We start from the raw sequence: 106,223 nt of genomic DNA on the forward strand, positions 1-106,223 counted from the left end.
GGCGAAGTTTCTCACCCCGCCGCGGCATGAGATCAACATCTCGCCGCGCCTGGCCCTAGCCTTCGACCGGAAGAGCATGCTGATGATTCAGAAAGATCCGGGGGATGAGGTCTTTGCGCCTTCAATCAATTGAGCGTGCTCAGCGGTGATAACGGTAAAGCGCCCGATGGCTTTCATGTCCAGCTGGCCAATATCGTACTTCCCCCAGTACTGAAAGGCTGCTCGGAATATTTCGTAGGCGTACTTATGGTATTTCTCATAAAAATCTGAAAGGTCAACCTCACCTGAGGTCCGATCAGTAATGGCATGGGCAGCGCTGTTTCGAACTTTCCTAAATTTAGCGCCGAAATCAGGTGGAATTTCGATGTCATAATACGCGACATCATTTTCCCATCCGTAACCCCGCCCCGAATTTAGCCGCTCGACAATGGAGCGAAACACTCGTCTGGCCTCTGACTGGAAAAGCGCGTCCTTCTTAACCGACCCTGCATGACCTGAGAAACCTTTGTCAGTGCCTTGATCGCGCATGAAACATGCGACGCAAAATTCATATAGGTGATGCAGGAAGGAGCTGTAGCTACTGAATAGCTGCACCTGCTCGGTTGGGGTCAGCACCGCTAGGATTTGCTTTTCGCCCAATCGGATAAATTCATCATGGCTCGCCTTCATAAGGAAGCTTTCGTGATGAATTGCCGCAATAAGCGCCCCGTCTAACTCGCGATCTGAGTAGTCCTGCATCATCGCTCCTTGACCCGGCCCCATGCCGGTCCCCCGTAATACCCCATCACAAACCAAATTGCCACCATGCCGCATCCGGCCACGGAGGGCGGCGCATGCATGGAGAGAGCCATGAACGACGAACAACGCCACCAAGAATGGATCGCTCAGCGAAAAGCCGAAAAGGCCGGGCGCCGCGAGCGAGCCGCCGAGTGCTTGAAAGACCACGAATACACCGTCCTGGCTGACACCGACCAGCTGAAGGCATGGCGCTGCAAGGCCCCGCGCACCACCAGCTACGCATTCGACATCCTGATCACCCGATTCGGTATCGCCACGATCGGTGATATCGACGGCCTGACCTTCAACGTCGGCCTGTCCTACGGCATTGAGTTCCTGGCGGGCGACGACATCGGCTACTACATCCACTCAAAGCTTGAAGAGCACTGCCGCGAGCGTGAGTTTGACGAGCAAGCCTTCCGCGCGGCACTGGTTATTGGCGTATGCAGCCAGGTCTGCGATAACACCGACGAAGACCAGTTCGACGCCCTGCCCGAGTGGATGCGCAACGACGGCGGACGCCACGAGGCCGGCCGATGGGACGAGCTCCGGAAGCTGGTTAAAGAGCATCTTGCAGCCATTCCCTATGGCGAGGATGGCCGCGACTTCTGGGACTCGCTGAACGATCTCCTGAGCGAGGCCGATGACATCAGCTACGTCGAGCAAGCCAGCATGTTCATGGGCGAGCACCACGAAGAGCTTGGCCTGGGCTGCGACTACTGGGAGATCACCATCGACAAGCCGCGCGAAAGCCTGATCAACCGCCTGTACCTGATCAACCACGCAGCTAAGGCAATCGTCGCCCAGCAGGGCGAGGTCAAAGCCGCCTGACCCTCCGGCGCTACCCTCCAACCCTCAATTTCAGTGTATTTCTTCACTTTCCAATAGAAAGCTCCGCCACTGGCGCATTTCATTGCTTCTCCCATAAACACTTTCTTCCATGAGTGCTAGATGAGACACCTCCATAAGCATCATTGGATCCAAATTATTAAAAATAGCGAACTCCTCTGCGTATTTCTGAAACCCATACCCTCTCAAACTCAAGCAGTTATAGAACAGAATAACTAGCTCGAAGTCAGACAAAAACGACCTGGCAATAACTCCAAATTTTAACTTATCAGAATGATCGCACTCAGACACATACCGAAACACTGAATAGAGACTTCGAAAATACAGACTCAAATCTCCGCGATATCTAACCCAAACATCTTCATAGGCCTCCTCGACCCCCCCATCATGATTACGCAACCTTTCTAAATAGCATTTCCGGAGGTAGTTGTACCACGTCTTGAAACAATCCCTCCCAGCCATAGTTACAGCGCCATCCTTTTTTAGATCAAACTCAGCAACAACACTATGCTGCAACGATAGCATGCTATAGAACTGCGACTCTATCTGCTGACGGGTGATTTGCCTACGAGTTTCGGTTAAATCTTTACGTTGAAAAAGTAAGCTAATAAGCACGCCAGAAAATGCGAACCCCGAAAACAACGTGTTGAGTGTACCAAAACTGTCACCAAACGTTCCTTCTCGAAGCTGACCAGGAATCTCTGTAAAAGGAACTTCCCAAAGGAGAATAATGAAAAAAGCCGAATAGACCGCCAGCACCGACAACAAAACAGACGAGATCTTCCAATAACTTCCAATATTTAGAGCCAAGCCCTTGGCAATTCGAAAAACTACCCAGCCCAGAATTAGCAAAACCAAAATAGCAACAACATAATAATACCAACCAAGCTCAGAAAACGAATTCATCTCTGATGCCGATAATAGCCGCTCCCCTGCTCGGGATGCGCCCATCAGATTATGGTAACTAAGAGCATCCGCATCCAGCTCAAACCAGTTCATAACAAATTCCTAAGTAATAAAGGTCGCGCGATCACATCAGTAAATTTCTTAGCGATTTATAACATCTAAGATGAAGGACAACCAAATGGCCATCACCTACGGAAGTGTCTGCAGCGGCATCGAGGCCGCGACCGTAGCCTGGCACCCGCTGGGCTGGAGTGCCGAATGGTACGCCGAGATTGAGCCATTCCCCTGCGCGGTGCTGGCTCACCACTACCCTGCTACGCCAAACCACGGCGACATGACCCGCCTGGCAGCCATGGTGCTGTCCGGCAAGATCCCGGCGCCCGAGGTGCTGGTCGGCGGCACGCCTTGCCAGGCCTTCAGCGTGGCCGGCATGCGCGAAGGTCTGGCCGACCCCCGCGGCGCCCTCACCATCAAATACGTGGAGCTGCTCGATGCAATTGACCATGTTCGAATCAAGCGCGGCGAGCCCGAGGCTACCTGCCTCTGGGAAAACGTCCCCGGCGTCCTCTCCGACAAAGGCAACGCGTTTGGCTGCTTCCTCGGCGCCCTGGTGGGCGAATCCGAAGAACTCCAACCGCCAGGGGGCAAATGGAAGGACGCTGGTTGTGTGTATGGACCCACGCGAACAGCCGCATGGCGGATTCTGGATGCCCAATATTTCGGCCTGGCCCAACGACGCCGCCGTGTGTTCGTTGTCGCAAGTGCTCGAGCAGGGTTCGATCCCCTCGAAGTACTTTTTGAGCGCGAAAGCGTGCGCCGGGATACTCCGCCGCGCCGAGGCGAGGGGCAAGACGTTGCCTGCACCCTTGATGCTCGCACTGAAGGAGGCGGCTTCCCTGGAACAGACGGAGCTACAGGAGGCCATGTAGTCTCACCACCAGATTGGCCGAGGGTATTCGGAGGAAACAACACAAGCGGGCCGATTGATGTAGCGCCAGCTCGCAACGCTTGCTCCAGCGCCAGTGGACGGATGGATTTCGAATCCGAGGCCTTTGTTGTGAGCGGTACACTCCAAGCCAACGGCAAGGCGGCCGGAAGCGCCACTCAGCAGGACGCCGAAAGCGGCATGCTGGTGGTCCACGGCACACAAGATCCCGATGTCCGATACGAGCAGGCTCACACGCTCGGGCGGAACAACGGCATGGAAAACGCCGTGCTCGCCTTCGCCGAGAACAGCAGGGCCGAGGTGCGGTTGGAAGGGGGGGATGGCCAAGTAGTGGGAACACTCTCAGCTGGGGGCGGAAAGCCCGGCCAAGGGCAGCCATGCATCGCCTTCAGTTGCAAGGACCACGGCGCGGATGCTGGCGAGTTGGCTCCCACGTTGCGAGCCATGGGACACAGCGGCAGCCACCCCAACTCTGGCGGCCAGGTGGCAGTGCAAGGCCCCAGCGGTGTGCGCCGCCTCACCCCGCGGGAGTGCGAGCGTCTACAGGGTTTTCCTGACGACTACACACTGCCCCCCTATCGCGGTCGCGTCCCAGGCCTATGCCCGGACGGCCCGCGCTACAAGGCGATCGGCAACAGCAAGGCCGTCTTCGTCGTCCGCTGGATCGGCCAGCGCATCCAACAACAACTTGAACGTCTCGCTTGAGGTATCCCCATGCCCACAGAAAACCGATACAGCAACACAGAGATGGTCAGCGTACCGTGTGAGCGCGCCCTGCAGCTCATCAGCCTTCTGGCCGGAGTGGCCAGCGCCGCGCACTGGCTTGCCGATAACAGCGAGGATTGCGGGGACGAAGGAATTGACTGTAAGCGGGTCGACTTCGTGGCCTTGAGCGACGCCTTGGACAAATGCGAGGAGTTACCGAAGCTGCCTGACAGCGTGTACGTGCGCGACGGCTGGCTGCGTGCTGCTGACGAGCTGCGCGCCCTATTGGCTCAGCCATCCGAGCAGCATCAGGTTGAGCCAGTCGGCTACCAGGTACGCACCATGACCGACAGACCAGGATCACAGTGGACGCCGTGGCGTGAGTGCTGCGACACCACACGCGCCATGCATTCGCATGAAGTCGGGCGTTTCAATCAGTTCGGCATTATGCGCGAGATCCGACCTGTGTTCGCCAGCGCTGCCGATCCTGGCGAAGTTGAGCGACTGCCCACTCGCCCTATCGCTAACTTTCAGGGCAGCTGATTGGGGTCGAGGCCCAGAGGATTAAGAGGGTCCGCCAGAACCTCCCCGGCAAACGTCCCATCAGAGGCCGTCAACCCGCTCTCAGGCGGATTGAGTGTCGCAGCATGAAGCATCCACTTCTCGAAAGCTTCCCGGTGCGCCACTTGAGCCGCTAACCAGGCGGCGTCCCTGAATCGTCCGTACGCTACCTGGGCCATTATTGAAGACGTGATAGCTTCAAGCTCACGCAGCAATTGGTAAGCGATGTATCGCTCATCTGACTGAGGCATTTCGGTTCTCGCAATGTAGCAGCAGCATCCCCTCTCACGGAGGGACACTGTAGTGACATCAGCGATTCCGATTCGATCAATATTTCTTTCAGCCTGCGCGTAAGGAGTACATTTGTACTCCGCCTTGGTGCCATGATGGCGGTGGACAGGGGCTGGCTCAGCTTCCGATCCCGAGCCAGCTAGAGTGAACGGCAGCTCTACCCAGCGGAAGCTTTGGGTGTGACGGCATGCAAACCTTCAGTCGCTATCCGGCGCGCCCGCCCTACACCCCATGCCATCGCCCGAGTCATCGACTCGCCAGGACGGGAATCGAAAGCCTCCTCGTGCACGGCCAAGCCTTCGGGTGCATAAACGCCGATGAACATCTGTGTTTGCCCTGTGGATGAAAGCCTCACCTCAACGTCAATATGCGTTCCGTCGTCGAGTGTTTCGTCGTGTGTACGGTGGTGAAGCGATGGATCTGCCCATTCCCAGAACACATTTCCACGAACTCGCATGTGACCCTCCTCCAATCTTTATTGTTCGTCCATTAGAGGGTCAAAATAAATCGCGCACAAAAAACTTCAAGTGACATAGATCAGAAAACCTAGCGAAGCGACAGTCGGCAAAAAAGTTATACAGATCTGATATTTTGTATAAGTTTCATACGTATTAAGAAGGGCTGGCTCTGTCTCTCGCTTCGGCTGTAACCGAATCAGCAAATTCAATCCAGGCGTTGAACGCAGCGCGGTGCGCGTCGCATGCTGCTTGCCATTCTGGACCTCCCAAGCGGCCGTAAGCTACCTGATTCATGATGGTTGAAGTGAGCGAGTCCAGCTCCCGCAGCAATTTGTAAGCGCGATATCTTTTTTCTATATCCGGCATGGTCTTTCCATCCAACTTGCGCAGCAAGGATTTGAGCCTTCCAAGACTTCTGCCTGATGGACCTCCCCTGGTCCCACTTATTTCCACCGATCTTAACTAATCCGCCGAGTGGCGGCGAGGTGAAGCTATGTCTCAAGCAAAGGAACGCCCGATCCTGTTCAGCGGGCATATGGTCCGCGCCATCCTGGAGGGCCGGAAGACCGTCACCCGCCGGGCTGTGAAGGTGCAGCCCAACAGCAAGGGCGATATCGGCAGCTACGGTCTTGGCCAGCCGTTCATCCGCCACCCAGACCCGACCAAACGCAACCCTGAATGTCCATACGGCCGGCCAGGCGACCGCCTGTGGGTGCGTGAGACCTGGGCCCAGATCAACGTGGCCCAGGCGCCCGAAGAAAGCTGGGTGGTTTACCGCGAATGCGATAACCGAACCGACTACGGTGGCCCTTGGAAGCCCAGCATCCACATGCGCCGGCGCGATAGTCGCATCTTGTTGGAGGTCACCGACGTGCGCGTCGAGCGACTGCAGGATGGCGAGGGCGAGACGGATTTCGAAAGCCGCTACGTCGCCGAGGGCATACACCGCATTCACCACGGCGACGGCGAACACTACTACCACCCACTCAAGAGCGAGCCAGGGCCGGGAAACTGGGCAGACCCGTTCGACGCCTGGCGCGAGCTCTGGGTATCCATCAACGGGGCCGACTGCTGGAACGCCAACCCCTGGGTCTGGGTCGTCGAGTTCAAGAGGGTTCAGCCATGACCCGCCTCGCCCTCTGCCTCCTGCTGCTGGCCACCGGCGCCAGCGCAGCACCTCAGCCACAAGAGAACGTCATCGACGTGCAGCACGACAGCCAGCGCGGCGTCACCTGCTACCTGCTCAATGGGGTCGGCATCAGCTGCATCCCCGACAGCCAGCTGCAGGCCGGCAACCAGCGCCAGCAATCTCCGAGCGAACGCGAAAAAGGACTAACACCCGCGGCTGGCGCGCCTCAATGGGATGATAAGAAGTACTCGCTCTAGCCCACTGCAAATAGTCGGGAAACCGACACCCCTCACTCTTGACAATCAAGGCTCACTCACGAGCAGGAGAGCCACATGAGCCACTTCATTGATTCCGTAATAACCCTCGCACCAGTCCACAAACGTAGGGGAAGAGATCGGTTTATTAAGGACTGGGACCAGTGGACAGAACGCCTATTGCGCAAAGGACTGATCGACTTTGACGACAGGTATCGGCTGCGACGGGATCTAGTCGATGCGTACTGGGCTTCGCGTAAATAGCCCCTTATCTCATCGGCCCGCTCAATGCGGGCCTTCGGAGAATAAATAGTGATTGCACTCGCCTACATGGCCTACCTGATCTACAGGGGGCCGCGATGATTCCGCACAGAGGTTGGCTCCGGCGCCAGCTGGAGTCAGCGCTGATCCTTTTGGCAGCCTGGATCCTCGGTGGTCGCAACGTCACCAGGTCGCCCGTTGTCTCCCGTCGGGACAACAACGAGATGTTCGAGATGGACTCGGAGCTTCGAGCCATCGCCCGCCGCATCCGCAAGCAGTACGGCGAGTAATCCATTCCCAACCACAACTCAAGCCCACCGACATGCGCGGGCGAGGATGAACCGTGTCCGATATCACAGTGAAGTGCTCCCGGTGCCGCAACCAGCACAAGGAGAGCGAGCGCGTGCTCGCGCCCTGCAAATGGCTTAAGGGCGCCAGCACCATGGTGTGCCCGCGCTGCAGGTGCACCAGCTACTACATCGTCAGCCCTGCGCCAGCAGCCTGACAACCAACCTGCCGCCACCGGCGGCGTGGAGACCATCCCATGGAAACCGAGATCCTTTCGGACGAAGAGCTGGTCGAGCTGACCGGCTACAAGGCCAGGGGCTACCAGCGCCGCTGGCTCAAAGAGCGCGGCTGGGTATTCGTTGAGACCCGAAGCGGGCGGCCTTTGGTTGGTCGCCACTACGTCCGCATGAAGCTGGGCGTAACCCTTGAGGTGGTACCAATGGCGCCACCGCCGCCGGCCGCCCCCACGTGGACACCAGACATTTCGAAGGTGAGGTGAAATGCGCCCCAGGAAGACAGAGAACAGGGACTTGCCGCCGGGCATGTACCGACGCAAGCGCACCAGCAAGAGCAAGAAGAACCCCAATAAGGAGTGGATCAGCTACTTCTACTTGGAGAAGTCAGGGAAGCCGGTGCCGTTGGGCACCGACCTGAGCCTGGCACGATTGAAATGGGCCGAACTTGAGGCGAAGGAAAAGCCGAAGGACCTGGTCACCATGGGCGCGATATTCGATCGGTACGAGCGTGACATTATCCCGAAGAAGGCGCCGCGCACCCAGAAGGACAACTTGGCCGAGATACGCCAGCTGCGGAATTACTTCGAGAAGGCGCCAATCGACGGAATCACGCCTGCGCACGTGGCGAAGTATCGCGATGCCAGGACAGCACCGGTCAGGGCGAACCGCGAGATCGCCACCCTCTCGCACATCTTCAACATCGCCCGGGAATGGGGGCTCACCACCAACGAGAACCCGTGTCAGGGCGTGCGCAAGAACAGGGAAGTGCCGCGGGACTTCTACGCCAACGACGCGATCTGGAACGCGGTGTATGCGAAAGCAGTGGGTGAACTGAAGGACGCCATGGACTTGGCGTATCTGACGGGCCAGCGTCCAGCGGACGTTCTGGTGATGAGGCGGGATGACATCGAGGGCAAGGCGCTCGGCGTGAAGCAGAAGAAGACCCACAAGAAGTTGCGGATCATGCTCGAGGTCGATGGCGTGGAGAGCAGCCTAGGCGTCCTGATCAGGAAGATACTGGAACGCAATGCTTCACATAGTTCGCCTTACCTGCTGCTGACCGATAACGGCAGACGGGTGACCGCACCTATGCTGCGCCATCGCTGGGATGACGCCAGAGAGGAAGCAGTGAAGGAAGCAGTCGCCGCCGGTGACCAGGTTCTGGCCGGCCGGATCAGCCAGTTCCAGTTCCGCGACATTCGCCCGAAGGCGGCTTCCGAGATCACCGATGTCGACCACGCCAGCCTGCTACTGGGCCACACCAAGGGCGACATTACCGAGCGGGTTTATCGCCGAATTGGAGCCCTGGCGAAACCCACCAAGTAGGGAAGTATTGTCAGCGCTGTCAAATCAAACCATTCCCCAGGGCGTTCCCATGGGTACTTTCTCTATGCCCCAAAAACGCAAAAAGCCCTGAATAATCAGGGCTTTGAATATGGCGGAAGCGTAGAGATTCGAACTCTAGGATAGTTGCCCATCGACGGTTTTCAAGACCGTTGCCTTAAACCACTCGGCCACGCTTCCGGAACAGATTTGCGGCGCCATAATACCGTAATGTAACAAGCTGTCAAACTCTCTGTGTCGCGGCCTGCGGCGGCTCTGGTATGCTCACAGCATCCATAGGTTTCAACCCCACAGGAGTGTCGCCATGCGCGAACAGGATTATGCCGTACAACACGGCCAGCAGGTCGAGCAGCAGGAGGTCAGCAAGGTCCTGCGCAACACGTACAGCCTGCTGGCGCTTACCCTCGCCTTCAGCGGTGTGATGGCGTTCGTCGCGCAGCAGATGCGCGTCGGTTACCCGAACATCTTCGTGGTGCTGATCGGCTTCTACGGGCTGTTCTTCCTCACCGCCAAGCTGCGTGATTCGGTCTGGGGCCTGGTCTCCACCTTCGCCCTCACCGGTTTCATGGGCTTCATCCTTGGCCCGATCCTCAACCGCTACCTGGGCATGGCCGGTGGCGCTGAAGTGGTCAGCTCGGCATTTGCCATGACCGCGCTGGTGTTTGGTGGTCTGTCGGCCTACGTGCTGATCACCCGCAAGGACATGAGTTTCCTCAGTGGCTTCATCACTGCAGGCTTCTTCGTTCTGCTCGGCGCTGTGGTTGCCAGCTTCTTCTTCCAGATCAGCGGCCTGCAGTTGGCGATCAGCGCTGGCTTCGTTCTGTTCTCGTCGGTCTGCATTCTGTTCCAGACCAGCGCCATCATTCATGGCGGCGAGCGGAACTACATCATGGCGACCATCAGCCTGTATGTATCGATCTACAACCTGTTCATCAGCCTGCTGCAGCTGTTTGGCATCATGGGTCGTGATGACTGATCGATGTTGCTGATCGAGTAACGCAAAGCCCGCTTCGGCGGGCTTTTTTGTGCGCCCCAGATGGTGTGTTGTTTGCGCTGGCCTCATCGCGGGGCAAGCCCGCTCCCACGAGTTGAAACTGCGGGGGGCGAACACGAAATCGCCCAGTAAGCGGCAAATGAGCCTGGGGCCTACCCCAATTGCCTAGCGCCCCGTAGAATGCGCTCCTTTTTTCTTCCGGGGCAGCTTCCCATGAGTTCCATCGAACACGGGCCCGGCGCGCCAGCGCCTGCCAATGAACTGGTCCTTGGCCTTGAGGACAAGCCGCGGCCACTGATCGGCATGCTGGCTGCACTGCAGCATCTGCTGGCGATCATCGTGCCGATCGTGACCCCGGGCCTGCTGATCTGCCAGGCATTGGGCGTGTCGGCGCGCGATACCAACCTGATCGTGTCGATGTCGCTGGTGATCTCGGGTATCGCCACCTTCGTCCAGTGCCGGCGCTTCGGCCCGTTTGGTGCGGGGCTGCTGATCGTGCAGGGCACCAGTTTCAACTTCGTCGGGCCGCTGATTGCCGGTGGTGCGCTGATGGTCAAGCAAGGCACGCCGGTTGAAGGGGTAATGGCGGCGATCTTCGGTGTGGTAATCGCCGGTTCGTTCGTCGAGATGGGCGTGTCGCGTATCCTGCCGTTCGTCAAACGCCTGATCAGCCCGCTGGTGACCGGCATCGTCGTGCTGATGATCGGCCTGACCCTGATCAAGGTTGGCCTGATCAGCATGGGCGGTGGCTTCACGGCAATGGGCAATGGCACCTTCGCCAATGGCGAGAACCTGCTGCTGTCGGGTGTGGTGCTGGCGATTATCGTGGTGCTTAACCGCATTCCGGTAGTGTGGATGCGCAGTTGCGCCATCGTTATTGCCTTGGCAGTTGGCTATGCCTTGGCCGGCTATCTGGGCCGCCTGGACTTTACCGGTATGCACGAGGCTGCTGTGTTCCAGGTGCCGATGCCACTGCATTTCGGCCTGAGTTTCTCCTGGGCGCTGTTCATTCCGATGCTGGTGATCTACCTGGTGACTTCGCTGGAAGCCATTGGTGACGTCACTGCAACCAGCAAAGTGTCGCGCGAGCCGGTCGAAGGGCCACTGTGGATGCAGCGGATCAAGGGCGGTGTGCTGGTCAACGGCGCCAACTCGCTGCTGGCCGGGGTGTTCAATACCTTCCCCAGTTCGATCTTCGCCCAGAACAATGGGGTGATTCAGCTGACCGGTATCGCCAGCCGTCATATCGGCATCTGGATCGCAGCCATGTTGGTGTTGCTCGGCCTGTTCCCAAGCGTTGCCGGGGTAATCCAGGCAGTGCCTGAGCCAGTGCTGGGTGGCGCGGCGATGGTGATGTTCGGCGCCGTGGCGGCTTCGGGCATCAATATCTTGGCCAGCACCCGTCTGGATCGCCGTGCCCTGTTGATCATTGCCGTGTCCCTGGCGCTGGGCCTGGGCGTGGCGCAGGTGCCAGAATTCCTTGCGCATATGCCCGCAGCGCTGCGTAACGTGCTGGAGTCGGGTGTGGCCACCGGCGGCATCTGCGCCCTGGTGCTGAACTGGTTCCTGCCAGAGAGCAAGGATCAGCACTAAGCGTCGACTGAGCGTTAGCTATCGCGGGGCAAGCCCGCTCTCACGTTGCTCGTCCTGTTGGTAGGATTGACGTGAGAGCGGGCTTGCCCCGCACTCTATCCGGGTTTTTTTGCTTTATCATGGCCGCATTACGTTGCAAGAGCCTCCCATGAAATTCGCCATCGCGGTTTTTTCCCCAGCCCATGCGCCCTCCTCGCGCCGCGCCCTGCGCTTCGCTGAAGCGGTGCTGGCCGGCGGGCATGAGATTGCCCGCCTGTTCTTCTATCAGGACGGGGTGCACAGCGCCTCGGCCAACGTCGTCGCACCCCAGGATGAACTGGACGTCGCCGCGCAGTGGCGCACTTTCATCAGCGAGCATCAGCTCGACGCTGTGGTGTGCATCGCCGCGGCCCTGCGCCGTGGCGTGCTGGACGAGAGCGAAGCCAACCGCTACCAGCGCCCCGCCGTGAACCTGCCAGCGCCGTGGGAGCTGTCCGGCCTTGGCCAGTTGCACGAGGCGGCGCAAGTTGCCGACCGCTTGGTCTGTTTCGGAGGCGATTGAAAATGGCCAAATCCTTATTGATCATCAGCCGTCAGGCACCGTGGAACGGCCCTTCTGCCCGCGAAGCCCTGGACATTGCCCTGGCCGGCGGTGCCTTCGACCTACCGCTGGGCATGCTGTTTCTCGATGACGGAGTATTCCAGTTGGCCGAAGGTCAGCAACCGGCACAGTTGCAGCAGAAGAACCTCGCTGCCAACCTGCAGGCACTGCCGATGTTTGGCGTCGAGGCGCTGTTCGCCTGCGGCCATAGCCTGGCCGAGCGCGGCCTTGAAAGTGGCGAACTGGCGCTGCCGGTAGAAGTGCTGGACGACGCGGCCCTGGCCGCACTGATTGCCCGATTCGACCAGGTGGTAACGCTCTGATGACGACCTTGCATGTAATTGCCCACTCACCGTTTGGCGACAACCGCCTGCAAAGCTGCCTGCGGTTACTGGGTGCTGACGATGCGCTGCTGCTGTGCGGGGATGCGGTCTACGCCCTGCGTACCGGCACTGAGCCACAGCGGCTGTTGCAAGCGGCCAGCCTGGAGGCTCGCCTGTACGCGCTCGACGAAGACCTGCAGGCCCGCGGCATTGGCGGCATTGATGGTGCCTTGGCCGAAGCCGTGGACTACCCGGCCTTCGTTGCGCTGTCGCTCAAGTATGACAAGGTAAATAGCTGGTTATGAGCACCCTGACTGTCGGCGATCAGCAGATCGCTTTGGACAAGGACGGCTTTCTGGTCGACCTGCAAGACTGGTCCCCCGCCGTCGCCGAGGCCTTGGCTGCGCGCGAGGCCATCGCCCTGAGCCAGGATCACTGGGAGATCCTCGAACTGCTGCGCCAGTTTTACCAGGAGTTCGAGTTGTCGCCAGCCACCCGCCCGCTGATCAAGTACACCGCACTCAAGCTGGGCGCGGAAAAAGGCAACAGCCCACACCTCAATCGCCTGTTCAACGGCACTCCCGCCAAACTCGCCGCCAAGCTGGCGGGCCTGCCCAAGCCGACCAATTGCATATGACCGAACTCTGCGCCGAACTGCGCCCGCTCACCCTGGAAACGCCAGCCGAACACCCCTTCGCCGAATTCGTGCGCATCCTAGGCAAAGGCAAGCGCGGCGCCCGCGGCCTGACCCGAGAAGAGGCCCGCGCGGCGATGACCCTGCTGCTCGAAGGCAAGGTCGAGGATACCCAACTGGGCGCCTTCCTCATGCTCTTGCGGCACAAGGAAGAAAGCGCCGAGGAGCTGGCTGGGTTCACCGAGGCGCTGCGCACGCACCTGCAAGCGCCGAACATCGCTGTCGATCTGGACTGGCCCAGCTACGCCGGCAAAAAGCGCCATCTACCCTGGTATTTGCTGGCGGCCAAGTGCCTGGCCGGCAATGGCGTGCGGATCATGCTGCATGGCGGTGGCGCCCACACCGCAGGCCGGATGTACACCGAGCAGTTGCTGACCCTGCTGGAAATTCCGCTGTGTCGCAGCTGGCAAGCGGTCTCCAACGCCCTCGATGAACAGCGCCTGGCCTTCTTCCCGTTGCAGGACTGGGCGCCCCAGCTGCAACGAATGATCGATCTGCGCAACACCTTGGGCCTGCGTTCGCCGATTCACTCGCTGGCCCGGGTGCTCAATCCGCTGGCAGCGCGTTGCGGCCTGCAAAGCATTTTCCACCCCGGCTACCAGGCAGTGCACCGCGAGGCCAGCCGTTTGCTGGGCGACCACGCCGTGGTGATCAAAGGTGACGGCGGCGAGATCGAGATCAACCCGGACGTTGCCAGCCATCTGTACGGCACCAGCGGCGGCGAGAACTGGGACGAAGAGTGGCCGGCCATGAGCGCCCAGCGCCATGTCAAACCGGCCAGCCTGCAGCCTGAGCAACTGCTTGCGGTCTGGCGCGGCGAAGCGCAAGACAGCTACGGCGAAATGGCGGTGATCGCAACCATGGCCCTGGCCCTGCGCGGGCTTGGGCAAGATCGCGAGCAGGCTTTCGGCAATGCCCGTGTTTACTGGGCAGAGCGCAAAAACATCAATTAATTCGATAAGAACAGCGCAGTCTTTGCGCTATTTATTCGAACGATAAGCCCTAGACTGGGCTCCAACGACAAACAACTTTGTTCCGAGGAGCTCACCATGGGCCTTTTGATTGATGGCCGCTGGCATGACCAGTGGTACCAGACCAGCAAGGACGGCGCGTTCCAGCGCGAGAACGCACAACGGCGTAATCAGCTGCCCGCCCCCGAAGCCGGCCGCTATCACCTGTATGTGTCACTGGCCTGCCCGTGGGCACACCGCACCCTGATTTTCCGCGCGATCAAAGGCCTGGAGCCGCTGATCGACGTCTCGGTGGTCAGCTGGCTGATGGGCGAGCATGGCTGGACCTTCGATAAGCAAAATGGCTCCAGCGGCGATCAGCTCGACGGCCTCGACTTCCTGCACCAGCGCTATACCCAGGATGACCCCAACTACACCGGCCGAGTGACCGTGCCTGTGCTGTGGGACAAAAAGCAAAAGCGCATCGTCAACAACGAGTCGGCCGAGATCATCCGCATTTTCAACAGTGCCTTCGATGAGCTGACCGGCAATCGTCTTGACCTGTACCCCGAAGCGCTGCGCCCAGCCATTGAAGCGTTGAACGAGCGCATCTATCCGGCAGTGAACAACGGCGTGTACCGAGCAGGTTTCGCGACCACCCAAGAGGCCTATGAAGCGGCGTTCGACGAAGTGTTCAACGAACTGGACTACCTGGAAGCGCTGCTCAGCCGCCAGCGCTATCTGGCCGGTGAATACCTGACCGAGGCCGACGTGCGCCTGTTCACCACCCTGGTGCGTTTCGATGCGGTCTACCATGGCCACTTCAAGTGCAACCTGCGACGGTTGAGCGACTACCCGAATCTGTCCAACTGGCTGCGTGAGCTGTATCAGTGGCCTGGAGTGGCAGGCACCGTGGATATGGAGCATATCCAGAAGCACTACTACATGAGCCACAAGACCATCAACCCCAATGGCATCGTGCCTAAAGGGCCGCTACAGGACTTCAGCCTGGCCCATGATCGTGAGCGCCTTACTGGCTACGGCATCTGGCAGGGCCGCTAAGGCACACGCCGATCTGTAGGCGCGGGATTGTCCCGCGCCTACTAGCTTTGCGCCCGTAGCATCGCTCAGTCGCGCATGAACCCGCCATCCACATCCATGATCTCACCGGTGACAAAGCCTGCCTCCGCCGACGCCAAGAAACACACTGCCGCAGCAATATCCCGTGGCGTCCCAGCACGCCCCAGCGGCATCTGCGCCAGCACCTGCGCCCGAGCTTGCGGCGCCAGCACGCTGGTCATCTCGGTATCGGTCAGTGCCGGCGACACTGCGTTTACAGTAATGTCGAACGGCCCCGCCTCACGCGCCAGCCCCTTGGTCAGGGCGATCACCGCACCCTTGGCCGCCGCATAGCAACTGTTGCCCAACAACCCTCCCCCGCGCTTACCGGCTACCGAAGCGATGTTGATGATCCGCCCGGCACGCCGATCCATCATCCCCGGCAGCACCGCCTTGACACAGAAGAACACGCTGTTGAGATCGATCGCCATGACCCGATTCCACTCCGCCGTGGTCAGCTCCAGCAGCGGCGCTGTAGAAACGATCCCGGCGTTGTTGACCAGAATATCGACCCCACCGAACAGTCGCTCGACCTGCGTGACCATCGCCTGCACCTGCTGCTCCTCTGCCACATCCACCCCCACGCCAATAGCCTCGATCCCCTGTGCACGCAGCAGTTCGGCCGCACGCTCCGCGGCCTGTGGGTCAAGATCGGCTAGGGCGACCCGCGCCCCGCAGTGGCCAAGCGCGACGGCGATGGCGTGGCCAATCCCGCGGGCGGCGCCCGTCACTAATGCGGTGCGACCGGTCAGGGTGAAGTTCAAAGGGGCGTAAGCGGCAGCGGCATTCATTGTTGTTATTCCTTCATGAGGTCGAAGTCAGGCCCGCCCCCTGCACGGCAAGGGGCGTTGGATCTGTGCGATCAGTGGGTGATGCGGATCAGGCGTTGCGGCAGGCGCCCAGCGCCAACTGTTCCTTGAGCGGAGGGATATCCAGGCGCCGTAGCACCCGGTACAGCGATGGCCGGCAGATACCCAGCTCACGCGCCGCCGCCGACATGTTCCAGCGACAGGCTTGCAGCACTTCGAGCACATCGGCGCGCTCATCGCCTGCGCGAGTCGGGCGAATCGGGCGAATCGGCGTGACATTAGGCATCAGCGGACGTACTGCGCCTGAGGCAGGCGGCAACTGGGCGAGGAAGTCCACCGGCAGATCGCCGCGCTGGATCCGCGCACCTTCCATCACCGCACAGGCATAGCGGATCACCGCGCGCATCTGGCGCAGGTTGCCGGGCCAGGCGTGGGTCAGCAGCAGCGACCAGACTTCAGCGCTGATCACCTGGCGCGGATCGCAACCGGGCAGTTCATGAGCAACCATGTTGCACAGCAACTCGCCGCGATCGGTGCGCTCGCGCAGCGGCGGTAGCTCCACCACGCCAGTGGCGATGCGATAGAACAAATCCTCGCGAAAACTGCCGTCGGCCACCCGCGCGGTCAGGTCCTGGTGGGTGGCGCAGACCAAGGCGAAATTCACCGGCAGGCTGCGTTCGGCGCCCAGCGGGGTCACTTCACGCTCGGCGATCACCCGCAGCAGACGGGTCTGCTGCTCGTAGGGCATATCGCCGATCTCATCGAGAAACAAGGTGCCGCCATCCGCCTGCTGGACCTTGCCCTTCTTGCCACCCGGCAACGCGCCGGAAAAGGCACCACGGCTGTAGCCGAACAGCTCGCTTTCGATCAGCGTCTCGGGGATCGAGGCACAGTTGAGCGCCACCAGTTGGGCGTTGCGCCGTTGACTGTGGGCATGCAGGGCACGGGCAAGAATCTCTTTGCCGGTGCCGGTTTCGCCCCGGATCAGCACGGCAATGCCACGCTCCATCAGGCGCAACGCGCGGCGAAAGGCCTGGCGCACCTGAGGGTCACTGTCATGGGCGATATCGGTTTCGGCGGTGGTGGCGTACGGCACAGCAGGGTCAGTCAGGGAATGCATCAGCGTCACCTTTTATTGTTCTATAGCTTGTGACTATGTCGGCGGGCGACGCTTGTGGCGTGGCCGGGGCCGAAGGGGTGTTGCCTGATCACATTAGGTAGGCGCACTTATATTTTCCAATACATAATCAAGCATCCATTGATACCTTTGCGAGCATCAACGTGATCGAACTGCGCCACTTGCATTACTTCCGCACCCTGGCCGAGACCTTGCATTTTGGCCGCGCTGCCGAGCGCCTGCACATCTCGCAGCCGCCGTTGTCGCGGCAGATCGCCCTGCTGGAAGAGGAACTGGGGGTGAAGTTGTTCGATCGCTCGCGGCGTCGGGTCGAGCTGACCGAAGCCGGCCAGCGCTTCTACCTGGACACCGGCACGGTGTTCGCCGCCTTCGAGCAGGCCAAGCGCAATGCCCTGGCCGCTGCGCGCGGGGCGGCTGGCGAATTGTCGGTGGGGTTCATGATGTCGACCGCCTACAGCATCACCCCGGCCATCACCCGCCGCTACGCAGCGCTGTATCCGCAGGTCAACCTCAAGTTGACCGAGACCTTGCCGCTGGACCTGGCCCAGGACATCAGCAGTGGCAACAAGGACGTGGCGATCATGTACCGGCCGCAGGATTGCAGTGGCCTGGAGACGGTGACCCTGTACCGCGAAGAAATGACCTTGGTGCTACCGCCTGGGCATCGTTTGATGGAACACGAGCTGATCGACCCGCAAGCGCTGGCCGGCGAGCCGTTCATCATCGTGCCCAGGCGGATTGCCCCGGCGCTGCACGACATGATCTTCAACTACTGCCTGCAGCACGGCGTGACGCCGAACATCGGCATGGAGATCAACATGCAGCAGACCATCGTCAACCTGGTGGGTGAAGGCTTAGGGGTCGCCATCGTGCCGCGCTCGATGCGCAACATGCGCCTGGCCACCACCAGCTTCAAGCCGTTGAAGCACGCGCCGGTGATCGAAGTGGTGGCAGTGTGGAAGGCCGATAACCACAACCCGTGCATTGCCACCTTTGTCGAGACGGCGCTGCAGGCGGGCAAGCAGGCAACGCGCGAGGATCAGGCGCAGCGGGGGTTGGAGGGGTGATTGCGAGGGTGTCGGTACTGACCTCATCGCGGGGCAAGCCCGCTCCCACGCTAGCCCGGGTACGATGTCTGAGCGAAGAGAGGTTTTGCAGGCGGGCGAGCAGGCAACGCGCGAGGATCAGGCGCAGCGGGGGTTGGAGGGGTGATTGCTGGGGTGTCGGTACTGGCCTCATCGCGGGGCAAGCCCGCTCCCACGCGCCCGGTACACTGACTGAACATGAGTAGCGTGGGAGCGGGCTTGCCCCGCGATGAGGCCGGCACTGCCAGATCAGATCTCCAGGATCCCCGAAGCCATGAAGCCACCATCCACCGGGATCACATGCCCGCTGATGTACGAGGCATCCTCAGAAGCCAGAAACGCCACCGCCCCCGCCATCTCCGCCGGCGTGCCATAGCGGCGTAGAGGCACCGCCCGCGCATACGACTCACGCGTCGCCGCCGAATGCAGGGTCTGGGTCAGTGGCGTATCCACCGGCCCCGGTGCAATGCCGTTAACCGTGATGCCATGCTCAGCCAGTTCAATCGCCATCTGCCGGGTCAGGCCAATCACCGCTGCCTTCGACGTGCCATAAGCAGTACGTCCCATGCTCGCGCGCATGCCACTGATCGAAGCGACGTTGATGATCCGCCCCCAGCCCTGCTCACGCATCAACTGCGCCGCCTGTTGGCTGCACAGCAAGGTGCCGGTCAGGTTGATGTTCATCAGCCGTTGCCAACCCTCAAGCTCAGTATCGAGAAACGCCTGGGTGCGGGCGACGCCAGCATTGTTGACCAGCACATCGCAGCGCCCATAGTGCTCGCGCAGCTGGGCGAACAGCGCACTGATCGACTGCGCATCGCCAACATCGATGGCCATGGCCTGGGCCTCGATGCCCTGCACCCGCAGCCCGGCGACCATCTCTTCGGCCGCCGCCAGGTTGATATCGGCCACCACTACGCTGTGGCCGTCGTGGCCCAGGCGTTCGGCGATGGCCGCACCGATACCCATCGCAGCCCCCGTCACCAGCGCAACCCGGCCGTGGGCTGGCGCATACATCGTTGTTTTCGCAGCTTGGCTCATGACAGCCCTCTCTTAAAGGAAACCAATGGAAATCCATGGGAAGCAGGCCACCACTACCAGGGCCACCAGCAAGGCCCCCAGGTAACCCCAAACCCTGCGTATAACGTGATCGGACGAGGTCTTGCTGATCGCACAGGCGGCGTAGAAGCCGACCCCCAAAGGCGGTGCGAACAGGCCCACGCCCATCGCCAGGATCACCACCATGGCGTAGTGCACCGGATGGATACCGAGCATTTCCGCCAGCGGGAACATCAACGGGCCGAACAGCACGATCGCTGGGATGCCCTCGAGCACGCTGCCCAGAATCAGGAACACCAAAATGGTGACGAACATGAAGCCAAAGGTGCCGCCAGGGATTTCCTCGATCAGCTCGACCAGCGAGGCAGAGAACCCGGACTGGGTGAGTGCCCAAGCCATCGCCGAGGCCATGCCGATGATCAGCAAAATCGCCCCCGATAGCGCCGCCGCTTCCAGCAGCATCGGGTACAGCCGGGCGAACTCGATGTGGCGCATGAACAGGTGCATGGCAAGGCCGACCAACACCACGTAGGCCACGCCGATGGTCGACACCTCAGTGGCGGTCGCGGCGCCTTCGAGCACCGCCACGCGGATCAGCAGCGGCAGCGCCAATGCGGGCAAGGCAATGAGGAAGGTCTTGGCCACCCGCGACAGCGGTGCGCGCTCGATCTTCGGTCCGTCTTCCTTGCGTGACCGCCACCAGCAGACCACCGCGATAGCGATTGTCGCGACCACCGCCGGCATCAAGCCGCCAATGAACAGCGCGGTGATCGATACGCTGCACACCGCGCCAATGGTGATCAGCACCAGGCTTGGCGGAATGGTCTCGGTCATCGCCCCGGTGGCCGACAGCAGCGCTGCCAGCTCCTCTGGCTTGGAGCCGCGCCGCTTCATCTCGGGGAACAAGGCCGGGGCCACCGCAGCCATGTCGGCGACCTTGGAGCCGGAAATCCCCGACACCAGGAACATCGCCCCCAACAGCACGTACTGAAGGCCCCCGCGCACATGGCCGAGCAGCGAGGCCATGAAGTCGATCAGCGTGCGGGCCATGCCCGACAGTTGCAGCACCACCCCCAGCAGGACGAACAGCGGCACCGCCAACAGCACCATGTGCGACATGCCCTCGTCCATGCGCCCGACCACGATCGACAGCGGCGCATGGGTAGCCAGGGCCAGGTAGGCCATGGTCGCCGTACCAAAGGCGAAGGCGATCGGGATACCGCCAAACACGCACGCCCCCAGCAGCACCAGGAAGAACACCACCAGGTTGTAGTTACCCATCGCCGCCAGCAATGGCTGGGCCAGCCACAACGCCGCCCCCACCACCGCCACCACCGCAAGCCCGGCCATGAACTGGCGCACTGTCGAATAGCGCGCCATGCGCGCCACCGCCGCCAACAGCATCAGTACCGCGCCCACCGGCAGTGCTGCCGCGCGCACCCCGTCAGGGATGCCCAAGGCGGGCGTGGTAATCCACATCTGCTCATGCGAATGCTGCATCGCCGGAGAAATGATCATCGCCACGAACAGACAGACGATCAGCGCCGACAAGGTTTCACTGAAGCCGCGCCAGGCAGCCGGCAACTTGTTCACCACCGCCGACATGCGCATGTGTTCGCCACGGTCCAGCGCCAGTACCGCGCCGAACATCGACAGCCAGATGAACAGCGACGACGCCAACTCGTCGGACCAGATCAACGGGCTGTGCAGCACATAGCGGGCGATCACCCCCGCCAGCAGCACCAGGGTCTCGATCACCATCAAGGTGACGGCGATGACCCCGACCACACGCATGGTCCAGGTGTTCAGGCAGATCAGCACCCGGGCCGGCAGGCGCTGCGAAACGTTGGAGGCCGTGACCGCTGGCGCGCTCATCAGGCCAGTTTCCCGGAGAACTGCTCAAGAATGGCCCAGGCCTCGTCGCCGAACTTCTCGTGCCAGTCGGCGTAGTAATTGGCGCTGCGCAACTTGGCGCGGAACGGCTCGGCGGGCGAGTCGACCAGCTCCAGGCCCTTGCCTTTGAGGGTGTCGCGCGTAGTGCCTTCCAGTTTGGCCAGGTCATCGCGCTGGGCCAGCACCGCCGCCTCGATGTGCTTGCGCAGCACCGCTTGCAGCTCAGGCGGCAGGCGGCCGATGGAGGCGCTGTTGCCGAGCATCCAGAAGCCATCCCAGACATGGTTGGTCAGCGAGCAATACTTCTGCACTTCATAGAGCTTGGCCGAGGACACCAGGGTCAGCGGGTTCTCCTGGCCTTCGACGATGCGCGTCTGCAGCGCCGAGTAGACTTCGGCGAAGTTGATGCTGGTCGGCGCTGCATCCAGGGCGCGGAAAATCGACATGATGATCGGGCTCGGCGGCACCCGTAGCTTCATCCCGCGCAGGTCATCGGGGCTGGCCACCGGCCGGGTGCTGGTGGTGGTGACGCGAAAACCGTTGTCCCACATCCGCTCATAGGCAAACAGCGTACCGGTCTTGGCGATCTCACCGCGCACGTGCTCGCCAAGGGCGCCGTCCATTGCGCTCCAGACTTGCTGGTAGTCCTTGAAGGCAAAACCCACCGCGCTGATCTGCACCGACGGCACCAGGGTGCCGAGAATCACCGGCGACAGCGAGAACAGGTCGACCGCGCCAGAGCGTACCTGGGCCAGGGTGTCGGTATCGCTGCCCAGCTGGCTGCTGGGGAACACCTGCACGCTCAGCGCGCCGTTGGTTTCCTCCTTGATCGCCTTGGCCATTTCCCGGGCACGGATGTTCATCGGGTGGCTGATGGGCAGGTTGTTGGCAAACTTCAGCTTGAAGTCGGCGGCGCGGCTATTGCCGCTGTACAGGCCCATCCCGGCGGCAGCGACAGCGGCCGATGCCAGTGAGGCCGTCTTGATGAAGGAACGGCGGGTGAAATCGCTCATGAAGCTCTCCTGACCTATTTGTTCTTATTGATCGAATTGCAGCGACGATGCAGGTGTTGTTAGCAATACGGGTGCCATTGCTCGCCAGCACCTACGCGCAGCGCTGTGCAAACACCCCAGAAGCTATTCAAGCCTATGTTTTAGCTAGCAAATAAAATTTCACTCGGCGGGCAGTGATAGTGTGATCGAGCAGGCATCCACGGCGCTTGGGTGTAACAGGTGTCTCCTTGAACTGTCGCCTGCGCGGCCAAGGCGACACCTGTAGGCGGCTAAACGCTACCAATGGACACCCCGGGCACGCGCCAAAGCCTCAACGCAGACGCCTCGAAACGACCTTGGCACCACCCTTGCTATCGACCTCGCACTCTCCATCAAGCGAGGACGCACCTCATGGATTCGCCTGTTATCAGCGGCTGGTACCACTCCGCCTTCGGCAAATTTCCCGATATCGACCCCGAGCAGATGATGGCCGACGCCGCCATCGGCGCCCTCAGCCATGCCCGCCTGGATGCCGAGCAGATCGACTCGGTGCATGTCGGCCATTTCAATGCCGGCCTGATCTACCAAGACTTCCCTTCCGCACTGCTGGCCAACCACCTGCCGGCGCTGCGCTTCACCCCTTCGGTGCGGGTGGAAAACGCCTGTTCGACAGGCTCCGCGGCGATCCATTCGGCGTTGCAGGCGGTGCTCAGCGGGCAATCCCGGCATGCGCTGGTGGTGGGCTTTGAAAAGATGAACGGCCTGCCCACCGCCGAGGTCGGCAAGATCCTGCTCAAGTGCTGTTATGCCCGCGAGGAAGCGCAGATCGAAAATGGCTTTGCCGGCGTGTTCGGCAACATCGCCCAGGCCTACTTCCAGCGCTATGGCGATCAGTCCGATGCGCTGGCCATGATCGCAGCCAAGAACCACGCCAACGGCGCGCTCAACCCCTTCGCGCACATGCGCCGCGATGTTGGCTTCGACTTCTGCCGCACCCCCTCGGAGAAAAACCCATTTGTCGCCGGCCCGCTCAAGCGCAGTGACTGCTCGCTGATCACCGATGGCGCGGCCGCGCTGGTGATCAGCCGGGTCGACGCGCTGAACGGCCAGCAACACGCCGTGCGCTTTCGCGCAGCGGTCCAGGTCAATGACTATCTGCCGCTGTCGCGGCGCGACCCGACGGTTTTCGAAGGTGCGGCGCGGGCCTGGCAGCAGGCCCTGGCGCACGCCGAGCTGACGCTGGCGGACCTGTCGCTGGTGGAAACCCACGACTGCTTCACCATCGCCGAACTGCTCGAATACGAGGCCATGGGCCTGGCCGAACGCGGCCAGGGCGCACGGGTCATCGCCGAAGGCATCAGCCGCAAGGACGGCCGCCTGCCGATCAACCCTTCGGGCGGGCTCAAGTCCAAGGGCCATCCGATCGGCGCCAGTGGCGTGTCGATGCACGTGATGGCCGCCATGCAGCTGACGGGCCAAGCTGGCGACATGCAGCTGCCTCGGGCTGACCGCGCCGGGGTGTTCAACATGGGCGGCGCAGCGGTTACCAATTACGTGAGCATCCTGGAGGCCGTGCAATGATCAGCGGTATCGACAATGTGATGAACCTGGGCGAATTGCTTGCCCAAATCGCCCGCCGCTTGCCCGACGCGCCTGGCTTCATCCGTGCAGGGCAAAGCTACAGCTGGCGCCAGTTGCTGACCCGGGTCGACAGCGTTGCCGCGGCATTGCGCGCGCGCGGGCTGGGCAAGGGTGATCGCCTGCTGGTGCATTCGCGCAACAACCTGCAGTTGTTCGAGAGCGCCTGGGTGGCGTTTCGCCTAGGCATGGTCTGGGTGCCCACCAACGTGCGCATCACCCCGCCTGAGGCGGCCTACCTGGGCAGCTCAAGTGGCGCGGTGGCGATGCTCTACGACGAAGGCATGGCGCATTACGTCGACGCCGTAGGCGCTGCCTCCCCTGCCCTGCAACAGGTCATCGCCATCGGCGCGCCGCGTACAGGCGAGCTGAGCTATGACGCGCTGCTCGATGAGGGCGCCGCGCTGCAAGCGGATTTCCGCCCAGCCGAAGTGAGTTATCACGATCCGCTGTGGTTCTTCTATACCTCCGGCACCACCGGCCACCCCAAGGCCGGAGTGCTGACCCACGGGCAAATGGCCTTCGTGATCAACAACCACCTGGCCGACCTGATGCCTGGGCTGAACGCACAATCGCGCTCGCTGGTGCTCGCACCGCTGTCCCACGGCGCTGGCATCCACGCGCTGATCAACGTCGCCCGCGGCGCCGCCTGCGTGCTGCCCGCCAGTGACCGACTCGACTGCGACGAGGCCTGGCGCCTGGTCCAGGAGCACCGGATAGATAACCTGTTCACCGTGCCGACCATCGTCAAGATGCTCACCGAAGACCCGGCCGTCGAGCGCTACGACCACAGCAGCCTGCGCTATGTGATCTATGCAGGCGCGCCGATGTACCGCGCCGATCAGTGCCACGCCCTACGTACCCTGGGCAAGGTGCTGGTGCAGTACTACGGCCTGGGCGAGGTCACCGGCAACATCACCGTGCTACCTGCCGACTGCCACGACGCCGAGGACGGGCCGCAGGCCAAAGTCGGCTCTTGCGGCTACCCGCGCACCGGCATGCAGGTGGCGATCCTCGATGAGCACGGCAATCAACTGCCCACCGGCAGCGATGGAGAAATCTGCGTGCGCGGCCCGGCGGTGTTTGCCGGCTACTACAACAACCCCGAGGCCAACGCGGCGTGCTTTCGTTTTGGCTGGTTCCACACCGGCGACCTCGGCCACCTCGACGAGCAGGGCTACCTGTTCATCACCGGCCGCGCTTCGGACATGTACATCTCCGGCGGCTCCAACGTCTATCCACGGGAGATCGAAGAGGCCCTGCTCACCCATCCGGCGGTCAACGAAGTTGCTGTGCTCGGGCTACCTGACGAGAAATGGGGTGAATGTGGCTGTGCGGTGATCGTGGTCACAGCCGAGGTCAGCGACGAGCAGCTGCTGGCCCATTTGCAGCCGCGCCTGGCCCGCTACAAATGGCCCAAGCGCTTCGTGCGCTGGTCGCAAATGCCCAAGTCGGGCTACGGCAAGATCGTCAAGAAACAGATCCGCGCCCTGCTCGAAGCCAGCGAGGAGCCTGCCCTATGACCCCGCATTTCGAACAGCGCGCCGGGGTGCGCGTGTTCATTCATGGCGGCGAGCCACAACAGCCGCGCCTGCTGGACTGCGAAGTGCCAGCCAGCGAGGAGTTGCGTGTGGTCCTGCCGCTGGCCTGCAATGTCGCCGAGGGCCTGCTCAAGGTGCTCGAGGGCCTTCGCTATGGCAGCGCGGTCGGGCGCATCCTGTGTGGCGGTGCGGCGCACCTGAGTTATCACCGCATGGTCACCACCCAAGACCAACAGCGGCCCTACGACTATGGCCAAGCGGTGGTCCTCGATGGCTACATCACCTTCGTCAGCGGCGCGCTGACGGTCGGCCGCGACGCCGCTGGAGCACCGCTGCTGCACTGCCACGCAGGCTTTCTCGACCGCGATGGCCAGCAGCATGGCGGCCACCTGGTGCTCGACCGGCTGATCGTCGGCAGCGAACCGCTGGTGCTGCGCTTGTGCCTGTTCGATCAGGTCGCCTATCAGGTCCAGCCCGACGCTGAAACCCACTTCAACCTGCTCCATCCGGTGTTCCAGGAGGCGTCATGAACCTTGCAGCAACCCAGGCTGAATCCCAGGTACAAAGCGGCCGCCTGGGCCGCTTGGTGGTGGCCCGGCTCAAGCCCAACGAAGACATCATCGACAGCGCCGAGGCGCTCTGTGCCAGCCACGGCATCAGCCTGGCGGTAGTACGCGGCGGGCTGGGCAGCCTGATCGACGCCGAGCTGCACTACCTGGGCCGCAGTGGCATGCAGGACATCCACGTGCCGGGGCCAGGAGTGGAGATCCTCAGCCTCAGCGGCGAGATCGCCCTGGGCGAAAGCCGCCTGCAAGCGGTGGTGGCCGACGCCGACGGCAATATCTTCGCCGGCAGGCTGCAACGAGGCCGCAACCTGTCGTTCATCACCATCGAGCTGACCTTGCAGGAATGGCTGCCTGATTGAGCCAGACCAAGCCCCCAGTTTCACCCGGGCGTGACCGCGCCCGGCCAACTTGCGCCTGTGTTCTGGGCGCCTCCCTGCATCAGGAAAACAACAATGACAACAAAGCCCTTCATGCACCTTTCCCTGCTGACCGCCACCAGCGCCCTGCTGGTTCCCGCCGCCCAAGCGGACTTCATCGGCGACAGCAAGGCCACACTGACGTTGCGCAACTACTATTTCAACAACGATTTCCGCGACCGCCCAGGCGCCGCCGGGCAGAGCAAGACCGCCGAATGGGCGCAAGGTTTTCTGCTCGACTACAAGTCAGGCTTTACCGACGGTACCGTCGGCTTTGGTGTCGATGCACTGGGCTTGCTGGGGGTACGCCTGGATGGCGGCGCGGGTAATCATCGCGGCAGCTCGATGATTCCGGACGACAGCGATGGCAGCGCCGTGGACGAATGGAGCCGGCTGGGGGTGACCGGCAAGCTGCGTTTTTCCAAGACCGAGGCGCGCTATGGCACCTTGCAGCCGAAGCTGCCGATCCTGGTGGCCAACGATGGCCGGGTATTACCACAGACCTTCGAAGGCGGGATGATCACCTCGCAAGAGCTCGATGGCCTGACGTTGACGGGCGGACGCCTTGAGCACACCACTGGGCGCGGCTCGACCAATCGCTCCGGGCTGGCGGCGGCCGGTGGCACCCAGCAGAGCAACCAGTTCCTGTTTGCCGGCGCCGATTACCAGCTGACCAAGGCGCTCAAGCTGCAGTACTACGCCGCCCAGCTGGAAGACTACTACGTGCAGCACTTTGGCGGCCTGGTGCATGTCTGGGCGCTGGCGGACAACCAGTCACTGACCACCGACCTGCGTTACTTCAAGACCGATGCCGATGGCCGCAACGACTCAGCGGCCGGCCGCGCCGATGGCTATCAGGTGAGCGGGCTGGCCGACACCCCGGGCAAAATCGACAACGACACCTGGAGCGCCATGTTCACCTATGCCCTGGGTGGGCACTCAGTGTTGCTTGGCCATCAACGGGTTTCCGACAGTGGCAACTTCGTCCAGCTCAACCAGGGCAATACCGGTGAGGGCGCGGCAGGGTCGAGCATCTACCTGTTCACCGACCGCCTGGTAACCAGCTTCACCCGTGCCGGTGAGCGCACCACGTTTGGCCAGTATGGCTATAACTTCGCCGCGCTCGGCGTACCGGGGCTGGTGGCTTCGGTGACGTATTTGAAGGGGACCAACATCCGCATGGCCGCAGGCGGCGATGAGAAAGAGTGGGAACGGGACATTGCCCTGGATTACGTGGTGCAAGGCGGGACATTCAAGGGGCTGGCGTTCAGCTGGCGCAATGGGATGCTGCGCAGTGGCGTGCCCAGCGAGTGGAATCAGGACCAGAACCGGCTGATGGTCAGCTACTCGCTGCCGCTGTTCTGACCCCATAACATCACGTGGGAGCGGGCTTGCCCCGCGATAGCGCCAGATCAGGCAACGATGTCGCTGGTTCTGAAGCTATCGCGGGGCAAGCCCGCTCCCACGATGTTTCAGACCTGCTGCGAGCCTTCAAACCACGCTAGCTTCTCGCGCAACTGCACCACTTCGCCAACAATCACCAAGGTCGGCGCATGCACTTCGTGACGCGCCACCAGCTCTGGCAAATCCGCCAGGGTGCCGGTGAACACCCGCTGATTGCGCGTGGTGCCCTGCTGGATCAGCGCCGCTGGGGTGCTGGCAGCGCGGCCATGGCGGATCAGTTCGGCGCAAATGGTCGGCAGGCCAACCAAGCCCATGTAGAACACCAAGGTCTGCGCCGGCGCCACCAGGTCATCCCACGGCAGGTTGCTGGTGCCATCCTTCAGGTGCCCGGTGACGAAGCGCACCGACTGGGCATAGTCGCGGTGAGTCAGTGGAATTCCGCCATAGGCAGAGCATCCACTGGCCGCGGTAATCCCTGGCACCACCTGGAACGGGATGCCCTGCTCGGCCAGCTCTTCGATCTCTTCGCCACCGCGGCCGAAGATGAACGGATCACCGCCCTTCAAACGCAGGACCCGCTTGCCCTGCTTGGCCAGGTCGACCAGCAGCTGGTTGATCTTTTCCTGCGGCACAGCATGATCGGCGCGGCGCTTGCCGACATAGATGCGCTCGGCGTCACGCCGGCACATCTCGATGATCGCCGGTGCCACCAAACGGTCGTACAACACCACGTCCGCCTGCTGCATCAGACGCAAGGCGCGGAAGGTCAGCAGGTCCGGATCACCGGGGCCGGCGCCGACCAGATACACCTCACCGCCCTGCTGCATCGGCGCGCCATCGACCATCGCCTGCAACAAGCGCTCAGCTTCGGCGCCCTGCCCGGCCAATTGGCGCTCGGCAATCGGCCCTTGGAATACTGTCTCCCAGAAGCCGCGACGCTGATTGACGTCCGGGTACAGTGACTTGACCTTGTGCCGAAAGCGCGCGGCCAAACCGGCCAACTCGCCATACGCCGAAGGAATCCAGGCTTCCAGCTTGGCCCGGATCAAGCGGGCCAGCACCGGCGCATCGCCACCGCTGGACACCGCCACCACCAGGGGCGAACGGTCGACGATTGCGGGGAAGATCACCGTGCACAAGGCCGGTGCATCCACCACATTGACTGGCAGGCTGCGGGCCTGGGCCTCGGCCGAAACCTGCGCATTGAGCGCAGGGTCGTCGGTGGCGGCGATCACCAGCCGGCAACCGTCCAGGTCGGCGACCTGATAGCCACGCACACGGACGTCACCGCCACCCTCGCGGGCCAAGGCGGCAAGCTCACCGTCGACTTCAGGCGCGACCACCCGCAACGCGGCGCCGGCATCGGCCAGCAGGCGCGCTTTGCGCAAGGCAATCTCGCCACCGCCGACGACCAGCACGCGGCCGCCCTGCAGCTTGTGGAACAGCGGCAGGTAATCCATTTAGCCGATGACCTCGACGCCACCCATGTACGGCTTGAGCACCTCCGGCACGCGGATCGACCCGTCGGCCTGCTGGTAGTTCTCCAGCACCGCGACCAGCGTCCGGCCGACCGCCAGGCCCGAGCCATTCAAGGTGTGCACCAGCTCCGGCTTACCGGTTTCCGGGTTACGCCAGCGCGCTTGCATCCGGCGCGCCTGGAAGTCGCCGCAGTTGGAGCAGGAGCTGATCTCGCGGTACTTGTCCTGGCTCGGCACCCACACTTCCAGATCGTAGGTTTTCACAGCGCCGAAGCCCATGTCGCCGGTGCACAGGGCCAACACGCGGTATGGCAGTTCCAGCAACTGCAGGACCCGCTCGGCGTTGGCGGTCAGGCCTTCCAGGGCTTCCATGGACTTGGACGGCTCGACGATTTGCACCATCTCGACCTTGTCGAACTGATGCTGGCGGATCATGCCGCGGGTATCACGGCCCGAAGCGCCGGCTTCGCTACGGAAGCAAGGGGTGTGGGCAACCAGCTTGAGCGGCAGCTGCTTGGCGTCGATGATCTCGCCAGCCACCAGGTTGGTCAGCGACACTTCGGCGGTGGGGATCAGATAGAAATCGGCTTCGCCTTCGCGGCTGATCTTGAACAGGTCTTCCTCGAACTTGGGCAGCTGGCCAGTACCTTGCAGGGCCGGGGCCTGGACCAGGTACGGGGTGTAGTGCTCCTGGTAACCGTGTTCGCCGGTGTGCAGGTTGATCATGAACTGCGCCAGGGCGCGGTGCAGGCGCGCGATCGGACCGCGCAGCACGGCAAAGCGCGCACCCGAGAGCTTGGCCGCCGCTTCGAAGTCCAGGCCGCCGCTGATCTCGCCCAGGGCGACGTGGTCCTTGATCTCGAAATCGAACGCCTTCGGCGTGCCCCAACGGCGCACTTCGACGTTGTCATCTTCGCTGGCACCGACCGGCACGCTGGCGTCCGGCAGGTTGGGGATGGTCAGCAGGATGCCGTCCAGCTCGGCCTGGATGGCGTCCAGCTCGCTCTTGCCCTCGGTCAGTTCGTTGGCCATGCGCTCAACGTCTGCCATCAGCGGGGCGATGTCTTCACCCTTGGCCTTGGCCTGGCCGATGGACTTGGAACGGGCGTTACGCTCGGCTTGCAGCTGCTCGGTGCGGGTCTGCACGGCCTTGCGGCGTTCTTCCAGTGATTCGATGCGCGCGACATCCAGGCTGAAGCCACGGGAGGCAAGGCGGTCCGCCACTTCCTGAAGTTGGCCGCGTAACAGTTTGGCATCGAGCATATCGTTCTCTCGTTATGTGTGTGGTTCAGAATTTGGTTAAAGACAGGCCGGCCCAGGTCGCGAGCAGCCCGCCAAACACGCTAATACCGGTATAGCCCAGGGCGAGCGGTATCTGCCCGTTTTCCAACAGGCGCACGGTATCCAGCGAAAAAGAAGAAAAGGTCGTCAGGCCGCCGAGAAAGCCGACGATCAGCCCGGCGCGCAGCTCGACCGGCACCAAGGGCTTGTGCAGAAACAGGCCGTAGAGCAGGCCGATCAGCAGGCAGCCAATCAGGTTGACCGCCAGCGTACCGAGATAGAAGTGCCGTGGCCAGTTGGCGCTGACCCAGTTGCTGGTGGCAAAGCGCAGCAGCGTACCGGCCACGCCGCCCGCGCTGACTGCGGCTATCAGGGCAATCATGGTTTTCTCCGCTGACGGGGGCTGAGGCGGTCGAGCTCGGCCAGGTGGCGCAGCTTCTCGCCGATTTTCAACTCCAGGCCACGCGGCACCGGCTGATAATAGGCGCGCGGTTCAAGGGCTTCGGGGAAGTAGTCTTCGCCTGCGGCGTAGGCGTCCGGCTCATCGTGGGCGTAACGGTATTCTTCGCCATAGCCCAGCTGCTTCATCAGCTTGGTCGGGGCGTTGCGCAGGTGCAGCGGCACTTCCAGCGAACCGTGCTCGGCCGCCTCGCGCAGGGCGGTCTTGAAGCCGACGTAGACTGCGTTGCTCTTCGGCGCACAGGCGATGTAGGTGATGGCCTGGGCCACTGCCAATTCGCCCTCGGGGCTGCCCAGGCGCTCTTGCACATCCCACGCAGCCAGGCACAGGCTCAGCGCGCGCGGGTCGGCGTTGCCGATGTCTTCGCTGGCCATGCGCACCACGCGGCGGGCGATGTACAGCGGATCGCAGCCGCCGTCGAGCATGCGCGCGAACCAATACAGCGCGCCGTCGGGGTTGGAGCCGCGTACCGACTTGTGCAACGCCGAGATCTGGTCGTAGAACGCCTCGCCACCTTTGTCGAAACGTCGCCGGCTGTCACCGAGCAGGCTTTGCAACAACTCGACGCCGATCTCGCTCCCGTCTTCGGCCAGGTCAGAGGCGTTCTCGAGGAAGTTGAGCATGCGCCGGCCATCGCCATCGGCGGCGGCCATGAGCATCTTGAAGGCCTCATCGCCCACCGTCAGCTGACGCTTGCCCAGCCCACGCTCCTCGTTCAGGGCGCGGTCGACCAGCTTGCGCAGCGCTTGTTCATCCAGGCTCTTGAGCACATACACCCGCGCCCGCGAAAGCAAGGCGTTGTTCAGCTCGAACGACGGGTTCTCGGTGGTGGCGCCAATGAAGATCAGCGTGCCATCTTCGACAAACGGCAGGAACGCATCCTGCTGAGACTTGTTGAAGCGGTGCACTTCATCGACGAACAAAATGGTCCGCCGGCCATACTGGGCGGCCTGCTGCTTGGCCACCTCGACCGCCTGGCGAATCTCCTTGACCCCAGCCAGCACCGCCGAGACGGTCTCGAAGTGGGCGTCACAGAACTGCGCCAGCAGCCGCGCCAGGGTGGTCTTGCCCACCCCAGGCGGGCCCCAGAAGATCATCGAGTGCAGCGCACCCTGCTCCAGCGCCTCACGCAGCGGCTTGCCGCGGGCCAGCAGGTGCTCCTGGCCGACGTACTCGTCCAGGTTGGACGGACGCAGACGAGCGGCCAGGGGCTGGGCAACGGGTTCGCTTCGAAACAGGTCCATGACGCTCTCTGGTTATTCCTGGATGACGTCCGCGCCAGCCGGGATCTTGAACTGGAACTTGTCCGCCGGGACCGCCTGGTTGGCCTTGACCCCATTGAACAGGATATTGGTGCGCTGGCCGACGCTGTCGATCAGTTGCATATCGTTGATCAAGCCTCTACGGAACGACACGCGCAGCGAGTCGAACAGGGTGTCCTTGGTCTTGGGCTTCAAGGTGAAGTCCATGACTTCTCCCTGCTCCTTGGAGGTGATATCGAAGCTCTGGCTGATCTTCGACACATCGCCCGAGAGCAGCAGCGCTGGGGTCTGGTTCAAGCGCACGTCGAGCTTCTTGACGGTCGCCTGTTCCAGGTCCGGGTCCCACAGGGTGACGTTCTTGCCATCGGACACCACCACCTGCTCGGCCGGAGCATCGGTGTGCCAGTAGAACAGGCCAGGACGCTTGACGGTCATCTTGCCAGTGGTTTCCTGCAGGCTGGTGCCGCCGGCATCCAGGGTCAGCTGGGAGAAATTGGCCTCGATGGTCTGCGACTTTTCCAGCAATTGGGTCAGGCGTTGCACGTCCTGCTCAGCGGCGTAAGCCGATGCGCAACCCAGGGTCATGGCAGAAACCAACAGCATGCGAATCGCGCGCATGTTAATCCTCATTGAGCATTGAAGAAGCCGGGCGCCACCGTTGGCGCCCGGCAAGGTGATCATCAGTCGCGCGGGCCGCCTGGGGCAATCACTTCCCGCGAGCCGTTGCTGTTCATCGGCGTGACCACGCCGGCCATCTCCATCGACTCGATCATCCGCGCAGCGCGGTTGTAGCCGATCTTGAGCTTGCGCTGGACCGCCGAGATCGAGGCGCGGCGGCTTTCCAGCACGAACTGCACGGCTTCGTCATACAGCGCATCGGTTTCGGCATCGTCGCCGTCGCCCCCGCCGCTGCCCCCGTCGAAGCCGCTGCCGGCCTCTTCGACGCCGTTGAGAATGTCGTCGTTGTAGTCGGGAGCGCCGCGCAGTTTCCACGCTTCGACCACCCGGTGCACCTCGTCGTCGGAGACGAATGCGCCATGCACGCGGATTGGCAGGCTAGTGCCTGGCGGCATGTAGAGCATGTCACCGTGCCCCAGCAACTGCTCGGCGCCGCCCTGGTCGATGATGGTCCGCGAGTCGATCTTGCTCGATACCTGGAACGCCATCCGCGTCGGGATGTTGGCCTTGATCAGGCCGGTGATCACATCCACCGACGGGCGCTGGGTAGCGAGGATCAAGTGGATACCAGCAGCCCGCGCCTTCTGGGCGATACGCGCGATCAGCTCTTCGACCTTCTTGCCGACGATCATCATCATGTCGGCGAATTCGTCGACCACCACGACGATGGTCGGCAGGGTTTTCAGCGCAGGTGGCTCGTCGTCCATGCTTTCACGGCGGTACAGCGGGTCGTGGATGACCTCGCCGGCCTCCTGGGCGTCCTTGATCTTGCGGTTGAAGCCGGCCAGGTTACGCACGCCCATGGCCGCCATCAGCTTGTAGCGCCGCTCCATCTCAGCCACGCTCCAGCGCAGGGCGTTGGCAGCGTCTTTCATGTCGGTGACCACAGGGCAAAGCAGGTGCGGAATGCCTTCGTAGATCGACAGTTCGAGCATTTTCGGGTCGATCATGATCAGCCGCGCGTCTTCCGGGCCGGACTTGAACAGGATCGACAGGATCATCGCGTTGACCCCGACCGACTTACCGGAACCGGTGGTACCGGCCACCAACAGGTGCGGCATCTTCGCGAGATCGGTGATTACCGGCTTGCCGCCGATATCGTGGCCCAGGGCCAGGGCTACTGGCGACTTGGCCTCGTCATACTGCGACGACGACAGCACTTCCGAGAAGCGCACCATCTGGCGATTCTCGTTGGGGATCTCGATGCCCACGGTGGTCTTGCCCGGAATCACCTCGACCACCCGCACGCTGGTCACTGCCAGCGAACGCGCAAGGTCCTTGGCCAGGTTGGCGATGCGGCTGACCTTAACGCCCGCGGCCGGCTGGATCTCGTAACGGGTAATCACCGGGCCTGGGTGGATCGAATCGACCGACACCTCGACGCCAAACTCCTTGAGCTTGATTTCCAGCAGGTGGCCGACACCCGCCAACGATTCTGGCGAGTATTCGATCTTCTTCTCTTCGGCCGGATCGAGGATGGAAATCGATGGCAGGGTACCTTCCACGGCGCTGTCGACGAACAACGGCGTCTGTTTTTCCTTCATCACCCGCTTGCTTGGCTCCGGCGCCTTGACCGGGGCCGGCATGATCACCGGCGCCGGCTGCTGCTCGCGCTGGGCGACATGCTTGGTCAACGCCTCGTCGCGCTCGATGATGCGCTCGCGGGCCTTGAGCTGCTCGCGTTTGTCCGCAACTACCGGGGCGACCACTTCGTCAACCTGCTCGTCGACTTCACGCAGCTGGGCGACCAGGCGTTTGCGCTCGTTGCGCGCCTCCCACCAGCGGTTGGCCGCGCCCTGCACCAGTTCGAACAGATCGAGAGTGATCTTGCCGGTCAGGTCCATCACCTTGAACCAGGACAAGTCGGTGAACACGGTCAAGCCGAACAGGAACAGGGCAATGAACATCAGCGTGCTGCCCTGCACGTTGAGCAGGTTGCGCGCCAGATCGCCGAGGCTCTCGCCCAAGGCGCCACCGGCCGAGAACGGCAGGCTCGCCGAAGGGTGGAAATGAATATGCGCCAAGGCCGCGCCCGACAGCACTAGGAACACCAGGCCAATCAGCCGCCAGGAGAACAGCCAGCCGCTCCACTGCCAGGGCTGGTGGCGCTCACGGAAGATCTGCCAGGTCTTGATCGCCAGCAACAACGGGAAGATGTAGGCAAAGTAGCCGAGCACCATGAACAGGATGTCGGCGAAATACGCACCGGCGCGGCCGGCGGCGTTTTGCACCTGCTCGACATTGCTGGTGTGGCTGAAGCCAGGATCGGCCGTGTCGTAGGTCAGCAGCGCCATCCAGAGGTACAGGCACAGGGCACCGACGGCGATCAGCGCACCTTCCTTGAGGCGGTAGTGCAGCTGCTGCCGCCAGAGGGGCACGGGCAGAGGGGGCGGAGTTGCGGTGGATTTCTTCAAAACGCGTCTATTCCTGCGCTTGCTGCGCGTCCAGTAGTGATCGACCCGGTGATCGGTCTGCAAACCACTACTTTTAACATTACTGCCCACTAGCCGCCATGGCGGCACGCCGTAAGGACGTGAACAGGGCAATTTTCCATGCGTGCAATTTGAGCATGCATTTTCTTTTGTGACAAAGGCTTATGCTGTGTTTTTGCACAGGTGTGACAACAAAGCGTCAGGTTGGTGCCAGACGGCGGATAAATGTGTAGGAAATCAGCCATTAGCCCCTCTGCAGTTGCTTCTTCGGGCCTAAGAGTCGACGACAAATCTTGTAGGAGCGGGTTTACCCGCAAACACGCCCATCCAGCCAGCACACACCCATGATTGACCTCGATTTGCAGGCGCGCCATGCTGGTCGCCCTCCCCTCCCCCACCGCACTTGAAGACCATGCTGACCTGGCTGACCCGCGACTCGCTGACCTTCCCGCCTTTGGCAAAGGCCCTGCATGAGCCCAACGGCCTGCTCGCTGCAGGCGGTGACCTGACCCCTGAACGGCTGGTCCGCGCCTACCGCCATGGCTGCTTCCCCTGGTACCAGGATGGCCAGCCGATCCTCTGGTGGTCGCCCGACCCACGTACCGTGCTGTTCCCCGACGAGCTGCACGTGTCGCGCTCGCTGGCCAAGCTGATTCGCCAAGAGCGTTATCAGGTCAGCTTCGATAGCGACTTCGAGGCCGTGATCGCCGCCTGCGCCGCGCCCCGCGACTACGCCGACGGCACCTGGATCACCGACAGCATGCGCGCCGCTTATTGCGAGCTGCACCGGCGCGGCATCGCCCATTCGGTGGAAGTGCGTCAGGACGGCGAGCTGGTCGGCGGCCTGTATGGCCTGGCGATGGGCCGGCTGTTCTTCGGCGAATCGATGTTCAGCCGCGCCGACAACGCCTCTAAAGTCGGCTTCGTGACCCTGGTCGAACACCTGCGCAGCGCAGGTTTCGTGCTGATCGACTGCCAGATGCCGACCAACCACCTGCACAGCCTGGGCGCTCGCTCCATCAGCCGCGACAGCTTCGCCGAGCATCTGGCGCGCCACCTCGATCAACCCACCCAGGCCACCTGGGTTCGCTAGGCGAGTTTCCACAGCTGGCTTACACTTAAGGCAAAGTATTGCCCGAGGGGTTGATCATGACAGAGTTGGCGCGGTTGAAGTTTTATGCCACTCAGCCCCACTCCTGCAGCTACCTGCCGGACGAACAGGCCACTACCTTGTTCCTCGACCCTAGCCAGCCGATGGACGTCAACGTGTATGCCGACCTTTCGGAAATGGGCTTTCGTCGCAGTGGCGATCATCTCTATCGCCCGCATTGCCAGAACTGCAATGCCTGCGTGCCGGCGCGCATTCCGGCTGCGCGCTTCATTCCCAACCGCCAGCAACGGCGCATTCTCAAGCGCAATGCCGACTTGACCGTGACGGCCGCGCGCCCGGCGTTCAAGGAAGAGTATTTCGACCTCTACCGGCGCTACATCGAGCAACGCCACAGCGATGGCGATATGTATCCACCCAGCCGCGATCAGTTTTCCACCTTTCTGGTGCGCGATCTGCCATTCTGCTGGTTCTACGAGTTTCGCCTCGAAGGCCGCCTGCTCGCGATAGCGGTCTGCGACCTGCTACCCAACGGGCTATCGGCGGTATACACCTTCTACGAACCCGACGAAGAGCGCCGCAGCCTGGGCCGTTTTGCCATTCTCTGGCAAATCACCGAAGCGCTGCGGCAAAACCTTGAGGCGGTGTACTTGGGCTACTGGATCAAGAACTGCAAGAAAATGAACTACAAGACCCAGTACCGCCCCATCGAACTGCTGATCAACCAGCGTTGGGTCAGCCTCAATTGAAAGCATTGGCTTGAAACACTATTTTCGGGCATAATCCACGCCACTTTTTTTGCCCGGTGCAGTCACGCGTCGGGCCTACACTGGACACCGAGGGCTTTACTGCATGTCGAAAGAAGACAGCTTCGAAATGGAAGGCACTGTCGTCGACACCCTGCCCAACACCATGTTCCGCGTGGAGTTGGAAAATGGGCACGTCGTAACCGCGCATATCTCTGGCAAGATGCGCAAGAACTACATCCGTATTCTCACTGGCGACAAGGTCCGCGTCGAGCTGACGCCTTACGACCTGAGCAAGGGCCGCATCACCTACCGCGCCCGTTAAGCTCCAGCCACAAAAAAAGCCCGGCCAATGTGCCGGGCTTTTTTGTGACTCATGCGAAACATCAGGCACCGCCATGTAGAAGCAGGCTTGCCCGCGATAGCGCCAGCTCAGACAACCCATTTGCCCTTACTGCCGCCATCGCGGGGCAAGCCCGCTCCCACATCGACTTGCAGATCTAGGCCACTTCAGCCGTAGTCTCGAAGTCGAACACCAGCTCGCCATCACGCAGCTCGACGTGCACCACGCCACCGTGCTCAGACAGCTCACCGAACAGGATCTCCTCGGCCAACGGCCGTTTGATCTTGTCCTGGATAAGCCGCGCCATTGGTCGAGCGCCCATCTGCACGTCATAGCCACTGGCTGCCAGCCAGCCTCGCGCATCATCACTGACCTCAAGCAGCACACGCTTGTCTTCCAACTGGGCCTGCAGTTCGATGAGGAACTTGTCGACGATGCTCTTGATCGTCTCGTGACTCAGGCGACCGAACTGGATGATGGTATCCAGGCGGTTGCGGAATTCCGGCGTGAAGCTCTTGCGGATGACTTCCATCGCATCGGACGCATGGTCCTGATGGGTGAAGCCGATCGAGGCCCGCGCGGCGGTTTCAGCGCCGGCGTTGGTGGTCATGATCAGGATCACGTTACGGAAGTCCGCCTTGCGCCCGTTGTTGTCGGTCAGGGTACCGTGGTCCATCACCTGCAGCAGCAGATTGAAGACTTCCGGGTGGGCCTTCTCGATTTCATCGAGCAACAATACGCAGTGCGGTTGCTTGGTGATCGCTTCGGTCAGCAAGCCGCCCTGGTCGAAACCAACATAACCGGGAGGCGCACCGATCAGACGCGATACGGTATGGCGCTCCATGTACTCAGACATGTCAAAGCGCACCAACTCAACGCCCAGCGCCTTGGCCAGCTGCCGTGCAGCCTCGGTCTTGCCGACCCCAGTAGGCCCAGCGAACAGGAACGAACCGACTGGCTTGTCTGGCGCCTTGAGCCCGGCCCGCGACAACTTGATCGCGGTAGCCAGCGAATCGATCGCCTGGTCCTGACCAAACACGGTCAACTTCAGGTCGCGCTCCAGGTTACGCAGCAACTCCTTGTCGGAGCTGGTGACGTGCTTAGGCGGAATCCGCGCGATCTTGGCGACAATGTCCTCGACCTGGGCCACTTCGATACGCTTGACGCGGTTTTCTTCCGGCTGAAGGCGCTGGTAGGCGCCCGCCTCGTCGATCACGTCGATGGCTTTGTCCGGCATGTGCCGGTCATTGATATAGCGGGCAGCCAGCTCGGCAGCAGCGCGCAGGGCCTCGTCGCTGTACTCGATGTGGTGGTGGGTTTCGAAGCGCCCTTTCAGGCCGCGCAGGATACCTACGGTGTCTTCCACTGATGGTTCGGAGACATCGACCTTCTGGAAGCGCCGCGCCAAGGCCCGGTCCTTCTCGAAGATGCCGCGAAACTCCTGGAAAGTGGTCGAGCCGATGCAGCGGATATCACCCGACGACAACAAGGGCTTGAGCAGGTTGGACGCATCCATCACCCCACCGGAGGCCGCACCGGCACCGATGATGGTGTGAATCTCGTCGATGAACAGGATCGCCTGCGGACGTTTGCGCAGCTCCCCGAGCAGCGCCTTGAAGCGCTTCTCGAAGTCGCCGCGGTACTTGGTCCCGGCCAGCAGCGCGCCCAGATCGAGCGAGTAGACCACGCTCTGCGCCAGCAGGTCAGGCACCTGGCCGTCGACAATGCGCTTGGCCAGGCCTTCGGCGATGGCGGTCTTGCCGACCCCCGCCTCACCGACCAGCAGCGGGTTGTTCTTGCGCCGACGAGCAAGGATCTGCGCGACGCGCTCGACCTCCTGCTCACGCCCCACCAGCGGATCGATCCGCCCCTGACGAGCGAGCTCGTTGAGGTTGCTGGCGTAGGCATCCAAGGGATTGCTCGAAGACGACGTTTCGCCGCCCTCTTCGTCCTGCATGTCCTGGTCGCTGTCGGTATTAGGCCCATGGCCTGGCACCTTGGAGATGCCATGGGCTATGTAGTTGACCACGTCGATGCGGGCCACGCTCTGCTGCTTGAGCAGGAACACCGCCTGGCTTTCCTGTTCGCTGAAGATCGCGACCAGCACATTGGCGCCGGTGACTTCGCGCTTGCCCGAACTTTGCACGTGGAACACGGCGCGTTGCAGCACGCGCTGGAAGCCCAGGGTCGGCTGGGTTTCGCGGTCCTCGTCGTGCACCGGGATCAGCGGAGTAGTGGAATCGATGAACTCCTGCAGGTCGTGCTTGAGCTTGTCGAGATTAGCGCCACAGGCGCGTAGAACGGTTGCGGCCGCCTCATTGTCAAGGAGTGCCAACAGCAAGTGTTCGACGGTCATGAACTCATGACGCTTCGAACGGGCCTCCTTGAAGGCCAGATTGAGGGTGACTTCGAGCTCGCGGTTTAACATAGCTTCACCTCATACCCAAGTGGTCGGCGATTAACCGTCCTTCTCGATTTCACAGAGTAGCGGATGCTGGCTTTCCCTGGCGTATTGGTTGACCTGCATGGCCTTCGTTTCGGCGATGTCGCGGGTAAACAATCCGCACACTGCCCGTCCCTCGGTATGGACGGTCAGCATGATCTTGGTCGCCAGCTCGCGGTTCAAACTAAAGAACGTTTCGAGCACTTCGACGACGAAATCCATCGGCGTGTAGTCATCGTTGAATAAAACCACCTTGTACATCGGTGGCGCCTGCAGGATCGGCTTGGCTTCTTGCACTGCCAGACCGGAGCCATCGTCCTCGTTGGTTTGAGGACGATCCTGATTGAATGTTAGTCGAATCTGACTGTGTGCATGCATGGAAAGAATTTCATCACATCGACAGGTTAAGGTTGTGGGTTGACCGCACAGGCCGCCGCTGGCGCGGGCGCCGCATGACCTTGACTATCGGCAAAACGGTGTTACAACCAATAAGAACCCACCGTGGTCGATAAAGATCCGCGCAGTCAACCAGATTTTTTCGCAAGGTTCGTATGCGGATGACGTGGATGATACTCCAGTGATGGAGTCCTTTGCAGAGGGACATAGGGATGGCAAGCGGTAAAGTCAAGTGGTTCAACAATGCCAAGGGCTACGGATTCATCAATGAGGACGGCAAAGACGAGGATCTATTCGCCCATTACTCGGCGATTCAGATGGACGGTTACAAGACCCTCAAAGCTGGCCAACCGGTGAATTTCGAGATCATCCAAGGCCCCAAAGGCTTGCACGCCGTCAATATCAGCGGTGTCGGCGCCAAGGTCGAACAGCCTGCCGCGCCACCGGCAACGACCGTGACTGCCTGAGCCTGGAGTACCCTGCGTTCTGCCGGTAAAACGAAAAAACCGGTCGCCTGTTTAACCAGGCGACCGGTTTTTGTATGCCTTACATGTGCTTGATCAACGCCTCGCCGAAGCCCGAGCTGCCGACCAAGGTCGCGCCGTCCATCAGACGCTCGAAGTCATAGGTCACGGTCTTGGCTGCAATTGCACCGTTGGTGCCCTTGATGATCAGGTCGGCCGCCTCGGTCCAGCCCATGTGCCGCAGCATCATTTCTGCCGAAAGAATCACCGAGCCTGGGTTGACCTTGTCTTGCCCGGCGTACTTGGGCGCGGTGCCGTGGGTGGCCTCGAACATCGCCACGGTATCCGAGAGGTTGGCGCCTGGGGCAATGCCAATCCCGCCGACCTCTGCCGCCAGGGCGTCGGACAGATAATCGCCGTTGAGGTTGAGGGTGGCGATCACGTCATATTCTGCTGGGCGCAGCAGGATCTGCTGGAGCATGGCGTCGGCGATCGCGTCCTTGACCACCACTTCCCTGCCAGTCTTGGGGTTCTTGAACTTCATCCACGGCCCGCCATCGAGCAGCTCTGCGCCAAACTCTTCCTTGGCCACTTCGTAGCCCCAATCCTTGAAGGCGCCCTCGGTGAATTTCATGATGTTGCCCTTGTGCACCAGGGTCAGCGACTCGCGGTCATTGTCGACCACGTATTGCAGGGCCTTGCGCACCAGGCGCTTGGTGCCTTCCTTGGACACCGGTTTGACGCCGATACCGCAATCCTGGTCGAAACGGATCTTGGTGACGCCCATTTCCTCCTTGAGGAACTTGATCACCTTGTTCGCCTCAGGCGAGCCGGCCTTCCACTCGATCCCGGCATAGATGTCCTCGGAGTTCTCACGGAAGATCACCATATCGACATCGCCAGGCTTCTTCACCGGGCTTGGCACACCCTCGAACCACACCACCGGACGCAGGCAGACGTACAGGTCCAGCTGCTGGCGCAGGGCCACGTTAAGTGAACGAATACCCCCACCGACCGGGGTGGTCAGCGGGCCTTTGATCGAGACCACGTAGTCTTTCACCGCATCGAGGGTTTCCTGCGGCAGCCAGGTGTCCTGGTCGTAGACCTGAGTGGCCTTCTCGCCGGCATAGACTTCCATCCAGGCAATCTTGCGCTTGCCGCCGTAGGCTTTTTCTACAGCGGCATCCACCACCTTGATCATGACTGGCGAGACATCGACGCCAATCCCATCGCCCTCGATGTAAGGAATGATGGGGTTGTCGGGAACGTTGAGCGAATGGTCTGCATTGACGGTGATCTTGGCGCCGTCGCCCGGAACCTTGATTTTCTGGTAAGCCATGCTTGCACTACTCCGCTTTCGGGTGTGATTGGACATCGTGCGATCCACTGAGCCTAAACCACATCCGCTGACCTGCAAGCTGGTCGCCGAACCTGCGGCAACACGCCACATTGCTCCTACGTCTTTGGTCTTATAAATGCGTTGATACCACTTAGCCTTGCTGATTAGCCCAAAGGGTTTGATATACTCCGGCCCTGACCGCAGGGTCATCGGGGCGAACCCTTGGAAAATGCGGCTCGCCCTCGGCCAAGAATGGCCAAAAGCCTGGGTTGTTACCGCAGCCCAGCACTTGACGCTCGACTGATGCATCCACCATCACCGCTCGCAGCCTCTCGACTTTCCGCTCATGGCGTCGCCTGAGCGAAGCGCCTACCCTGCGCACCTCGAGACTCGAGTACGCTCAGCACATAGAGAGTTAACCCGCATGCCCACCCGTTCCAAGATCATCTATACCTTCACCGACGAAGCCCCCGCCCTCGCCACCTATTCGCTGCTGCCGATCGTCGAAGCCTTCACCGCTTCGGCTGACATTGCCGTCGAAACTCGCGACATCTCCCTGGCTGGCCGTATCCTTGCGGCATTCCCGGAGCAACTCGGCGCAGACAAGCAGGTAGGCGATCATCTGGCGGAACTGGGCCAGCTGGCTACCACCCCTGAAGCCAACATCATCAAGCTGCCGAACATCTCGGCCTCGGTCCCGCAACTGAAAGCGGCGATCAAAGAGCTGCAAGGCAAGGGCTACAACATCCCTGACTACGCCGACGAGCCAGCCAGTGCCGAAGAGAAAGAATCTCGCGCACGCTACGACCGCATCAAGGGCAGCGCCGTTAACCCGGTACTGCGCGAAGGCAACTCCGATCGCCGCGCACCACTGTCGGTCAAGAACTACGCACGCAAGCACCCGCACAAAATGGGCGCCTGGGCTGCCGACTCCAAGTCGCACGTAGCGCACATGAACAACGGCGACTTCTACGGCAGCGAAAAGGCCGCCCTGATCGAGGCTGACGACAGCCTGCGCATCGAGCTGGTCGACAAGAACGGTGCCATCACCGTCCTGAAGGAAAAAACCGCCGTCAAGGCCGCTGAAGTCATCGACTGCGCGACCATGAGCCGCAAAGCCCTGAAAGCCTTCATCGCCGAGCAGATCGCCGATGCCAAAGCTTCCGGCGTACTGCTGTCGGTACACCTGAAAGCCACCATGATGAAAGTCTCCGACCCAATCATGTTCGGCGTCATCGTCGAAGAGTTCTACGGCGAAGTACTGGCCAAGCACGCCTCGGCCCTGGCCGACGTCGGCTTCAACGCCAACAACGGCATTGGCGACCTGTACGCCCGCATCAAGGACCTGCCCGCTGAGCTGCAGGCCCAGATCGAAGCAGACATCCAGGCCCTGTACGCCGCTCGTCCGGCCCTGGCCATGGTCAACTCCGACAAAGGCATCACCAACCTGCACGTGCCAAGCGACGTCATCGTCGACGCCTCGATGCCAGCGATGATCCGTGACTCGGGCAAGATGTGGAACACCGCCGGCGAACTGCAAGACGCCAAGGCGATCATCCCTGACCGCTGCTACGCAGGCATCTACCAAGCCGCCATCGAAGACTGCAAAGTCAACGGCGCCTTCGACCCAACCACCATGGGCAGCGTACCGAACGTTGGCCTGATGGCGCAGAAAGCCGAAGAATACGGCTCCCACGACAAGACCTTCCAGGTCAAGGCCGACGGTGTCGTACGCGTCGTCGATGGCAAGGGCAAGGTCGTCCTGGAGCAGAACGTCGAAGCTGGCGACATCTTCCGTATGTGCCAGACCAAAGACGCGCCGATCCAAGACTGGGTCAAGCTGGCCGTTAACCGTGCCCGCCTGAGCAACACCCCAGCCGTGTTCTGGCTCGACCCAGCTCGCGCCCACGACGGCGTGATGATCGAGAAGGTCCAGCATTACCTGAAAGACCACGACACCACCGGCCTGGACATCCGTGTCCTGGCACCCGTCGAGGCGATCAAGTTCTCCCTGGCACGCATCCGCGAAGGCAAAGACACCATCTCGGTGACCGGCAACGTATTGCGTGACTACCTGACCGACCTGTTCCCGATCATGGAGCTGGGCACCAGCGCCAAGATGCTGTCGATCGTCCCGCTGATGAACGGCGGTGGCCTGTTCGAGACCGGCGCCGGTGGTTCGGCTCCGAAACACGTCCAGCAGCTGGTCGAAGAGAACTTCCTGCGTTGGGATTCGCTGGGTGAATTCCTGGCCCTGGCCGCCTCCCTGGAGCACCTGGGCAACACCTACGATAACCCGCGTGCCAAAGTCCTGGCCAACACCCTGGACCAGGCTACCGGCAAGTTCCTCGACACCAACAAGTCGCCATCGCGCAAAGTCGGCGGTATCGACAACCGCGGCAGCCACTTCTACCTGACCCTGTACTGGGCACAAGCGCTGGCTGCGCAGTCGGACGACGCCGCACTGCAAGCGCGCTTCGCCCCGCTGGCCAAGACCCTGGCCGAGAACGAAGCGACGATCGTCGCCGAGCTCAACGCCGTTCAGGGCAAACCAGCCGACATCGGTGGCTACTACGCCCCGGATGCCGAGCTGACTGCCAAGGTGATGCGTCCAAGCCAGACCCTGAACAGCGCCATCGCCGCCCTGTAAGGTTCGCTTGAAGTAACCACACAAACCCCGGCCACGCACCGGGGTTTGTGCTTTCTAAGAACCTACAGGGACTTCAGATGCACATGACCTGGCAACCGCACATCACCGTCGCCACCATCGTCGAAGACCAGGGCAAATTCCTCTTCGTCGAAGAATTCAAAGCCGGCCAGCACGTCTTCAACCAGCCCGCTGGCCATCTGGAAGCCAACGAAACCCTGGCCCAGGCTGCCCTGCGCGAGACGCTGGAAGAAACCGCCTGGGACGTCGAACTGACCGGCGTGGTCGGCATCTACCTGTATACCGCCCCCAGTAACGGCGTGACCTACCAGCGCATCTGCTTTGCCGCGCGCCCCGTGCGCCATCATCCAGCGCTTGCCCTGGACAGCGATATCGTCCGCGCCGTATGGATGACCCGCGAGCAACTGCTGGCCGAGCCCTCGCGCTGGCGCAGCGAACTGGTGCCACGCTGCCTCGACGACTACCTGGCAGGCCCGCTGCACAGCCTTAGCCTGCTGCGCGACTGACGCGCGCGAGCTGGCCTGATAGAATCGACCTTTTTCCCTGATACACATCGGTAGCCATGACCAGCCCAGCACTCAAAGACCCCGCCAAGACCCGCGTCATCGTCGGCATGTCCGGCGGCGTGGACTCTTCCGTCTCCGCCCTTTTGCTCATCGAGCAGGGCTACCAGGTGGAAGGTCTGTTCATGAAGAACTGGGAAGAGGACGACGGCACCGAATACTGCACCGCCCGCGAAGACCTGGCCGACGCCCAGGCCGTGTGCGACCGCATCGGCATCAAGCTGCACACCGCCAACTTTGCAGCCGAATACTGGGACCACGTGTTCGAGCACTTCCTTGAAGAGTACAAGGCAGGCCGCACACCCAACCCGGACATCCTCTGCAACCGCGAAATCAAGTTCAAGGCGTTCCTCGACTACGCCCTGTCGCTGGGCGCCGACCTGATCGCCACCGGCCATTACGTGCGCCGTCGCGACACTGGCGAGCTCACCGAGTTGCTCAAGGGCCTGGACCCGAACAAGGACCAGAGCTACTTCCTGCACGCCGTTGGCGGCAAGGAAATCGCCCGCACCCTGTTCCCGGTTGGCGAGCTGGAAAAACCCGAAGTACGCGCCATTGCCGAGAAGCATGGCCTGGCCACCGCCAAGAAGAAGGACTCCACCGGGATCTGCTTCATTGGCGAGCGACGTTTCAGCGACTTCCTCAAGCAGTACCTGCCGGCCCAGCCGGGCGACATCGAAACCACCGAAGGTGAAGTGATCGGCCGCCACCATGGCCTGATGTACCACACCATCGGCCAACGCCAGGGCCTGGGTATTGGCGGCCTGAAGGATGCCGGTGACGATCCGTGGTACGTGCTGGTCAAGGACCTTGAGCGCAACGTGCTGGTAGTTGGCCAGGGCAACGAACACCCGTGGCTGTTCTCCCGCGCCCTGCTCGCCTCGCAGATTTACTGGGTCAACCCGATCGACCTGGCTGCGCCACGCCGCCTGACGGCCAAGGTCCGCTATCGCCAGGGCGATCAGGCTTGCACCCTGGAGCGCACGGAAAACGGCTACCGCGCCGTGTTCGACGAACCACAGCGCGCCGTCACTCCGGGCCAATCGGTGGTGTTCTATGACGGCGAGGTGTGCCTGGGCGGCGGCGTGATCGAAACCGCCGAGCCGTGGAGCCCTCGCCCATGAGCAACCTCCAGGAGCAACTGATTGCCCTTGGCGGCGTGTTCCAGGCGGCGGTGCTGGTCGACCGGATCGCCCGCACCGGCCAGGCCACCGAGGCCAACATCGGCTGCATGCTGAACAGCCTGCTGGTACGTGACCCCAAGAACACCCTGGAAGTGTTCGGCGGCGATGACCTCAACCTGCGCGATGGTTATCGTGCGCTGGTCGGCGCCCTGGAGCGCGACCCCAGCAGCCTGCAGCGCGAGCCGCTGCGCTATGCCCTGTCGATGCTTGGCCTGGAGCGGCAGCTGGCCAAGCGCGACGACCTGCTGGAGACCATCGGCAACCGCTTGCCGCAGATCCAGTCGCAGGCCGACCATTTCGGCCTGGTTCATGAAAACGTCATCGCTTCCAGTGGAGCCTTGTACCAGGACACCCTGAGCACCTTGCGCCAGCGTATCCAGGTACATGGCGACATGCGCTTCTTGCAGCAGGCCAGCAACGCCTCGAAGATCCGCGCGTTGCTGCTCGCCGGTATCCGCGCCGCACGCCTGTGGCGCCAGCTGGGCGGGCACCGCTGGCAGCTGGTGTTCAGCCGGCGCAAGCTGCTCAACGAGCTGTACGCGATGATGCGTCCCAACGACTGAAGTGAACCGTGGGAGCGGGCTTGCCCCGCGATAGCGATGCCGAATGCACCACCGCCAGCGCGGGGCCAGGCCGCTCCCACGCCAGGTACCACACGCTTCGAAATGGCCCGACCTTTGGTCAGCCACCCGACCCGGACGCATTTTTCATGTATGATATGCGCCCTTCCAAAAGCCTGACTGTCCGAGAACACCCCATGCAGCTTTCCTCGCTCACTGCGGTTTCCCCTGTAGACGGCCGCTACGCCGGCAAAACCCAGGCCTTGCGCCCCATTTTCAGCGAATACGGCCTGATCCGTTTCCGCGCCCTGGTCGAGGTGCGCTGGCTGCAGCGTCTGGCCGCTCACCCGCAGATCGGTGAAGTGCCGGCGTTCTCCGCCGAGGCCAACGCCGTGCTCGATACCCTGGCCAGCGACTTCAAGCTGGAACACGCCGAGCGCGTCAAGGAAATCGAGCGCACCACCAACCACGACGTCAAGGCGATCGAGTACCTGCTCAAGGAGCAGGCTGCGCAACTGCCTGAACTGGCCAAGGTCAGCGAGTTCATCCACTTCGCCTGCACCAGCGAGGACATCAACAACCTGTCCCACGCCCTGATGCTGCGCGCAGGCCGTGACGACGTACTGCTGCCGCTGATGCGCCAGATCGCCGAGTCGATCCGCGCCCTCGCCCACCAGTACGCCGACGTGCCAATGCTGTCGCGCACCCACGGTCAGCCGGCTTCGCCGACCACCCTGGGCAAAGAGCTGGCCAACGTCGTCTACCGCCTGGAGCGTCAAATCGCCCAGGTTGCCGCCGTGCCGCTGCTGGGCAAGATCAACGGCGCCGTGGGCAACTACAACGCCCACCTGTCGGCCTACTCGCAGATCGACTGGGAAGAAAATGCCCGCGCCTTCATCGAAGACGAACTGGGCCTGCAGTTCAACCCGTACACCACCCAGATCGAGCCGCACGACTACATCGCCGAGCTGTTCGATGCGATCGCGCGTTTCAACACCATCCTGATCGACTTCGACCGTGACGTCTGGGGCTACATCTCCCTGGGTTACTTCAAGCAGAAGACCGTCGCTGGCGAAATCGGCTCCTCGACCATGCCGCACAAGGTCAACCCGATCGACTTCGAAAACTCCGAAGGCAACCTGGGTATCGCCAACGCACTGTTCCAGCACCTGGCCAGCAAGCTGCCGATCTCGCGCTGGCAGCGCGACCTGACCGACTCCACCGTGCTGCGTAACCTGGGCGTCGGCTTTGCCCACAGCGTGATCGCCTACGAAGCCAGTCTCAAAGGCATCGGCAAGCTGGAAATCAACACCCAGCGCATCGCCGCCGACCTGGACGCCTGCTGGGAAGTCCTGGCCGAGCCGATCCAGACCGTCATGCGCCGCTTCAACATCGAAAACCCCTACGAGAAGCTCAAGGAGCTGACCCGTGGCAAGGGCATCACCCCTGAAGCGCTGCTGACCTTCATCGACGGCCTGGATATGCCAGCCGAAGCCAAGGCTGAGCTCAAGCTGCTGACCCCGGCGACCTACATCGGTAACGCCGTGGCCCAGGCCAAACGCATCTAAGTCTGTGCCCGCGTGCAACGCCCGGCCTGGCCGGGCGTTTTTATTCCCGGACGAAAATTACGTTTTTTCAATAGGTTGAACATGAATCCTGATACTCCACTGCAGCTGCTTGGCGGTTTGACTGCTCGTGAATTCCTGCGCGACTACTGGCAGAAGAAGCCCCTGCTGGTGCGCCAGGCCTTCCCTGATTTCGAAAGCCCGATCGACCCCGACGAGCTGGCCGGCCTGGCCCTGGAAGAGGAAGTCGAGTCGCGCCTGGTACTTGAGCACGGCGAGCGTCCGTGGGAGCTGCGCCGCGGCCCGTTCGCCGAAGACGCCTTCTCCGAGCTGCCAGAGCGTGACTGGACCCTGCTGGTACAGGCTGTGGACCAGTTCGTCCCGGAAGTGGCCGAGCTGCTGGAAAACTTCCGCTTCCTGCCAAGCTGGCGTATCGACGATGTGATGATCAGCTACGCCGCCCCTGGTGGCAGCGTCGGCCCGCACTTCGATAACTACGATGTGTTCCTGCTGCAAGGCCACGGCAACCGCAACTGGAAGATCGGCCAGATGTGCGACAGCGACAGCCCGCTGATCGAGCACGCCGACCTGCGCATTCTGGCCGACTTCGAGCAGACCGACGAGTGGAGCCTGGAGCCGGGCGACATGCTTTACCTGCCACCACGCCTGGCCCACTACGGCGTCGCCGAAGACGACTGCCTGACCTACTCGGTCGGCTTCCGTGCGCCGAGCGCCGCTGAAGTGCTGACCCACTTCACCGACTTCCTCAGCCAGTTCCTGCCGGACGAAGAGCGCTACAGCGACGCCGACGCCCAGCCGGTCAGCGACCCGCACCAGATCCAGCACGACGCCCTCGACCGCCTCAAGGCCCTGCTCGCCGAGCACATGGGCGACGAGCGCCTGCTGCTGACCTGGTTCGGCCAGTTCATGACCGAGCCGCGTTACCCCGAGCAGGTTGCTGGCGAGGAGCTCAGCGAAGAAGAGCTGATCGACAGCCTGGAGCAAGGCGCGATCCTGGTGCGCAACCCAAGCGCGCGCTTGGCCTGGTCGGAAGTCGACGACAACCTGCTGCTGTTCGCCAGCGGCCAGAGCCGTCTGGTCTCGGGCCATCTGCGCGAACTGCTGAAGCTGATCTGCGCGGCCGACGCACTGCACATCGAAAACCTTGTAGAGTGGCTCAAAGACGAAGAAGGCCGCACGTTGGTCTGCCAGCTGGTCAAACAAGGGAGTGTGGGATTCGCCAATGAATAAAATCAGCGTTCGCCTCGCCGACTGGCATAAAGACAACGCCGATATCCGCCGCATCCGCGAAGCGGTGTTTGTCGCCGAACAGCACATTCCACCTGAGCTGGAGTTCGATGCCGAAGACCAGGAAGCCGTGCACTTCCTGGCCCTGGAAGGCGACTACCCGATCGGCACCGCCCGTTTGCTCGCCGATGGCACCATCGGCCGCATCTCGGTGCTCAAGGACTGGCGTGGCCTGAAGGTAGGCGACGCGCTGGTCCAGGCAGTGATCGCCGAAGCGCAGCACCGCGACCTCAAGCAGCAGACCTTGAGTGCCCAGGTGCATGCCACGCCATTCTACGAGCGGCTGGGCTTTCGCGTGGTCAGCGAGGAATTCCTCGAGGCCGGTATCCCGCACGTAGATATGGTCCGCGACTCCCACGAGATCGCCTGATCTGATCCTCGCAAGGCAATCCTGCTCCTGGATGGGAGCGGGCTTGCCCCGCGATCAGGGTCGACAGCCAATTAGCTGCGCGACACAAAAAGCTGTACATCCATACAGATATAGCTTGCTTCCCCCCTTCTCTTTGCGCATCCTAACGCCCATCGTTTGCCCACGAAGCGTTGCCGGCCATGCGCCTCTTTCTCTGCGAAAAGCCTTCTCAGGCCAAAGACATCGCCCAAGTCCTCGGCGCCACCCGCCGCGGCGATGGCTGCTGGCAAGGCCCTGACCTGTGCGTCACCTGGTGCATCGGCCACCTGCTTGAAACCGCCCCACCCGACAATTACGACGACCGCTACAAGCGCTGGAACCTCGCTGACCTGCCGATCATCCCGGATAAGTGGAAGATGCTGGTCAAGCCCAAGACTGCCAGCCAATACAAGGCCGTCAAACGCCTGCTCGGCCAAGCCCGTGAGCTGGTGATCGCCACCGACGCCGACCGTGAAGGCGAGATGATCGCCCGCGAGCTGGTCGAGCACTGCCGCTACCGCGGACCGATCCAGCGACTGTGGCTGTCGGCGCTGGATGACGCTTCTATTCGCAAGGCCCTGGCACGCCTGCTACCCGGCAATGAAACCTTCAGCCTGTACCATTCAGCGCTGGGCCGTTCGCGTGCCGACTGGTTGATCGGCATGAACATGAGCCGGCTGTTCACCCTGCTCGGCCAGCAGTCTGGCTACCAAGGGGTGTTGCCAGTGGGCCGGGTACAAACGCCGACGCTGCGCCTGGTGGTCGACCGTGATCGCAGCATCGCTGACTTCGTACCCGTGCCGTTCTGGGCCATCGACGTGCAGCTGGAACACGCCGGCAGCGTATTCAACGCCCAATGGCGCGCACCTGAAGATGCCTGTGACGATCAGGGTCGCTGCCTCAACCAGGGCTTGGCCCAGCAAGCCGCCGCCCAGATCAACGCTGCCGCCAATGCCAGGGTGAGCAAGGTGACCACCGAGCGCGTGCGCGAGGTAGCACCGCTGCCGTTCGACCTGGGCACCCTGCAGGAGGTGTGCTCGAAAAAGCTCGGCCTGGGCGCCCAGGAAACCCTCGACATTGCCCAGGCCCTGTACGAAACCCACAAACTGATCACCTACCCACGCAGCGACTGCGGCTACCTGCCGCTAAGCCAACACGCCGAGGCCCCGGCGATTCTCGCCGCCCTGCAACGCGCCGACGCCAGCCTTGCGCCACTGCACGCGCATCTGCAACCGCAGCGCCGCTCGCGGGCCTGGAACGACGCAAAGGTCAGCGCGCACCACGGCATCATTCCCACCGCCGCAGCCAGCGATCCCACGCGACTGCCGCCCAAGCACAAGGCGGTCTACACCCTGGTGCGGGCACGCTATCTGGCGCAGTTCCTGGCCAATCACGAGTATGACCGCACCCAGGCCGAATTCGATTGCGCCGGCCACGCCTTGCGCGCGGTGGGCAAGCAGATCGTCGAGGCGGGTTGGCGCCGCGCCCTGCCCGAAGCGCTGACCCCAGGCAAAGGCCGTGAAGCGCCACCTGCGCAGGTACTGCCCGCGCTACGCGAAGGCCAGGACTGCGCCGTGCATGGCCTGCAACTCAAGGACCTGTGGACCCAGCCGCCCAAGCCCTTCACCGAAGGCGATCTGATCAAGGCCATGAAGAACGTCGCCAAGCTGGTCGACGATCCCAAGCTCAAGCAAAAGCTCAAGGACACCACCGGCATCGGCACCGAAGCGACTCGCGCCAGCATCATTCAAGGCCTGCTCGATCGTGGTTACCTGGTGAAAAATGGCAAGGCGCTGGCGGCTACCCCGGCGGCGTTCAGCCTGATCGATGCCGTACCCCGGGCGATTGCCGACCCTGGCACCACGGCGATCTGGGAGCAGGCGCTGGACATGGTGCAAAGTGGCGAGATGAGCCTGGAAGAGTTCGTTACCCGCCAGTCGGCATGGATGGGCAAACTGGTCGAGCGCTGCCGAGGCATGCGCATGACCATCAGTGGGCCGCTGGTACCGGCAGGTGGCAAGGGTGCGCCCTGGAAGAAAAAGCGCCGCAGTGGCGGCAAGGCCAAGGCCGCTGGAGCGACCAAGGCTGCGAGTGGCAAGCCAAGGCAAAGTCGGGGTAAGACAACAACTGCCTAGGCTTTATCGACCCTATCGCGGGCAAGCCCGCTCCCACGCCAATTGCATGTGTATAGGGGGGCTTGCCCAGCGCTAGGGCCTGTATTGACTGCAAGGTTTCAGGTTCCACTTTTCAGCCGGCTGAAGGCTCTTGTCAGCTCGCGATTGAACTGCTTGCCATTGTCATTCTTGCTATACAACCGCGCCCGCACCTCTGCTGGCGGGTACGTTCCGGGCGCATTGCGAATCTGCGCATCCACCAGGCCATCAGCGGCGGTTATCGCATTGGCATAGTGGATGGTGTCGGTAATCGGCGCGATCACCTCAGGGCGCATCAAGTAGTCCATCAGCGCCCAGGCGGCCTGTGGATGCGGTGCATCCTTGGGCACCACCAGGGCATCGAGCCAGATCAACGTGCCCTCCTGCGGAATCCGGTAATCCAGGCTGAACGGCTTGCCCGCCTGCTGCGCCTGGCCTTGGGCAATGGCCACATTGCCGTTCCACGACATCGCCACACAGGTTTCGCCATTGGCCAGGTCATTGATGTTGCGATCATTGTCGAAGTAGCGGATGTAGGGCCGTATCTTGCGCAGCTGCGCCTCAGCCAGCTTGAGGTCTTCCAGGCGCTGCTGATTGATGTCCAACCCCAGGTAGCGCATTACCGCGGCAAACACCTCATTGGGATCATTCAGCAGGCTGACCCCGCAATCGGCGAATTTCGCCACCACCTGCGGATCGAACAACATCGCCCAGCTATCGCGCGGCGCATCGGCCAGCCGCGCCTGGACCGCCTGCTGCTGAAAGCCCACCCCGGTAGTGCCCCAGGCGTAAGTCCCGGCGTAGTGGTTGCCGGGGTCGAACACTGCCATGTGCTGACGGAACTCTTCACCGATACCCTGCAGGTGCGGCAGCTTGGCCTTGTCCAGCGGCTGCAAGGCGCCGCTGGCAATGGCTCGGCTCAAGTGCTGCCCGGCGCTGAGCACCAGATCGTAGCCACTGCCGCCGGTGAGTAGCTTGGTCTCGGCGGTTTCCAGAGAATCGAAATGATCGGCAACCACCCGGATGCCCGTGAGCTTCTCAAAGTTGGCCAGGGTGTCCGGGGCGAGGTATTCGCCCCAGATGTACAGGTTGACGGTCGGCTGTTGTGCGTCGGCGGCCTGCGCCGCCGCCCCTGCGCAGCCCAACGCCACCGCAAGGGCGAGGTTGCGCAGTTTCATCAGCGGCGTCCCCCAGCGTATTGCGGCATGGTGATGCAAGCCACGTTGCCGCCACCCAGCAGGATCTCGCGGGAGTTTTCAATGCCGATGATGCGGTGCCCAGGGAACAATTCAGCCAACGTCGCCTGCGCCACGCTGTCATTACGGTCGCCAAACAGCGGCACGACAATCGCCGAGTTACCCGCGTAATAGTTGATATACGAGGCGCAGATGCGCGTGCCCGCCTCGCGCAGGTGGGTGCCTTCGACCTGATCCAGGCCGGCAGCTTCTTCGGCAGTCCATTGCAGCACATCCGGCTGGGGCAACTTGTGAACTTTAAGCTCGCGGCCACGGCTGTCGCGGGTGCTACGCAGGATATCGTAGGCCTCCTGGTAGATTTCCCATTGCGGGTCGTCGCGGTTGTCGGTCCATTGCAGCACCACTTCACCAGGGCGCACGAAACAGGCCAGATCATCCACATGGCCGTCGGTTTCGTCGAACTTGCAGCCCCGTGGCAACCAGATCACCTGCTCGGCGCCCAGATAGTCCTGCAGCCTGCGGGTCACTTCGTCCTTGCCCAGATGGGCATTGCGGTTGCGGTTGAGCAGGCATTGTTCGGTGGTCAGCAGGCTGCCTTGGCCGTCGCTCTGGATCCCGCCAAGCTCGGCGATCAATGGGGCGCGATAGCGCTCCAGGTTCTCGATCTCAAGGACTTTGCGGGCGATCTGATCGTCCTTGTCCCACGGGTAGTACAGACCGCCATCGAGCCCACCATAAGCGTTGAACTCAAAGTCGACGCCGCGCACCTCGCCGCTGCTGTCGTTGACCACAAAACACGGCCCGCTGTCACGGAACCAAGTGTCATTGCAGGTCATTTCCACCACCCGCACCTGCTCGGGCAGTACCCGCCGGGCATTGGCGTACTGGGCAGCGGAGGCGCAGACCGTCACCGGCTCACTGCTGGCGATAGCAGTGACAATCTCGACCCAAACTTTTTGCGCAGGCTTTGCCCCGTTGCGCCAGACATCCGTGCGCTCCGGCCAGCCGAGCCAGCAGCCAGCCTTTGGCTCGAACTCTCCGGGCAGGCGGAAACCATCAACTTTGGGAGTGGTGGTAAGCGAACGTGCCATGGGTCAACCTCGTCGTCACTGGATGGGATGAGCAGACGCTACGCCGCCCAACGCCACGCTTCCAACGATGAAAACTCAGCGATAGGTGAATTAAATTCATGGTTCGGCGATCTGTTCGATGAACCAATCGACGAAATCCGCCACTGCTGCGCGCTCCAGGCGCAGGCGTTCGCACACCAGGGCGTATTGCCCTTGGGCAGTGACGCTGGCACTGAACGGGCGCACCAGACGGCCACTTTGCAGATCAGCCTGGCAGGTCAGGTTGTCGCCCATCGCCACGCCCTGGCCCAGCACCGCCGCCTCAAGGGCCAACGCCGCGTGGGGAAAATACAGTTGGCGGGTGGGGAGCGCGTCATCGGCGTGAGTGGCCAGCCAGGTGGTCCAGGTCTTGCCGTCCTGGTCGTCGTGCAGCAGGCAGTGGCGTACCAGGTCGCGTGGGCGCTTGAGTCCGCCCTGGTTGAACAGCCCAGGGCTGCACACTGGAAAGAACTGCAACAACGGCAGCGGCCGGACGAAGTGAGTACTGGCATCCAACGCACTGGTGCCGTAGGTGATGGCGATATCGACATCCAGCGCCGGGGCGCCAGCATCGATTGGCTGGTCGTGCAGGTGCAGGGTGATGTGCGGGTAGCGGCTGCTGAAGTCGGCCAAGCGGGCGACCAACCACTTCTGCGCCAGCTCCGCGGTGACCGCCACCCGCAGCACCGCCTGGGAGGCTGGGTCACGCAGCTCATCGCAGGCCTTGCCGATCAACTCGAAGGCCTGTTGCAGGTGATGCAGCAGGCGCTCGGCTTCCGCACTGGGGCGCACCTGGCGACCGACGCGCTCGAACAGTGCCACGCCCAACTGCTCTTCCAGTTGACGGATCTGGTGGCTGACGGCGCTGTCGGTGACGCACAGTTCGGTGGCGGCACGGCCGAAATGGCCGTGGCGGGCAGCGCATTCGAAGGTGCGCAGGGCAGTCAGCGAAGGTAGGCGGCGCATGGCGGTAGTCGCTCTTGTTCGAGGGATGAAACTGGGCGTTCGAGGCGAAGCTTACCTGTTGGGTGGGTGTCTGTGCTGACCTCCTCGCGGCGGTTCGGCGCGAATAGGCCGGCGCATGCCTACAAACCTCACTGGCACAATGAAAATCCTCTGCTAAATTTTCATGAAATTAACAACAATAAATTTCATGAGGCTCGGCATGTTCAAGCAATCCGCACAGCACGTCGCCAGCTACTACGCCCAAACCTACCCCACACCTATCCCGTTACGCCCTACCCTGCAAGGCCCGATTGATACCGAGGTACTGATCATCGGCGCCGGCTTCAGCGGCCTGCACACGGCCCTGCGCCTGGCCCTGGCCGGTAAGCGGGTAACCCTGCTGGAAGCCAGCCGGGTCGCCTGGGCAGCGTCCGGGCGCAATGGCGGCCAGGCGCTGCTGGGCTGGTCGTGCGATATGCCGCCGCTGGAAAAAGCCCTGGGCCTTGAGCGTACCCGCCATTTATGGGACAGCATGTGCTGGGCTGCCCAGGAGCTGCGTGAACTGCCGCAGCGCCATGGCTTCGATGTCGACTACCGGACCGGTAGCCTGTGGACTGCCGTGCTACCCCGCCGGGTCAACCAGCTTGCCCAGGCAAAACGCGAAGCCGAGGAAAAATGGGGCTACGACGCCCTGCGCCTGATCGGCCACGATGAACTACCCCAATGGATCGACAGCCCCCGCTACCAGGCCGCGCTGTATGACCCCAATGGCGCCCACCTCAACCCGCTGAAGCTGGCGCAAGGCCTGGCCAGTGCCATCGAAGCCGCTGGCGGGCAGATTTTCGAACAGAGCCAGGTCCACGACTACCAGCAAACCACCAGCGGTTTCGTCGCCCGCAGCGATCACGGCGAGGTCCGCAGCCAGGTGCTGGTGCTGGCCTGTAACGCCTACATCGACCGCCTCGATCGGCCATTGGCGCGCCGGCTGCTGCCGGTGGGCTCCTACCAGGTGACCACCGCACCACTGGAACCGGCCTTCGCCCAATCGCTGCTGCCGCGCAACAGCTGCGTGATCGACAACCAGTTCGTCCCCGACTATTTCCGCCTGACCCCAGACCATCGCCTGCTGTTCGGCGGCGGCTGCACCTATCTGGGTGGTATTCCCAAGGACATCGCCAGCGCCACTCGGCCCTACCTGGAGCGGGTCTTCCCTCAACTGACCGGGGTCGCGCTGGAGCATGCCTGGGGCGGGCATATCGACTGCAGCATCCAACGCACCCCAGACATCGGCCGCCAGGGCCAGCGCTACTGGCTACAGGGGTTTTCCGGCCATGGCGTGCTGCCGACCCTGGCCGGGGCGCGGGCAGTCAGCGATGCGATCCTCGGCGATGAGCAGTTGCTAATCCTGTACCAGGGCATCGACAACGGCCGCTTCCCCGGCGGCGATTTGCTGGCCGCGCCACTGGAGGCGGCGGCCAAGGCCTGGTACCGGCTACGCGACAACTTCTGATCGGAGCCACGGCAATGAACATGCAAGATGAAATCGAAGGCTTGGCGATCCTGGTCCGCGACCTGCGCAAGCACCGTGGGCTGACCCTGGATGAACTGGCCAATCAGATCAATCGCTCGGTAGGTTTCTTGTCCCAGGTCGAGCGCGGCCTGTCGCGCCCGACCGTGGCTGACCTGACCGCCATCAGCGAAGCATTGAAGGTGCCCACTACCTATTTCTACAACGTCAGCAAACCGCGCGCGCTGGACTGGGTCACCCGCCCGGATGAGCGGCGCACACTCTACTACGCCGGTGGCGTTACCGATGTGCTGGTGTCGCCCAAGCTCAACGGCGGCTTCTCGATGCTCGATAGCCACTTGGCACCGGGCGCCAGCAGTGGCGAGGGGCACCTGAACGACAGCTCCGAGCAAGGCGGCTTTGTTCTGCAAGGTGAGCTGACCCTCTGGCTCGATGGCCAGGATGAGCCCGTCACCCTCTGCCCCAACGACAGCTTCCAGCTGCCGCCCAACCGTCATTTTCGCTATGCCAACCTGTCCACCCAGGCGACCCGCGTCCTCTGGGTCTTCCGTTGAGAGCACACCATGACCAGCACCCAAGGTTTTGCCGATTTGCTCAGTGAAGTACGCGCGTTTCGCAGCCAACACCCCGCCGTACGCTATGTCGACTTGATCAGCCTGGACATCCCCGGGCATTTCTACGGCAAGCGCTACCCCATCGACATGCTGGAAAAAGTCGCGGCGGGCAGCCCGTTGAAGTTGCCGCAAAACTGCGTACTGCTCGGCGTGCAAGGCGGATTGTTCGACATTGGCGACTACTGCTTCAACGACGGCGACCCGGACGCGCCACGCCGGCTGATCGCCGGCACCCTCAAGCCGGTTAGCTGGGAGCGTGAAAAGCTGGGGCAGATGCTGATCAGCTCCGACGGCACCGCTGCCCCCATCGAGTTCGAGCCACGGGAAGTGCTCGCCCGTGTGCTGCAACGTCTGCAGCGTCGCGGCATTCGCCCGGTGGTGGCGTTCGAGCTGGAGTTCTACCTGTTCGAACGCACGCTCCAGGACGGTGTGCCGCAGTTCCCCCGCGACCCGCTCAGCGGCGACCTGGATGACCAGCCCAACATGCACATCGAACGGCTGTCGCGCTTCAGCGACGTGCTGCGCGAGATGGTCGAGACCGCCAACGCGCAAGGCGTGGACGCAAACGTGATCACCGCTGAGCTGGGCCCCGGCCAGTTCGAGATCAACTTCGGCCACTGCGACGACGGCCTGCGCGCCGCCGACTGGGCGGCGCTGTTCTGCCGCAGCACCCGCGGCGTGGCCCTCAAGCACGGCCTGCGCGCCAGTTTCATGAGCAAGCCCTACTTGCAGGCGCCGGGCAGCGGCATGCATGTGCATGTCAGCCTGTATGACCAGGCCGGCAACAACCTGTTGGCCGCTGACGAGCAACGGCCGTTACGCCATGCGGTGGCCGGTTGCCTGGCGCTGCTGCCGCATTGCATGCCGATCTTTGCCGCCAACCACAATGCGTTCAGGCGCTATGGCGCCATGGTCAATGCCGCCAGCCGCGCCAGCTGGGGGTTCGAAGACCGCGACGCGTGCATCCGCATTCCCGAGTCGGATCCGCGCAACCTGCGCATCGAGCACCGCTTGGCCGGGGCCGACGCCAATCCGTACCTGGTACTGGCGGCCATTCTGGCGGGCATGGAGCATGGCCTGGACGCGGCGCAGGAACCGATCGCGCCGCTCAATGAAGATCGTGGCAGCGGTATTGATTTTCCCAAGGATCTGCTGAGCGCCGTAGCCGCGATGCGCGATTACCCACCCGTGCTGGAAGGCCTGGGCGAGGAGTTCGTGATGGTCTACTGCGAGAACAAGCGTCAGGATCACCTGGCATTCATGCAGGAGGTCAGTGCCAGGGAGTACCGCTGGTTCCTGTGAAGATAGCTGGCAGTCTCACCGGCCCCTGTGACGATAGCTGGGTTTATCGCAGGGCCAACGTGGGAGCGGGCTTGCCCCGCGATGAGGTCAACACTGGCAACCCTTCACCCCGAGGGCTACCATGGCAGGCTTTAGCGCGGCCTTTTGCCGCGCCCTGCCGCAGCCCGAACCCTCATGCCTTTCGAACTCTCCGTAGAACCGCTCACCCTGTTGATCCTCGCCGCAGTCGCCTTCGTCGCCGGCTTCATCGATGCCATTGCCGGCGGTGGTGGCCTGCTGACCACACCAGCATTGCTCACCGCAGGCATGCCGCCGCACCTGGTGCTGGGCACCAACAAGCTCAGCTCAACCTTCGGCTCGGCCACCGCCGGCTTCACCTACTACCGGCGCAAACTGTTCCACCCGGCGCAGTGGCGCCCTGCCCTGTTCGCCACCCTGGTCGGGGCACTGCTGGGGGCGATCATCGCCCACTACCTGCCTGCCGAATGGCTGAACAAAATGCTCCCGGTGATCGTCTTCGCCTGCGGTATCTACCTATTGTTTGGCGGCACGCCGAAAGCACCGCTGGATGCCGATGCACCGATCAAGAAAACCTGGCAGGTGCCGCAGGGCTTCACCCTGGGCTTCTACGATGGCGTGGCAGGCCCTGGCACCGGGGCGTTCTGGACGGTCAGCACGCTGCTGCTGTACCCGATCGACCTGGTCCGCGCCAGCGGCGTGGCGCGCAGCATGAACTTCGTCAGCAACATCGCGGCGCTGACGGTGTTCATCGTGTCTGGGCAAGTGGACTACATCGTCGGCTTGGCCATGGGCCTGTCAGTGATGGTCGGCGCCTTCTTCGGTGCACGCACGGCGATCAGCGGCGGCAGCAAGTTCATCCGCCCGGTGTTCATCACCGTGGTGCTGGCGTTGACCGTGCGCCTAGCCTGGCAGCACTGGTTCGGGCAAGCCTAAGCGGCGCGCGACATACAGGTCGATCAGGTGCCGGGCGATGGAACGCCCGGCCGGCAATGGCGGTAACGCATGGACGTTGAACCACTGCGCATCCTCGATCTCATCCGGCTGCATGACGATCTCGCCACCGGCGTACTCGGCATGAAAGCCCAGCATCATCGAATGCGGGAATGGCCAACACTGGCTGCCTACGTACTGGATGTTCTTCACCTGCACCGCCACTTCCTCACGCACTTCGCGCACCAGGCAGTCCTCTGCCGACTCACCGGGTTCGGCGAAACCAGCCAGGGTGCTGTAGACCCCAGTGACAAAGCGCGGCGAGCGCGCCAGCAGAATCTCGTCACCACGCGTCACCAGGACGATCATGCTCGGCGAGATCCGTGGGTAGCTGCGCAGATCGCAATGCTGGCAGTACATCGCCCGCTCCCAGTGGATCTGCGTCATCGCCTGGCCGCAGCTGCCGCAGAACCGGTGCTCACGCGCCCAGGTGCCGATCTGCGCGGCATAGCCCAGTAGCTTGTAGGTATCGAAATCGCCTTCGAGCATGAACTGGCGCAGGCCACGCCAGCCACAACCGGCCACTTCGCCAGCGCTGCGCAGTTCGAGCAAGAACACCGGCTCGCCGTCGAAGTGGCCGATGCCGTGCTCGCTGAGCACGTCCAGCGCTTGGCGCTTGAGCCACTGGCGAGGGAACAGCGCGCCGTTGTCATCCACCAGGAACCCGTCCGGGCCGCGGGCAACGGCCCAGCCCCCAGAGATCTGCGGGTCGAGTACTGCGGTAGTCCAGCGTGCTGACATGTTCGGCTTCCTTCAAGCGCGTCCCCCGCCCAATCAGTCGGCGAACGTCGGTTTCTGTTTGCTCATGTGCGCCGCCACGGCTACCCGCAAGTCTTCGGACTGCAGCATGGCGGCGTTCCAGGTGGCGATGTACTCCAGGCCATCGTCGATGCGATGGTCGCGCATGTAGCCGATCATCTCTTTGGTGCCGGCCACGGCAATGGGGGATTTTCCCGCAATTTCCCGGGCAATGGCAAAGACTCCGTCAAGCAGCGCCGCCTGATCAGGGTAGACCCGGTTGACCAGGCCGATCTGCCGCGCCTCTTCGGCCTCGACGTGACGACCGGTATAGGCCATTTCGCGCATCACGCCATCACCGATGATCCGCGGCAAGCGTTGCAAGGTGCCGACATCGGCGGCCATGCCCATGTCGATCTCCTTGATCGAGAACTGCGCATCGCTGCTGCAGTAGCGCATGTCACAGGCCGAGACCAGGTCGATTGCGCCGCCCAGGCAATAGCCCTGGATCGCCGCCAAGACCGGCTTGCGGCAATTGTCGACGGCGGTGAACGAAGCCTGCATGCGCAGGATGGTCTGGCGCAGCAGGCGGGCATTGCGACCGACGTCCTTGCCCAGCTGGTTGGCCAGCGACGCCAGCATCATCAGGTCGATGCCCGAGGAGAAATGCTTGCCTGCGCCGCTAATGACCACGGCCCGCACCGCATCGGTGTCGTCGATCCACTTGAAGATAGCGATGATCTCTTCCCAGAACGCCGCATTCATTGCGTTGATCTTTTCCGGGCGATTGATCTGAACGTGGGCGATGTTGTCGGTCAGTTCGACCTTGAACGCGGTGTAGTCGGTCACGGGCGGCACTCCTGTGGGAAAAGGGTTCAGCGCCGGACTATAGCGCACCCCACAGGCCGCACTTGTGCCAAAAGCGGGACTGCACAGCTTGCGCGATGCGCCCGCTTGGGGCACTTTGCGCCACTGCAGAATCATAAGGATACAAATTCATGTCGCGCTCTCTGGCCGGCACTGTCGCCCACTCGTTCCTGGGCCAGTCGCCGCTTTGGTACAAGGCGGTCATCTGCCTGTTCCTGATCCTCAACCCACTGGTACTGCTGAGCGCTGGCCCAGTGGCCGCAGGCTGGCTGCTGGTGATCGAGTTCATCTTCACGTTGGGCATGGCCCTCAAGTGCTATCCACTGATGCCTGGCGGTCTGCTGTTGATCGAAGCCTTGCTGGTCAAGCTGACCACGCCCCAGGCGCTGTACGAAGAGCTGCTGCACAACTTCCCGGTGATCCTGCTGCTGATGTTCATGGTCGCGGGCATTCACTTCATGAAGGAGCTGTTGCTGTTCCTGTTCTCGCGAATCCTGCTGGGGGTGCGCTCCAAGGCGCTGCTGGCGCTGTTGTTCTGCGTGTTGTCGGCGTTTCTTTCGGCGTTTCTCGATGCCCTGACCGTGACAGCGGTGATCATCAGCGCGGCGGTGGGTTTCTATGCGGTTTATCACCGGGTGGCGTCTGGGGCCAACCCCCGGGAAGAGTCCGAGCTGGCCAGCGACCAGCAGGTCGCCCAGTTGCACCGTGAAGACCTCGACCAGTTCCGCGCCTTTCTGCGCAGCCTGTTGATGCATGGCGCGGTCGGCACGGCGCTGGGCGGGGTGTGCACCTTGGTCGGCGAGCCGCAGAACCTGCTGATCGGCCATGAGCTGGGTTGGCACTTCGCCGATTTCTTCCTCAAGGTGGCGCCGGTTTCCTTGCCAGTACTCGCCGCCGGCCTGGTGACCTGCGTAGCCCTGGAGAAGCTGCGCCTGTTTGGTTACGGCACCCTGATGCCCGAGCGCGTACGCCAGGTGCTGGCCGCCCACGCCGCCGAGGACGATGCCGCGCGCACCCCAGCGCAACGCCTGGCACTGCTGGTGCAGGGGGTTGCCGCGCTGATCCTGATTGTCTGCCTGGGCCTGCACATCGCCGAAGTCGGCTTGATTGGCCTGATGGTGATCGTGCTGATCACCGCGTTCACCGGCATTACCGACGAGCACCGCCTGGGCCGCGCGTTCCAGGACGCCATGCCGTTCACGGCGTTGCTGGTGGTGTTTTTCGCGGTGGTCGCAGTGATCCATCAGCAGCAGTTGTTCAGCCCGCTGATCGCCTCGGTGCTGGCCCTACCGGCCGAGCAGCAGCCAGGCATGTTGTACTTGGCCAACGGCCTGCTGTCGGCGATCAGCGACAACGTGTTCGTGGCGACCATCTACATCACCGAGGTCAAGCAAGCATTTGTCAACGGTGCGATGAGGCCGGCACTGACACGCCATCAATCCTCGCCACGCCCTACCCCTTCACGGTCCTGCGGGTAATGCTTGGCCAGGGCAAACGCCGGCAACCAGCCCTCGCGGCGCACCGTCCAGCTTTCATAGGTAGGCTGCAGTTGATCAGGCGCATCCATCGCCCCCAGATTGACCTCGACTTCATCAGCACTGCGATTGAACACCGACGAACCACAACGCGGACAAAAATGCCGCCCCGCGTAATCGCGCGTCTCACCCGTGATCGTCACCGCCGCCTGAGCAAAGATCGCCGAGGCATGAAACAACGCCCCGTGAAACTTTCGACAATCCAGACAGTGGCACAGGCCAACCCGGTAGGGCCTCCCCGTTGCTTCAATCCGCACATCGCCGCACAGGCACCCTGCGCTGAATCGCTGCATGACGCACCTCCGTCATCTCTTCGATCAGCTTCAATAGTGGAACTCACAGCCCTCGATTGCCAGCCGCGATGCGGTTTCCTACCGTCGCCAACAGCTGATCGATTATCATCCGTAGCCGCTCTCCCCCTCTCGTAACGGAACCCCGGATCATGGAACGATCGGTCGACGACCCGCTGCCTGAACCTCGCCGCCATTACATCGTGCGCCATTGGCGTGGCGAGCTGTCGCTGGCGACGTCGTTGTGGGTCAACGAAATGTTGCTGGGCGTGTTGTCGCTGCCCATTTTCTTGCTGCTGTATTGGCTGCTGGTGCGCTACCCACTCAGTCCAAAGGCGTTGGTTGCCGTGCTGATCCCGCTGCTGTGTATCACCCTGGCGGTGGCCATCTGGCAGGCGGTGGGGGTCAGGCGCTCGGCCAAGCGCCACAAGGCGCAAGGCGGCAAGGTCTATTGGGTTACTCTGGTGCGCATGTTGGTGCTGGCAGTGCTGTTGGTGAGCGGGCGCGAATTGCTGCTGGGGTTCTACCCGGCACTCAAGTCGCTGGCGCAAATGGTCAGCAGCCCCGATTCGTTACCTGCCCACCGCATCAGCCTGCTCAGCGAGCACGAAGTGGAAATTGCCGGCGCTCTGTCACCCGGCAGCCTGAGCACATTCGAGCAGCTTCTCAGGGCCAATCCACAGCTGACCACAGTCCAGCTGGACAGCCCCGGCGGGCTGTTGGGCGAAGCCCGGGCGATTGCCCTGCGTATCAAGGAAAACGGCTTCACCACCTATACCAACGCTGAGTGTTCCAGTGCCTGTACCCTGCTGTTCCTGGCCGGCAAGCAGCGGCTGCTGGGTCATCAGGGGCGCCTGGGCTTCCACAGCCCAAACCTCTACGGCAGTGACACTGCGCCTCAGTTCATGCGCGCTATGTATCGCCAGGCCTTCGATGAGCATGGCGTATCGGCAGCGTTCAGCGACAAGATGCTCAGTACCCCTCCCAGCGCCATGTGGTATCCGCAAAGCGAGCAACTGCTGCACGAGCGGATCGTCACCGCGGTGGTCGATCCTGGGCGGTTCAGCGATGGCCGACTGCTGCGACTGAAGCATCCGGGCCAGCTCGATAGCTTCCTGCAAGGCAACTTCGTGTTCAGAACCCTTGCCCAAGCCGATCCCGAGCGCTACCAGGCGATCAAGACCGAGGCCGCCAAGGCACTGGATGAGGCCAGCAGCTTCGCTCAGTTCAGTGGGTTGACCGGGCGCGAGAGCTCGATCCTGGTCACTCAGGCGCTGGACATGGCACCTGCCGCGCCAACCCTGGCGTTCTGGCACGCCCAGGTGGCGCTGATGCAGGCCCTGCAAGAGCATGCGCCCGAGCAGTGCAAAAACTACATTCTTGGCACGCTACCGGCAGGCTTCAGCTACGCCGAAGCGGTACCAGCGACTGTCTTGCAACAAATCCAGGAGGCTCAGCGCGGCGTCATCGAGGCCGCAGCGCAAAACCCCAGCGACGCCACAGCGTCGCTGCTCAAAGCCAACCTCGATGCCCTGTTCATCCAGGCCCAGGCCATCATGCCCGCAGCGCGCGAGCTGTTCGTCAAGCCGCGCCAGCACGCAGACCAGCCAGACGCCCTGTGCCGCGCGCATCTGTTGTTGTACCGCTTGGCCTTGGCCCTGCCCGACCAGCAGCAGGCTGCCTCGGCGGTAGCGCAGCTGCGCGCGTATCCGCGCTGAAGGCCAGCGCCGCGCTCAGGCCGTCTGCCGGCGCATCATCAAAATCGCCGCGCCGAAGCCAATGAAGGTGGTCCCTACCACCCGACTGACCCAGCGCGAAAACGCCGGCCGGGTCAGCAAGCCTTTGGCCCGCGAGGCGAGCATTGCGTACAGCCCCAGCGACATCAGCGACAGCGCCATGAAAATCGAGGTAAGGATCAGAAACTGCGGCAGCAATGCAGCCCCCTGGTCAATGAACTGCGGGAACAGCGCGGTGAAGAACATGGTCGCCTTGGGGTTGGTCGCTGCCGTGAGAAACGCCGACTTATACAGCTTCATCCGCGTCGGTCTGTTGGCCTTGCTGCTGCCCGTGCCATCGTTCGCAAGCATCGAATTCTTCTTTAACAGCTGCTTTGCGCCCAGGTAGAACAGGTAAGCCGCCCCCAGAATCTTCACTGCGTTGAACAGTATTTCCGAGCTGGCAAGCAAGGCCCCCAAGCCGAGCATCGCCGCTGCCGACAAGCAGAACAGGCCACTGACATTACCCAGCGACGACCAGATCGCCGAGCGTGCGCCGTATTGGATGCTGTTGTTGATCGCCATCAATGAGGCAGGCCCAGGGCTGGCGATGGCAATCGCGGCAACCAGGGAATAAGCGAGGAGCACGTGGATATCCATGTCTTGGAACTCAATAAAAGTGAAATGCTGTAGGGCGTGTTAGTCGCTCAATCGAGCGGGATGGCCTTGGCCATCTCAGCGGTCGGTACCCAGCCGAGGTTTTCATACACCGGCCGGCCAAGTTCGGTGGCATGGAGAATGGCAAAGCCGATGCCGCGCCGGGCGAACTCGGCCTCGGCCAGGTTCATCAAGGCCGAGGCCAGCCCTCGCCGTCGGTAGTCCGGCTCGACGAACACATTGAGCACATAGCCACGCTGGGCGCAGGTTGGATGAGCCGGATGCGGCGGCCAGTCCAGGCTCATCAAACCAATCGCCGCAGCGGTTTTGCCTTGATCGCTGAGGACGAAGCCAAAGTATCGCCCGTCCAATAAACGCGGGCGTAACCAGGTCGCGAAGTGCTCGGTCATGACGCGCAGCTGGGCAGGCTCACCACCGGCCTCAACGAACATTTTTTCGCGCTGGGCACAGATCATGGCGTGGTCAGCCGTCTGCAACCGACGTACCATCAGGCCGGAAAAATCGATTGTGCGGGGAGTCTCGTTCATAACTTGCACCTGGGCTGGGCCATCGATGCTAAAGCAGGCAGACAGCTGGCATAAGCTACAGATCGGTGCCAATCGGACCATACAGAGGCAACCCCGGCACACCACCCTGTCACAAGGGATTGCTGCGAGTGATCAGTCAGACCCTGGTGCTCACGTTGACGGAGCGCTAATCGACGCTGCTACGGGTTGCCTGCTAAGGTGTGCGCCCCACCTCGCAGCAAAGGAATGAGCGAATGATTACCTGCCACCTCAGATACGTCATCGACCCCTACCAGATCCCTGCCTTCGAGCACTACTCACGGCTGTGGATTCACCTGGTCAACCGCATGGGCGGCACCCACCATGGTTATTTCCTGCCTTGCGAGGGCGCCAACAATATCGCCTACGCACTGTTCAGTTTCCCAAGCCTTGCGACGTACGAACAGTACCGCAAAGATTCTGAAACCGATCCAGAATGCATCGCCGCGTTCGCCCTGGCGACCGAGCAGCGGTTCATTCTGAGTTATGAGCGAAGCTTCCTGCGGCCGGTGCTCGACTAAGCCATTAGCCTTACTGAAAAGAACTACAGCTCCGCTAGCGCGGCAGGTAGCCCAGTTGCCAAGCCCTGGGGATGAAGGCGCAGACCAAAGCCAGCACGCTGGCCAACGCGCCACTGCCAATCAGCGCCATCAGCCCCAGCCATTGTTGCAACCAAGCCCCCAGCGCGGCGCCCAGCAACATGCCAGTCCAAGGCACCAACTGCACCCGCCAGCCATTGCGCCGCTCGCCCAGCAGCCAGCGCCCAAGCCCGCGACCGAAGCGTGACAGCGCACCGGTCACATAGGTCAGGCCGATCGGCAGGCCATTCACTTGCTCGACCACGGCATTGATCATGCCCATGGCCAGGATCGCCGTGAGCAGCGCTGGCAATGCCGTCGGTACCGGCCACAGGCCAGCGCCGGTCAGCAGACTGGCGACGATCAACAGCACCGGCCAGGCCTTGCGCTTGAAGCTGCGCACCAGCATCACGCCAAGGGCATTGCCGACCACGAAGCCAACAATCGCCAGCGCCAGACGCACCACCAGGGCCAGATCGGCCTGGCTGATGGCTGCGGCCAAGCGGGTGGTGTTGCCACTCATGAACGAGACGAAATCGCCCATCGCCAATAGGCCGATGGCATCGGTCATTCCCGCCAGCACCGACAGCCCGGCGACCAGGCCCAAGCCGACGCGCCCGCGCAAGCGTTGCAACCTGGCGCGTTTGGCACTGTGCAGGTAAGCAGTATGGGTGAGCATGGGCGGGTCGACCTCCCTTCAGACGGTGGGCAACACTGGCGATGCAAGGTTCGCCTGATGCCTGAGCCAATCGATGAACGCGGATACCGGCGCACGCTGCAAGGCATGCGGGCGAGCAACCGCGTAATAGGCGAAGCGCGCGGGCCAGGGCAGGTCCAGCACCACCACCAACCTGCCACTTTGTAACTCTTCCTGGGCATGATTGTCTTGCACCAGAGCAATGCCCTGGCCCATCGCCGCTGCACGCAATAACAACAGATCCTCATCAAAGCTCGGCCCGCGCCTGACCCTGCTGTCAGGCTCCACGCCATGCGCCTGTAGCCATAGGGCCCAGTCGGCGCGGTCGGAGTCTTGCAACAGCGGATAGTGCAGGCAATCCGCCGGACTCTGGATGGCCGGGCCTTTGCCCAGTAATGCGGGGCTGGCGACTGGCAGCAGCACCGGGGCCAGCAATGCAATCGACTCAAGCCCCGGATAGTGCCCCAGGCCATGACGCAAGGCGATGTCGACGCGTTCCTGGTGCAAATCCACCAGCTGCGCAGTGGCCTCTACCCGCACTTCGATGCCCGGGTGCCGGGCACTGAAATCGGCCAGCCGCGGCACCAGCCAGGACGACGCAAAAGACGGCACGGTACTCACGGTCAGGGTTTGCTCGGCCGTCATTGCCTCAAGCTCAGCCAGGGCGTTTTCAATCTGGCCGAAACCGCGCAGCAAACCTGGATGCAAACGCGCTCCTGCTTCGGTCAGTTGTACGCCCTGGCGACTGCGCAGCAGCAGCGTAGCGCCCAGCCGGTCTTCAAGTTGGCGAATCTGTTGGCTGATCGCCCCAGGCGTCACCCCCAACCGGTGCGCAGCGGCCTTGAGGCTACCCAGGCGCGCGGTTTCAGTGAATGCCCGCAGGGCCAGTAAAGGAAGCACAGCGCCCATCAAGCCACTCCTTGGTTTAGAAAAACTAACGCTTAAGCGCAGGACATATCGTTTTTCAGCTGCCTACCCGGCCCACTAGCATGGCTGGCAACACTCGTCGCTGACATTAGCCTGCCTGAGGTAAGTGGTCCATGCCTGATCCCGATCTGATTCTCTACACCGACAGCTCCCCCAATGGTTTCAAGATCACCATCGCCCTGGAAGAAATGGGCCTGGCCTACAGCCTGCGGCATGTACGCATCGAGCAAGGGCAGCAGCGCCATGCCGATTTTCTTGCACTTAACCCGTATGGACGGATCCCAGTGCTGGTCGACCGCAGCAGCGGCATCACCCTGTTCGAGTCCGCCGCGATTCTGTTGTACCTCGCTGACAAGAGCGGCCAGCTGCTCGACCGCCAGCCTCAAGCGCACTGGCAGACCATCACCTGGTTGATGTTCCACAGCGCCAGCATGGGGCCGTTGCTAGGCCAGCGGGTGCATTTCGAACTGTTCGAACAGACCCGCAATGAGCCAGCCATCAACCGCTACCGGCAGCTCAGCGAAACCGCCTTGGCCACGCTCGACCAGCATTTGGCCAACCGCTTGTGGCTAGCCGGTGATGCCTTTTCGATTGCCGATATCGCCAGCTTCGGCTGGATGCACATCGCCCGTGTGATCGACTTCGACTTCAGCCACCACCGCCACCTAAGCGAGTGGTTCGCCCGCGTCGAGCAACGACCCGCGGTACAGCGCGGCATTCGCCTACCGGAGCCTGCAACAGGCGCCTGACTCCACCTGCAAGGAATCGCCATGAACGACATGACCCAGTTCAACCCAGCCGCTATCACTCGCGGCGCCAATGCTTCGGCATTCGCCGATCACCCTGGCTACCGGCGCATGTTCGCCCCGGACCAACTGACCCTGGGGATCTTCTTGCCGCTGCGCTTCTATGCAGGCGACATGACCGTGCTCGAAGGACAGGCGCAGCTGGTCAGCACGATCGATCGCCTGGGCTTCGCCGCCACCTGGGTGCGCGATGTACCGCTGTTCGATCCGGGGTTCGGCGATGCCGGGCAAGTGTTCGATCCATTCGTCTATCTCGCCTATCTGGCCGCGCACACGCGGCAGATTGCACTGGCGACGGGCAGTGCGATCTTTTCCTTGCGCCACCCCATCGAACTGGCCAAGTCGGCGGTGAGCATCGATAGGTTATCTGGCGGCCGATTGGTGCTGGGCATCGCCTCCGGGGATCGTGCGGTGGAATTCCCCGCCTATGGCCTGGCACATGAGACGCGCGGCGAGCGCTTTGCGCAGTCGGTGGACTACTTCCGTCAACTGCTGGCGAACACCCCGCCCAGCATTGAGTCACCCCTGGGGCAGTTGAGCGACGCGTTCCTGCTGCCCAAGCCAGTCACCGGCCGCATTCCGCTGATCGTCACCGGCTCATCGCGCCAATCGATGCACTGGCTGGGCGAGCAGGCCGATGGCTGGCTGACTTACCCCGAAGCCACCCACAACGTGATGGGACCGCGGCGCCTGGCAGAGAAGATCCGCGCCTGGCGCGAAGCGATTCCGGGCGGCGGTTTCCGCCCGCACATGACCAACGAATGGATTGATCTGGCGGAGGATCCGAACTTTCCACGTACGCCGTTGCAAGGTGGCTATGTACTGAAGACAGGCCGCAACGGGCTGATCGAATTGCTCGGTGAATGGCAGGCTGCCGGGGTCAACCATGCAGCCTTGGGTATGCAGATGGCACGCCGACCCGCGGCCGAGATCATCGAGGAACTGGGGCAGGACGTGCTGCCCCTGTTCCCGTCATTGTCCGGCCCGCCGCCGCTGGCCCAGCAATGGTAGCTTGAGTCAGGCAGCCAGGCGCCCGCTGGCAATCGCCTCGGACGCCGCCAGCATCGCCCGCAACAACACCGCGCAGCCTGCCGCCAAATCCTCGGGCGTGGCGTTCTCGATCTCGTTGTGGCTGATGCCATTTTCACAGGGCACGAAGATCATTCCCGCCGGGCCTAGCTCGGCGAGGAAGATAGCGTCATGCCCTGCCCCACTGACGATGTCCATGTGCGGCAGGCCAAGCGTGCGCGCCGAGTCGCGCACCGCGTCGACGCAACTGCGGTCGAAATACAGCGCGGGGAAATCTGCGGTTGGGGTCAGCTCGTAGCTCAAGCCGTGCTTGGCGCAGGTAGCCTCGATCACCTCACGCACCTCGACGATCATCGCGTCCAGTTGATCGCCCTGCAGATGACGCAAATCCAGGGTCATGCGCACTTCCCCCGGAATGACGTTACGCGAGCCCGGATACGCTTGCAGGCATCCAACCGTACCGCACGCGTGGGGCTGATGGCCGAGCGCAGTGCGGTTGACCGCCTCGACCACCGCGGCAGCGCCGACCAGGGCGTCCTTGCGCAAATGCATGGGCGTGGGGCCGGCATGCGCTTCGACGCCACGCAGGCTCAGGTCGAACCACTTCTGTCCGAGGGCGCCGAGCACCACGCCGATGGTCTTGGCCTGGTCCTCAAGAATCGGCCCCTGTTCGATGTGCGCTTCGAAGTAGGCGCCCACCGGATGGCCAAGCACGGCACGTGGGCCGGCATAGCCGATGGCGTTGAGCGCATCGCCCACTGTCACGCCTTGCGCGTCGGTCTTGGCCAAAGTCTGCTCGAGGGTGAACTTACCGGCGAACACGCCCGAGCCCATCATGCAGGGGGGGAAGCGCGAGCCTTCTTCGTTGGTCCACACCACCACTTCCAGCGGCGCCTCGGTTTCCACGCCGAGGTCGTTGAGGGTGCGGATCACCTCAAGCCCCGCCATCACGCCAAAGCAACCGTCGAACTTGCCGCCGGTGGGCTGGGTGTCGATGTGACTGCCGGTCATCACCGGTGGCAGCTTGGGATTGCGCCCCGGGCGGCGGGCGAAGATGTTGCCGATGCCGTCGATGCTGACGCTGCAGCCGGCCGCTTGGCACCACTGCACGAACAGGTCGCGGGCCTGGCGATCGAGGTCGGTCAACGCCAGGCGACAGACGCCGCCCTTGGCGGTAGCGCCGAGGCGCGCGAGCTCCATCAAAGATTGCCACAGGCGGGCGCTGTCGACGTGGCGGTCGGTGGATTGCAGGACATCCTTGGCAGGATTCATGGTCATCTCCTCTGGCTTTTTTCTGCTGACACGCATGGGTTGTCGAGTGGGGCTTGTTCGCGGGCAAGCCCGCACAGGCTGAACGCTGATCCGAACATCACGCCAAGCCCTGTGGGAGCGGGATTGCCCGCGAACAGACCAGCGCGGTTGCTCAGGGCACAGGTTTAGCCAGCCGCGCCGGACTGCGGGCAGCGATGCCACCGAGGACGTAGTACAGTGCCCCACCCAGCAGCGACCCGGTAAACCAGCCGTAGTCATAGAACCAACTGAAACTGGTATTGCCGATAGCCATCACGGTAAGCGCCACCGGTAGCGCGAAGGCGGCAAAACCCGCCCAGTTCCAGGCCGGGTAAACGTCGTCGCGGTACAACCCGGCAAGGTCCAGTTGCTGACGGCGGATCAGGAAGTAGTCCACCACCATGATCCCGGCAATCGGCCCGAGCAGGCTGGAGTAGCCCAGCAGCCAGTTGGAATAGACGCTCTCAAGGCTCAGCTCGGAAACGATCCAGCCGAGCTTTTTCAGCAGTTCATGGCCCATCAGCAGCAACCCGATCACCCCGGTCAGCAGCACCGCCCGGGTGCGCCCGATCAAGCGGGGGGCGATGTTCTGGAAGTCGTTGGTAGGCGAGACGATGTTCGCTGCGGTGTTGGTCGAAAGCGTGGCGATCACGATCAAGGCCATGGCCAATGCGACCCAGCCTGGGCTCTGGATACGGCCGATCAGGCTGACCGGATCGGACACGGTTTCCCCCACCAGCGAGGCCGAGGCGGCGGTCATCACCACCCCCAGGGCGGCGAACAGGAACATGGTCAGCGGCAGGCCGAAAATCTGCCCGAGGATCTGGTCTTTCTGGCTCTTGGCATAGCGGCTGAAGTCGGGAATGTTCAGCGACAGTGTGGCCCAGAAGCCGACCATCGCCGTTAACCCCGCGCAGAAGTAACTGACCACGCTGGCGCCCTCTGGACGCTTGGGTGGTTGCGCCAGCAGCTCGGTCATCGACATGTGCGGCAGGGCCCAGAACAGCAGGCCGAAACCGACTGCCACCAACAGCGGCGCAGACAGCGTTTCCAGCCACTTGATCGACTCGGCGCCACGCAGCACCACCCACAGGTTGAGCGCCCAGAAAATCATGAAACCCAGCACCTCGCCGGTGCCGGCCAAGGCCTTCCAGCCGTCGAACACCGAGCCCAGGAACAGGTGAATGGCCAAGCCGCCGAACATGGTCTGGATGCCGAACCAGCCGCAGGCGACCACCGCACGAATCAGGCACGGCACGTTGGAGCCGAGAATCCCGAACGAGGAGCGCAACAGCACTGGGAAGGGAATGCCGTATTTGGTCCCTGGAAAGGCGTTGAGGGTCAGCGGGATCAATACGATGAGGTTGGCCAGCAGGATCGCCAGCAACGCCTCGCCCACGCTCAAGCCGAAGTAGGCGGTCAGCACGCCGCCCAGGGTGTAGGTCGGCACACAGATGGACATCCCCACCCACAAGGCGGTGATGTGCCACTTGTTCCAAGTGCGCTGGTGCACCTTGGTGGGGGCCATGTCGTGGTTGTAGCGGGGGCTGTCGAGGACGTCGCTGCCAGCATTGAGCTCGCACAGACCATCCTTTTCGATCACTTCCGATCTGCTCGGTTGCATGGGGCCTTCTCCAGATTTTCTTTTAGTTTTTCGCTCATCGGGCTAATGCGATGGCCGGAGTACACACACCACCAGTACTGCACCTGTGGCCCGGCCTGGCTGCGGGCCCTCTCAATAAGCGTGCCGGGTTGGCCGAAGCTGCCCCGGTCGGCCGCCGCCGCCCACAGGTAATCAACTGATCTGCAAAGCATTGTTCAACGCCAGCGGCGGGCACGGTCACACCCTCAGCTGACGCTGTAACTGCAACGGGCCGGCCTTGGCCCCTGCATCAGGTTTCAATCTGGTGCAGCGTGTTTTTTCTGCGCCGCTGACCAGGCCCTCACACCCGGTTTCAAGCAGCTGATTTTGCATGGAAAATCTTGACCAATTTGCCATCTTGTCAAGTGCGTCAAAATGGTGAGGAGGCTCACCATTTTGGTGATTTTTGTTTTAATTCGTTATTTTTCAAGAACTTATAAACTGAATATGCTTATAAAAATATTTCTTGAACAATAGTAGATCCCCATCTAGATTTCATTCTTGTCAGGCCTGACAGGATTAAATTTATCCTCCAGTCACTGCCAGAAAAATAATTTCAAGAACCGGCCCAAGACCGGTCAGCCTGCGAGGAAGACGGCAATGTCCCTGTTGATCCGTGGCGCCACCGTGGTTACTCACGAAGAAAGCTACCCCGCTGATGTCCTGTGTGTTGATGGCCTGATCCGCGCCATTGGCGAAAACCTCGATCCCCCCGCCGGCTGCGAAATCCTCGATGGCAGCGGCCAATACCTGATGCCCGGTGGCATCGATCCGCACACCCACATGCAACTGCCGTTCATGGGCACGGTGGCCAGTGAAGACTTCTTCAGTGGCACTGCCGCAGGGCTTGCCGGTGGCACCACCTCGATCATCGACTTCGTTATCCCCAACCCGCAGCAATCCTTGCTGGAAGCCTTCCACACCTGGCGCGGCTGGGCGGAAAAATCCGCCAGCGACTATGGCTTTCACGTCGCCATCACCTGGTGGAGTGAACAGGTCGCCGAAGAGATGGGCGAGCTGGTCGCCCACCATGGGGTCAACAGCTTCAAGCACTTCATGGCCTACAAGAACGCGATCATGGCCGCCGACGACACCCTGGTGGCCAGTTTCGAGCGCTGCCTGCAACTGGGCGCAGTGCCTACCGTGCATGCCGAGAACGGCGAGCTGGTCTACCACCTGCAGCAGAAGTTGCTCGCCCAGGGCATGACCGGCCCCGAGGCGCATCCGCTGTCACGCCCTGCCCAGGTCGAGGGCGAAGCCGCCAGCCGCGCCATCCGCATCGCCGAAACCCTGGGCACGCCGCTGTACCTGGTGCATGTCTCGACCCGCGAGGCGCTGGATGAAATCGCCTATGCCCGGGCCAAGGGCCAGCCGGTGTATGGCGAAGTCCTGCCCGGCCACCTGTTGATCGACGACAGCGTCTACCGCGACCCGGACTGGGCCACCGCCGCCGGCTTTGTGATGAGCCCGCCGTTCCGCCCACGCGAGCATCAAGAGGCGCTGTGGCGCGGGCTGCAATCGGGCAACCTGCACACCACCGCCACCGACCACTGCTGCTTCTGCGCCGAGCAGAAAGCCGCCGGGCGCAACGACTTCAGCCGCATCCCCAACGGCACTGCCGGCATCGAGGACCGCATGGCCGTGCTGTGGGACGCCGGGGTCAACAGCGGGCGCTTGTCGATGCACGAGTTCGTCGCGCTGACCTCCACCAACACGGCGAAGATCTTCAACCTGTTCCCGCGCAAGGGCGCGATCCGCGTCGGCGCCGATGCCGACCTGGTGCTGTGGGACCCACAGGGCAGCCGCACGATCTCGGCCAAGACCCACCACCAGCAGGTCGATTTCAACATCTTCGAAGGCCGCACGGTACGCGGCATCCCCAGCCACACCATCAGCCAGGGCCGGGTGCTCTGGGCCGGTGGCGACCTGCGCGCAGAACCTGGCGCCGGTCGTTACGTGGAGCGCCCGGCCTACCCCTCGGTATATGAGGTGCTCAGCCGACGCGCCGAGCATCAGCGGCCGACGCCCGTTCAGCGCTGAAGCACGGGCCTGCCAGGCAGCCCATCGCAGGCTGGCGACAGCCTGCGATGGGCGAGCAAGAACAAGAGTGCTGTACCTGTTGACTGCCATCCCCGAAACGGACAGGCGAGTGACCGCCGCCTGAATCCATAAAAAAGAGAGAGGCTACAACCGTGATCGATGCCCTGAAGCACTTGCCGCGCCCCCGCGCCGGCGCCGACCAACTGGCCGATAACTTCGGCGATCTCGCTCCCCCCCTCAGCGCTCGCCAGGCTGCGTTGGAAAGTGCTCGATGCCTGTACTGCTTCGATGCGCCGTGCGTCAACGCCTGCCCCAGCGAGATCGACATCCCCTCGTTCATCCACCGCATCAGCGACGACAACCTGCAAGGCGCCGCCGAACGGATTCTGTCGGCGAACATCCTCGGCGGCAGCTGCGCCCGGGTCTGCCCGACCGAAATCCTCTGCCAGCAAGCCTGCGTGCGCAACAACGCCCAGGAGTGCGCGCCCGTGCTGATCGGCCAGCTGCAGCGCTACGCGCTGGACAACGCCGGTTTCAGCGAGCACCCATTCAAGCGCGCGCCGGCCACGGGCAAGCGTATCGCAGTGGTCGGTGCCGGCCCGGCGGGGTTGTCCTGCGCTCATCGCCTGGCGATGCATGGCCACGACGTGGTGATCTTCGAGGCCCGCGAGAAGTCCGGCGGCCTCAACGAGTACGGCATCGCCCGCTACAAACTGGTGGACGACTACGCCCAGCAAGAAGTGCAATTTTTACTTGGCATCGGTGGCATCGAGATCCGCCACGGCCAGCGCCTGGGCAGCAACCTGAGCTTGAGCGAACTGCACCAGCAGTACGACTCGGTATTCCTCGGCCTGGGCCTGAACGCTGTACGCCAACTGGGCCTGGCGGACGAAGAAGCGCCCGGCCTGCTCGCCGCCACCGAATACATTCGCGAACTGCGCCAGGCCGATGACCTGAGCCAACTGCCGCTGGCTGACCGCTGCCTGGTGATCGGCGCGGGCAATACCGCCATCGACATGGCCGTGCAGATGAGTCGCCTGGGCGCCCGCGACGTCAACCTGGTGTACCGCCGTGGCCACGCCGACATGGGCGCCACCGACCATGAGCAGGACATCGCCAAGGCCAACCAGGTGCGCCTGCACACCTGGGCACGCCCGGATGCGGTATTGCTCGATCAGCACAATCGCGTGCGCGGCATGCGCTTTGCCCGCACCGAGCTGGTCGAAGGCCGCCTGCACGATACCGGCGAAACCTTCGAACTGGCTGCCGACGCGATCTTCAAAGCCATCGGCCAACGCTTCGACGATGCCAGCCTCAGCGACCCGCTGGCCGCGCAACTGGCCCGCGACGGCGAACGCATTCAGGTCGACCAGAACCTGCGCACCAACCTGCCCGGCATCTATGCCGGCGGCGACTGTACCGCGCTAGGCCAGGACCTCACCGTCCAGGCCGTGCAACACGGCAAGCTGGCCGCCGAAGCCATCCATGCCCAACTCATGCTCAATGTGGAGGCTGCGTAAATGGCCGACTTGTCTATCGAATTCGCCCGTATCAAGGCACCCAACCCGTTCTGGCTGGCCTCCGCACCGCCAACCGACAAGGCTTACAACGTGGTCCGCGCGTTCGAGGCCGGCTGGGGTGGCGTGGTCTGGAAAACCCTCGGCGAAGACCCAGCAGCGGTCAACGTGTCGTCGCGCTACTCGGCGCACTTTGGCGCCAACCGTTCGGTGCAGGGCATCAACAACATCGAGCTGATTACCGACCGCTCGCTGGAGATCAACCTGCGCGAGATCACCCAGGTCAAGAAGGACTGGCCCGACCGCGCGCTGATCGTGTCGCTGATGGTGCCGTGCGAAGAGCAGTCATGGAAGTTCATCCTGCCGCTGGTAGAGGCCACCGGCGCAGATGGTATCGAGCTCAACTTCGGCTGCCCGCACGGCATGCCCGAGCGTGGCATGGGCGCTGCTGTCGGCCAGGTGCCCGAGTATGTCGAGATGGTCACCCGCTGGTGCAAGACCTACTGCTCGCTGCCGGTGATCGTCAAGCTCACGCCGAACATCACCGACATTCGCCAGTCAGCCCGCGCTGCGCATCGCGGTGGCGCCGATGCGGTGTCGCTGATCAACACCATCAACTCGATCACCAGTGTCGATCTCGAGCGCATGGTTGCGCACCCGATCGTTGGCGATCAGAGCACCCATGGCGGTTATTGCGGTTCGGCGGTCAAGCCAATTGCCTTGAACATGGTCGCCGAAATTGCCCGCGACCCTGAGACCCGTGGGCTGCCGATCTGCGGCATCGGCGGTATCGGTAACTGGCGCGATGCCGCGGAGTTCATCGCGCTGGGCAGCGGTGCGGTGCAGGTGTGCACGGCGGCAATGCTGCATGGCTTTCGGATTGTCGAGGACATGAAGGACGGGCTGGCGCGCTGGATGGACCAGCATGGTCATCGTAACCTGGAAGCGTTCCGTGGCCAGGCGGTTGGGCATACCACAGACTGGAAGTACCTGGACATCAACTACAAGGTGATTGCCCAGATTGACCAGCAAGCGTGCATTGGCTGCGGGCGTTGCCATATTGCCTGCGAAGACACCTCGCACCAGGCGATCGGCAGCGCGCTGAAGGCCGACGGCACCCATGAATACAGCGTCATCGAGGAGGAATGCGTGGGCTGCAACCTGTGCCAGATCACCTGCCCGGTCGAGGACTGCATCGAGATGGTGGCGCAGGATACCGGCAAGCCTTATCTGAATTGGACCCAGGATCCGCGCAATCCGTATCGTGAGGCCGGTTAGGTTGCGGTTTGCTCGGCGATAGTCGGGGCCGCTTTGCGGCCCCAGTACTTTCACCCCAACGCCGTCTCATGCAAACACTGCCAAACAACCGCCTGTGCGCTGCACTGCACGATCACCAACGAATACCGCACCTGCTCAACCCTGGCCAAACGATGCGTCTCCTTGTACCTCAAGGCAACGCCGCTCCCCGCCTGCCACACCACCTGCACATCGCTGACCAGCATGTGCAACCCTACCCGCGTACCCGCAACGCGATCGAACATCTGCCGCACCTGGCTACGGTCCACCAGCGCTCCAGCCGTGGTGACCATGCTGAAGTCATCGGCAAACACCGCCATCAATTGCTCAAGCACGTCGCGGGTCTCAGCCGCAGGCCGGGTGAACACTGTATGAATTAGGTGATGCACCTCGTGGATACTGCGTTCAGCTCGTTCAATCAGCGTGTCATGCATATCAAGGCTCCAAGCCAATGCCGCGCAGGATAACGCCGGTCACTGTCTGCACCGCCCTTTCAAAAGCCATGTCCGACAGCGGCTCGCCGCCATTGAGCAGCTCGACCTGATAACCAAAGTCGGCGTAATGCTGGGTCGAGGCCCAGATCATGTACAACAGCGCCGAAGGCTCGACCGGCAAGATCCGCCCCTCCTCGACCCAGCGACGGATCTTCGCTTGCTTGAGCTGCGCCCAGGGCACCAGGCTGTCATCCAGGCTCGCGCCCAGCAGCGGCGCGCCGTGCAGCATCTCCTCGGCCCAGATCTTCGAGCCCAGCGAGCGCGAGCGCGAGTGGCTCATCTTGGCCCGGATATAGCTGGTCAGCACCACCCGCGGGTCGTCGAAGCGCTCGAAGCACAGGGCGTCCTGCTTCCACACATCCAGCAGATCCTGCAGCACCGCTCGATACAGGTCGTCCTTGGTGCTGAAGTAGTAATGCAGATTGGAGCGCGGCAGTTCGGCCTGCTCGGCGATATCGCCCATCGAAGTGGCGCCGAAGCCCTTCTCGGCAAACACCTTCTCGGCAGCTTGCAGAATCTTCTCGACGTTGCGTCGACGGATCTCGATCTTGTGGTTGGCCATGGCCTGTCCAATGCGACTGAAACCCGTCAAGGCTAACAGTTTTGCGCAAGGCGCAGGCAACTAACCCCAGTTAAGCCAAAGCCAAAGCCAACGTTTGATTTTCAATTTTTGTGTTGTGGGTTCTGGCCTCTTCGCGGCGGTTCGCCGCGAAGAGGCCAGAGTGTCCCCCACACCTGTCACTATCGCCAGATAACGCCAGCCCAGGCGCCATCTGGCGGTGGCTTCACCTTCAGCGGCGGCTGATCACCACTTCCAGATATTCACTGGGCACCACCAACGACGCTTCGCCTGCGCCATTGTGCTCATTGAGCAGCTGGGTCAAATCGCTTTCCAGTGCACCCGCTGCGGCGCTTTCCAGCGACGCAAAGGCCTTGTGCACCGGGCCGTACCAGGTGCGAAACACATCGATGAAATGCGCCGGCGAACGGTAGCGAAAATTAAAATGCTGGCGGCTCACCTTGATTGAGCCGATGGCATCGCCGAACAGCTGGTGCAACTGCTCTTCATCGCCCCACCTCGATGGCGGTTGCGCACCGGCAGGCGGTGGCACGTGCCGGCCCAGGGTCTTGAACATCTGGCCGATAAAACCTTGTGGGGTCCAATTGGCCAGGCCAATCCTGCCGCCCGAGCGGCAAACCCGGGCAAGCTCTTTGGCCGCCTGCGCCTGATCGGGGGCGAACATCACACCGAAAGTCGAGATGACGGCATCGAACGCGCCACTGTCGAACGGCAGCGCCTCAACATCGGCGGTTTGAAACACGACATCCAAGTGTTCTGCGCGGGCGCGCTCTTCACCTCGTTTGAGCAGCTCGGGTACATAGTCGGTGGAAGTGACCCGGCAACCGCGCCGTGCAGCCGCCAGGGTGGCATTACCGTTGCCGGCGGCGACATCCAGCACCTGCTCGTCCCAGCGCAGGTCGCAGGCTTCGGCCAACCGCTCGCCAACCAACTGCAACGTGGTACCGATGACCGCGTAATCTCCACTGGCCCACGCCGCCTGCTGGCGGGCCTTCAATGCTTGCAAATCCAGGGGTGTGCTCATGGCGTGCACCTGATTTTCCGCGCGGCCGCCTTGCTTGAGGCGGTCAGCGCGCCATTGTTGTCTTGGAGTGTTCAGGCCGAGCCGGTTGCGCCCGGCCAGCGATTAGCTAAACCCTATCCCCGGCCAACGGCAATGGCCTGTGCCCGCGACGCTAGATGAGTTGGGTACATGCATAGTGCCTGATCGAATATACCCACGCTCAAGGCTGCAGATCGCCCAGAGGGAAATCCCGCAGGCTCGCTCAAGGGTTCCCCATGTCGGCAGGCACAGGTATCCTCGGCCTCTCAAATCCGGGCTTTCCAGGACGGTAATGATGACCAAGCCGCTAGTGTTGCTCAGCGCAGCCCTGCTCCTCAGCCCGCCGCTGCAGGCGCAGATCATCCAGCGCCAGCTAGGTGAGTTCGATTTCAAACTGGGCACCAGTGCCTCGCGCAGCATGGCCCAAGGGCTGATCTCTCCCAGCGCGATCGGCTCGTTCCACGGCGGCCTGGATTTCACCCACCCCAGCGGCTGGTACTTCGGCCAGTACGCGCCGAGCATGGGCCTGACCCCCACTTCCACCCTGCAACTGGATAACTACCTGGGCTACAAGCACCACTTCGACAACAGCCTGGGCTACGAGGTAGGGCTGATCCATTACAGCTACCCCGAGATATCAGGCCGTGACCGCTACGCCATGTACGGCGGGCTGTCACTGTTGGGTAGCAAGTTGGGCGGCGCGCTCAATGACAACCCCGACAACCGCATTGGGACCCTGTTCGCCGACCTGGGCCAACTGCCGCTGTTGGATGTCGGGGTGACCGTGAAGCTGGCCCATCACCGCCTCGGGACGCCCTACACCATCGGCGATGGCCGCCAGGTCGACAGCTTCAACGATTGGTCGCTGAAGCTGTCGCGCTCGTGGCTGGGCCTGGACCTGAACCTGATCTACAGCAACTCCGACCTCAGTGGGGGCGGCTGCGCAGCCTATGCAGGTATCAACAGCTACTGCGATGGCATGCTCACCTTCAAGGCCCAGCGCAGCTTCTTCTAGCGCGGGACGTTCTAAGCTGCAAAAACAACAAAAGCACCCTCGGGTGCTTTTGTTGTTTACACCGTTATCAGGACAGCGCCGCCTTGGCCCGAGCGCTGTGCAGCTTCTTGTAGCTGTCGACCAGGCGCAAATGTCGGTCGAGCCCTTCCAGCTTCATGCTGGTCGGGGTCAAGCCATAGAAGCGCACGCTGCCGTCGACCGAGCCGATCACCGCATCCATCCGTGGGTTGCCGAACATGCGGCGGAAGTTGACCTCGTAATCGGCCAGCTCCAGCTCATCGTCCAGCTGCACTTCGAGCACCACGTTCAGCGCCTGATAGAACAGACCGCGCTCCAGGGTGTTGTCGTTGAACTGCAAGAAGGTCTCCACCAGTTCCTTGGCCACTTCAAAGCGCTTCAAGGCCAGGCTGATCAGCAGTTTCAACTCCAGGATCGTCAACTGACCCCAGACGGTGTTGTCGTCGAACTCGATGCCGATCAAGGTGCTGATGGCGGTGTACTCGTCCACCTCGCAGTTGTCCAGACGCTCGACCAGCGCCCTCAGGCTGCGGTCATCGAGGCGGTGCAGGTTGAGGATGTCGGCGCGAAACAGCAAGGCCTTGTTGGTGTTGTCCCAGATCAGGTCTTCCACCGGGTAGATTTCCGAGTAGTCCGGCACCAGGATCCGGCAAGCATTGGCGCCAAGGCTGTCGTAGACCGCCATGTACACTTGCTTGCCCATGCCTTCGAGGATGCCGAACAAAGTCGCCGCTTCATCGGCATTGGACTGCTCGCCCTGGCCAGAGAAATCCCACTCGACGAATTCGAAGTCGGCCTTGGCACTGAAGAAGCGCCACGACACCACGCCGCTGGAGTCGATGAAGTGCTCGACGAAGTTGTTCGGCTCAGTCAGCGCGTGGCTTTCGAAGGTCGGTTGCGGCAGGTCGTTGAGGCCTTCGAAGCTACGGCCTTGGAGCAGTTCGGTGAGGCTGCGCTCAAGCGCCACTTCAAAGCTTGGGTGCGCGCCAAACGAGGCGAACACACCGCCGGTACGCGGGTTCATCAAGGTCACGCACATGACCGGGAATTCACCGCCCAGCGAAGCGTCCTTGACCAACACCGGGAAGCCTTGCTCTTCCAGGCCCTGGATCCCGGCGAGAATGCCAGGGTACTTGGCCAGCACCTGCTGCGGCACATCCGGCAGCGCCAGCTCGCCTTCGAGGATCTCGCGCTTGACCGCGCGCTCGAAGATTTCCGACAGGCACTGCACCTGCGCTTCGGCCAGGGTATTGCCGGCGCTCATGCCGTTGCTCAGGTACAGGTTTTCGATCAGGTTGGAGGGGAAGTACACCACCTCACCGTCCGACTGGCGCACGAACGGCAGCGAGCAGATGCCGCGCTCCTTGTTGCCCGAGTTGGTGTCGTACAGGTGTGAGCCACGCAGCTCGCCGTCGGGGTTGTAGATCTCAAGGCAGTACTCATCGAGAATTTCCGTCGGCAGCGCGTCCTTCGGGCCCGGCTTGAACCAACGCTCGTTGGGGTAGTGCACGAAGTCTGCATTGGCGATGTCTTCGCCCCAGAACTGATCGTTGTAGAAGAAGTTGCAGTTCAGCCGCTCGATGAATTCGCCCAGGGCCGAGGCCAACGCGCCTTCCTTGGTCGCCCCCTTGCCGTTGGTGAAGCACATCGGCGAGTGCGCATCACGAATGTGCAGCGACCAGACGTTAGGCACGATATTGCGCCACGAGGCAATTTCGATCTTCATGCCAAGATCAGCGAGAATCGCCGACATGTTGGCGATGGTCTGCTCCAGTGGCAGGTCCTTGCCGGCAATATAGGTGCGGGCCTGGGCGTCGCTGTCGAGCATCAGCAGCGCCTGGGCATCGGCGTCGAGGTTGTCCACCTCTTCGATGATGAACTCAGGCCCGGTCTGCACGACCTTTTTCACCGTGCAGCGATCGATCGAGCGCAGGATGCCCTGGCGGTCTTTTTCCGAGATATCGGCCGGCAGCTCGACCTGGATCTTGAAGATCTGGTTGTAGCGGTTTTCTGGGTCGACGATGTTGTTCTGCGAAAGGCGAATATTTTCCGTAGGGATATTGCGCGTCTGGCAGTACAGCTTTACAAAGTAAGCCGCGCACAGCGCCGACGAAGCCAGGAAGTAGTCGAACGGCCCCGGTGCCGAGCCATCGCCCTTGTAGCGGATAGGTTGATCGGCCACCACCGTGAAATCATCGAACTTGGCTTCAAGTCGAAGGTTATCGAGAAAATTTACCTTGATTTCCATGCGGGATTACCATAATTCGAGCAAAACGATGGCGGGCATTATCCGGGTTTCTTGACGGGAAGTCTTGAGCGTTCTGTCTCGTCGCGCCCCACCTCCCCTCATCAGCTACAGGGCACAAGGATGACCCTTCGACTACGACCCGCGCAGGTGACCGACCTGCCGTCGATCTATCAAGGCGAACAGGCCTACATCCAACGCTGGGAGCCCGCCCATGAGACGGCCTGGCGCCTGCAACTGGAAAGGCATCTACGGCGCTGGGTGGATAACTTCGAGCGACTGACGGTCGCGCTCATCGATGAGCAGTTCGCCGGTTACGCGCTATGGACTGCCGAGCAAGGCACGGCTGAGCTGTGCACTATCCATGTCTCGGAGCGCTACCGGCGTAATGGCGTGGGGCGCACGCTACTGGACAGGTACAGCGCTGATGCACTGAGCCTGGGGTTCACCCAGCTGGCCTTGAGCGTGCGCCCCGATAACCCCGCCAGGTACCTGTATGAGCAGGCGGGGTTCATCTGCACGGGCACCGGCACTCACGACTATCTCAGGTACCAGCGCTGCCTAGTGGGCGGCGGGTGTGCTTGACTGTGCACTCTTGGCAAACTCGACCGCCGCAGTAATCGCCGCCCGCGCTTGCGGGCTGTTTTTCCAACAGGTCGAGCCCACTGCGGCAGAAGCTTGAGCAAGGATGTCGCCTACATTCGCCTGACTGAGTAGCGCCAGCGAGTCGATGCCTATCTGCTCAAGACGTGCGATGACGGTCGGCCCGACGCCCTTGAGCGCTAACAGGGCGGTGTGTTCATGGGCGGGGAATGGCATCGGTAAACTCCTTTTATGGGCCATGTGTGGTCGGCTGAGTTTGCGACCGCCGGTTCGGGCCTCATCTCGGGTGAGGGAGAGGTCGGGGTAACTTAGCATGCGCCGGCTGGCTTTAGCGTATGCGCACGACTAGGGTAAGGAGCACACTCACTCGCGAGCATTGCCCGATGCGGACCTGGCTATTGTTGATCCTCAGCCTGAGCTGTCCCCCACTGCTGGCCGAACAGGCCTTGCCTGTGCGCGATGCCTGGACGCTCTCTGACCAGTTCGACCAGCCCTACACCCTCGATGGCCAGACCCGTGTGCTGATGATTGCCCGCAGCATGTCCAGCGCGCGCCTGGTAAACAGTGCGGTGGAACACACCCCGAAAGGTTATCTGGAACAACGCGGCGTGGTCTTCGTGGCGGATATCGAAAAGCTGCCGAGCCTGGTCCAGGCCGTGCTGGTGCCAAATATGCGCTCGGCGACCTACCGCATTCTGCTGGACCGCGACGGCCAGGTCGCCGAGCGCTACGCCGGTGACCGCGACAGTGTTCAGTGGCTGGAAATGCAGGGCGGTAGCGTCACGCGTGAGCGGCGTTTCAGCGATTTGCCCGGCCTGCGCCAGGCGCTTGCGGGGTTGGTTGCGAGCCGAGCAGTGAGCGATAGCGCTGCTGCTTTCGGTCAAGCAACTCACGGTGTCACAGCTACAGGTAAAGACCACAGCAAAGGCAAAGGCGACAACAATCCAGCTCAACAATGATCGACGGAGAAGTCGGAAGGTTTTATCTATCGATAGGACCGCGCGAGACCATGGCAGAAACGATGGGCTTGACTACAGCGTTCATGCCGCCTGAAAAAGCCGCTCGACAACAGGCTGCTTACGATTTCGAGCCTGCCAAAGATCGTAATCAGCCTGTATCGCCAGCCACAGACGAGCCGTGCTGACTCCAGCCATCTCCAAGCGCAACGCCAAGTCAGGTGAGACTGCGGCCCGGCCATGCAGTACCCGCGAGAGCGCCTCGCGGGAAAAACCCAGGTGCGCGGCAAACGCTTTCACTGTCAGGCCTAGCGTCGGCAAGACGTCCTCACGCAGCGTTTCACCTGGATGGGGCGGATTGTGCAGAGGCATGGTGTGCCCTCCTGTTCAGTGGTAATCAAGGTAATCGACCAACTCTACGTCCGAGCCAATAAAGCGGAAAATCACCCGCCAATTGCCTGAGACACTGATCGACCAGAAGCCAGCCAATTCGCCCTTGAGCGGGTGCAATTGCCAGCCAGGCACGCTCATCTCGTCTGCCGCGATGGCACGGTCGAGGATTTGCAACTGCCGTTTGAGGCGGCTGGCATGGGCTGGCTGGATCCCGCGGGTGCTGCCGGTTTCATAAAAAACGCGCAGTCCTTTGTGCCGAAAGCTGATGATCATGAGGATCGCGCTGCATCCATTCAGTGAGAATGACGCAAGTGTGACCCGACGCATCACACGGAGCAAAATAACATATGTGACGTTATGCGTCACATACTATTCAGAGGCCCAAGCGCACCATTGGATTGACCAGGCTCAAATCAACCACAGCGAGCCCGATCGCGCGCCGGACACTGCGCCCGGTGCACATTCAGCGCGGTATTGATGATGCCGATATGGCTGAACGCCTGAGGGAAATTGCCCAGCATGCGCTTGCCGGCCGGATCGTATTGCTCGGCCAGTAAACCCACGTCATTGCACAAGCCAAGCAAACGCTCATACAGCGCCTGGGCTTGCTCCTGGCGGCCAAGCAATACATAGACATCCGCCAGCCAGAACGAACAGACCAGGAACGTGCCCTCCCCTGGGGTCAGCCCATCGCTGCAGCTGTCGCTGTCATAGCGCAGCAACAGCTCGTTTCTCAGCAGGCGTTTTTCGATCTGATCAAGCGTGCGCAGAAAGCGCGGATCGTCCGCAGGCAAAAAACCGGTCAAGGCGATTTGCAGCAGACTGGCATCCAGCTCGCTGGAGCCGTACGCCTGCACGAAGAACTCGCCCTTGCCATCCAGCCCGCGCGCGCAGACTTCGCGGTGGATCTCATCGGCCACCTGGCGATAATGCCGGCCGCGTTCGCGGTCCTCCTCGGTGGTGTCGGCCAGCCCCGCAGCGCGATCGAATGCCACCCAGGCCATGACCTTGGAGTGCACGAAATGCTGCGGCCCGCCGCGCACTTCCCAGATGCCTTCATCGGGCTCGCGCCAGATACGCTCCACGTAGGGCAGTATCAGGCGGGCAATCGCGGCGCTACGTGGGTGGCGTGGCAAGCCGCCCTTGATCGCCTGGGTCATGGCGTCGGCCACTTCGCCGTAGATATCCAACTGGCGCTGCTGCGACGCGGCATTGCCCACGCGCACCGGCTGGGAGTGCTCGTAGCCAGGCAGCCACGGCAGGGTGTATTCCTGCAGATCGCGCTCCCCGGCCAGGCCATACATGATCTGCATCTGCTCGGGGTTGCCAGCTACCGAGCGCAGCAACCATTCGCGCCAGGCCTGGGCTTCGTCGAAGTAGCCCAGGTTCATGAAAGCGAGCAAGGTCATGGTGGCGTCGCGTAGCCAGCAGTAGCGATAGTCCCAATTGCGCTCGCCAGCGATGCGCTCGGGTAGCGAGGTGGTCACGGCGGCGACGATGCCGCCGGTTGGCGCGTAGGTCATGGCCTTGAGGGTCAGCAGCGAACGGCGCACATGGGCAGTGTGGGGGCCGACGTCCGGGCAACGGTCGGCGAATGTTTGCCATTGGGTGAGGGTGTGTTCGAGGGCGTTGTCAATGTCGCATCCGGGCTGCACCGGCAGGTGCGAAGGCTGGTGGCGCAGGCTGAAGCTGTGCCGTTCGCCGGCGCACACGCGCAAGCGGGCCACGGTGTGGTGGTCGCGGGCGTGGGTGGTTACGGTGCTGCAAAGGACCAGTCGGTTCGGGCCGGCGACGGCGCTCAAGGTCAGCGGGTCGAGTTTTTCTACCCAGGGCACACTGCGGCCGTAGTCGAAACGCAGGACCAGGTCCATTTCGAAATTGACTTCGCCGGCGAGGCCTTCGACGATGCGGATCAGCGCGTTGCTTTCGTCCAAGGGCATGAAATCGAGCACCCGGGCGCGACCGCTGGCGGTGCTGTAGGTGGTTTCCAGCACCAGGGTATCGCCCAGGTAGCGACGGCTGGAGTGCTCGACCGGATCGCAGGGGGCCAAGCGCCAGCGGCCGTATTCTTCGTTGCCCAGCAGCGCGGCGAACACGGCCGGGGCGTCGAAGCGCGGCAGGCACAGCCAGTCCAGCGAGCCATCGCGGCTGACGAGCGCGGCGCTGCGGCAGTTGCCCAGCAGGGCGTAGTCTTCGATCGGTGCTGGCATGGGGGCTCCTTGCGGGTCTTGATACTTGATCTGGGTTGTTCGTGGTCTCTAGGTTGGTCTGCCAGTAGGGTGGTGAAAGTTCCGGCCATTTCGCGGGCAAGCCCGCTCCCACAGGGATCGCGCTGACTGCATGACGGCGTCGCGCCTGGGGAAACGCTATGCGTCGCAGCGGCGGGTTGGTCTGCCAGTCGGGTGGTGGACGTTCCGGCCTCTTCGCGGGCAAGCCCGGTCCCACAGGGATCGCGCTGACTGCATGACGGCGTCGTGCCTGGGGAAACGCTATGCGTCGCAGCGGCGGGTTGGTCTGCCAGTCGGGTGGTGGACGTTCCGCCCTCTTCGCGGGCAAGCGTGCACAGGTACCGCGCCGATCCTGAAAGCGGCGCTATCCCTGTGGGAGCGGGCTTGCCCGCGAAGAGGGCGACACCGATGCACAGCCATCAGCCCAGGGTATGCCACTCGCGCTTGTCGCGGCTGAGCAGCTCGTTGCCGGCATCAGGGCCATCTTCACCTGCTGGGTACGGGTGCACTTCGCTTTCACTGGCCCAGGCATCCAAAAACGGCTGCACCGCACGCCAGCCGTTCTCGATATTGTCCGCGCGCTGGAACAAGGTCTGATCACCGGTCAGGCAGTCGTAGATCAAGGTCTCGTAACCAGTGGCCGGGGTCATCTTGAAGAAGTCTTTGTAGGCAAAACCCAACTCGACATTCTCCATCACCAACTCCGGCCCAGGGCGCTTGGCCTGCAAGTCGAACCACATCCCTTCGTTGGGCTGAATCTGGATCTTCAAGTAGTTGGGCTTGGGCCGCTCCAGTTCCGACTCCCGAAACTGCGCATACGGCGCGGGCTTGAAGCAGATGGCGATTTCGGTGTCGCGCACGCTCATGCGCTTGCCGGTACGCAAATAGAACGGCACACCGGCCCAGCGCCAGTTGTCGATCATCACCTTGAGGGCAACGTAGGTTTCGGTCTGGCTGTCCTTGCTGACGTTCGCCTCTTGGCGATAGCCCGGCACCCGCTTGCGGCCTTGCTTGCCGGCGCTGTACTGGCCGCGCACGGAGTTTTTCAGGGCCATTTTCTGCGACCACGGGCGGATGGCGCCGATCACCTTGGCCTTCTCGCCGCGCACGGCATCTGCGCCGAACGCCGCCGGCGGCTCCATGGCGACCATCGCCAGCAGCTGGAACAAGTGGTTGGGCACCATGTCGCGCAACGCCCCGGTGTTGTCGTAGAAGGCGCCGCGGGTCTCGACGCCGACGGTTTCGGCGGCAGTAATCTGCACATGGTCGATGTAGTGGTTGTTCCAGAACGACTCGAACAGGCCGTTGGAGAAACGGCTGACGAGAATGTTCTGCACCGTCTCTTTGCCCAGGTAATGGTCGATGCGGTAGATCTGCCGCTCGCTCATCACTTTCAGCAGGCAGGCGTTAAGCGCCTCGGCGCTGGCCAGGTCGGTGCCAAACGGCTTTTCCACCACCACCCGGCGAAAGCCACCCGCCGATTCGTCGAGCAGGCCGGCAGCGCCCAAGCGCTGGGCCACTTCCGGGAAGAAGCGTGGCGAGGTGGCAAGGTAGAAAATCGCGTTGCCGTGGCTTGTCTTGTCAATGCGTTTGGCCAGCGCCTGGTAGGTGGCTGGGTCGAGAAAATCGCCAGTCTGGTAGTCCATGCGCTTGGCCAGGCGAGCCCAGACCTTGTCATCCAGGCACGTGGCGGCCCCTTCGCCCTTGTCGCGCTCGACCATGAAACTATGCAAGCGCTCGGCGAACTCCGTGGCGGTGGCGGCGTTGTGATCGACCCCGACGATGCGCAGATTGCGATCGAGCAGACCATCGCGGCTCAGGTTGTACAGGGCCGGCGTCAGCAGGCGCTTGACCAAGTCGCCATTGGCGCCAAACAAGAACAACGTGCAGGGCGGCGCGGCGGGGATCTTCTGTTGGCTCATCCGCGTTTCTTCTCGACGTGGCCACCAAAGCCCAGGCGCATGGCCGAGAGCACTTTATCGCCGAAGGTGCCCTGTTGCTGACGCGAGCGAAAACGCGCGAACAGTGCACTGGACAGCACCGGCACCGGCACCGCCTGCTCGACCGCAGCATCGATGGTCCAGCGCCCTTCCCCGCTGTCGGACACCGAACCGCTGAACTCAGACAACGCAGGGTCAGCGACCAGGGCATCGGCAGTCAGGTCCAGCAGCCAAGAGGTGACCACGCTGCCACGGCGCCACACTTCGGCGATCTCGGCCACGTTCAAGTCAAAGCGCTGGGCTTCGGGCAACTCAGGGCCGCCCTTGCTGCGCAGCAGGTCGAAACCTTCGGCATAGGCCTGCATCAGGCCGTATTCGATGCCGTTGTGGATCATCTTCACGTAGTGCCCGGCACCGGGAGGGCCTGCGTGGATATAGCCATGCTCGGCGCGCTCATGCTCACCGCTGCGGCCTTGGGTACGCGGGATATCGCCGACCCCTGGAGCGAGGGTTTTGAACAGCGGTTCAAGGCGCTCGAACACCGCTTGCTCGCCGCCAATCATCATGCAATAACCGCGCTCCAGGCCCCAGACGCCACCGGAGGTGCCAACGTCCAGGTAATGCAGGCCACGCTTGGCCAGCTCGGCAGCGCGGCGCATATCGTCCTTGTAGAAGGTATTGCCGCCGTCGATGATCGCATCGCCCGGCTCAAGCAACTCAGCCAATTGGGCGATGGTCTGCTCGGTGGGCTCGCCGGCCGGCAGCATCACCCATACCGCGCGCGGCGCCTTGAGTTTCTGGATCAGCGCGCCGAGGTCGTGCGCACCTTGGGCGCCCTCGGCTTCCAAGGTAGTGACCGCTTCGCGGTTGCGGTCATGGACCACGGTACGATGCCCTGCACGCATCAGCCGTCTTGCGATATTGCCGCCCATGCGGCCCAGCCCGACGATTCCCAGTTGCATGTGCTGACGCTCCCCTAAGAAATGGATGACAAGGCGGTTCAGGTTTTCAGATTAGTCCAGCACTTCGCCCGAGGGTTCAGCGACGAACGGCGTGACAACGATAAACAAAAAAGTTCCCAAGGCCGCAGAAAGAATTCAGAATGCGCGCCGCGCGAGCGTCTACGCTTACAAATGTCACTAGCCAATTGCGAGGTGTGCAATGGGTACCTTGATGCCAGCTACTCCCGTCCAGACCCTTTATGTCTCCGTACGTCGTGATGAACTGCGCCGTCTGAAGGAAGAGCGTGACCAATTGCAGCGCCAGGTTGCGCAGTTGAGCCTGCTGCTCGAACAGAGCCGCAGTGAAGGTAAAGCTGTCAGCGTCTGATTGACCCCTCCTCCAGTGGGAGCTGATCCGGCTCCCACGTTGCCTCCCCTGCCCTGTAAAAACAGTTGAACTGGGAACGATTCGCGTTTATGGTGCGCGCTTTCGTGATTCCCTCTTCTATTGTCTGCCCCGGGGCGTTCCATGTCGCTGCCTGAAACGGATTCGATCATCCCGCTCGAGGTCTTGTACGGCACCCACCGCGGGTGGCTACACGGCTGGCTGCGCCGTTCACTGGGCTGCTCGCAGCAAGCGGCGGACCTGGCCCAGGACACCTTCGTGCGCCTGCTGGTACGTAACCAGCCGATCAGCGACCGTGCGCCGAAAGCACTGCTGGCGCGCATCGCCCGCGGCCTGGTGATCGACCACTGGCGCCGCGATGCGCTGGAGCGCGCCTACCTGCAAGCGCTGGCCCTGGTGCCCGAGGCCAACTACCCCTCGCCTGAAGTACGCCACGAGGCGCTGCTGTGCCTGGAACGCATCGCGCAGATGCTCGACGGGCTCAAGCCTGTAGTGCGCGAAGCCTTCCTGCTCTATCAACTGGGCGGCCTGACCCACGCCCAGGTCGCCGAACAACTGGCCATCTCCAGCCGCACTGCCGAGCGTCACGTCGCCAATGCCCTGCTGCATTGTTATCGGGTGTGCTTCGAGGAGGCGCCATGAGCGCCAGCGCCGAGCGCATACCCGAAGCCATTGTGTGCAAGGCCATCGAATGGCAAATGCGCCTGCGCGAGCATCCCGACAGCCACGAGCTGCACGCCCAGCTCCAGGCCTGGCGCCTGCGCGATGGCCGTCATGAACTGGCCTGGCAGCGCATGCGTCAGTTAAGCGGGCATTTCAATGCCAGCCAATTACCCGATGCCGCCCAAACCAACGCATTGCTACGCCGCGCCGAGACTGACCTGGGCCGACGACGCATGCTCAAGCTGCTCGGCGTCGGCGCAGCGCTGGGCGCCAGCACCCTGCTGGTGAGCAAGGCACCACCGGGCTGGCGTAGCGATTTCGCCACGGCCACCGGCGAGCGCCGTCAGCTGGCACTGGCCAGTGACCTGCAGGTGATGCTCAACACCAACAGCGCAGTCGATGTGCACAGCCATGCGCTGACGTTGCGGGCCGGCGAAGTCTTGCTCGACGGCGCCGATTGGCGCGCCCACTGCCGCTATGCGCTGTGTGACGGCAAGCAGGCACGGGCGGTACTGCGCGAACAGCAAGGCTACAGCGAACTGCACGTCGAACGCGGTGAAGTGCTGGTGCGCGCCAGCAGCGGCATGCGCAGCGTCCAGGCCGGCACCGGCCTGGCCATCGACGCCCAGGGCATGCGTGCCTTGGCGCCGGGGCCACTCGACCCGTTCGCCTGGAGCCGTGGCCTGCTGATGGTCAGCGATATCCGCCTGGGCGATTTGCTCGCCGAAGCCGGCCGCTACCGTCACGGCTGGTTAGGCTGCGATGCGGCGGTGGCGGATCTGCGCTTGTCCGGGGTGTTCCGCCTGGATGAACCGGCGCTGATGCTGCGCAACATCACCCACCTGTTGCCGGTGCGCATCGTCGAGCGCAGCCGCTGGTGGGTGCGAGTTGTCCCGGCATAAAAAAACTGTCGGACTTTTACGCCTCATCCGGTTAGGGATGATCACTTCCTGAACGGACCCTTTTCATGTTGCCCGCCCGCCGCTCCCCCAAACCCCTAGCGCCCTTCCCCAGCCGCACCCTGCCACGTGCCATCTGCCTGGCGCTGAGCCTGTTCGCAGGTTCCGCCCTGGCCCAAGCGCAAAGCGCCCCGAGCATTGCTGCCGGGCCGCTGGATCAAGCACTGAGCACCTTCGCCGAGCGTGCGGGCATCACCTTGTCGTTTGCACCAGAGGCTGTGCGTGGGTTGAACAGCCCAGGCCTGGCGGGCGGCGGCTCGCTGGAGGATGGCCTGAGCCATCTGCTCAGCGGCAGCGGCCTGGCCGCGCACAAGACCGCCGCTGGCTACGTGGTGCTGCCTGCACCGAGCGATTCGGGCGTGCAACTGGAGCCGACCACTATCGACGCTAAAGGCACGCAGAGCGCCTTTGCCCCAGTCGACGGCTACTTCGCCAGCAATGCCAGCAGCGCCACCAAGACCGACCGCCCGATCCTGGAAACCGCGCAAAGCATCAGCGTGGTAACCGCCGAACAGATTGCCGACCGCAAGGTCGACCGGGTCGAAGACGCCGTGGCCTATACCGCTGGCGTGCGGGTCGGCAGCTCTGGGTTGGACCCACGCTTTGACATGATCAGCGTGCGCGGCTTTGAGACCACCATGACCGCCGACTTCCTCGACGGACTGCGCCAACCGGGCAGTGGCTGGCTGTCGCTGTACCAGACCGAGGCCTACAACCTTGAGCGCATCGAAGTGCTCAAGGGCCCCTCATCGGTGCTCTACGGCCAGATCAGCCCAGGCGGCATGGTCAACCGGGTGAGCAAGCGCCCGAGCCTGCTGGCCAAGAACGAAGTGCAGATCCAGTCGGGCAACTACAACCATCAACAGGGCCAGTTCGATATCGGCGGGCGCCTGGATGAGCAAGGTGACCTGCTGTTTCGCGTGGTCGGTGTCTATCGCGACGCGGAAAACTACATCGAACAGCTGAACAACGACGTGCGCCTGATCGCGCCCTCGCTGACCTGGCAGATCGACCCCGACACCCGCCTCACCGTGCTGGCGCAATACCAAGAGAGGGAAACCGCCGCCTCGCCGATGCTCTATCAGCAGGGCGATCACCTGACCAACTTCTGGCAGGGCGATGAGTACTTCGACAAACTCGAACAGCGCCAGTGGACCCTGGGCTACGAGTTCGAGCACGTCTTCAACGATACTTTCACCTTCCAGCAGAACCTGCGCTACGGCCAGGTCGATACCACCAACCAGTACCTGCAGCCATACCAGGAGCGCGGCACCGTACTCGACCGCTACGCGGTGGGGGTCTACGAAGAGCTGAGCTCGTTGTCGACCGACACCCGCCTGGTCAGCCACTTCGCCACCGGCGACTGGCAGCACACCCTGGTCAGCGGCTGGGATTACGCCCTGGTCGACACCAAGCTGTTCTATGCCATGGGGCCGGCGCCGTCGATTGACCGTTTCGCTCCCAACTATCACCAACCGGTGGCGCGCCCAAGCGATGCGCTGGCCGACGAGGATGGCCTGGAGCACCGCAGCGGCCTGTACCTGCAAGACCAGATCGAGATCGATCGCTGGCGCCTGTCGGCCGGCCTGCGCCGCGACTGGGTCAACGTGCGCCGCAGCAACAACCTGGTCGCCGACAACAGCGCCAACCGCAACGACAACGACTCGGCCACCACCGGCTCGCTCGGCGTGCTCTATCTGTTCGACAACGGCGTGGCGCCCTACGCCAGCTACGCCACCTCGTTCCTGCCGCAAAGCAGCAGCCAGCCCGATGGCAGCCCGTACAAGGCGACCGAGGGCGAGCAGTACGAAGTGGGCGTGAAGTATCAGCCACCGGGCAGCGCAACGATGCTCACCGCCTCGCTCTATCACCTGACCCAGCAGAACGTGCTCAACCGCGACCTGTCCGACCCCACCCGCAGCATCGCCACCGGCGAGCAAGTTTCGCGTGGTCTTGAGCTGGAAGCGGTGTCCGACCTCACCGAGCGCTTGAAGATGACCGCCAGCTACAGCTTCAACGACGCTGAAGTGACCAAGAGCACCGACGGCAACGAGGGTAAAGAGCCGTTGAACGTGCCACGTCACCTGGCCTCGCTGTGGCTCGACTACCGCCTGCCGCTGGGCTTTGGCGTGGGGGGCGGTGCGCGTTACACCGGCAGCAACTATGGCGATGCGCAGAACACCGTGAAAAACGAAGGCTACACCTTGGTCGATGCCGGCGTGCACTACGACTTCGGCGGCGGCCTGGACGGCGTACGCCTGGCGTTCAACGCGCGCAACCTGTTCGACAAGCGCTACATCAATTGCCAGCAAGGCTACTGCTACCGCGGTGAAGCGCGCAGCCTGGTCACCAGCCTCAGCTATCGCTGGTAAGGAGCACACGCATGTTTGCCAGACTGTTTCTATTCATAGGTACATTGCTGTTGGCCAGCCTGTCGCTGGCCCAGGCAGATCCGGTCAGCCTGGACGGCAGCGAGCAGTGGACGATGAAAAGCGCCGAAGGCCGCGAGTACCGCATCATGATCAGCCTGCCCGAGGGCGATGTGCCTTGGACGGGGGGGTATCCGGTGATCTACCTGTTGGACGGCAATGCCTACTTCCCCGCCTTCCATGCCGCCAAACGCGCGCAGGACAGGTTGCGCGGCGCGATCCTGGTCGCCATTGGCTACCCCAGCGATACCCCGCTGGACTTCGAGCGCCGCGCCTTCGACCTGTCGCCACCGCAACCGCCTGAGCGCAACGTGCCGCCCCAGGGCGGCCAGGATCTGTTTCTCGACTTCATCGAACAGCGCCTGATGCCCAAGGTCAACGCACGCTTCAAGGTCGACCAGGATCAACGTAGCCTGGTCGGGCATTCGTTTGGCGGGATGTTCGGCGTGTACACCCTGTTCACCCGGCCGCAGCTGTTCCAGCACGTGGTGGCGGTGAGCCCCAGCCTGTGGTGGCGCGATCGCTACCTGATGGCGCACGAGCGCACCTTCACCCAGCGCGCCCAGGCCGGGCAGATCGACCTGACCCATAGCAGCCTGAGCTTGCTGATGGGCGAGCGCGAGATGCCCCAAGAGATCCAGGACGCGCGCTCGCTGCAACTGAGGCTCGAGCAGCTCTCGCAGTACGGGCTGCGCAGTGATTTTCAGGTCGAGCCGGGCGAAGATCACATGTCGATGCCATTCCGCGTCGCAGCCAGGGTGCTGGATGAGTTGCTCAGTACCCGGCGTTTTTGACTCTAGCTACTGCACCCAGGCAGCCGCCTGCTGCTCCACCACGCTTGGCTGCAGCAGAGCCCGTGGCAGGGAGAACCCCTTGAACGGCTGCTGGGTGATCGGGTTGAAGGTTTTTTCCGAACTCAGCTTGTAACGCATCATGCCATCCCCGGTCCTGAAGCTCAGGTCGACACTGGTCGCAGTGCGGCCATTGAGCGCGCCGCGGCTGAGCAGGCGGAACATCGCCCAAGGCCCACGGTACTCCAGGCTGCTGGTGGTGCCATTGCGCCTGAGCAGGGTCAGGTTGCTGCGCATCGGGCTACCTTTGTTCGGCCAGATCACCCCACTGATGAACGGGGGACCATGGGTGTAGGAAACCGTCTGCCCGTCCAGGTCCAACAGGCTGGTGCGCTGGTTTGGGCTCAAGCCCAAGGGTTCGATGTTGAACTGCACACTGAGATTGCCGCTGGCGTCGAAGAAGGTTTCGCGGATGCGCTCAGCCGCCGCTAGCTGCTCGATCACCTCCCGCCGGACCAATTGATTGCGCTGCTCGCCGCCGTGCAGCGCGTCGGGTATGTCCTTGAGGAAGACGTCCAGATACTGCGCCTGGAACGTCTGCAAGCGGCCTTTGGGGCCAAAGAACGCCTCGAAGTCTTCCAGTGCTGCATCCTCGGCACGCACCCGGAACGGATAGCGACCCGCCAGGCGCGCCTGAAAAAAGCTGTAGACATCCACCTGCCAACGTTTCTCCAGCTCACGCAGGGCCGCCACCGTCAGCACTTGTGCAGTGTGCTCGGCCAGGTCGCGAACCTGCTGATTGAGCGGCTCGGACAGGCCGCTGGCAATGCGCTGCACATTGGCAATCGGGTCGGGCTCAGTCTGGGTAAAGCGTGATGTCACCAGGGCCAGCGCCGCCTTGCCGCGGTTGGGGCTGTCCTGCACTGACTTGGCGTAGTCCTGCATGGCGCTGATCGCCTTGATCGTTTCGTCGTAGTAGCTAGGTTTGTCGCCCTCTCCAGCCAGCATCCCAGACAAGCCATTGAAGGCGCGTCGGATGCCCTGGGCCTGGAGCTGCGCCGCAGCGTGTTGAGCAGCGCCCTGCTCGTCAATGCCAGCCGCCACCGCGACTTGAGGGTAGATGACCGACTGCTCGCGAACCGCTTCAAGCAGACGGCGCATGGGCGCTGCCGGCCCAGTGATGTGCTCCAGCACGGTCAAGGCCTGGCTCAGATCGGCAAACGGTTGGACACTCAGCTGATTCAGCGCTCGTCGCCAGGTATCGATGTAATCGGCGCTGTATAGCGCCCGCAAGCGGTCGAGCAAGGCCTGCCGATCATGCTCTGAGTAATCGAGCGCAGCCCGCTCACCGAGCACCCATTGATCGATCATCGCCAGCTCAGTGACGGCTTTGCTACGCGGTTCGAAAAACTGCTTGAAGCCATTGGCCGTCATCAAGGCCGGCACAATCAGGGCGTCGTCGCCATCGCTGTCGCCAGCTTGCGGCAGCTGGAAGACAAGATCGAAGGCTGGCCCCACCTGGTTGCGCAGGTCGAACGCGCCATGCAAGTGCTCTTGGGCATCCTGCTTGAGCATCAGGTACAACCGCTGCTCCAGGGGCAACTTGCGCAGCTGTTGCTGCGCCTCGCTGATCAGCGGGTCGTTGGCTGGCAAGTCGGCGTCGGCGTAGCTCAAGCCGTATTCAAGGTGGCGCATCAACGCCGCCTGCACCGCGCGCTCGCCAGGGTAAGCCTGCTGCCAGCGCTTGGCCATCCACTCCTGCACCACCTGCGCACGACGATTGTTGCGCTCTTCGAGCATCCGATAGACGCGCAGCGCTGCCAGCTGCTCGTCGCTGCCGGGGGCGGCTTGGCGAATCGTCTCAAGCACGCCCTTGGCCAAGGCCGGGAGAAAACGCCGCGATAACACATTCAGGTAGGCGTGATCGACCATCGGCCCGATAGCACGCCCTTGGTACAGCCCCAGGTTAGCCAGCGGCCACGCCTCGCGGTAATTGCCATAGACCGCCAATGCGCCGTGGATTTCGTCGAGCGAGGCGAGCAAATTGCGTCCGGTAGGGTCAAGGCTCTGCTCATCGTCGAGCTGACTGAACAGCTGGCTTCTGGCCAGGACTTGGTCGGTCTTGACGCGGTTGTCCAGGTAATAATTGGCCCAGGCTGCGGTCAAGCACAGCCCTAGCACGCCAGCGGCGATCGAGCCTGCCAGCAAGTGACGGCGCTTGCGCAGCGCCACCTTCATGTTATCGCCGGCCAGGCCTGCTTCGGGGTAGATGACCCGCTGCAACAGGTGCTGCGCAAAATACACCACCGAGCGACCTTGCGGCTTGGCAGCGTTAGCCAACTCGACAAAGCCATAAGTGCGCGCGGCCTTGCCCAGAAAGGCGTTGGACAGCACCCCTTGCTGGTACACCGACGACAGGTATAGCCCACGCACCAAGGCCGGTGTGCTGTAGCGATCACTGCCGAGCACATCGCGCAGAAAACTCAGCAGCAGCGGCTGCAAGCCGCTGACCTGGCGCGTCAGGCACAGCAGCATTTCACGTTCCTGCTGCGCGCGCGGCTCACCCATGGCCTGCAGCACCCGCTCGTTGAGCAGCGTAACCATCTGCGCATAGGCCTTGGCCAACTCCTCCAACCAAGTGTCGAACGCATGCACGGCATCGAGGCTGAAGGTAAAACCGAAAATCTCCTCACGCTGCGCAGCGGGCAGACCGGCGAATAGCTCTTCGAAGCCTTCGAGCAAGTCAAATTTGCTCAACACCACATACAGTGGCAGGCGTACGCCCAATTCTGCACTGAGCTCGAACAACCGTGCCCGGAGCACGAACGCCAGGGCACGACGCTGCTCGGGCGTACCTTCAAGCAATGCCACCACATCGACCAGCAACACGATGCCATTGAGCGGCTGACGACTGCGATTGCACGCCAGCCAGCCGAGCAAATGCTGCCACAGGCGCTTTTCGGCTTGCGCCGGCAGGCCCAGCCCGGACTGCTCGTGCAGCACACCCGCAGGCGGCGGCCCCACGGATAGGTGCTCATCATCGTCGCCAGCGGCACTAGCAAGCGCTGGCGCGGCAACCTGGCGCTCGGGTTGGCTGATGAACTCGCCCGGCGGGTCGATCATCACCGCCTGCTCGCCCATCCACCAATCGATCGGATAGGCCAGGTCAGGATCGCTCGGCTGCGCTTGTCGCGTTACCCGGCTCAGGGCGAAGTTCTGACTGGAGCGCTCGATGAAGCTGGACTTGCCGGCATGTTGCTCACCCAGCACCAGGTACCACGGCATACGGTACAGGTAGCCACGCTCATGACTGTGGCTACGCAAGGTCGCCAGGCTGGCATCGAGCGCGCGCGTCTGGGCCTGCAGATGAACCAGGCAAGGGTCTTCAAGGCGCTCGGTGTGCTGTTGGCGCTCACCCAGCAGTTGCCGATTGCGCCAAAACAGCCACACGGCCCAGAGCGACAACGGCATCGCCAACACCAGCGTGCTGGCCGCTACCCGCATTGCCAGGGGCGCCAGTGGTTGCCGCTCACCCCAGCTCCAGTCCGGCCCTAGCCACCAGATCGCAACCAGCAGTGCCACGACCAGCGCAGCCAGCAGCCACACGGTTAGCAGCGCGAGATGAGGCTGGAACTTTGCCCAACCGCGCAACAGAACATCCTTGCCCCGATTCATTATTAGACGCGTCCTCTACTTCACTCTGACAACTCACCGCCGCGTCATTTAATTAGCGACGCCAGGCGTTCTATCGAAAAACCAACGCACAGTAACAGCAGATAAAAAACCTTGGCAAGCAACGACAAAAAAACATATTCCCTTACATATTGATAACAGCCACAGCGTAAATGGGCGAGTAGCATCAAACGCTATTTAACTGCCAGCCCATACAAAAAGTAAGAAACTTCCTACAAGTTACCCAGCAATGTAAAACCCTAGTTCCATTATGCATACCCATTGAACTTGCCATTTATCAAGCCGCCGCAACGAGCACGCCCATGACTTTCAAAAGCGACTATCAATCCGAGCTGGCTTTTCTTCGAGCGCTGGCGCATGACTTCGCTCAGGACGACCCCAGGCTCGCCCAGTTTCTGGATAACGAATCAGGCGATGAAAGCATCGAGCGGCTCTTCGAAGGCTTCGCGTTCCTGACCACCCAGTTGCGGCGCAAGCTCGATGACGACCTGCCAGAAACCACCCACCCACTGCTGCAGGTGCTCTGGCCCAATTACCTGCGGCCCGTGCCTAGCCTGACCTTGGTGCGATTCGAACCTATCGCCAAGGCCATCAGCGAACGTCAACCCATCGCCAAGGGCACTCGATTGTTCTCATCCCAGGTTGAGGGCGTGTCATGTGAGTTTCGCACCTGCACGCAGGTGGCGATCCACCCCCTGCAACTAACAGCCGTCACTACCGAACACCGGCCTGACAGTTCAATCCTGCGCATCGAGTTGCAATCACTGACTGAGCTGGCGCTCAAGCATTCAGGCTGCGACAACTTCAGCGTGCAACTGATCGGTGAGCCGATCGCTGCACAAACGCTCTATCTTTGGCTTAGTCAGCACCTACGGCGCATCAGTATCGTCATCAATGACAAGATCCTCAGCCTGCCGCCGAACATCATCGACTTCCCAGGCTTTACGCCAGAGGAGGCACTATTACCCAGCCCTCGGGCAGAGCTGGATGGCTATCGCCTACTGCAGGAGTACTTTCATTTCCCGCAGCGCTTCTGGGCATTCAGATTAAATGAGCTGGCTGCCTATCTACCGGATTACCCAACTGAGCAGGTCAGTTTCCAATTTACATTCCATAAACCCTTACCCGCAGGCTGTGATCTGCGCCTAGAAGATCTGGCCCTGTACTGCACACCCGCGATCAATCAATTCCAACATACCGTCGACGCCACCCCCCTCGACGGCCAGGACAGCTCGATGCTGTTGCAGCCGCCCGGGGTAAACCAGACCCCAGGCGAGGTATTTTGCGTCGACCGGGTTAGCGCATGCCGCTACGAAAATGACCAGGGCCAAACGAAAAAACAGTGGCTGTACGATCTACAGCCATTCGAAAGCCTCGACCACCCCGCGGCACTGGCTGAGGAGGAGGCCCGCCCCTACTACCAGGAAGTCGTCGAGCTCATCCCGAGCAAGGATCAAAGCCAGCGAATCCTGCGCTTGCTCCAGCGTGACGGCAAAGCCTGGCGCGGCAACCGCGATGTCCTCAGTATTGAAATGACCTGCACCCACGGCCAGCTGCCCAGCCAGCTGGGCATCGGTGAGATCGATCGCCCCAGCCAATCCACCCCGGCTTTTGCCAACTTCAGCAATATCACCCGCCCGACCCAAAGCCTGCCGCCGCTCCTGGATGGCCAGCTGCACTGGCAATTACTGTCGAACCTGTCGCTCAACAGCCTGTCGCTGAACTGCGCCGAAGGCTTGCGCGCAGTGCTGGCCAGCTACGACTTTGCCGGCCTCACCGACCTGCCCAAACAGCGCGCCACCCGCGCCCGCCTGCAAGCCATCGAACAGGCCGACACGCGGCCGCTGGACTGGCTGTTCAAAGGTGTACCCGTGCGCGGCCTGAACACCACGCTGCGCGTCGATCCAAGCCCGTTCGACAGCGACGGCGAGCTGTACCTGTTCGGCAGCGTGCTGTCGTACTTCTTCACGCTTTACGCCAGCCCACAGTCGTTCCACAAGCTGGACATCATCAACACCCGTAGCAATGAGCACTACAGCTGGCCGGCCCGTGTTGGCCGACAAGTCACGCTCTGAAAAGGAGGCAACTGATGCAATCTCCACCGGCAGCGCCGAGCAACCGCTTCGAACACATCGAGCAGGCGAACACCGGCTGGCACGGCGGCCGACGCGCTCGCAGCCACGTCATCGACCGCATCGATTTCGAGCTGCGCGGCAGCAGCTACAACCCGCTGACCGATGCCAGCATGCCCCTGCTTGGGCTGGTGATACGGCTGCGCCACAGCCATAGCTTCGACGACATCGCCCAGTTGCATGGCGACGTCAAGCTTCAGATAACCGCCATCCTGCAAGAGCTTGGCCAGCTCCACTATGACCCAACCACCCTCTCGGCCTTCAGCTATTGCCTGTGCGTATTCGTCGATGAGGCGGTCCTGACCACCCCGTGGGGCCAGCAGTCGGTCTGGGGCAGTGATCCGATGCTCAGCTGCCTGCACAACGAAACCTGGGGTGGCGCCAAGTTCTTTGCCTTGCTCGACCGCATGCTGCTCGAGCCGAGCAAGTACGCCGATGTCCTGCTGTTCATGTACCTCTGTCTGTGCCTTGGCTACAAGGGCCAGTACGCCATCCAGGCCGATGGCAGCAACACCCTGCAAGCCTTGATCAGCCGCCTGCAGCACACCCTGCGAGCGCTGCGCGGACCGCTGCCTGAACAGCTGACCAAGCCGCTGGACAACCTCGCCCCACGCCATTACCGCATGAACCGGCAATGGCCCTGGTGGACACCTTGGGTGGTGCTCTGCGGCGTCTGCACGGCGGTGTACGGGGTGTTGTCCTGGCGGTTGCAGCGCAGCACCCAAGAAGTCTTGCAGGCCTTGAGTGACATCCTGGTCCGATAACCCCACTTCACTGCGTAGGAGAGTGCCCCATGAAAGCGATAGTGCGCCTGGGCGACAAGACCGATCACGGCGGCAGCGTGATCGAATCGATCCCCCACACCCATCTCAATGGCCGGCCAATGGCGGGCAAAGGCAACCTGGTGGCCTGCCCCTTGTGCAAGGGCAGCTTTCCCATCATCGAAGGTAGCCCCACCTATTCGGTCAATGGCACGCCGGTCGCCCTGGACGGCATGAAAACCGCCTGCGGCGCCTCGCTAATCGCCAGCAACAGCCAGGCCAGCGTGCACCGCTAGTCGCGGCAGCGGTCGCGATAGCCGCATTTAGAGAAATTTCCCACGCTCGCATCAGACCGGTCTGCTTTTGACCGAGAAGCGCTTCCTTGCACCATCGAGCCCAAACGGATGCCCTGCCCCTGCGGGGCTCATCCTGGCCCATGGATCGGCGATGCAGGAAGCCCGAATGCCCACACAGCAGGATGTGCGCTTTACCTTCAGTTGCGCGAACGACATCGCCTTCGATGTCGTCAGCTTCACGCTTAGCGAAGCGATCTCCGAGTGCTTTTCGTTGCAGATCGAACTGGTCAGCGACGACCCCGATATCGATTTTGCGCAACTGCTCGACCTGCCCGCCTGCCTGACCGTGTGGAGCCACGGCGAAGCAGTGCGCCATGTGCACGGCATCATCAGCCGCTTCGAGCAAGGCAGCAGCGGTCAGCGGCGCACCCGCTACAGCGCCGAAGTCGTTCCGCAACTGGCCCGCGCCCAGCTGCGCTCGGACTGGCAAGTGTTCCAGCACCGCAGCGTGACGCAGATCCTCGATGAGCAATTGCAGTCGCGCTACCGGCTCAGTGCCGAGCAACGCCTGACCTGCCCCCATCAACCGCGCGAGTACTGCGTCCAAGTGGGCGAGCTGGACCTGGACTTCTATCAACGCCTGGCCGCCGAAGAAGGCCTGCTGTCGGTCTTCCGGCACAGTGCCAGCGCGCATGCATTGATCTACACCGACCGAATCATGACCCTCGGCGCCATCGAAGGCGCGCCAGTGCTCTATCAGCCTAACCCCGGCGGCGACCAGCCGCAGCCGGCACTGCGCCGCTTCAGCTACCGCGAGCAGCTGCGCAGCAGCAGCCAGACCCAGCGCGACTACAGTTTCAAACACCCCCGCTACGACCAGCAGCACAGCGTCCAGGCCCAAGGCCTCGAACACCAGCACCCACGCTATGAACGCTATGACGCACCCGGGCGCTACAAGCGTGATGAAGCCGGCCTGCCCTTCACCCAGACCCGCCTCAAGGCGCTGCGCCGTGATGCGCGCACAGCCACGGTCATGGGCGACGATGCGCGGATTGTCCCTGGCCTTGCCTTCACCCTCACCGGCCACCCACGCGAGAGCCTGAACAGTGGCTGGCGCGCGGTGAGCATGCGGCATGAAGGCGTGCAACACACCAGCCTGGAGGAAGAAGCGGCAGGTGCCGAAGTCGGCACCCGCTACAGCTTCACCGCTGAGCTGATCCCCGACAGCGTCGACTGGAAAGCGCCGCTGCTGGCCAAGCCGCGCATCGACGGGCCACAGATCGCCCATGTGGTTGGCCCGAGCAACGAGGAGATCTTCTGCGACGAGCACGGTCGGGTGCGCTTGCAGTTTCCGTGGGACCGCCAAGGTCGCGAGGATGGCCATAGTTCCTGTTGGGTGCGGGTGGCTCAGCAGTGGGCTGGCGCCGGTTGGGGCCATATGGCGATTCCACGGGTGGGCCAGGAAGTGGTGGTGGCCTTTCTCGATGGCGATGGCGACCAGCCGCTGGTGATTGGCCGTAGCTACCATGCGGTCAACCGGCCGCCGTACAAGTTGCCCGATTTCAAGGCGCTGAGCCCGATCCGCAGCAAGGAGCACAAAGGCCAACGCCACAACGAGCTGCGCCTGGACGATACCGAAGGGCAAATCAGTGCCACGCTGATGAGCGACCACCAGGCCTCGGCCCTGCACCTGGGCTATCTGACCCACCCTCGCCCCCTGGGCGGTCAACCACGCGGCGAAGGTTTCGAGCTACGCAGCGATGGCCACGGCGTGGTACGCGCCGGCGCCGGATTGCTATTGACCACCGAGCCCCGGCGCAACGCCTGCGAGCACCAGACCGACCTGGCCGAAACCGCCGAACGCCTGGGCGTTGCCCAGCAGTACCACGAAACGTTCTACGCCCTCGCACGTGATCACCTGGCCCAAGAGGCAGGCGATCAGGATGACGTCGCCAAGGCCCTGCACGACCAGCATCAGGCCATCAACGGCAGTGGTGCCCGCACCGAACTGGACACCCCGCAACTGGTCATGGCCAGCCCGGCCGGCATCGCCACCTCAACGCCTGGGTCCACCCACATTGCCAGCGGCGAACACCTGGCCTTGAGCAGTGGCGGCCACACCAGCCTGGCCATCGGCAAGCGCCTGTTGGTCAGTGCCAGCCGGGGCATGCGCAGCTTCGTGCAGAGCCTTGGTTGGCGCCTGGTCGCCGCCTCCGGCGACATCGATATCCGCGCCCTGAAAGACAACATCAACCTGCTGGCCAAGCTCAAGGTCAGCGTCACGGCCGAGCGCATCACCCTCAGTGCCAAGGAAGAGCTGGTGATCCAGGCCGCCGGCAGCAGCACCACCTACAACGCTGGCGGCATCAGCCACGCCACCAGTGGGGTGTATAGCGCCCATGCCAGCGACTTCGTGTACCAGGGCGCGAAGAGTGAGGCGGCGGCGTTTCCAGAGGAACTCACGACGGGCAAAGGGAATTTGCAATTGTTTCAACGCTACGCCAACACGCACAGTTTCGAGGGCAGCACATACCGGGTCGAGGATGCGCTGGGCAAGGTATTCAAAGGCTCGCTCGACAACAAAGGGCATGCACAAATCGACGGTGTGGCACCAGGCCCTGCGAGCGTACTGTTTGGGCTAGACCAAACCGATGTGTGGACGACGCCAGGCTTTGTTGACGAACTCAATCGCCCTGCTCTGGCTGACCAGCTGCCGGTGGAAACGCCTAGGCTTGCTCAGCCCCTCATCAATGAAGTCGTGTCGATGAGCAAGGTCGCTGCGCTCACAACCACACCGAGCTTTGCCACAGCAGCACTGAGCAACGCAGTGCCATTGGCAGCAAAAACACGCCCCTCCACCACTAACACGGTACTCGGCCTTCTCCCAGCCGCCCGCTCGGCCACGGAGCACAGCCGATGAGCGCCGCCCCTTCAACTCACCGCGAAGTGGCGCTGGTCCCGGCCAACACCCTGCACCAGAGCGACGTCGACTTCAGCTTGAAGAAGCTCGACCAGTGGCTGCTGCGCATGACCAACGACACCGTCGGCTGGAACACCATCCACACCGTTGGCTCGGTCTTGCCAGGGGTTGGCGGCGTCTTTGCCGCCATCGATGCCATCGCAGA

The 106,223-nt window shown here is 62.4% G+C and carries 98 protein-coding genes, 1 tRNA gene and 1 pseudogene (1 of these 100 running past the window's edge); 59 read left to right on the forward strand and 41 right to left on the reverse strand.

Annotated features, from left to right (window positions below):
- Positions 1-133: the end of a hypothetical protein gene (locus tag AAZU54_RS01435; RefSeq protein ID WP_434726400.1), read on the forward strand. Its footprint begins 386 nt before the window's first position; only the last 133 of its 519 coding nucleotides appear in the window; its start codon lies beyond the left edge, outside the window; its stop codon occupies positions 131-133.
- On the opposite strand, the gene AAZU54_RS01440 is transcribed toward AAZU54_RS01435, so the two are convergent.
- Positions 88-738, reverse strand: a complete 651-nt coding sequence (locus AAZU54_RS01440; RefSeq protein WP_434726401.1) for a hypothetical protein — start codon at positions 736-738, stop codon at positions 88-90. The two genes, AAZU54_RS01435 and AAZU54_RS01440, sit on opposite strands and share 46 nt — an antisense overlap.
- A gap of 111 nt (positions 739-849) precedes the next feature.
- On the opposite strand from AAZU54_RS01440, the gene AAZU54_RS01445 reads away from it, so the two are divergent.
- Positions 850-1,608, forward strand: a complete 759-nt coding sequence (locus tag AAZU54_RS01445) for a hypothetical protein (protein WP_434726402.1) — start codon at positions 850-852, stop codon at positions 1,606-1,608.
- A 30-nt stretch (positions 1,609-1,638) separates the two neighbouring features.
- On the opposite strand, the gene AAZU54_RS01450 is transcribed toward AAZU54_RS01445, so the two are convergent.
- On the reverse strand, positions 1,639-2,625 hold the full coding sequence (locus AAZU54_RS01450; protein WP_434726403.1) for a putative phage abortive infection protein: 987 nt from the start codon (positions 2,623-2,625) through the stop codon (positions 1,639-1,641).
- A gap of 85 nt (positions 2,626-2,710) precedes the next feature.
- On the opposite strand from AAZU54_RS01450, the gene AAZU54_RS01455 reads away from it, so the two are divergent.
- Both AAZU54_RS01455 and AAZU54_RS01460 read left to right on the forward strand, forming a co-directional pair.
- The gene (locus tag AAZU54_RS01455; RefSeq protein ID WP_434726404.1) at positions 2,711-4,183 is read left to right on the forward strand and encodes a DNA cytosine methyltransferase; all 1,473 of its coding nucleotides are present in this window, start codon (positions 2,711-2,713) and stop codon (positions 4,181-4,183) included.
- Positions 4,184-4,192: 9 nt separating this feature from the next.
- On the forward strand, positions 4,193-4,726 hold the full coding sequence (locus AAZU54_RS01460; RefSeq protein WP_434726405.1) for a hypothetical protein: 534 nt from the start codon (positions 4,193-4,195) through the stop codon (positions 4,724-4,726).
- 466 nt (positions 4,727-5,192) lie between these two features.
- On the opposite strand, the gene AAZU54_RS01465 is transcribed toward AAZU54_RS01460, so the two are convergent.
- Complete coding sequence (locus AAZU54_RS01465) at positions 5,193-5,492, reverse strand: hypothetical protein (RefSeq protein WP_434726406.1); 300 nt, start codon at positions 5,490-5,492, stop codon at positions 5,193-5,195.
- Between the two features lie 494 nt (positions 5,493-5,986).
- Here AAZU54_RS01465 and AAZU54_RS01470 point away from each other — a divergent pair, with 494 nt between their 5' ends.
- The 4 genes from AAZU54_RS01470 (at position 5,987) to AAZU54_RS01485 (ending at position 8,987) form a co-directional block, all read left to right on the forward strand.
- On the forward strand, positions 5,987-6,619 hold the full coding sequence (locus AAZU54_RS01470; RefSeq protein WP_434726407.1) for a hypothetical protein: 633 nt from the start codon (positions 5,987-5,989) through the stop codon (positions 6,617-6,619).
- Complete coding sequence (locus AAZU54_RS01475; protein WP_434726408.1) at positions 6,616-6,879, forward strand: hypothetical protein; 264 nt, start codon at positions 6,616-6,618, stop codon at positions 6,877-6,879. Before AAZU54_RS01470 ends, AAZU54_RS01475 begins: the two co-directional genes overlap by 4 nt.
- An 802-nt stretch (positions 6,880-7,681) precedes the next feature.
- Positions 7,682-7,924, forward strand: coding sequence for a DUF4224 domain-containing protein (locus tag AAZU54_RS01480; protein WP_434726409.1), 243 nt, complete (start codon positions 7,682-7,684; stop codon positions 7,922-7,924).
- A gap of 1 nt (position 7,925) precedes the next feature.
- On the forward strand, positions 7,926-8,987 hold the full coding sequence (locus tag AAZU54_RS01485; RefSeq protein ID WP_434726410.1) for a tyrosine-type recombinase/integrase: 1,062 nt from the start codon (positions 7,926-7,928) through the stop codon (positions 8,985-8,987).
- Between the two features lie 110 nt (positions 8,988-9,097).
- Here the strand turns inward: AAZU54_RS01485 and AAZU54_RS01490 are convergent.
- Positions 9,098-9,185: transfer RNA gene (locus AAZU54_RS01490), tRNA-Ser, on the reverse strand.
- A 124-nt stretch (positions 9,186-9,309) separates the two neighbouring features.
- On the opposite strand from AAZU54_RS01490, the gene AAZU54_RS01495 reads away from it, so the two are divergent.
- The 8 genes from AAZU54_RS01495 (at position 9,310) to AAZU54_RS01530 (ending at position 15,201) form a co-directional block, all read left to right on the forward strand.
- Complete coding sequence (locus tag AAZU54_RS01495) at positions 9,310-9,981, forward strand: Bax inhibitor-1/YccA family protein (RefSeq protein WP_186555088.1); 672 nt, start codon at positions 9,310-9,312, stop codon at positions 9,979-9,981.
- A 231-nt stretch (positions 9,982-10,212) separates the two neighbouring features.
- Positions 10,213-11,592, forward strand: a complete 1,380-nt coding sequence (locus tag AAZU54_RS01500) for a nucleobase:cation symporter-2 family protein (protein ID WP_186555087.1) — start codon at positions 10,213-10,215, stop codon at positions 11,590-11,592.
- A gap of 148 nt (positions 11,593-11,740) precedes the next feature.
- On the forward strand, positions 11,741-12,133 hold the full coding sequence (tusD, locus tag AAZU54_RS01505; RefSeq protein WP_434726411.1) for a sulfurtransferase complex subunit TusD: 393 nt from the start codon (positions 11,741-11,743) through the stop codon (positions 12,131-12,133).
- A 2-nt stretch (positions 12,134-12,135) separates the two neighbouring features.
- Entirely contained in the window at positions 12,136-12,495 is a 360-nt protein-coding gene (tusC, locus tag AAZU54_RS01510; RefSeq protein WP_434726412.1) for a sulfurtransferase complex subunit TusC, read from the forward strand.
- Positions 12,495-12,800 (forward strand): sulfurtransferase complex subunit TusB, encoded by a 306-nt coding sequence (gene tusB, locus AAZU54_RS01515; RefSeq protein ID WP_392464232.1) that lies wholly within the window; start codon positions 12,495-12,497, stop codon positions 12,798-12,800. Before tusC ends, tusB begins: the two co-directional genes overlap by 1 nt.
- Positions 12,797-13,132 (forward strand): TusE/DsrC/DsvC family sulfur relay protein, encoded by a 336-nt coding sequence (locus tag AAZU54_RS01520; RefSeq protein WP_312152548.1) that lies wholly within the window; start codon positions 12,797-12,799, stop codon positions 13,130-13,132. Before tusB ends, AAZU54_RS01520 begins: the two co-directional genes overlap by 4 nt.
- A complete protein-coding gene (locus AAZU54_RS01525) occupies positions 13,129-14,142 on the forward strand; it encodes a glycosyl transferase family protein (RefSeq protein WP_186555082.1) in 1,014 nt (337 codons plus the stop codon). Before AAZU54_RS01520 ends, AAZU54_RS01525 begins: the two co-directional genes overlap by 4 nt.
- A gap of 96 nt (positions 14,143-14,238) precedes the next feature.
- Positions 14,239-15,201 carry a glutathione S-transferase family protein gene (locus AAZU54_RS01530; RefSeq protein WP_434726413.1) on the forward strand — a complete coding sequence of 321 codons (963 nt, stop codon included), beginning with the start codon at positions 14,239-14,241 and terminating at the stop codon, positions 15,199-15,201.
- A 65-nt stretch (positions 15,202-15,266) separates the two neighbouring features.
- Here AAZU54_RS01530 and AAZU54_RS01535 read toward each other — a convergent pair whose 3' ends face one another.
- Entirely contained in the window at positions 15,267-16,049 is a 783-nt protein-coding gene (locus AAZU54_RS01535; RefSeq protein WP_186555080.1) for an SDR family NAD(P)-dependent oxidoreductase, read from the reverse strand.
- An 88-nt stretch (positions 16,050-16,137) separates the two neighbouring features.
- Positions 16,138-17,187 (reverse strand): sigma-54-dependent Fis family transcriptional regulator, encoded by a 1,050-nt coding sequence (locus AAZU54_RS01540; RefSeq protein WP_434726414.1) that lies wholly within the window; start codon positions 17,185-17,187, stop codon positions 16,138-16,140.
- A 161-nt stretch (positions 17,188-17,348) separates the two neighbouring features.
- On the opposite strand from AAZU54_RS01540, the gene AAZU54_RS01545 reads away from it, so the two are divergent.
- A complete protein-coding gene (locus AAZU54_RS01545) occupies positions 17,349-18,272 on the forward strand; it encodes a LysR family transcriptional regulator (RefSeq protein WP_405129334.1) in 924 nt (307 codons plus the stop codon).
- A 267-nt stretch (positions 18,273-18,539) separates the two neighbouring features.
- On the opposite strand, the gene AAZU54_RS01550 is transcribed toward AAZU54_RS01545, so the two are convergent.
- From AAZU54_RS01550 to AAZU54_RS01560, 3 genes are read right to left on the reverse strand one after another with little or no spacing between them, the layout of a single operon-like run.
- Entirely contained in the window at positions 18,540-19,331 is a 792-nt protein-coding gene (locus tag AAZU54_RS01550) for an SDR family NAD(P)-dependent oxidoreductase (RefSeq protein WP_392464226.1), read from the reverse strand.
- A 12-nt stretch (positions 19,332-19,343) separates the two neighbouring features.
- Entirely contained in the window at positions 19,344-21,224 is a 1,881-nt protein-coding gene (locus tag AAZU54_RS01555) for a TRAP transporter large permease (protein ID WP_202885273.1), read from the reverse strand.
- Positions 21,224-22,255: a TRAP transporter substrate-binding protein gene (locus AAZU54_RS01560; protein ID WP_186557752.1), complete on the reverse strand. Its 1,032-nt coding sequence runs from the start codon at positions 22,253-22,255 to the stop codon at positions 21,224-21,226. The genes AAZU54_RS01555 and AAZU54_RS01560 overlap by 1 nt, the downstream gene beginning before the upstream one ends.
- 390 nt (positions 22,256-22,645) lie before the next feature.
- On the opposite strand from AAZU54_RS01560, the gene AAZU54_RS01565 reads away from it, so the two are divergent.
- From AAZU54_RS01565 to AAZU54_RS01585, 5 genes are all read left to right on the forward strand, one after another.
- A complete protein-coding gene (locus AAZU54_RS01565) occupies positions 22,646-23,815 on the forward strand; it encodes an acetyl-CoA acetyltransferase (RefSeq protein ID WP_428627826.1) in 1,170 nt (389 codons plus the stop codon).
- A complete protein-coding gene (locus AAZU54_RS01570; protein WP_434726415.1) occupies positions 23,812-25,395 on the forward strand; it encodes an acyl-CoA synthetase in 1,584 nt (527 codons plus the stop codon). The genes AAZU54_RS01565 and AAZU54_RS01570 overlap by 4 nt, the downstream gene beginning before the upstream one ends.
- Entirely contained in the window at positions 25,392-25,943 is a 552-nt protein-coding gene (locus AAZU54_RS01575; protein WP_434726416.1) for a hypothetical protein, read from the forward strand. Before AAZU54_RS01570 ends, AAZU54_RS01575 begins: the two co-directional genes overlap by 4 nt.
- The gene (locus tag AAZU54_RS01580) at positions 25,940-26,338 is read left to right on the forward strand and encodes a PPC domain-containing DNA-binding protein (RefSeq protein ID WP_186557755.1); all 399 of its coding nucleotides are present in this window, start codon (positions 25,940-25,942) and stop codon (positions 26,336-26,338) included. Before AAZU54_RS01575 ends, AAZU54_RS01580 begins: the two co-directional genes overlap by 4 nt.
- A 93-nt stretch (positions 26,339-26,431) precedes the next feature.
- Positions 26,432-27,760, forward strand: a complete 1,329-nt coding sequence (locus AAZU54_RS01585; protein ID WP_405129331.1) for an OprD family porin — start codon at positions 26,432-26,434, stop codon at positions 27,758-27,760.
- A 107-nt stretch (positions 27,761-27,867) separates the two neighbouring features.
- Here the strand turns inward: AAZU54_RS01585 and cysG are convergent, their stop codons facing one another.
- From cysG to ftsK, 6 genes are all read right to left on the reverse strand, one after another.
- Positions 27,868-29,259: a siroheme synthase CysG gene (gene cysG / locus AAZU54_RS01590; protein ID WP_186557186.1), complete on the reverse strand. Its 1,392-nt coding sequence runs from the start codon at positions 29,257-29,259 to the stop codon at positions 27,868-27,870.
- A complete protein-coding gene (serS, locus tag AAZU54_RS01595; RefSeq protein ID WP_405130205.1) occupies positions 29,260-30,540 on the reverse strand; it encodes a serine--tRNA ligase in 1,281 nt (426 codons plus the stop codon).
- 25 nt (positions 30,541-30,565) lie between these two features.
- Positions 30,566-30,940: a fluoride efflux transporter CrcB gene (crcB, locus tag AAZU54_RS01600; protein WP_186557188.1), complete on the reverse strand. Its 375-nt coding sequence runs from the start codon at positions 30,938-30,940 to the stop codon at positions 30,566-30,568.
- Positions 30,937-32,262: a replication-associated recombination protein A gene (locus AAZU54_RS01605; RefSeq protein ID WP_392464221.1), complete on the reverse strand. Its 1,326-nt coding sequence runs from the start codon at positions 32,260-32,262 to the stop codon at positions 30,937-30,939. Before AAZU54_RS01605 ends, crcB begins: the two co-directional genes overlap by 4 nt.
- 12 nt (positions 32,263-32,274) lie before the next feature.
- Positions 32,275-32,898 (reverse strand): outer membrane lipoprotein chaperone LolA, encoded by a 624-nt coding sequence (lolA, locus tag AAZU54_RS01610; RefSeq protein WP_186557190.1) that lies wholly within the window; start codon positions 32,896-32,898, stop codon positions 32,275-32,277.
- Between the two features lie 62 nt (positions 32,899-32,960).
- Positions 32,961-35,372, reverse strand: a complete 2,412-nt coding sequence (gene ftsK / locus AAZU54_RS01615; protein WP_186557191.1) for a DNA translocase FtsK — start codon at positions 35,370-35,372, stop codon at positions 32,961-32,963.
- Positions 35,373-35,802: 430 nt separating this feature from the next.
- On the opposite strand from ftsK, the gene aat reads away from it, so the two are divergent.
- The 3 genes from aat to infA all read left to right on the forward strand — a co-directional run bounded on the left by aat (position 35,803) and on the right by infA (position 37,569).
- Positions 35,803-36,483 (forward strand): leucyl/phenylalanyl-tRNA--protein transferase, encoded by a 681-nt coding sequence (gene aat, locus AAZU54_RS01620; RefSeq protein ID WP_434726417.1) that lies wholly within the window; start codon positions 35,803-35,805, stop codon positions 36,481-36,483.
- A 56-nt stretch (positions 36,484-36,539) separates the two neighbouring features.
- Entirely contained in the window at positions 36,540-37,247 is a 708-nt protein-coding gene (locus AAZU54_RS01625) for an arginyltransferase (RefSeq protein WP_264233180.1), read from the forward strand.
- A 103-nt stretch (positions 37,248-37,350) separates the two neighbouring features.
- Positions 37,351-37,569, forward strand: coding sequence for a translation initiation factor IF-1 (gene infA, locus AAZU54_RS01630; protein ID WP_002553999.1), 219 nt, complete (start codon positions 37,351-37,353; stop codon positions 37,567-37,569).
- 175 nt (positions 37,570-37,744) lie between these two features.
- Here the strand turns inward: infA and clpA are convergent, their stop codons facing one another.
- Both clpA and clpS read right to left on the reverse strand, forming a co-directional pair.
- The gene (gene clpA, locus AAZU54_RS01635; RefSeq protein WP_186557194.1) at positions 37,745-40,015 is read right to left on the reverse strand and encodes an ATP-dependent Clp protease ATP-binding subunit ClpA; all 2,271 of its coding nucleotides are present in this window, start codon (positions 40,013-40,015) and stop codon (positions 37,745-37,747) included.
- A gap of 30 nt (positions 40,016-40,045) precedes the next feature.
- Positions 40,046-40,408: an ATP-dependent Clp protease adapter ClpS gene (gene clpS, locus AAZU54_RS01640; protein ID WP_119140441.1), complete on the reverse strand. Its 363-nt coding sequence runs from the start codon at positions 40,406-40,408 to the stop codon at positions 40,046-40,048.
- Positions 40,409-40,638: 230 nt separating this feature from the next.
- On the opposite strand from clpS, the gene cspD reads away from it, so the two are divergent.
- A complete protein-coding gene (gene cspD, locus AAZU54_RS01645; protein ID WP_186557195.1) occupies positions 40,639-40,893 on the forward strand; it encodes a cold shock domain-containing protein CspD in 255 nt (84 codons plus the stop codon).
- Between the two features lie 79 nt (positions 40,894-40,972).
- On the opposite strand, the gene icd is transcribed toward cspD, so the two are convergent.
- Entirely contained in the window at positions 40,973-42,229 is a 1,257-nt protein-coding gene (gene icd, locus AAZU54_RS01650) for an NADP-dependent isocitrate dehydrogenase (protein ID WP_312154844.1), read from the reverse strand.
- A 424-nt stretch (positions 42,230-42,653) separates the two neighbouring features.
- On the opposite strand from icd, the gene AAZU54_RS01655 reads away from it, so the two are divergent.
- From AAZU54_RS01655 to AAZU54_RS01690, 8 genes are all read left to right on the forward strand, one after another.
- The gene (locus tag AAZU54_RS01655) at positions 42,654-44,879 is read left to right on the forward strand and encodes an NADP-dependent isocitrate dehydrogenase (protein WP_434726418.1); all 2,226 of its coding nucleotides are present in this window, start codon (positions 42,654-42,656) and stop codon (positions 44,877-44,879) included.
- 83 nt (positions 44,880-44,962) lie between these two features.
- A complete protein-coding gene (locus tag AAZU54_RS01660; RefSeq protein ID WP_186557248.1) occupies positions 44,963-45,403 on the forward strand; it encodes an NUDIX hydrolase in 441 nt (146 codons plus the stop codon).
- Positions 45,404-45,459: 56 nt separating this feature from the next.
- On the forward strand, positions 45,460-46,584 hold the full coding sequence (gene mnmA / locus AAZU54_RS01665) for a tRNA 2-thiouridine(34) synthase MnmA (RefSeq protein WP_186557198.1): 1,125 nt from the start codon (positions 45,460-45,462) through the stop codon (positions 46,582-46,584).
- Positions 46,581-47,207 (forward strand): high frequency lysogenization protein HflD, encoded by a 627-nt coding sequence (hflD, locus tag AAZU54_RS01670; protein ID WP_434726419.1) that lies wholly within the window; start codon positions 46,581-46,583, stop codon positions 47,205-47,207. Before mnmA ends, hflD begins: the two co-directional genes overlap by 4 nt.
- Before the next feature lie 194 nt (positions 47,208-47,401).
- A complete protein-coding gene (gene purB / locus AAZU54_RS01675; protein ID WP_186557200.1) occupies positions 47,402-48,772 on the forward strand; it encodes an adenylosuccinate lyase in 1,371 nt (456 codons plus the stop codon).
- Positions 48,773-48,853: 81 nt separating this feature from the next.
- Complete coding sequence (locus AAZU54_RS01680; protein ID WP_186557201.1) at positions 48,854-50,020, forward strand: cupin domain-containing protein; 1,167 nt, start codon at positions 48,854-48,856, stop codon at positions 50,018-50,020.
- On the forward strand, positions 50,013-50,447 hold the full coding sequence (locus AAZU54_RS01685; RefSeq protein ID WP_186557202.1) for a GNAT family N-acetyltransferase: 435 nt from the start codon (positions 50,013-50,015) through the stop codon (positions 50,445-50,447). Before AAZU54_RS01680 ends, AAZU54_RS01685 begins: the two co-directional genes overlap by 8 nt.
- A gap of 179 nt (positions 50,448-50,626) precedes the next feature.
- Positions 50,627-52,600 (forward strand): DNA topoisomerase III, encoded by a 1,974-nt coding sequence (locus tag AAZU54_RS01690; protein ID WP_434726420.1) that lies wholly within the window; start codon positions 50,627-50,629, stop codon positions 52,598-52,600.
- A 98-nt stretch (positions 52,601-52,698) separates the two neighbouring features.
- Here the strand turns inward: AAZU54_RS01690 and AAZU54_RS01695 are convergent, their stop codons facing one another.
- From AAZU54_RS01695 to AAZU54_RS01705, 3 genes are all read right to left on the reverse strand, one after another.
- On the reverse strand, positions 52,699-53,796 hold the full coding sequence (locus tag AAZU54_RS01695) for an extracellular solute-binding protein (protein WP_312152392.1): 1,098 nt from the start codon (positions 53,794-53,796) through the stop codon (positions 52,699-52,701).
- Positions 53,796-54,905 carry an agmatine deiminase gene (aguA, locus tag AAZU54_RS01700; protein ID WP_434726421.1) on the reverse strand — a complete coding sequence of 370 codons (1,110 nt, stop codon included), beginning with the start codon at positions 54,903-54,905 and terminating at the stop codon, positions 53,796-53,798. Before aguA ends, AAZU54_RS01695 begins: the two co-directional genes overlap by 1 nt.
- A gap of 96 nt (positions 54,906-55,001) precedes the next feature.
- Positions 55,002-55,889: a LysR substrate-binding domain-containing protein gene (locus AAZU54_RS01705; protein WP_186557206.1), complete on the reverse strand. Its 888-nt coding sequence runs from the start codon at positions 55,887-55,889 to the stop codon at positions 55,002-55,004.
- 199 nt (positions 55,890-56,088) lie between these two features.
- Between AAZU54_RS01705 and AAZU54_RS01710 the strand changes: the two genes are divergently transcribed.
- The 4 genes from AAZU54_RS01710 to AAZU54_RS01725 all read left to right on the forward strand — a co-directional run bounded on the left by AAZU54_RS01710 (position 56,089) and on the right by AAZU54_RS01725 (position 60,266).
- A complete protein-coding gene (locus AAZU54_RS01710) occupies positions 56,089-57,378 on the forward strand; it encodes an NAD(P)/FAD-dependent oxidoreductase (protein ID WP_434726422.1) in 1,290 nt (429 codons plus the stop codon).
- A 14-nt stretch (positions 57,379-57,392) separates the two neighbouring features.
- Entirely contained in the window at positions 57,393-57,950 is a 558-nt protein-coding gene (locus tag AAZU54_RS01715) for a helix-turn-helix domain-containing protein (RefSeq protein ID WP_434726423.1), read from the forward strand.
- 9 nt (positions 57,951-57,959) lie between these two features.
- On the forward strand, positions 57,960-59,312 hold the full coding sequence (locus AAZU54_RS01720; RefSeq protein WP_434726424.1) for a glutamine synthetase family protein: 1,353 nt from the start codon (positions 57,960-57,962) through the stop codon (positions 59,310-59,312).
- Between the two features lie 174 nt (positions 59,313-59,486).
- Entirely contained in the window at positions 59,487-60,266 is a 780-nt protein-coding gene (locus AAZU54_RS01725) for a TSUP family transporter (protein WP_186557210.1), read from the forward strand.
- On the opposite strand, the gene nudC is transcribed toward AAZU54_RS01725, so the two are convergent.
- Complete coding sequence (gene nudC / locus AAZU54_RS01730; RefSeq protein WP_186557211.1) at positions 60,234-61,064, reverse strand: NAD(+) diphosphatase; 831 nt, start codon at positions 61,062-61,064, stop codon at positions 60,234-60,236. The genes AAZU54_RS01725 and nudC overlap by 33 nt on opposite strands.
- A 33-nt stretch (positions 61,065-61,097) precedes the next feature.
- Positions 61,098-61,910, reverse strand: a complete 813-nt coding sequence (locus AAZU54_RS01735) for a crotonase/enoyl-CoA hydratase family protein (RefSeq protein WP_392464209.1) — start codon at positions 61,908-61,910, stop codon at positions 61,098-61,100.
- 149 nt (positions 61,911-62,059) lie between these two features.
- Here AAZU54_RS01735 and nhaB point away from each other — a divergent pair.
- Positions 62,060-63,343, forward strand: a pseudogene (gene nhaB, locus AAZU54_RS01740) (sodium/proton antiporter NhaB); the annotation flags it as partial.
- A gap of 20 nt (positions 63,344-63,363) precedes the next feature.
- Here the strand turns inward: nhaB and AAZU54_RS01745 are convergent.
- Complete coding sequence (locus AAZU54_RS01745) at positions 63,364-63,756, reverse strand: GFA family protein (RefSeq protein WP_186557214.1); 393 nt, start codon at positions 63,754-63,756, stop codon at positions 63,364-63,366.
- A gap of 149 nt (positions 63,757-63,905) precedes the next feature.
- On the opposite strand from AAZU54_RS01745, the gene AAZU54_RS01750 reads away from it, so the two are divergent.
- Positions 63,906-65,471 (forward strand): hypothetical protein, encoded by a 1,566-nt coding sequence (locus tag AAZU54_RS01750; RefSeq protein WP_434726425.1) that lies wholly within the window; start codon positions 63,906-63,908, stop codon positions 65,469-65,471.
- Between the two features lie 15 nt (positions 65,472-65,486).
- Here AAZU54_RS01750 and AAZU54_RS01755 read toward each other — a convergent pair whose 3' ends face one another.
- Complete coding sequence (locus tag AAZU54_RS01755) at positions 65,487-66,128, reverse strand: LysE family translocator (RefSeq protein WP_312155298.1); 642 nt, start codon at positions 66,126-66,128, stop codon at positions 65,487-65,489.
- 47 nt (positions 66,129-66,175) lie between these two features.
- The gene (locus AAZU54_RS01760) at positions 66,176-66,673 is read right to left on the reverse strand and encodes a GNAT family N-acetyltransferase (RefSeq protein WP_312155297.1); all 498 of its coding nucleotides are present in this window, start codon (positions 66,671-66,673) and stop codon (positions 66,176-66,178) included.
- Between the two features lie 233 nt (positions 66,674-66,906).
- On the opposite strand from AAZU54_RS01760, the gene AAZU54_RS01765 reads away from it, so the two are divergent.
- Entirely contained in the window at positions 66,907-67,212 is a 306-nt protein-coding gene (locus AAZU54_RS01765) for an NIPSNAP family protein (protein ID WP_312155295.1), read from the forward strand.
- 34 nt (positions 67,213-67,246) lie between these two features.
- Here AAZU54_RS01765 and AAZU54_RS01770 read toward each other — a convergent pair whose 3' ends face one another.
- Both AAZU54_RS01770 and AAZU54_RS01775 read right to left on the reverse strand, forming a co-directional pair.
- Entirely contained in the window at positions 67,247-67,948 is a 702-nt protein-coding gene (locus AAZU54_RS01770) for a YoaK family protein (RefSeq protein WP_404689377.1), read from the reverse strand.
- Positions 67,949-67,966: 18 nt separating this feature from the next.
- Entirely contained in the window at positions 67,967-68,875 is a 909-nt protein-coding gene (locus AAZU54_RS01775) for a LysR substrate-binding domain-containing protein (protein ID WP_405130194.1), read from the reverse strand.
- A 131-nt stretch (positions 68,876-69,006) separates the two neighbouring features.
- On the opposite strand from AAZU54_RS01775, the gene AAZU54_RS01780 reads away from it, so the two are divergent.
- Both AAZU54_RS01780 and AAZU54_RS01785 read left to right on the forward strand, forming a co-directional pair.
- Entirely contained in the window at positions 69,007-69,642 is a 636-nt protein-coding gene (locus AAZU54_RS01780) for a glutathione S-transferase family protein (RefSeq protein WP_392464198.1), read from the forward strand.
- Between the two features lie 21 nt (positions 69,643-69,663).
- Complete coding sequence (locus AAZU54_RS01785; RefSeq protein ID WP_434726426.1) at positions 69,664-70,710, forward strand: LLM class oxidoreductase; 1,047 nt, start codon at positions 69,664-69,666, stop codon at positions 70,708-70,710.
- 6 nt (positions 70,711-70,716) lie between these two features.
- Here the strand turns inward: AAZU54_RS01785 and AAZU54_RS01790 are convergent, their stop codons facing one another.
- Both AAZU54_RS01790 and AAZU54_RS01795 read right to left on the reverse strand, forming a co-directional pair.
- Positions 70,717-72,000 (reverse strand): Zn-dependent hydrolase, encoded by a 1,284-nt coding sequence (locus AAZU54_RS01790; protein ID WP_312151626.1) that lies wholly within the window; start codon positions 71,998-72,000, stop codon positions 70,717-70,719.
- A 151-nt stretch (positions 72,001-72,151) separates the two neighbouring features.
- Positions 72,152-73,642, reverse strand: coding sequence for an NCS1 family nucleobase:cation symporter-1 (locus tag AAZU54_RS01795; protein WP_186557223.1), 1,491 nt, complete (start codon positions 73,640-73,642; stop codon positions 72,152-72,154).
- Between the two features lie 618 nt (positions 73,643-74,260).
- On the opposite strand from AAZU54_RS01795, the gene hydA reads away from it, so the two are divergent.
- From hydA to preA, 3 genes are all read left to right on the forward strand, one after another.
- Positions 74,261-75,700 (forward strand): dihydropyrimidinase, encoded by a 1,440-nt coding sequence (gene hydA, locus AAZU54_RS01800; RefSeq protein ID WP_434726427.1) that lies wholly within the window; start codon positions 74,261-74,263, stop codon positions 75,698-75,700.
- Positions 75,701-75,852: 152 nt separating this feature from the next.
- On the forward strand, positions 75,853-77,220 hold the full coding sequence (locus tag AAZU54_RS01805; RefSeq protein ID WP_434726428.1) for an NAD(P)-dependent oxidoreductase: 1,368 nt from the start codon (positions 75,853-75,855) through the stop codon (positions 77,218-77,220).
- Positions 77,221-78,495, forward strand: a complete 1,275-nt coding sequence (gene preA / locus AAZU54_RS01810; RefSeq protein ID WP_434726429.1) for an NAD-dependent dihydropyrimidine dehydrogenase subunit PreA — start codon at positions 77,221-77,223, stop codon at positions 78,493-78,495. It abuts the gene before it with no gap.
- Positions 78,496-78,545: 50 nt separating this feature from the next.
- On the opposite strand, the gene AAZU54_RS01815 is transcribed toward preA, so the two are convergent.
- From AAZU54_RS01815 to AAZU54_RS01825, 3 genes are all read right to left on the reverse strand, one after another.
- On the reverse strand, positions 78,546-78,947 hold the full coding sequence (locus AAZU54_RS01815; RefSeq protein ID WP_186557227.1) for a DUF4440 domain-containing protein: 402 nt from the start codon (positions 78,945-78,947) through the stop codon (positions 78,546-78,548).
- A gap of 1 nt (position 78,948) precedes the next feature.
- On the reverse strand, positions 78,949-79,569 hold the full coding sequence (locus AAZU54_RS01820; protein ID WP_186557228.1) for a TetR/AcrR family transcriptional regulator: 621 nt from the start codon (positions 79,567-79,569) through the stop codon (positions 78,949-78,951).
- A 229-nt stretch (positions 79,570-79,798) separates the two neighbouring features.
- The gene (locus AAZU54_RS01825; RefSeq protein WP_434726430.1) at positions 79,799-80,611 is read right to left on the reverse strand and encodes a class I SAM-dependent methyltransferase; all 813 of its coding nucleotides are present in this window, start codon (positions 80,609-80,611) and stop codon (positions 79,799-79,801) included.
- Positions 80,612-80,924: 313 nt separating this feature from the next.
- Between AAZU54_RS01825 and AAZU54_RS01830 the strand changes: the two genes are divergently transcribed.
- Positions 80,925-81,644, forward strand: coding sequence for a TorF family putative porin (locus AAZU54_RS01830; protein WP_186557230.1), 720 nt, complete (start codon positions 80,925-80,927; stop codon positions 81,642-81,644).
- Between the two features lie 67 nt (positions 81,645-81,711).
- On the opposite strand, the gene AAZU54_RS01835 is transcribed toward AAZU54_RS01830, so the two are convergent.
- Positions 81,712-83,910, reverse strand: coding sequence for an OsmC domain/YcaO domain-containing protein (locus AAZU54_RS01835; RefSeq protein ID WP_434726431.1), 2,199 nt, complete (start codon positions 83,908-83,910; stop codon positions 81,712-81,714).
- A 120-nt stretch (positions 83,911-84,030) separates the two neighbouring features.
- Here AAZU54_RS01835 and AAZU54_RS01840 point away from each other — a divergent pair, with 120 nt between their 5' ends.
- The gene (locus tag AAZU54_RS01840; protein WP_186557232.1) at positions 84,031-84,492 is read left to right on the forward strand and encodes a GNAT family N-acetyltransferase; all 462 of its coding nucleotides are present in this window, start codon (positions 84,031-84,033) and stop codon (positions 84,490-84,492) included.
- Here AAZU54_RS01840 and AAZU54_RS01845 read toward each other — a convergent pair.
- The gene (locus tag AAZU54_RS01845; RefSeq protein WP_186557233.1) at positions 84,469-84,726 is read right to left on the reverse strand and encodes a helix-hairpin-helix domain-containing protein; all 258 of its coding nucleotides are present in this window, start codon (positions 84,724-84,726) and stop codon (positions 84,469-84,471) included. The genes AAZU54_RS01840 and AAZU54_RS01845 overlap by 24 nt on opposite strands.
- Before the next feature lie 167 nt (positions 84,727-84,893).
- On the opposite strand from AAZU54_RS01845, the gene AAZU54_RS01850 reads away from it, so the two are divergent.
- A complete protein-coding gene (locus tag AAZU54_RS01850) occupies positions 84,894-85,469 on the forward strand; it encodes a hypothetical protein (protein ID WP_392464182.1) in 576 nt (191 codons plus the stop codon).
- Positions 85,470-85,550: 81 nt separating this feature from the next.
- Here AAZU54_RS01850 and AAZU54_RS01855 read toward each other — a convergent pair whose 3' ends face one another.
- The 5 genes from AAZU54_RS01855 to gnd all read right to left on the reverse strand — a co-directional run bounded on the left by AAZU54_RS01855 (position 85,551) and on the right by gnd (position 90,989).
- Entirely contained in the window at positions 85,551-85,838 is a 288-nt protein-coding gene (locus AAZU54_RS01855; protein WP_186557235.1) for a HigA family addiction module antitoxin, read from the reverse strand.
- 15 nt (positions 85,839-85,853) lie between these two features.
- Entirely contained in the window at positions 85,854-86,132 is a 279-nt protein-coding gene (locus AAZU54_RS01860) for a type II toxin-antitoxin system RelE/ParE family toxin (RefSeq protein ID WP_312151635.1), read from the reverse strand.
- 140 nt (positions 86,133-86,272) lie between these two features.
- A complete protein-coding gene (locus tag AAZU54_RS01865) occupies positions 86,273-88,069 on the reverse strand; it encodes a glycoside hydrolase family 15 protein (RefSeq protein WP_434726432.1) in 1,797 nt (598 codons plus the stop codon).
- 437 nt (positions 88,070-88,506) lie between these two features.
- Positions 88,507-90,009, reverse strand: a complete 1,503-nt coding sequence (gene zwf / locus AAZU54_RS01870) for a glucose-6-phosphate dehydrogenase (protein ID WP_186557237.1) — start codon at positions 90,007-90,009, stop codon at positions 88,507-88,509.
- Positions 90,006-90,989 (reverse strand): phosphogluconate dehydrogenase (NAD(+)-dependent, decarboxylating), encoded by a 984-nt coding sequence (gnd, locus tag AAZU54_RS01875; RefSeq protein ID WP_186557238.1) that lies wholly within the window; start codon positions 90,987-90,989, stop codon positions 90,006-90,008. The genes zwf and gnd overlap by 4 nt, the downstream gene beginning before the upstream one ends.
- Before the next feature lie 199 nt (positions 90,990-91,188).
- Here gnd and AAZU54_RS01880 point away from each other — a divergent pair, with 199 nt between their 5' ends.
- The 5 genes from AAZU54_RS01880 (at position 91,189) to AAZU54_RS01900 (ending at position 96,219) form a co-directional block, all read left to right on the forward strand.
- A complete protein-coding gene (locus AAZU54_RS01880; protein ID WP_225915609.1) occupies positions 91,189-91,356 on the forward strand; it encodes a DUF6026 family protein in 168 nt (55 codons plus the stop codon).
- Positions 91,357-91,497: 141 nt separating this feature from the next.
- Positions 91,498-92,016: a sigma-70 family RNA polymerase sigma factor gene (locus tag AAZU54_RS01885; RefSeq protein WP_186557239.1), complete on the forward strand. Its 519-nt coding sequence runs from the start codon at positions 91,498-91,500 to the stop codon at positions 92,014-92,016.
- The gene (locus AAZU54_RS01890; RefSeq protein ID WP_405130181.1) at positions 92,013-92,939 is read left to right on the forward strand and encodes a DUF4880 domain-containing protein; all 927 of its coding nucleotides are present in this window, start codon (positions 92,013-92,015) and stop codon (positions 92,937-92,939) included. The genes AAZU54_RS01885 and AAZU54_RS01890 overlap by 4 nt, the downstream gene beginning before the upstream one ends.
- A 65-nt stretch (positions 92,940-93,004) precedes the next feature.
- Positions 93,005-95,368, forward strand: a complete 2,364-nt coding sequence (locus AAZU54_RS01895) for a TonB-dependent siderophore receptor (protein WP_434726433.1) — start codon at positions 93,005-93,007, stop codon at positions 95,366-95,368.
- Between the two features lie 11 nt (positions 95,369-95,379).
- Positions 95,380-96,219 carry an alpha/beta hydrolase gene (locus AAZU54_RS01900; protein ID WP_186557242.1) on the forward strand — a complete coding sequence of 280 codons (840 nt, stop codon included), beginning with the start codon at positions 95,380-95,382 and terminating at the stop codon, positions 96,217-96,219.
- Between the two features lie 6 nt (positions 96,220-96,225).
- Here AAZU54_RS01900 and tssM read toward each other — a convergent pair whose 3' ends face one another.
- Entirely contained in the window at positions 96,226-99,891 is a 3,666-nt protein-coding gene (gene tssM, locus AAZU54_RS01905; RefSeq protein WP_434726434.1) for a type VI secretion system membrane subunit TssM, read from the reverse strand.
- A 320-nt stretch (positions 99,892-100,211) separates the two neighbouring features.
- Here tssM and tssF point away from each other — a divergent pair, with 320 nt between their 5' ends.
- From tssF to AAZU54_RS01930, 5 genes are all read left to right on the forward strand, one after another.
- Complete coding sequence (gene tssF, locus AAZU54_RS01910) at positions 100,212-101,984, forward strand: type VI secretion system baseplate subunit TssF (protein WP_312153300.1); 1,773 nt, start codon at positions 100,212-100,214, stop codon at positions 101,982-101,984.
- A gap of 14 nt (positions 101,985-101,998) precedes the next feature.
- Positions 101,999-102,805: a type IVB secretion system protein IcmH/DotU gene (gene icmH / locus AAZU54_RS01915; RefSeq protein ID WP_186557245.1), complete on the forward strand. Its 807-nt coding sequence runs from the start codon at positions 101,999-102,001 to the stop codon at positions 102,803-102,805.
- 29 nt (positions 102,806-102,834) lie between these two features.
- Positions 102,835-103,098 carry a PAAR domain-containing protein gene (locus tag AAZU54_RS01920; RefSeq protein ID WP_186557246.1) on the forward strand — a complete coding sequence of 88 codons (264 nt, stop codon included), beginning with the start codon at positions 102,835-102,837 and terminating at the stop codon, positions 103,096-103,098.
- Positions 103,099-103,264: 166 nt separating this feature from the next.
- Positions 103,265-106,018 (forward strand): type VI secretion system Vgr family protein, encoded by a 2,754-nt coding sequence (locus AAZU54_RS01925; protein ID WP_434726435.1) that lies wholly within the window; start codon positions 103,265-103,267, stop codon positions 106,016-106,018.
- The coding region (locus AAZU54_RS01930) for a hypothetical protein (RefSeq protein WP_434726436.1) at positions 106,015-106,223 on the forward strand (209 nt) is incomplete at its 3' end. The genes AAZU54_RS01925 and AAZU54_RS01930, both read left to right, overlap by 4 nt.

Origin of the sequence: Pseudomonas sp. Je.1.5.c (assembly GCF_051129895.1) — a bacterium.
GTDB classification, from domain to species: Bacteria; Pseudomonadota; Gammaproteobacteria; order Pseudomonadales; family Pseudomonadaceae; genus Aquipseudomonas; species Aquipseudomonas urmiensis.

Excerpts from the sequence above, each read along its gene's own strand:
- lolA (WP_186557190.1), bottom strand. The coding sequence starts at position 32,898 with ATGCGCGCGATTCGCATGCTGTTGGTTTCTGCCATGACCCTGGGTTGC.
- AAZU54_RS01775 (WP_405130194.1), bottom strand. The coding sequence starts at position 68,875 with ATGGGCGCTGTGCTTCCTTTACTGGCCCTGCGGGCATTCACTGAAACC.
- AAZU54_RS01555 (WP_202885273.1), bottom strand. The coding sequence starts at position 21,224 with ATGAGCGCGCCAGCGGTCACGGCCTCCAACGTTTCGCAGCGCCTGCCG.
- AAZU54_RS01865 (WP_434726432.1), bottom strand. The coding sequence starts at position 88,069 with ATGCCAGCACCGATCGAAGACTACGCCCTGCTGGGCAACTGCCGCAGC.
- cysG (WP_186557186.1), bottom strand. The coding sequence starts at position 29,259 with ATGGATTACCTGCCGCTGTTCCACAAGCTGCAGGGCGGCCGCGTGCTG.
- AAZU54_RS01520 (WP_312152548.1), top strand. The coding sequence starts at position 12,797 with ATGAGCACCCTGACTGTCGGCGATCAGCAGATCGCTTTGGACAAGGAC.
- clpS (WP_119140441.1), bottom strand. The coding sequence starts at position 40,408 with ATGCATGCACACAGTCAGATTCGACTAACATTCAATCAGGATCGTCCT.
- AAZU54_RS01475 (WP_434726408.1), top strand. The coding sequence starts at position 6,616 with ATGACCCGCCTCGCCCTCTGCCTCCTGCTGCTGGCCACCGGCGCCAGC.
- AAZU54_RS01685 (WP_186557202.1), top strand. The coding sequence starts at position 50,013 with ATGAATAAAATCAGCGTTCGCCTCGCCGACTGGCATAAAGACAACGCC.
- infA (WP_002553999.1), top strand. The coding sequence starts at position 37,351 with ATGTCGAAAGAAGACAGCTTCGAAATGGAAGGCACTGTCGTCGACACC.
- AAZU54_RS01460 (WP_434726405.1), top strand. The coding sequence starts at position 4,193 with ATGCCCACAGAAAACCGATACAGCAACACAGAGATGGTCAGCGTACCG.
- icd (WP_312154844.1), bottom strand. The coding sequence starts at position 42,229 with ATGGCTTACCAGAAAATCAAGGTTCCGGGCGACGGCGCCAAGATCACC.
- AAZU54_RS01885 (WP_186557239.1), top strand. The coding sequence starts at position 91,498 with ATGTCGCTGCCTGAAACGGATTCGATCATCCCGCTCGAGGTCTTGTAC.
- AAZU54_RS01720 (WP_434726424.1), top strand. The coding sequence starts at position 57,960 with ATGACCAGCACCCAAGGTTTTGCCGATTTGCTCAGTGAAGTACGCGCG.
- AAZU54_RS01850 (WP_392464182.1), top strand. The coding sequence starts at position 84,894 with ATGCGGACCTGGCTATTGTTGATCCTCAGCCTGAGCTGTCCCCCACTG.
- AAZU54_RS01455 (WP_434726404.1), top strand. The coding sequence starts at position 2,711 with ATGGCCATCACCTACGGAAGTGTCTGCAGCGGCATCGAGGCCGCGACC.
- clpA (WP_186557194.1), bottom strand. The coding sequence starts at position 40,015 with ATGTTAAACCGCGAGCTCGAAGTCACCCTCAATCTGGCCTTCAAGGAG.
- AAZU54_RS01540 (WP_434726414.1), bottom strand. The coding sequence starts at position 17,187 with ATGCATTCCCTGACTGACCCTGCTGTGCCGTACGCCACCACCGCCGAA.
- AAZU54_RS01755 (WP_312155298.1), bottom strand. The coding sequence starts at position 66,128 with ATGGATATCCACGTGCTCCTCGCTTATTCCCTGGTTGCCGCGATTGCC.
- AAZU54_RS01485 (WP_434726410.1), top strand. The coding sequence starts at position 7,926 with ATGCGCCCCAGGAAGACAGAGAACAGGGACTTGCCGCCGGGCATGTAC.
- mnmA (WP_186557198.1), top strand. The coding sequence starts at position 45,460 with ATGACCAGCCCAGCACTCAAAGACCCCGCCAAGACCCGCGTCATCGTC.
- AAZU54_RS01785 (WP_434726426.1), top strand. The coding sequence starts at position 69,664 with ATGAACGACATGACCCAGTTCAACCCAGCCGCTATCACTCGCGGCGCC.
- AAZU54_RS01780 (WP_392464198.1), top strand. The coding sequence starts at position 69,007 with ATGCCTGATCCCGATCTGATTCTCTACACCGACAGCTCCCCCAATGGT.
- tusC (WP_434726412.1), top strand. The coding sequence starts at position 12,136 with ATGGCCAAATCCTTATTGATCATCAGCCGTCAGGCACCGTGGAACGGC.
- nudC (WP_186557211.1), bottom strand. The coding sequence starts at position 61,064 with ATGTCAGCACGCTGGACTACCGCAGTACTCGACCCGCAGATCTCTGGG.
- aat (WP_434726417.1), top strand. The coding sequence starts at position 35,803 with ATGCTGACCTGGCTGACCCGCGACTCGCTGACCTTCCCGCCTTTGGCA.
- AAZU54_RS01580 (WP_186557755.1), top strand. The coding sequence starts at position 25,940 with ATGAACCTTGCAGCAACCCAGGCTGAATCCCAGGTACAAAGCGGCCGC.
- AAZU54_RS01660 (WP_186557248.1), top strand. The coding sequence starts at position 44,963 with ATGACCTGGCAACCGCACATCACCGTCGCCACCATCGTCGAAGACCAG.
- AAZU54_RS01710 (WP_434726422.1), top strand. The coding sequence starts at position 56,089 with ATGTTCAAGCAATCCGCACAGCACGTCGCCAGCTACTACGCCCAAACC.
- AAZU54_RS01895 (WP_434726433.1), top strand. The coding sequence starts at position 93,005 with ATGTTGCCCGCCCGCCGCTCCCCCAAACCCCTAGCGCCCTTCCCCAGC.
- AAZU54_RS01565 (WP_428627826.1), top strand. The coding sequence starts at position 22,646 with ATGGATTCGCCTGTTATCAGCGGCTGGTACCACTCCGCCTTCGGCAAA.
- AAZU54_RS01900 (WP_186557242.1), top strand. The coding sequence starts at position 95,380 with ATGTTTGCCAGACTGTTTCTATTCATAGGTACATTGCTGTTGGCCAGC.
- AAZU54_RS01575 (WP_434726416.1), top strand. The coding sequence starts at position 25,392 with ATGACCCCGCATTTCGAACAGCGCGCCGGGGTGCGCGTGTTCATTCAT.
- AAZU54_RS01845 (WP_186557233.1), bottom strand. The coding sequence starts at position 84,726 with ATGCCATTCCCCGCCCATGAACACACCGCCCTGTTAGCGCTCAAGGGC.
- AAZU54_RS01445 (WP_434726402.1), top strand. The coding sequence starts at position 850 with ATGAACGACGAACAACGCCACCAAGAATGGATCGCTCAGCGAAAAGCC.
- AAZU54_RS01855 (WP_186557235.1), bottom strand. The coding sequence starts at position 85,838 with ATGCCTCTGCACAATCCGCCCCATCCAGGTGAAACGCTGCGTGAGGAC.
- AAZU54_RS01450 (WP_434726403.1), bottom strand. The coding sequence starts at position 2,625 with ATGAACTGGTTTGAGCTGGATGCGGATGCTCTTAGTTACCATAATCTG.
- AAZU54_RS01770 (WP_404689377.1), bottom strand. The coding sequence starts at position 67,948 with ATGCTCACCCATACTGCTTACCTGCACAGTGCCAAACGCGCCAGGTTG.
- AAZU54_RS01830 (WP_186557230.1), top strand. The coding sequence starts at position 80,925 with ATGACCAAGCCGCTAGTGTTGCTCAGCGCAGCCCTGCTCCTCAGCCCG.
- AAZU54_RS01680 (WP_186557201.1), top strand. The coding sequence starts at position 48,854 with ATGAATCCTGATACTCCACTGCAGCTGCTTGGCGGTTTGACTGCTCGT.
- hydA (WP_434726427.1), top strand. The coding sequence starts at position 74,261 with ATGTCCCTGTTGATCCGTGGCGCCACCGTGGTTACTCACGAAGAAAGC.
- AAZU54_RS01835 (WP_434726431.1), bottom strand. The coding sequence starts at position 83,910 with ATGGAAATCAAGGTAAATTTTCTCGATAACCTTCGACTTGAAGCCAAG.
- AAZU54_RS01705 (WP_186557206.1), bottom strand. The coding sequence starts at position 55,889 with ATGCGCCGCCTACCTTCGCTGACTGCCCTGCGCACCTTCGAATGCGCT.
- AAZU54_RS01795 (WP_186557223.1), bottom strand. The coding sequence starts at position 73,642 with ATGCAACCGAGCAGATCGGAAGTGATCGAAAAGGATGGTCTGTGCGAG.
- aguA (WP_434726421.1), bottom strand. The coding sequence starts at position 54,905 with ATGGCACGTTCGCTTACCACCACTCCCAAAGTTGATGGTTTCCGCCTG.
- AAZU54_RS01920 (WP_186557246.1), top strand. The coding sequence starts at position 102,835 with ATGAAAGCGATAGTGCGCCTGGGCGACAAGACCGATCACGGCGGCAGC.
- AAZU54_RS01480 (WP_434726409.1), top strand. The coding sequence starts at position 7,682 with ATGGAAACCGAGATCCTTTCGGACGAAGAGCTGGTCGAGCTGACCGGC.
- cspD (WP_186557195.1), top strand. The coding sequence starts at position 40,639 with ATGGCAAGCGGTAAAGTCAAGTGGTTCAACAATGCCAAGGGCTACGGA.
- AAZU54_RS01765 (WP_312155295.1), top strand. The coding sequence starts at position 66,907 with ATGATTACCTGCCACCTCAGATACGTCATCGACCCCTACCAGATCCCT.
- AAZU54_RS01890 (WP_405130181.1), top strand. The coding sequence starts at position 92,013 with ATGAGCGCCAGCGCCGAGCGCATACCCGAAGCCATTGTGTGCAAGGCC.
- AAZU54_RS01750 (WP_434726425.1), top strand. The coding sequence starts at position 63,906 with ATGGAACGATCGGTCGACGACCCGCTGCCTGAACCTCGCCGCCATTAC.
- AAZU54_RS01715 (WP_434726423.1), top strand. The coding sequence starts at position 57,393 with ATGAACATGCAAGATGAAATCGAAGGCTTGGCGATCCTGGTCCGCGAC.
- AAZU54_RS01585 (WP_405129331.1), top strand. The coding sequence starts at position 26,432 with ATGACAACAAAGCCCTTCATGCACCTTTCCCTGCTGACCGCCACCAGC.
- tssM (WP_434726434.1), bottom strand. The coding sequence starts at position 99,891 with ATGAATCGGGGCAAGGATGTTCTGTTGCGCGGTTGGGCAAAGTTCCAG.
- AAZU54_RS01495 (WP_186555088.1), top strand. The coding sequence starts at position 9,310 with ATGCGCGAACAGGATTATGCCGTACAACACGGCCAGCAGGTCGAGCAG.
- tssF (WP_312153300.1), top strand. The coding sequence starts at position 100,212 with ATGACTTTCAAAAGCGACTATCAATCCGAGCTGGCTTTTCTTCGAGCG.
- AAZU54_RS01925 (WP_434726435.1), top strand. The coding sequence starts at position 103,265 with ATGCCCACACAGCAGGATGTGCGCTTTACCTTCAGTTGCGCGAACGAC.
- AAZU54_RS01790 (WP_312151626.1), bottom strand. The coding sequence starts at position 72,000 with ATGAATCCTGCCAAGGATGTCCTGCAATCCACCGACCGCCACGTCGAC.
- AAZU54_RS01550 (WP_392464226.1), bottom strand. The coding sequence starts at position 19,331 with ATGAGCCAAGCTGCGAAAACAACGATGTATGCGCCAGCCCACGGCCGG.
- AAZU54_RS01815 (WP_186557227.1), bottom strand. The coding sequence starts at position 78,947 with ATGCATGACACGCTGATTGAACGAGCTGAACGCAGTATCCACGAGGTG.
- icmH (WP_186557245.1), top strand. The coding sequence starts at position 101,999 with ATGCAATCTCCACCGGCAGCGCCGAGCAACCGCTTCGAACACATCGAG.
- crcB (WP_186557188.1), bottom strand. The coding sequence starts at position 30,940 with ATGATTGCCCTGATAGCCGCAGTCAGCGCGGGCGGCGTGGCCGGTACG.
- AAZU54_RS01440 (WP_434726401.1), bottom strand. The coding sequence starts at position 738 with ATGCAGGACTACTCAGATCGCGAGTTAGACGGGGCGCTTATTGCGGCA.
- AAZU54_RS01470 (WP_434726407.1), top strand. The coding sequence starts at position 5,987 with ATGTCTCAAGCAAAGGAACGCCCGATCCTGTTCAGCGGGCATATGGTC.
- purB (WP_186557200.1), top strand. The coding sequence starts at position 47,402 with ATGCAGCTTTCCTCGCTCACTGCGGTTTCCCCTGTAGACGGCCGCTAC.
- AAZU54_RS01825 (WP_434726430.1), bottom strand. The coding sequence starts at position 80,611 with ATGAGCACACCCCTGGATTTGCAAGCATTGAAGGCCCGCCAGCAGGCG.
- AAZU54_RS01655 (WP_434726418.1), top strand. The coding sequence starts at position 42,654 with ATGCCCACCCGTTCCAAGATCATCTATACCTTCACCGACGAAGCCCCC.
- AAZU54_RS01725 (WP_186557210.1), top strand. The coding sequence starts at position 59,487 with ATGCCTTTCGAACTCTCCGTAGAACCGCTCACCCTGTTGATCCTCGCC.
- AAZU54_RS01695 (WP_312152392.1), bottom strand. The coding sequence starts at position 53,796 with ATGAAACTGCGCAACCTCGCCCTTGCGGTGGCGTTGGGCTGCGCAGGG.
- AAZU54_RS01570 (WP_434726415.1), top strand. The coding sequence starts at position 23,812 with ATGATCAGCGGTATCGACAATGTGATGAACCTGGGCGAATTGCTTGCC.
- hflD (WP_434726419.1), top strand. The coding sequence starts at position 46,581 with ATGAGCAACCTCCAGGAGCAACTGATTGCCCTTGGCGGCGTGTTCCAG.
- AAZU54_RS01525 (WP_186555082.1), top strand. The coding sequence starts at position 13,129 with ATGACCGAACTCTGCGCCGAACTGCGCCCGCTCACCCTGGAAACGCCA.
- AAZU54_RS01465 (WP_434726406.1), bottom strand. The coding sequence starts at position 5,492 with ATGCGAGTTCGTGGAAATGTGTTCTGGGAATGGGCAGATCCATCGCTT.
- AAZU54_RS01820 (WP_186557228.1), bottom strand. The coding sequence starts at position 79,569 with ATGGCCAACCACAAGATCGAGATCCGTCGACGCAACGTCGAGAAGATT.
- AAZU54_RS01745 (WP_186557214.1), bottom strand. The coding sequence starts at position 63,756 with ATGCAGCGATTCAGCGCAGGGTGCCTGTGCGGCGATGTGCGGATTGAA.
- preA (WP_434726429.1), top strand. The coding sequence starts at position 77,221 with ATGGCCGACTTGTCTATCGAATTCGCCCGTATCAAGGCACCCAACCCG.
- AAZU54_RS01840 (WP_186557232.1), top strand. The coding sequence starts at position 84,031 with ATGACCCTTCGACTACGACCCGCGCAGGTGACCGACCTGCCGTCGATC.
- AAZU54_RS01605 (WP_392464221.1), bottom strand. The coding sequence starts at position 32,262 with ATGGACCTGTTTCGAAGCGAACCCGTTGCCCAGCCCCTGGCCGCTCGT.
- serS (WP_405130205.1), bottom strand. The coding sequence starts at position 30,540 with ATGCTCGATGCCAAACTGTTACGCGGCCAACTTCAGGAAGTGGCGGAC.
- AAZU54_RS01880 (WP_225915609.1), top strand. The coding sequence starts at position 91,189 with ATGGGTACCTTGATGCCAGCTACTCCCGTCCAGACCCTTTATGTCTCC.
- zwf (WP_186557237.1), bottom strand. The coding sequence starts at position 90,009 with ATGAGCCAACAGAAGATCCCCGCCGCGCCGCCCTGCACGTTGTTCTTG.
- AAZU54_RS01860 (WP_312151635.1), bottom strand. The coding sequence starts at position 86,132 with ATGATCATCAGCTTTCGGCACAAAGGACTGCGCGTTTTTTATGAAACC.
- tusB (WP_392464232.1), top strand. The coding sequence starts at position 12,495 with ATGACGACCTTGCATGTAATTGCCCACTCACCGTTTGGCGACAACCGC.
- tusD (WP_434726411.1), top strand. The coding sequence starts at position 11,741 with ATGAAATTCGCCATCGCGGTTTTTTCCCCAGCCCATGCGCCCTCCTCG.
- AAZU54_RS01560 (WP_186557752.1), bottom strand. The coding sequence starts at position 22,255 with ATGAGCGATTTCACCCGCCGTTCCTTCATCAAGACGGCCTCACTGGCA.
- AAZU54_RS01530 (WP_434726413.1), top strand. The coding sequence starts at position 14,239 with ATGGGCCTTTTGATTGATGGCCGCTGGCATGACCAGTGGTACCAGACC.
- AAZU54_RS01760 (WP_312155297.1), bottom strand. The coding sequence starts at position 66,673 with ATGAACGAGACTCCCCGCACAATCGATTTTTCCGGCCTGATGGTACGT.
- AAZU54_RS01535 (WP_186555080.1), bottom strand. The coding sequence starts at position 16,049 with ATGAATGCCGCTGCCGCTTACGCCCCTTTGAACTTCACCCTGACCGGT.
- AAZU54_RS01690 (WP_434726420.1), top strand. The coding sequence starts at position 50,627 with ATGCGCCTCTTTCTCTGCGAAAAGCCTTCTCAGGCCAAAGACATCGCC.
- AAZU54_RS01500 (WP_186555087.1), top strand. The coding sequence starts at position 10,213 with ATGAGTTCCATCGAACACGGGCCCGGCGCGCCAGCGCCTGCCAATGAA.
- gnd (WP_186557238.1), bottom strand. The coding sequence starts at position 90,989 with ATGCAACTGGGAATCGTCGGGCTGGGCCGCATGGGCGGCAATATCGCA.
- AAZU54_RS01625 (WP_264233180.1), top strand. The coding sequence starts at position 36,540 with ATGACAGAGTTGGCGCGGTTGAAGTTTTATGCCACTCAGCCCCACTCC.